Origin of the sequence: Antrihabitans stalagmiti (assembly GCF_016482825.1) — a bacterium.
Classification (GTDB): domain Bacteria; phylum Actinomycetota; class Actinomycetes; order Mycobacteriales; family Mycobacteriaceae; genus Antrihabitans; species Antrihabitans stalagmiti.
In genome coordinates, this window is record NZ_JAEMNV010000005.1 from 287,593 (window position 1) to 401,182 (window position 113,590).

Here is a 113,590-nt window from a genome sequence, read left to right on the forward strand (position 1 = left end):
CGGTCTGTATCGAGCACGGCTGACGAGGAACCCGCGACAACCGACATAGGTGCGGTCGAGTGGATATGCTTGCGAATTCCCGCAACCGCGAGCAGACGGGACGGGGGCGAAGGAGCGAGCATGTCCGATGAAGCAGCAACGAGCCACATTCGGTTGACCTCGCACAGTGGCGGCGTCGGATCCCTACCTATCCGCTGGGCGGCGCCGACCGCGACCGAACGCGGGCCGGTTGTCGGTACGACGACAAATCGTGCGCACCGCAACGTAGTCGGCACACACAGTGGGTCCTACAGCATCTACCGAGCGTTGGCCGTCGCGGCAGGTGCGTTGTCGCGCAAGCACAAAGCCGACCTCACCAATACGGCACCGACCAACATCATCGGCCCGTATCCCCAGTGGAGCGAGCCGGGCAAGATCGTGAGCCTCGACCCGTGGGGCGCCATCGTCGCCGACGTATTCTCCGCGGAACTTGCTGCGGGCCAAGATATTCGGCCCAGTATCGCCGTCACCAAGGCGCACGTGATCCTACCGGAGATCATCGAGGCCGTGCACAAAGGCCGCCTGCAACCCGACGGTCGTTTCCTCTTGCCGAACGGTGCAGCTCTGGTCAGCAAGGTTGCGATCGAACCCGTCTGGCATCTGCCGGGCGTTGCACAGCGCTTCGGTTGCAGCGAAAGCGACTTGCGCCGTGTGCTTTTCGAGGAGACAGGCGGCATGTACCCCGAGCTCGTCACCCGGTCGGACCTCGAGGTGTTCCTGCCGCCGATCGGCGGGCAGACCGTCTACATCTTCGGCGACCCGCGTGATCTCGCCAATCCAGACGTAGAGCTGACCGCGCGTGTGCACGACGAATGCAACGGCTCGGACGTGTTCGGTTCCGACATCTGCACCTGCAGGCCCTATCTCACCCACGCGATCGAGGAGTCGATCCAGGGAGCACAGCGCGGTGGTGTCGGCCTGGTTTCATACTCCCGCAAGGAAGGTCGCGCGCTCGGCGAGGTGACCAAGTTCCTCGTCTACAACGCACGCAAACGCCAAGAGGGCGGCGACACCGCAGATCAGTACTTCGCCCGCACGGAATGTGTTGCAGGCGTTCAGGACATGCGGTTCCAGGAGATGATGCCCGACGTACTGCACTGGCTCGGCGTCCGCAAGATCCACCGTCTCGTCTCCATGAGCAACATGAAGTACGACGCCATCACCGGATCCGGCATCGAGGTCGGTGAACGTGTCGACCTCCCCGACGATCTCATCCCGGCCGACGCGCGAGTCGAGATCGACGCCAAAATGGCGGCAGGCTACTTCACACCAGGCGTTGTGCCCGACGCCGAGGAATTGACGAAGCCCAAGGGCCGCGGATTGGACGGCTGAGGTGGAGGACGCAGTCGCCACCCTGCGCACCACGGCTGCTGTGCGTGACCGCGCGAACCAGTTGCTTCTTCGTGCGCGCGAGGGTAATTCGCGCTGGTTCGGCGTGAACGACGGCGCACTACCGACCGCGGCGAAGGAGGTAGCCGACGTCACCCACGCGCGTTACCCTGACCTAGAGATTCCGTTCCACAGCAGGTGGCGACACTTCGAGGCCGGTGGTATCGACCGTAAAGCCGAACTCGATGCCGCACTGGCTGCGTCGGATGCGCCCGCGCGCGCACGCGCGATGATCGACCTTGCCGTTGTGAGTGTGCTGCTCGATGCAGGCGCAGGACCGGATTGGCACTACGACGAAGCGGTCAGCGGTCAGCGGTTCGCACGGTCGGAAGGTCTTGGCGTTGCGAGCTGGCACGGGTTCGTCAGCGGTGGCTTCTCGAGTGATCCGTCGAAGCCGCTGCAGGTCGATGCGGTCGGCCTACAGAACCTCGACGAAGGCCACCTCGCCGCGATGTTCGGTGTCGGGTCCGCCAATCCGCTCGTCGGGCTCGACGGCCGAGTCCGGTTGCTGCACAGACTCGGCGACGCCTTGCGTGCACGTCCCGACGTGTTCGGCGCGGACGGTCGCCCAGGTGGCTTGTTCGATGCGCTGGTCGGGCAGCAGGATCCGGCGACTGCGAGCGTCGCGGCACACGACATTCTGTCGCTGCTGCTCGCGTCGCTCTCGGGTATCTGGCTGGCAGACAACATGATCGGCACCCACCCGCTCGGCGATTGCTGGCAGCACCGGGCGGTCGAGGGTCCGGGGCTGACGAAAGGCTGGGTGCCGTTCCACAAGTTGTCGCAGTGGTTGACCTATTCGCTGCTCGAACCGTTCGGTTGGGCCGGCGTGCGGGTCACCGGGCTGGACGCGCTGACCGGCCTGCCCGAGTACCGCAACGGCGGACTGCTGCTCGACACCGGCGTATTGGTATTGCGCGAGCATGGTTTTGCCGAACGCAACTGGGCGGTCGGCGACGAACTGATCGTCGAGTGGCGCGCACTGACGGTCGCGCTGCTGGACGAGCTGGCACCCCTCGTACGGGAACAGCTCGGGGTCGATGCCGAGCGGCTACCGCTGGCATGTGTCCTCGAAGGTGGTACCTGGGCGGCGGGTCGTGTTCTCGCACAACGTCTCCGGGATGGGTTACCGCCGCTGACCATCGTCAGCGACGGCACGGTCTTCTGAATTCATTCGAGCGACAGGACAAGATTCTATGGGAACGGTACACCTGATCGACCACCCGCTCGTGCAGCACAAGCTGACGTTGATGCGTCGTAAAGAAGCTTCCACCAACAGTTTTCGACGACTTGCCAACGAGATGTCGACGCTGATGACCTACGAGGTGCTGCGCGACATTCCGATGCAGGAAATCGAGATCGAAACGCCGTTGGAGCGCACGACAGGCAAGGTGATCGACGGTAAGAAGGTTGTCTTCGTCTCCATCCTGCGCGCGGGCACCGGAATCTTGGACGGCATGTTGACCGTGGTTCCGGGAGCGCGGGTCGGGCACATCGGCCTCTACCGAGACCCGCGCACGCTCGGCGCGGTCGAGTACTACTTCAAGATGCCAGGCGATCTCCGCGAGCGCGACGTCGTCGTTGTCGATCCCATGTTGGCGACGGGCAACTCCGCGGTCGCTGCAGTGGAGCGACTCAAGGAGTGCGGCCCCAAATCGATCAAGTTCGTCTGCCTGTTGGCGTGCCCGGAAGGCGTCGCGGCATTGCACAAGGCTCATCCGGATGTACCGATCTACACCGCTGCCGTCGACCGCGAACTCGACGAGCAGGGCTACATCCTGCCCGGGTTGGGCGATGCAGGCGACCGGATCTTCGGAACGAAATAGGCGGCTACGCCGCGCGTTGGTGTCTGAGCACTACTCGAATGCCTGCGACGGCTAGTGCTGCCAGCGACGCCGCTGCGACGATACGGATCAATGCGAGGTTCGCAGACGCAGCCGCGAGGAGACCGTAGGCGGCACCGAGTGCCGACGCCCAGACCAGCGCGCCGAGTGAGCGGCGCAGATCCGGATCGAGCGATCGGCGCCGAGCCCATGCTGCCGCGACGAGTACGGTCGTCGACGCGATTGCCGCCATGGCGCCGTAGACGACGTTGAAGATCCCGTCGCCTTCGTCCGGGAGGGTCCGCATGGGGGTTATCGCGTAGATGCCGAGGATCAGCACCACAGCGACCACGCTAACCGGCCTTGCAGAGTTGACCAGGCCCGGCCTACCGGACAGCCGTCCGCCGAGCGTGACGTACTCACCGGCCGCAAGTAGTACGAGACACCTACCCACAACCACGTTGATGTTCGCCAGATCGAGGTAGGTCTCCGACAAATGCCGCATTTGCGCCGCGATTTCGGGCACGATGGGCAATGTGGCAGCAAAGAGGAAGCCGCACACACGCGTCAGTTCGCGATGGCGAGGTTGATCGCGGTCGACCATCCGCGCGACCCAGACGGTTCCGAGCGTCATGGGCACGACGAGAGCAATTGCGTTCACGACAACGTGGGCGGTGTCGTATCGGTCGGTCGACACGGGAAATCACACTACCGGCAGCTGCACTGCGTCACAGACCGAGATCTCGCGCGCTCTTGTCGACGTCCACCTCTTCGCGGTGCCGAGCAGCCGCCCGCCGGAGCCGACCCGCGATCCCCCGATCGGTGCGCAGCGCTGGTGGCATCGCGAGTTCCCACATCGTCAGCCCGAACACCGCTGCGATTGCCGACGTCTGCTCGACATCGAGCACCGAGTCGCCGTTCATGATCTTGCTCAAGGTCGTTTCGGGCAAGCCCGCGAGACGGGCAAGCTCACTTTGCGTCATTTTTTTGGCGCGGACCATCTCGCTGCGGATGTTTTCAACGATCGCAGCCTGCTCGCGACCTGCCAGTCGCTTCCCGCTCGGCATGACGATGATCCTACCCATCGCAGCCGCTCGAGCGTTTCGTTGCGCTCTAGCGAATTCAGGCAGCGAACCACCTGCCCATATGGGAAGATGACTTTTGCGGAGCGGGAGCATTCCGGTCGGCACCTCGAGGGGTGGCAGCCGACCGGAAAGTGCTCCCGACGTGAAAGCGCAGGGGGCTGGCACGTCGGGCCGAGCGGATCGGCGACGCAAACAATGCACTAAAGGTGGTTATCCGCTGACAGGGCGGGTTGTGTGGATGCCATGGAATCGCACACGACGACAATCGTCCGCAGACCGATCGACGCATCGGTCGCACGATCCTGGTTGTTGGTGAATGCCAGACAATCCGACATGTTCGACCGTGCCCACGGGTCGCGGGCGGATCAGATCGTGCTCGATCTCGAGGACGCCGTCGATCCCGACCTGAAACCGGCCGCACGTGACGCCGTCGCCACCTGGCTCGAACGAAATTCGGCGTGGGTCCGCATCAACAGTCGCGGCACGCAATTCTGGTCCGACGACGTCGACCAACTCAGCGGACTACCGGGGCTTGCAGGCGTCATGCTCGCCAAAACCGAATCACCACAACAGATCAGCGAAACCTACGATCGCCTCGGCGGCTCGACGCCAGTGCTCGCACTGATCGAGTCTGCGGTCGGCATAGAGGAAGCCCCCTCGATCGCCCGGGCCCGTGGAGCGTTCCGACTCGCCTTCGGCAGCGGTGACTACCGTCGCGACACAGGCGCAAGCGCGGACGATCTCGCCATGGCCTATCCCCGCTCTCGCCTGGTCGTCGCCAGCCGTATCGGCGAACTCCCAGGCCCCATCGACGGCCCGACCGTCGGCACAAGTCATTCCCAACTGCGTGACCAGTCCGCTATGTCGGTCTCGCTCGGACTCACCGGCAAACTGTGCCTCGGCGAGGAGCAGGCACCGGTTGTCAACGAGGTCCTCAGCCCAACTCCGTCGGACGTCGGGTGGGCACTCCAATTCTTGGCCGACTTCGAGAACCGGGGCGGCACCGTACGAGACGGTAGCGACCTTCCCCGCTTGGGCCGCGCCCGCAAGATCACCCGGTTGGCCACCGCGTACGACGTGCTTCCCGCCTGATCGGGTTCGCCGCCGCGGCGCGGGAGTGACCCTGGCATAGGGTGCCCGCATGGCAAAAGATTCCCAGACTCGGTTGTCAGCGCGCATCGCAGCGCTGTATGCCGCTCACCCGCAGATTCGCGACGCGCGTCCGAACAAGGACGTGGGCGCCGCGTTGCGGGAGCCTGGGATCGAACTCGCGCAGGTCGTCACGACCGTGATGGAGAGTTACGCAGATCGGCCTGCGATGGGACATCGGGCGGTCGACACCTCCGGTGGACGGACGGTGCACCTGCTGCCCGAGTTCGTCACGATCACCTACGGTGAGCTGTGGCAACGGGTCAGCGCGGTGGCCGGGGCGTGGCATTTCGATACCGACAATCCGATGCGCGCCGGCGAATTCGTCGCAACGCTCGGATTCACGAGCACCGACTACGCCATCGTCGACCTGGCGTGCACGTATCTCGGCGGCGTTGCGGTCCCGCTTCAAGCCGGAGCTTCGGTTGCACAGTTGTCGGCGATCGTCGCAGAGACCGAGCCTCGTACTCTCGCGGTTAGCGCCGAGAACCTCCACATTGCAGTCGAGCTCGTGCAGTCCGGCGCAGCTCCGCACCGTCTGATCGTCTTCGACTACCACTGCGACGACGACGTTCAGCGGACCGCATACGACGACGCCGTCGCGCGCCTCGCGAACACCTCGGTAGTTGTGGAGTCGCTCGATTCGGTCATCGACCGGGGCCGTCGGTTGCCGACAGCACCGCTGTTCGTCCCCGACGACGACGAGGATCCGCTGGCACTTCTGATCTACACCTCCGGCAGTACGGGAACTCCGAAGGGCGCGATGTACACCCGCAGTTTGGTGACCGCCGTCTGGTTGTCCCAACCGGAGGTCGCCGGGATCAACCTCAATTACATGCCGATGAGCCACATCGCAGGCCGTATCAGTCTGCACGGCGTTCTCGCGCGTGGGGGCACCGCCTATTTCACAGCCAAGAGCGACATGTCGACCCTGTTCGACGACATCGCACTGACCCGGCCAACCGAGCTGTTTTTCGTTCCGCGAGTGTGCGACATGATCTTTCAGCGCTACCAAAGCGAGATGCAGCGGCGATCGGAACCGGGCACCGATCGCGAAGCACTCGATGCGACCGTGAAAGCTGAACTGCGCGAGAGCTTTCTGGGCGGTCGGTACATGTCCGTCGTCGTCGGGAGCGCGCCTATCGCCGCCGAGATGAAGAGCTTCGTCGAATCGGTGATCGAACTCGACCTGCACGACGGCTATGGCTCGACCGAGGCGGGCGGTGGCGTCGTGATCGATACGATCGTCCGCCGACCGCCGGTGCTGGAATACAAGTTGGTCGACGTGCCCGAACTCGGCTATTTCGGTACCGACCAACCACACGCACGCGGCGAACTGCTGTTGAAAACGTCCACCATGATCCCCGGGTACTACAAGCGCCCCGACATCAACGCGGAGATCTTCGATGCGGACGGCTTCTACCGGACCGGCGATATCGTGGCCGAGCTTGCACCGGATCGACTTTCCTACGTCGACCGCAGAAACAACGTGCTCAAACTGTCGCAGGGTGAGTTCGTCGCAGTCGCCACATTGGAGGCAGTGTTTGCCAGTAGCCCACTGCTGCAACAGATTTTCGTCTACGGCAGCAGCGAGCGCGCGTACGTGCTTGCGGTCGTGGTGCCGACCGAGGAACTGCTAGCGTGCGATGACCCGAAGGCGGCACTGAGCGATTCGCTACACCGGATAGGCCGCGACGCCGGCCTCAATTCCTACGAGATTCCACGCGATTTCATCATCGAGCCCGAGCCGTTCACCACCGCGAACGGCTTGCTGTCCGGCATCGGTAAGCTGTTGCGACCCAAGCTGATCGAACGATACGCACCACGCCTGCAGCAGCTCTACGCCGTGCTCGCAGAAGAGCAAGCCGACGACCTCATCGCGCTGCGGCACGAGGCAGCCGAGCTGGGTGTTCTCGAAACCATCGGACGCGCCGCAGAAGCGTTGCTCGGTTGCGCAGCAAGCGATCTGCGCCCGGACGCACACTTCGCCGACCTCGGCGGCGATTCGCTGTCGGCGCTGTCGTTCTCGAATCTGCTTCGCGAAATCTTCGACGTCGACGTACCTGTCGGGGTGATCGTCAGTCCAGCACACGGTTTGGGGGAACTGGCGGAGTACGTGACGGCCGCGCGAACGTCCGGTTCGCTACGACCGACGTTCGCCTCGGTCCACGGTGTCGGCGAGCACGCACGTGCCACGGATCTGACCTTGGACAAATTCATCGACAGCCGAACCCTCGACGCTGCACGGACCCTGCCGACCGCTACCGGCCAGGTGCGGACGGTTCTGCTGACCGGCGCCAACGGCTATCTCGGTCGATTTCTCTGCTTGGACTGGCTCGAACGACTCGACCGATCCGGCGGCGGCTCGCTGGTCTGTATCGTCCGCGGCAGGGACGTCGCCGCGGCGCGCTCACGACTCGACGACGCCTTCGACAGCGGTGATCCCGCCCTGCTCGCCCGGTACCGCGAGCTCGCCGACAGGTACCTCGAAGTGCTGGCAGGCGACATCGGTGAGACCAACCTCGGACTCGACGACGAGACCTGGAACAAGTTGGCAGACAACGTCGATCTGATCGTTCACCCGGCGGCGTTGGTAAACCATGTGCTGCCGTACGAGCAACTCTTCGGTCCCAATGTTGTCGGAACGGCCGAGGTCGTTCGGCTTGCGATCACGTCGCACATCAAGCCGGTCACCTATCTCTCGACCGTCGCGGTGGCCGCCCAGATCGCTCCGTCCGCCTTCGAAGAGGACGGCGACATCCGGGACGTCAGCCCGGTACGCACGATCGACGACAACTACGCGAACGGCTACGGGAACAGCAAGTGGGCAGGCGAGGTGCTGCTCCGAGAAGCACACGACCTCTGCGGACTTCCTGTTTCGGTATTTCGGTCGGATATGATTCTGGCCCACAGTCGATTCGGCGGTCAGCTGAACGTACCGGACATCTTCTCTCGACTGCTGCTGAGCATCGTCACCACCGCGCTCGCACCGTTCTCCTTTTACCGCACCGACCAGGACGGGAACCGCCAACGCGCACACTACGACGGCCTACCTGCCGACTTCGTCGCCGAGGCCATCACCACACTGGGCACGGAATCCGTTGCGGGACTGCGGACCTTCGACGTCGTCAATCCGCACGACGACGGCATCTCGCTCGACACCTTCGTCGACTGGCTCATCGAATCCGGCCATCCGATCCATCGCGTCGACGACTACGCCGATTGGCTTGCGCGCTTCGAGACGGCGTTGCGATCCCTTCCCGAAAAGCAGCGCCAGGCGTCGCTACTTCCCCTGCTGCATGCCTATCGGCGCCCCAGCAACCCTGTTCGCGGCTCGGCGTTGCCTGCACATGGATTCACAGCGGCTGTCCAGGCGGCGAAAGTCGGTGCAGAAGGCAATGTTCCGCACCTGTCGCCGGCACTGATCGCGAAGTACATCAGTGATTTGCGCCTGCACAACCTGCTGTAGTCGAAGTACCTAATCGATCGGCTCGCACGGCAACTCACCGCGCCTGACAGCGTCGACCATGAGGCCGTGATCGATCTCGGTCTGGTCGGCGTAGGCGCGGGCGAAGCGGCGCAGCGCAACCTCGAGTTTGTCGGACCCGCCGACATATCCGGCGATCATGGACGCCCCGCTCGTTCGTGCGTGTCCTTTTGCGAGCAGCCGACCGCAGATTCCGGCGTAGTCGGTCAGGGCAGCCGGCGTCAGGTGGTCTATTGCGATGGCGCCCTTCATGTTCCGGAACTGACGTACGTAGTACTGGCGACCGTCGACCGTGGTCCAACCGAGCAGCGGGTCACTGACCGTCTGCAAGGCCTGCTGATACTCGACAACGCGTCGACCCTGGTGGTCGTGCCACGCGGATTCACCGTGCACGAACGGCGCTACCACCGAGCGTCTTGCCTGTTTGAGTTGGAGGAAGACGACGTCGTCGGGGCTACTGCCCTCGCACAGTGCGACGTACGCGCGCAGGCCGACACTGCCGACCCCGACGACCTTGTGCGCGACATCGACGAGGGTGTAGCCGCTCAGTACCCGGCGCCAGTGACTCGGCAACGTCGCGAGGTATTCGTCCAGACCGACGGCAAGACTGTCGGCTTCGGCAGTGTCCAACCGAGTGATCAGCGGCGGCTCGGTGACGATTCTGCGACCACCTGCGTCCTGTTCGGTGAACCGTGGCAGCGCGCGATCGCTGACCCGCCGCCGCGCGCGCCGCGCCGACCGCTCGATCTCGTGCCGTAGCGACGTGTCCGACGCCGTCGTCTGGAGGCGATCGCGGTCGAGCCGTTCGAACGACCGCGTCAGGAGCGGTTGTCCGGCGAGCCAACGAATGTGCTTGCGATACATGGCAACACAGGATTCGACGGCGCTCGCGCACTCCTCTTCGGTTGCCGAGTTCTGCCTACCTGCGATCCAGATGCTTGCGGTGAGCCGACGCACGTCCCACTCCCAGCCGCCGGGATGGGCCTCGTCGAAGTCGTTGAGGTCGAGCACGAGGTCCCGCTCGGGCGACGCGTAGAAACCGAAGTTGCCGAGGTGCGCGTCGCCACAGATCACCGGCCGAATCCCTGTCGCGGGCAGTGCTGCCAGGTCGTGGGCCATTACGATCGCCGAGCCACGAAGAAAGCCGTACGGCGAGGCAACCATTCGCCCGACCCGCACGGGAACCAGAGAATCGATTCTTCCCATATGGGATTCCTTTATCGACGCAAGAACATTCGGCCGATCGTTTTCGGTTCGCCATTCTCCGAGTGCCGATCGCGGTGTTCGTTTACGCATCGTTTTTCCGAGCAGGTAACGCTCTTCCCGCGGTACCGCGCGACGCCGCAGCGACGCGTAGTCGTTGCCATCGGCGGTGGTTACCACGACGTGGCCGCCGATACGAGGATCCGGCTCGGTACCAACAGTTTCCAAGCCTTGGACCTCGTCGATGTTCATCTGCCAATAGTGCGCTACAGAGAAATAATGGGAAAGCCCTGAAAAATTCACATTTCAGGCGCGAGAATCATTTATGTCGATATCTAGGAACGTCTTGGTGTTTGCATGCGCAATCGGGCTCTTGGCGGCGTGCACATCGAATGAAAGCTCTTCGGGTTCGGAAACGGACTCGCAGTCGGCTGGCGCCGCTGCCACGACAATCGAGTCTTCGGATCCCGCGAAGGCCGAGGCGATTACGAAGATCGTCCGCGACTACATGGAAGAGGCCCACCTGAAGGCCGTCATCTACCGCGTGACCGTCGACGGCAAGGAGATCGTCACAGCCGCGGAGGGCGAGTCGATGACGGGCGTTCCCGCCACGACCGACATGCACTTCCGCAACGGAGCGGTGGCAATCTCTTACGTTTCGACGCTGCTGTTGCAGCTTGTCGACGAGAAGAAGGTCGCCCTCGAAGACAAGCTGTCGAAGTACCTGCCCGACCTTCCCAATGCCGACCGAGTGACCCTGCACCAGTTGGCTCAGATGACGTCGGGCTATCAGGACTTCGTGATCGGCAACGAAGAATTTGCAAAGATGGCCCTCGCCGATCCGTTCAAGGCGTGGACGACAGAGGAACAGCTTGCGCTCGCGATCAACAAGCCCCTGTGGTACGAGCCCGGAACCAACTGGGACTACGCGCACACCAACTACGTCATCCTCGGACTCGTCATTGCGAAGGTGACAGGAAAGACGCTCGAGGAGGCGTTGCAAGAGAAGGTCCTCGACCCGCTCGGCTTGAAGAACACCAAACCGTCGCTGCTGGCCGAGATTCCGGCACCTGCATTGCACGCCTTCAGTTCCGAACGCCGCGGCTACTTCAACATCCCCGAAGGCACCTCCTTCTACGAGGAGTCGACGGGCTGGAACCCCTCGTGGACCATCAGCCAGGGAGCCATCCAGACGAGCAATATCTACGACCTCGAAACCAGTGCGGTTGCCATCGGAACGGGCAAACTGCTGTCACCCGAGTCGTACAAACTGATGACGTCGACCGACCTGCGCGGCAAGACGACCGCCATTCCCGGTTGCGTCAACTGCCGTCCGTTGGACGACTTCCAGACCTACGGACTCGGCCTGTGGATCACCGGCGACTGGCTGTACCAGAATCCGCTGTTCTTCGGCTACGCGGCGGTCAACGCCTACCTGCCCTCGCAGAAGATTGCCATCGCTGTCGCCGTCACCTACAAAGAGCAGGCCTTCTCCGCGGACGGCGGCTATTCGAACGGCGGCGACGCTCTGTTTCGCAAGATAGGCGCCTACCTCGCTCCCGACGACGCTCCGCCGATAAAACCAGCGAACTGACAAGCTGACACAACAGCCGACCCGAGGACACTCCTTGATCATCTCCAACCGTAATCGCTTGCGCCGCAATGCCGCCGCGGCGTTCGCCGTCGCCATCGCGCTTTCGCTCACCTCCTGCGGAAGCAACGAATCCGATTCCGCGTCCGACGAAAGTGCGACAGCCACGACCACTGTCGCGCCGGAGCTCGGCCCGGACGGGCAGCAGGTCGTCGACATCATCGACAAGCAGATGAAGGCACTCGACCTGACCGGGGCTGTCTACGGCGTCTGGCGTGGTGACGAAGTCGTCGCTGTCGGGGCGGCCGGGCAATCTCCGGTAGGCGTGCCGACGGCGCCGGACATGCAACTGCGGATCGGGCAACCGATGGAGCCGATGCTCTCGACCGTCCTGTTACAACTCGACGGCGAGGGCGTGTTGAAGCAGGACGAGCCGATCTCGAAGTGGCTGCCGGACTTCCCGAGGGCCGACCAGATCACGCCGAAGATGCTGGCCGACAGCACGTCCGGGGTGTCGGACTACGTGACCAATCCCGACTTCCTGAAGCAGTTCTACGCCAATCCGATCAAAGGGTTCACAGCTGCGGAATTGATCGCACTGGCGAACGCTCGACCACCGCTCTTCGAGCCGGGCAAGAGTTGGGCGTACGCGCACAGCGATCTTGTCCTGCTCGGCGAGGTCTTGCAGAAGGCGACCGGCAAGACGTTGGGTGAGTTGCTCCAGACGCGCATCCTTGACCCACTGCAGATGAAAGACACGCACCCAGTGCTGAATTCGCAGATGAGCGGGCCGATCCTGCACGGCTACACAAACGAGCGTGGCATGTTCGAAGACTCCACCTTCTGGAATCCGACGGCATTTCTACACAGCGGCAACATGAACACCACCGTGGCGGATGTCGCAACCTGGATGCGTGCGCTGACCGACGGCACGCTGCTGTCGAAAGAACAGTCCACGGCCATGCTGGGTCCGTCCACCGCTGGAATCGGACCGTTCACGAAGGACAAATTCTTCGCTTACGGCGTCCTACACGACAACGCCTGGATCATTTCGAATCCCTCGTACGGCGGGTATCACGGAGCGGTGTTCCACGACTCCGAGACGAAGACCCTGGTCATCGTTTATGTCACCCTCGGGCAGAACACTCCCGATCCGAACACCAACAACGCGATGCCGGCGGGCACGGAGATCGCAACGATGCTTGTGCCCAACCGCCCGCCGGCCTGACCCGATCTAACGCACGAACGTCCCCATCTTCTCGGCGTCGTAGTACTCGAGATTGAGCCGACCCCCGTCGAAGGTGGCCTTCGAAATCGTTCCCGGCGCGGCGTTTTCGGTGAGCAGCGTGAAGGTGAAGGTATCGCCGTCCCAATGCTTCAGTGGGAAGGTTTGACCTGCCGGGCCAAGTCCGAGGACGAGGGCACCGTCTTTCTCCGAGATCGTCGCGGGTCCGTAGTAGTCGTTGGCGTAGGTGCCTGCGTACTCCGAAAGCGGTTTGGCGGGAGCGGGGTTGGTTGGAGCGGACTTTCCGACCAGCGAACCGTCCGGCACGGTAATCGGCCCGAGCACCTTGGTAAACAGGGCGGTGAAGTCCTCCGTGATCGAACCGAATTGCACGAGATCGGAGAAGCTTTCGTTCACGATCTCAGGAACTCCGATCGGCCACGCGTTCGTGAGGGTCACGATGGCGACGTCGGCCGACGGTAGGGCCAGGATGTTCGTCGCCGCGCCGGACAGGAACGCACCGGAGTGATTGAAGCCCGTCCGACCTGCAGCCGACGTGTTGACGTTGTAGCCGTAACCGTAGAAGGACGCTCGTGATTCGGGCGTCGACGGTGGGTGGGAGACAACCTGCGGCGAGATTGCGGGCAGGAACGATTCGGGCGAGTAGATCTGCTTGCCTTCGTAGGTGCCGTTTCCGAGAACCATCAGCAGCCATTTGGCCAGATCGTTCACCGATGAGCTGACGCCACCCGCGGGAGATTGCGGATCAGCGTCACGGTCGAGGTCGTGTACAAACCGACCGTCGACCTTCTGGTGCAGCGTCGCGCGGTTGCTCCTGGTGAGGAAGTCGGAGTGCCGTGAACTCGTCGAGTCGAGGCCGAGCGGTTTGTAGATGGCGTCTTCGGCCAGATCCGCCCACTCCTTTCCTGCCTTCGTCGCGACAGCCTCTGCGCCCATGGTGAGGCCGTAGTTGGCGTAGTTGTACGTGATCCGGAAGGGGTTCAGCTGGTGCATCCGCAGGTGGTCGAGGATGTACTGACGGTCGAAGCCGAGATCCTCCAGCTTGTCACCGGCCGCACCGGGAAGCCCTGTGCGGTGGGAGAAGCCGTCGCCGACGGTCACATTGTCCGAGACCCAGGGATCAGCGAGGGAGAAGTTGGGCATCAACTCCTTGACCTTGGAATCCCACGAGACGTCGCCCTTGGTGACCTCGCTGGCAACAACGGTTGCCGACACCGACTTCGAGACCGACGCGACCTGAAAGACGGTGTCCGCGTCGACCTTGTCGCCTTTCTCTATGTCTCGGACACCGAAACCTTTGGCGTAGAGCACCTTTCCGCCATGCACAACAGCGATGGCCATACCCGGAATACCGGAATTGCTCATCACCTGCTCGGCGAGATCGTCGAGTTTGGCCACAGCCCGGTTCACACTGTCTTCGGGAAAGGCAACGCCGGCAATCACACTCGGCGATTCACCGATAGAGGTCGGGGTGTCGAGTGAGAATTCGTCCGATGATCCCGACGATCCGGACGAACAACCGACAGCGAGAACGGCGGCGGTGAGGACCGCACCTGCTGTGCGCACACGGCGCCTCGATGCTGAGCGTTTCATCGGAACTCCCTGCTGTCTGAGGTCCCCCGTCTGCAGAAAATCGTAGCTCCGCAACGTTTCCGGCACATGCGATTCCGCAGGTCGTTCTACTGTTTGGTTATGGGTGATCGCACAGCAGGACTCGCCACTGCCGCCGCGCATGCGCGGGCATTCCTCGACCAGCTCGACGAGCGCCCCGTTGCCGCCCGGGTGGACGCCGCCGGTGTTCGCGACGTTCTCGGCGGGCCGCTCCCCGAACACGGCGAAGACCCCGCGACTGTCATCGACGCGCTTGTTGCCGGTGCCGATCCAGGTCTTGTCGCGAGTTCCGGTCCCCGACATTTCGGCTTCGTCATCGGCGGTGCGCTCCCCGCAGCGTTGGCCGCGGACTGGGTCGTCTCCGCGTGGGATCAGTGCGCTGCGTTCCATGCTCTCTCCCCCGCTGCGGCCGCAATCGAAGAGATCACCTCTGCGTGGTTGCTCGACTTGCTCGGACTACCCGATACGTCGAGCGTCGGCTTCGTCACCGGTGGCCAAGGCGCCAACACCACCTGCCTGGCCGCCGCGCGCCATGCAGTCCTTGCAAGAACAGGGTGGGACGTCGGTAAGCACGGGCTGATGGGCGCGCCTTCGATTCGGATCATGTGCGGCGAGCAAGCGCACGCCACCATCTACACGGCTCTGCGGCTGCTCGGGCTCGGCGCCGACACCGCGGTGCGCATTGCCACCGATGATCAGGGACGAATGGAACCCGACGCGCTCAGCGCTGCTCTGGCCGGAGGGGAGGGTCCGGCGATCGTATGCGCGCAAGCCGGGAACGTGGCAACGGGCGCTTTCGACTCCTTCGCTCGAATAGCCGACGCCTGTGCCGCTCACGATGCGTGGCTGCACGTCGATGGCGCCTTCGGCTTATGGGCCGCTGCCTCGCCGTCGACGAGTCATCTGACGCGCGGCGTCGAACGAGCGGACTCCTGGGCTGTCGACGCGCACAAATGGTTGAACGTTCCGTACGACGGGGCAATGGCAATCGTTGCCGATCCCGACGCTCATGTCGCCGCCATGGGCCTCGCGGGGCCGTATCTCGTTGTCGATCCCGGTCAGCGCAACAACACGAACTACGTACCTGAAAGTTCGCGACGTGCTCGTGCGGTCCCGGTGTACGCAGCGATCCGATCACTCGGCCGTGCGGGCGTCGCCGACCTGATCTCGCGAAACTGCGCGCAAGCTCGTCGAATGGCAGATCGCTTGGCTCGGTTGCCGGGCGCGGACGTCCTTAACGACGTCGTCCTCAATCAAGTGCTCGTGCGACTACCCGGAGGAGACGACGCGAACCGAGCAGCTGTGGCCGCCATCCAGCGCGATGGCACCTGCTGGCTCGGCGGTACCACCTGGAACAACGAGTACGTATTGCGAATATCGGTGTCGAATTGGGCGACAACGGACGCCGATATCGACCGCTCGGCCGATGCCATCGCGAGGGCCGCGGGGCAGATTTGAGTGGTTTGCGACGTTTACCGAAGTCGATCTCGGTCAATCCGAAGGTATGAAATCACTCAAAACGACGTTGATCGGAGCGATGGCCGGCGGAGTGTTGCTGTTTGCGCCCACGACGGCCTCCGCTGTTCCGACAGACATCTTCGATCCGCTACTGGACTCGACCTGCAACTTCGGCCAGATCGATGCGGCACTGCACGACCGGGCGCCGGAAGTCGCGGCACAACTCGACCAGATGCCGGAGCAGAAGGCGCAGCTCGCCGTGCTCTTCGACCTGCCCGTCGATCAGCGGCGGATGGCGATCGACGCCTACCTGGCCGCAAATCCGGGGATGAGCGGTCGGGCCGAGCAGCTTGCAAACAGCTTGGAAGCCGAGCAGGCGCGCCCTGTGATTCAGTCGATCGCCGACAGCTGCAGTAGCTACTGACCTAGGCCCGGAGTCTGCGGTTCCGGGATCGCAGACTCCGCTGCACGACTGACGACTTCCCACAAGTTGTATTCCGCCCGTCGACTTTCGGCGATCATCGCCGCTGCGTCGAATGCGGTCCCGCCGAGAAGGAGTCGCCGCGGTGGATCTTCGGCATTCACCAATTTCAGCACTGCCGATGCAGCCAATTCTGGTGCGCTGTCGACGGATTCGCCGTCCCACTGCTGCGTGATCGCGTCGCGAACCGGATCGTAGGTCTGCATCGGGTCCGTCGATGTCATCGACTGGTAGAGGTTCGTCCAATACCCGCCGGGCTCGACGACTGTGACAGCAATTCCGAAAGCTGCGACTTCGAGAGCCAACGAATCGCTCATGGCTGCCAGCGCGGCTTTGCTCGCGCTGTACAGGCCGGTGGTCGGCGCGCTCGCCAACGCTCCGATGCTCGATATCTGGATGATGTGGCCGCTGTGTTGGGCCCGCAGGTAGGGCAGGACGGCCTGACTCACCCAGAGTGCGCCGAAGAAGTTCGTTTCGAACTGCGCTCGGGCTTGCGCTTCGGTGAACTCTTCGACCATGCCCATCGAGATGTTGCCCGCGTTGTTGACGACGACGTCGAAACGGCCTAATTCGTTGTGCGCCTTGGCTACTGCACCAATGACGGCTTGGCGGTCCGTCACGTCGACGTCGAAAACAACGAGTGCGCTACCCGTCGAATTGGCACGTTCACGAAGTTCCACAGTCGAGCGAGCAAACACGGCCACGCGGTCCCCCGCGTCGAGCGCAGCCGAAACGAACGCGCGACCGAGGCCGCGAGAACCCCCGGTGATCAACCACGAACGCTGCACAGTCACAACTACCTCCTCTGCGAGACGGGTCGTCTCGTCTCGCGCTGTCAGCATGCACCTCTCGACGCCCAACTGTCAAGACGGACCGTCTCGTTTCGTGTAGATTTTTGGGCATGAAGGTGACGGACGGTCGATCTGCGGACGCGCGACGGCGAAGCGAACGGTCACGGCTGGCAATCTTGGAATCGGCGACCGAACTCGTTCGCGAGGTCGGCTACGAGAAAATGACCATCGAAGCAATCGCCGCCCGCGCGGGAGTGGGCAAGCAAACCATCTATCGGTGGTGGCCGTCGAAAGGTGCGGTGTTGTTCGATTCGTTCGTCGCGATGAACGAGAACGGCGCCGAACTGGCCGCGCTTCCCGATACCGGCGACATCGAATCCGACCTGAAAGCTGTTCTCGCAGCAACGGTCGACGAGCTGAACGACCCGCTGTACGACGTCCCGATGCGGGCTCTCAACACCGCGATATCGAACGACGAAGCCCTGGCCGCGCAGTACGAGGAATGGCTGGAGACACCGATGCGAGAGGTCAAAAGGCGCCGACTGCAAGCAGCTCAGGACGCGGGCCAACTGTCACCGGCAGTAGACCTCGATATCGCCATCGATCTGATCTGGGGGCCGTTGTTGAACCGTTGGCTGCAGCGGAGCGGACCGTTGAACTCGACCTACACAAACAGGATCGTCGATTCGGTTCTCGACGGCATTCGCGCTCGCTAATCGTCGGCCGCGAGGCCGTCCCACGACCAGTGCGGTATGCGTAGTCCGCCCGGCACGTCGTCCGCCGATCGGTGGTAGCGCGCCATCGTAGTTGTTGTCGCCCAAGCGAAATAGTCGAGAAGCGTTCGATGCACACGTGTGCCTTCGACTATCCCGATGTCGCGTAGAGCCAAGTCGAAACATTCGATTGCGCGGCGGTCCATCTCGTCGTGGGGGCCGTTGCCGCTGTGCATTCGCACGACGGCGGTTTCGTCGCCGAAATCCTGCGAGTACGTCGCAGGCCCGCCGAGTGCCTCCGCCCAGTAGGCGGCCAGTCGAGCTGTGTGGTCGGGATGAAAGCCATGGCTGAACGCATGGCCCACCACGTCGTCGGCCACCACTCGGACGTGCCAGGCGTGGGCGAGGGCGAGCAATCCGTCCGATCCACCAGCGGCGTCGTACAGGCTCAACTGGTCGCGTCCAGCGTCACCCGGACCGACACCTGGCCCTTGTCGTTGCGGCGACTGACGGCGTGTCCTGTGCGGTCGACTCCGTGTAGTGCGACCGCCAGTTTGTCACCGTCGTGTTGGAAGTTGCGCCACCAGTTCTTCTTGTCCGGGAACGCGACGCCGATGCTCAGTACGTTCCCTTTTTGGGTGTACCCCACGGGAAGACTGAACGTTTTGCCGGACTTGCGCCCCGTGTAGGTGATGACGGCCATCGACTTACCCGCAAGCTCGCCGATTACGGGCAGGTCCAGCACCGCGACCACAACCTTGTTGGTCAGTTCAGCGACCCTGTGGAACGTATTCATACGTCCAGACTAGGCGGCGGCGATGTCGGAACTCTGGTCTCGCAGCGGGAACGGCAGCGGTAGCGGCGGCGCTGTCGATCGGAGCTGATGCCCGGTCGGGGTGGTGATGGTGTAGCTGTGCAGTTGGCCGGGCTGCTGGCCGTCGGCTTCCTTGGCGTAGTTGCAGGCTTCGCACAGGCCGGCGGAGTTGTGCAGCGTCGTCGCACCACCCGATTCCGCCGATTCGACGTGATCACCATGCTTGATCCGCGCATCACACCACGGGGTGCGGCAGATCCGGTCACGGAACCGGGTCATCCGCAGCAACCCTTTCCGGAAGCACCGCGACGTCGATTCCATCGCGGTCAACGCCCCCGTCGTCGGATTCGCATAAAGCCGACGCAACTCGACCATCGCAGCGGAGTCGTGCAGCCACTGCTTGACCAGATCCGCGGGTATCGGTCCGTAACCGGGAACATCCGCCGCGGATGGAGTATTGGTCAGCAGCGCTTCGTCGGAGATGACGACGTTGACAGTGACCGGCACTGCGGACGCTGTCGCCAGCCCGGTCACCCGTTCGACCAGGATGTCGGCCATGATCTGACTTCTGGTCCGCTCATCGCCTGCCGCGACGACGGCTGCGGCGTCCTTCAGCAACGTCGCATGCACGGTCACGGCTTGCTTCATCGGCAGCAACGCCGTCAGATACGCCATGGTGTCCGGCGCCGGCCGTGAGGTGACGTCGGTTGGCTTCAGCTTTGCGGGCTCGTCGCACCATAGATTCGGCGTCGAGTTCGGCACCCAACGCGATCGCGGCAGCTTTGAGCTGATTGTCGCCTTTGCCGGCGAGGGTGGCGGGGTCGCTGCACAGTTCTCGGTCGACGGTGCCGCGGTCTTCCTTGCTCAGGCACGCGGTTTCGCGGACCAGGATGGTGGCTCGCCACTCGGTCAGCTCACCCGTCTCGAGCTGACGCAGGGTGTGCGGCATTTCCTCGACCAGCGCGCGGGCGAAGCCGAGATGTTGGCTGCCTTTGTTCGGTGAGCATTGTCGGGCCAATCCGATTTCGGACGGGATACCCATCTCCTGTTGCGCTTTCGACAGTCCACGTGCGGCACGTTCGGCTCGTCGTTGCGTGGCGAATTGGTTGGTCACCCGTGCCTGCAGTGCCGCGCAGCCTGATTTCACTTTTCCAATACCAGGATCACATCGGCCTGCTCGGCGTCGCTCAGTGTGCGATCGACATTCGCCATCTCGGCCCATAAAGCGGTATCCGGTCCGCCTCCGCTTCGAGGCAAGATCCTGTGTGATTGCTCTCGGATTCCGAGTGGAATCACACATAGTCCGGCAACCAGCCATACTCCGACCGGCGCCCCCACAGAGCGATGTCAATGGCACCCTCACTCCGGGCCGAGGTCCGATGCCGCAGGATTTGGCTACTCAGGCGATCGGCAGCGTTTCGCTGTACGGCACATTGAACGTGGCAACGAAATCTGCGAAGAGGGATTCGTCGCCGATCAGCTCGACCGCCCCGACCTGCAGAGCGGCGTCGGGCCCGAGGACTCCTGCGAGCACATCGCGAAAGCCCGGACCTCCGACTACTACGAGGTCGGGAGCCGGATGCGCACCCGGCTGCACCACGATCTCCCGCGTGGTGACCCTTGCGTGCGCAACGGCAGCGCCGACCCGGACCTCGTAGGTCACCGATCCGCGTCGACGGGGACGCGAACCGCCCTGTCCTGCAACGCGTAACGAGCCGACCAACGACGCGTCGGTGACGACCTCACCCTCGCGTGGCTCACGCATACCGGCCGCTCCCCACCGAGCCAAGGCGTCGAAAGCTGTCCTGAGCTCGTCGGCCCTCGGAGTTACCCGGTAGACCACCGACCGACCCGACACCTCACGGACCACGAGGCCGTCTTCTTCCAGCTCCTTGAGTCGACTGGCAAGCACATTGGTCGGCATGCCGGGTAGCCCGGCGATCAAGTCGGAGTAGCGCCGCGGACCGACGAACAGATCGCGAAGAACGAGGATCGTCCACCGCTGACCGACGACCTCCGCCGCGCGTGCAAGCCCGCAGAACTGGCCGTACTCACGTGTACGCATCCCCTCACCCTACCCACTTGCTGCACTCAAGCAAGTGTGCTTGTCTGAAACAAGTAGATCGAAAAGGAGCAAACGGATGATCATCGTTGCGGGACACATCACCGTCGAACCTGCGCAGCGTGCGTCGTACCTCACGGGGTGCGTGGTCATAGTCGAGCAGGCTCGCGAGGCGGACGGCTGCCTCGACGTAGCCATCAGCGCCGATCTGGTCGACCCGAGTCGCATCAATATTTTCGAGCGCTGGGACTCACAGGCGACGCTGGATACCTTCCGCAGAACCGGCCCAGGCAGTGATCAAGACGAGGCGATGCTCTCGGTGGCAGTGGAGGAGTACGACGTCACCAGCGTGCGGCCTCTGTTCGGGTGAAACACACCCGGCAACAACGAGAAGGGAACTGCAACAATGAAACTCACGACCACCACGATGGTTACCGTAGACGGAGTCATGCAGGGACTCGGCGCGCCAGACGAGGACCGCAGGGGCGGCTTCGAACGCGGCGGCTGGGTGATGCCGATGTTCGACGACGAAGCCACGACGATCCTCAACGGGATCTATCGTCGCGCCGACGCATTCCTGTTCGGCAGAACGACGTTCGAACTGTTTGCCGGATCCTGGGGTCAGGTTCCGGACCCGGAGATGAATCCTGTTGCAAAAGCGCTGAATTCGCGACCCAAGTACGTCACATCAACGACATTGACCGACCCGCAGTGGGCGAACTCGACCGTCCTCACCGGCGACACGAAAGCCGCGATAGACGCTCTGAAGGCAGAGCCCGGTGGCGAGCTACAGGTCCACGGTAGCGGCAAACTGGTCCGGTGGTTGCTCGACAACGACCTCGTCGACGAGCTCAACCTGATCGTCTGCCCGGTAATCGTCGGCCAAGGCACCCGACTGTTTCCCGAGCATGGCCTCGACACCGCACTCGAACTCGTCGAATCTCGGACGACTACGAACGGTGTTGCGCTGCAGACGTACCGACCAATCGGGCGTCCTCGTTACGAAACGGCCACTGCCGCGTCGATGGACGAGAAATAGGCTCGTCGACTCAGCTGCCCGCCGACAGTTCGTCCAACCGACGCTGAAGGAATCTGCGCACCTGGTCGGTGCCCGCCGTCGCCAGCGCGTCGCGGTAGTACCCGAGCGCCTGCTCGAGGCGTCCGGCTCGGCGAAGAAGGTCCGCCCGAGTGGCGACGACGATGTGCGATCCGGCCAGCCGTGGATGTTCCGACACCTCGTCCAAAGCAGCAAGGCCCGCGTCGAACCCGTCCCGGAAGCCCACCGCAACCGCACGATTGACGAGAACCGCGGGCGACGACGAATAGCGCAACAACTCGTCGTAGCCGGAAACGACTGCATGCCAATTGGTCTCGGTCCAGGTCGGAGCGATTGCGTGCGCACCCGCGATTCTCGCCTGTGCAAGATACGGCCCAGCACCGTCGGCGGCGGCCGAGACAAGGCAACGCAGTCCGGCCCGGATAGCGGACCGATCCCACTGCAAGCGATCCTGCTCTTCGAGCGGCACCAACTCACCGTCGACGCTTCGTTGCGCTCGACGACTGTTGTTGAGCAGCATCAAGGCAAGCAAGGCGCGCGCCTCCGACTCGTCCGGCAGCAAAGCGCAGAACAACCTACCGAGCCGAATCGCTTCGTCGCACAACTCTTCTCGCACTGCGGACGGTCCAGATGTCGCGAAGTAGCCTTCGGTGAACACCAGATAGATACAAGCGAGCACGCTGGAAGTACGTTCGGGCAGCAGGTGCGCAGGCGGAACACGCAGCGGGATGTTCGCCTGCCGGATCTTCGACTTTGCCCGCGTGAGTCGTTGCGCAACAGTATGTTCCGGCTGCATGAACGCTCGAGCGATCTCCGAGGTCCGCAAGCCGCATACGAGCCGAAGCGTCAACGCAACCCGAGACTCCGGCGAAAGCGCCGGATGGCAGCACATGAAGATCATCCGCAACTGGTCGTCCGCGACAGTCACCACCTCGACCTCCTCACTCGGCGGCGCAAGCAGAACTGCATCGGTTTCCTTTACAGCCCTTGTCGATTCACGCCGAAGCCGATCCAGAGCCCGGTTGCGGGCAGCTGTGGTTATCCACGCACCCGGGTTCGACGGCAAACCGAGATTAGGCCAGGTGCGCAACGCATCGGCGAACGCCTCGTGCACCGCGTCCTCGGCGATGTCGACGTCACCGACAAACCGCGCGACGGTAGCCACGGCCCGACCGAACTCGGCGCGATAGACCGCATCGATGTCGGCCGGGCCCGGCGTCGTCATATTTGAATGTCTACGATCTGACGCAACTCCAGTCGACCCCTCTCCCCCAACGGAATCTGGACCGCAATCGCTACGGCGGCAGCACGATCCGGCGCCGCGAACATGTACAGACCGTTCGCGACCTCCGCGGATTCCGCGAACGGCCCATCGGTGAACAGAGTTTCCCCATCCCGCACGCGGACCGTCGTCACGGATTCGGGTAGGTGTAGCGATCCACCGCCGCGGATGACGTCGCCGACCTGCTCGCCGAACCGAATGTGTTCGGCCGCTCCCGCATCCCATTCCGGAGTGCCGGGAGCAACGACGTCACCGGGCGGCTCGAGAAGTAATGCGAGCCACCAGTCCGCCTGCGACCCAGCTACCTGCATGTACTCCGACATCGGCCACACCTCGACGAAACCGTCCGCCGCAGCGGGGATTTTGCGAACGAGCTCGAGGCAGTCGTCGAGGTTCTCGTTCTCGAACACCGTGAATCCACCGACAACCTCAGCCTGCTCGGTGAACGGCCCGTCGGTGACCAGCGGTCCATCCGCTGTATGTCTCACGTTGACAACCGTTTCCGACGGATACAGCGCGGCACCGCCAACGATCGCGGCACCGGCGGCAGCCTCGAACGCTGCGTACCGCTCCAGTTCGGCGTCGAACTCAGGTGATCCCGGCTCGCCCTCTGGACCGCCGTCTTCCCGTCCGAACAGCAACGCTAGGTAGTGCATGACGTCATCCTTCCGCTCGTTGGAGAAGTTCGGAACCCCTCCTACCAAAGCGACGAACGGCGATCAGCTTTCTCTACCTCGGGGCACGGCCAATGTGACGTCACAGCCGTCGCCGCTCGATCCTGGCGAGACAACGGTGAGGTGACCGCCGTGGGCGCGCGCGACGTGATCGGCGATCGGCAGTCCGAGTCCGGTTCCGGCCCCGTCGCTGCTGGTCCAGAAGCGTTCGAGAATGTGGGGTTGGTCGGCGGCGGGAATGCCGGGGCCATGGTCGGTGATCGTGACGGCCGCGTGGGTTTCGGTCGCCGCGACGGAAACAGTGACCGTGGAGTCATCGGGCGCGAACCGCACCGCGTTGTCGACAAGATTGGCCAACGCTCGGCGCATCGTCACTTCGTCGACCGACCAGGCGAGCGTGGCAGGTCCGATCACCGACACGTCTACTGCCCTGACCTGCGCCAATTCCCGTGCCTGGTCGGCCACATCGCGGACGATCGCGGCGAGATCGGCCGGTCGACGATCGAGGGTGCGGGCCCGGCTGCGGGCATCGGCGAGCAGTTCGTCGATGGTTGCGTGCATCCGCTCGGCGGCGACCTTGATACGTTCGGTGTTCTCGCGATACACGTCGACGGTGGGGTCGGGGTGGGCTAGCACGACGTCGGCAGTGGTGATCACCACGGCGAGCGGGGTGCGGAGTTCGTGGCTGGCTTCTTCGACAAGTCGACGCTGTGTGTCAGCGGACTGCTGCAGGCGGTCGAGCATGGCGTCGAAAGCGGCGGCCAGCGCGGCCACCTCGGTCGGGCCGTGTCGGTGGCCGATCCGCCTGGCGAGGTCGGAGCCTTCGATGTCTTCGGCTACCCGGCGGATTCGGTCGATGGGCCGGACGGCTCGACCCGCCAACCACCACGCCGACACGGCTGCGACCGGTCCCAACGCGATGACTGTGATCGTGAGCCATGGCGACCGTTGACTGACGGCCTCGTCGGCGACGGCGGAACCGACGACAACCTCCGCCTCGACGGCGACCGACACCGCCACGACGAGCAGAAGCGGCAGATAGATGGCCAGAAATCCGAACACGGCAAGCTGGACTCGCAACGAACCCCACACCCGCTTCATGCCTGGCTCACTAACTGATACCCGACATTGGTGACCGTCACGATCGGTGCGGGCGTGCCGAGTTTGCGGCGAAGCCGACTCAGAATGACTCGGGGCGACGACGTGAACGGGTCGGCGTTGGCGTCCCACACGTGCTCGAGCAGGTCGCCGAGCGACAGCACCTCACCGGGGTGGTGCATGAAGTAGCGAAGCAGCGCGAATTCCCTTGCCGTCAGTGGCACTTCGGTGCCGGCCCGCCATACCTGATGGGTAGCGACGTCCATGGTTACGTCACCTACTTCGAGCACGGCACCGTGCCCGTCGCGGCGCCGCCCGAGAGCGCGCAGCCGGGCCACCAGCTCCGGGAACGCGAACGGCTTTACTAGATAGTCGTCCGCACCGGCGTCGAGTCCGGCGACTCTGTCGGTCACCGCGTCGCGGGCGGTCAGCACGATGATCCGGCGGGGCCTGCACAGTTCGGGGTCGGTCGCGAGGCGGCGAATCAAGTCGAGACCGTCGCCGTCGGGTAGGCCGAGATCGATGCAGGCGACGTCGAAGTCGACGATCCGCAGCAGCTCGTCGGCAGCGGCGAGGGTGCCGACCACATCGACGGCGTAGGCCTCGTTGCGCAGACCGAGGGCAACCACCTCCGCCAGCGCGGTTTCGTCTTCGACGAGCAGTATCCGCATGATCGGTCAGCGCGCCGACCGGGCGGCCGTGGTTGTTGTCGCCCCATCCGGGCCCGACAGTGTCATGCGGTTGTCGTCGAAGGTGATCGTCGGCTCGGATGCGCTTGGATCGTCGGGGCGAAAGCCGCCCGTGGTCGAGACGAACGAGCGAGACGGCAGGCCGTCGGTGATCTCGACCGCAGCGACGCTGCCTTCCTCGTCGAGGGCGTACCAGACCACAGCGGTCTCGCTCCCCGATGTGACGGTCACGTACGTGCGGAGGTCGCCGTCGTCGAACAGCGTACCGGCGAGTTCGACGTCGTCGAGCGTTCCGATGTCTGTTTCCAATGCCTTTCGCTCGTCGCGACCTTCGTCGGTCGCACCGGCCAGCAGCGCCAGCACGTCCGCCTCGTGCTCGGCGATCCTCGACGCGCCGATGTCGTCGGGAATCGGGAACAATGCCGGCACTGCGTCGGGGCCGGCCGCCGTGACGACCAAGCGAGAGTCCCGCGAAGAGACCTCGAACGAGCCGCCCGAGTCGAGCTCGTAGCGGCCGACGACGGCATCGAGCGCGCCGGGATCGAGGGCGACCTCGTCGTCACGGGGTGTGGGAAGTGGGTCGCCCGCGACCAAGGCAGGCCCGACCGCCCGAAGAAGCTCCTCTGCCGTCACCTTCGCGGTGTTCGACGCCATTGCGACGACCCGCTCACTGCTCGGCAGCCAGACCACAACTGCATTGTGACCTGTGCTGTCGCCTCCCCCAGCGGCGGCCAGTCCGGGCTCACCGAACACCTTGTCGTCCAACGCAACCCAGCCGGGTGTCTCGGACGTTCCGTCACCCACGTCGAACACGGGAGTGCGGATGCGTTCCACAGCTTCCGGCGATACCACCTGACCGGTGAACAGTGCGTGAGTCCAGGACGCCAGATCGCGGGTGGTCATCGCCAACCCACCGTTGCCGTCCAGCGCCCAGTGTGGACCGGCCTCCCAGAACCCGCCCGCGACGTGGCCGTCCGGGAGACGAAGGACCCTCGTGACCATGAAGTCGCGGTAGGACATCCCGGATGTCTCCTCGATGATCAGCGCAAGCAATGTGTAGCCCGCGTTGGAGTAGAGCACGTCCGAGCCCGGCGCGAAAGCGACTCCGAGGTTGCTGATCGCGGCCAGTGCCTCGTCGCGTCCGAGGGGCTGTTCGTCGCTGCCATGGTTGCCGGTCAACCCGCTGGTGTGGGTCAACAGCTGGGCAACCGTGACGTCGGCGACGGGTCCACCGAGGTCGGGAACGAGGTCTCCAGCCCGATCGTCGATCGATAGCTTGCCGTCGTCGACGAGAGCGAAAATGGCAGCGGCAGTAAAGGATTTGGTGATCGACCCGACGCTGAACACCGTATCCGTCGTGATCGTCGTGTCGCCGTAGGCGAACGAACAGTCCTCCCTGCCGCCGGTCGAGATGGCGATGGTACCGCTGAACCCGGCCACCGCCCATTCATCGAATCCCGCCGCAATTTCCGGACACTCGATCGACCGATCCGACACCGACGCAGGGGAATCGGAGTCGGCCGTGCAGGCCCCCACAAGCATTGTCACGCCGATGATCAGCGCGGCTCCACGTCGATTCATGCCCCGAATGTACGGAGCACCCTGTGAACCCGACATAAACGAAACCGGGTGCACGCATGCCGTGCACGATCAATCTCTGACTGCCGTGCAGTTGCGTCCCTTGGCTTTCGCCGCATACAACGCGCGGTCGGCCGCGTCCATCAAGGCGGGCAACGACATCAGCGGCTCGACGGTTGCGATACCGAAGCTCGCCGTGAGCGAAGTGGTCGCACCTCCGTACGAAATCGATGTCGCTGCAACACGTTCACGAATCGACTCAGCAAACTCCATGGCCGCGCGCGCTTCGCTGTCCGGCAAGAGCACGGCGAACTCCTCGCCACCGATTCGCCCCGATACCTGACCGACATCGGGGGCTGTCCGAAGTACGCCCGCGAAGGTCGCCAGCGCGTGGTCACCGCCAGCGTGGCCGAGGGCGTCGTTGACCTCCTTGAAGAAGTCGAGATCCGCCAGGATCAACGTGCAAACCGGCGCTCGCTTCAAGGTCAGGTGGGCTTGTTCGATGAACCCACGCCGGTTCAGCAGTCCGGTGAGTTCGTCCCGATCGCGCTGATATCGCAGGTCGGCAACGAGGTCGACGATAGTGACCGCTAGCAGCGTCACGAGGAGCGCCGGAAGCAGGACTGCACTTGCAACGATCAAGCCTATCTCCAGCGGAGACGCGAGATAGGCGTCCAGTTCGGCGTCGGTCGTGATCTCACGCGGCACCTCGGAGAACGGAGCAAGCGCCACGTTCACCAACAGCGAGACGCCCAATACCGTGGTAGCGGTGACGGTTACGCGATCAGCGAGTCGCGTCGCTGACGCACGCAAGCTGAGCGCCGCATAGAGAAGCAGCAGGCCGCCACCAAGGTTCTGCGTGATGATCCGCCCGACCATCAGTGGCGTCACGTAGGCGAAGAACCAGACGACGACGGCCAGGATGACCGCGAAGGCAATCGCGCTGGTGCGCCCCAACTGCTGACCCGACCGCCGCAGCAGACCGTCTACAAGTAACAAGAACGCGATCGGAAAGAGGATGCCGTGGATCGACGCCAGCAGTGCGATGTCGGCGTGCACCGACAGCACCAGGTTTCCCGCGAAGTACAGCGCGATCATCCCCGCGAACAGGAGTGCATGCACTCGACTTCGGTCGATCGCCCAGAGCACAACGAAGACCAGCGCGACGCCGATCATCGCGAACGATCCGAGATTGACCACTACCAGCCATTCGCGGCTCATAGCGCGCCCTCTCGTCTCGATGCCGCTACGGCGCCCAACGGGCGCTCAGCCCGCCGGACGCCGCAACAACGTGCCGATCAGTCGAGATCGAACCGATCCGCGTTCATCACCTTGGTCCACGCCGCGACGAAGTCGGAAACGAACTTGTCGTCGGCGTCTGCAAGAGCGTAAACCTCTGCAAGCGAGCGCAGGATGGAGTTCGACCCGAAGACGAGATCGACTGCGGTCGCAGTCCACTTCGGCTCACCGGTCTTACGGTCCCGACCCTCGTAGACGTTCTCCGTCGACTCCGACACTTTCCACTGCGTGCTCATGTCGAGCAGGTTCTTGAAGAAATCGTTCGTCAAGAGTCCCGGCCGATCGGTGAAGACGCCGTGCCGTGTGCCGCTGTGATTGGCGCCGAGCGCCCTCAATCCACCGACGAGGACGGTCATCTCCGGCGCTGTCAGAGTCAGCCGGTAGGCCTTCTCCAAGAGCAGTCGCTCGGCAGGCTGCTTCTCACCCTCCTGCAGATAGTTGCGGAACCCATCGGCGTTCGTCTCGAGCCAGGCAAACGACTCGACGTCGGTCTCGTCCTGTGTCGCGTCCGTTCGCCCCGGCGCGAACGGCACCGTGACGTCGTGTCCGGCGTCCTTGGCGGCCTTCTCGATCGCCGCCGACCCTGCAAGCACGACCACGTCGGCGAAGGAGACCTTCTTGCCGTCCGACAGCGACCCGTTGAAGTCCTGCTGCACCTGCTCGAGCGTGGCAAGCGCACCCGACAGCTCAGCGGGATCGTTCACCTGCCAACTCTTCTGGGGTTCCAGGCGAATTCGGCCGCCGTTTGCACCGCCACGAAGGTCGGTGCCGCGGAAACTCGATGCCGCCGACCAGGCCGTCGAAACCAGTTGCTGCACAGACAATCCCGAGTCGAGAATCTTGGCCTTGAGGGCCTCGACATCGGCGTCACCGAGCAACTCGTGATCGACGGCAGGAACTGGGTCCTGCCACAGCTGCTGCTCGGGAACCCACGGACCGATGAAGCGCGATGCGGGTCCCATGTCACGGTGCAGCAGTTTGTACCAGGCCTTACCGAACGCCTCGGTCATCTCCTCCGGATGTTCCAGCCAGCGCCGCGTGATCTGCTCGTAGACGGGATCTGCCCGTAGGGCCAGGTCCGAGGTCAGCATCGTCGGTTTGCGAGCCGGACCGTCGAAGGGGTCCGGGATGATCGCGTCGGCATCCTTGGCGGTCCACTGTTTGGCACCGGCGGGGCTTTCGGTCAGCTCCCATTCGTAGCCGTAGAGCATCTCCAGATAAGTGTTGTCCCACTTTGTCGGTGTCGGCGTCCACACGACCTCGAGGCCGCTGGTGATCGCGTCCTTGCCGACGCCGGTGCCGAACGTCGAGTTCCAGCCGATTCCCTGGAACTGCACGGGACAGCCTTCGGGCTCCGGACCGATGTGATCGTCGGCCGGGCCGGCACCGTGTGTCTTGCCGACGGTGTGGCCGCCGACGATGAGCGCTGCGGTCTCCTCGTCGTTCATCGCCATCCGCCGGAACGTCTCGCGGATGTCGATCGCAGACTTCAGCGGATCCGGATTACCGTTCGGCCCTTCGGGATTGACGTAGATGAGACCCATCTGCACGGCACCGAGCGGACCCGACAGATCGCGTTCGTCGCTGTAGCGTTCGTCGCCGAGCCACGTGTCCTCCGGGCCCCAGAAGATCTGCTCGGGTTCCCAGATGTCTTCGCGTCCGAAGGCGAAACCGAACGTCTCCAGGCCCATCGATTCGTAGGCGCAGTTGCCTGCGAACACGAGCAGGTCGGCCCAGGAAATCTTCTTGCCGTACTTCTGCTTCACCGGCCAGAGCAGTCGACGGGCCTTGTCCAGGCTGGCGTTGTCAGGCCAACTGTTCAGCGGTGCGAAGCGCTGTGCGCCGTGCCCACCGCCGCCCCTGCCATCGGCCACGCGGTAGGTGCCGGCCGCGTGCCAACTCATCCTGACGAACAGTCCGCCGTAGTGGTTGTAGTCGGCGGGCCACCAATCCTGCGACTCCGTCATCAGCGCGATGACATCGCTCTTCAGCGCTTCGAAGTCGAGGGTCTTGACCTCCTCGGCGTAGTCGAAGTCGGCGGTGTACGGGCTGGAGCGATGAGTGTTCTCGTACAAGACATCGAGATCGACCTGGTCGGGCCACCAGTCCGCGTTGGTCCGCGGTCGCAGGTTGGCCTTCGGCGTCGGCGACGCGATGACCGGGTTTTCGCTTTCGCTCACGCTCTCGGAATGTTCGTTCGGGTTGGGCGGTCGATCGGGCACGTTATTCCCTCCGGTTCGGGCTGTTGGGCTGATCAGAAACCTGTGGTGTGGAGCATGCGGCGCACATACCCCAGAAGATGACTTCGGCCTCGTCGATCTCGAAGCCGGCTGCGCCACCATCGTTTTCGGATGCGGTCAAACACGGCGCCTCGCCGACGGTGCAATCGACATCGGCGATGACGCCACACGCTCGACATACGACGTGGTGGTGGTTGTCACCGACCCGCGACTCGTAGCGGGCTACCGAACCGGCGGGCTGGATCCGGCGCACGAGGCCCGCGCTTGTCAGCGCATTCAGCACGTCGTACACGGTCTGCCGGGACACCTCCGGTTGGGTGAGACGAATGGCAGCGAAGATCGTCACCGTGTCGGCATGCGGGTTCGCGCCGACGGCCTCGAGGATCCCGACCCGTGGGCCGGTGACCTGAAGGCCTGCCGTGCGCAGTTGCGCTACGTAGTTCGACGCCAGAGCCATCCGACCAATCAAGCTCCCAATTCTGGGATAAGTCAAGAGTCCAAGGTTTCCCGACACCTCGCGATGGGTACATCGGACCCGTGAGCGAAGTAGTGTGGCCCGGCCATGCCTATCCACTGGGCGCGACGTACGACGGATCCGGCACCAATTTCGCCTTGTTCAGCGAGGTCGCCGAGCGTGTCGAGTTGTGTCTGTTCGACGAGGCCGGTGCCGAGACGAAGATTTCGTTGCCGGAGATGGACGGCTTCGTCTGGCATGCCTTTCTGCCCGACGTTCAGCCGGGGCAACGGTACGGGTACCGAGTGCACGGACCCTACGATCCGGCGAACGGGCATCGCTGCAACCCGAACAAGTTGCTAGCAGATCCCTACTCGAAAGCTATCGACGGACAGTTCGAGTGGGACCAGTCCCTGTTCAGCTACAACTTCGGCGATCCCGACAGCCGCAACGACGAAGACTCCGCCGCTCGGATGCCGAAATCGGTTGTCATCAATCCCTTTTTCGACTGGGGCGTCGACCGACCACCACGCCGCACCTACGCCGAGACGGTCATCTACGAAGCCCACGTCAAAGGGATGACCCAGACCCATCCCGAGATCCCCGAGCGAATTCGTGGAACCTATGCGGGGATAGCACACCCTGCCGTACTCGAGCATCTGCGTCATCTCGGCATCACCGCTATCGAGTTGATGCCGGTACATCACTTCGCGAACGACTCGACGCTCATCGACAAGGGTTTGTCGAACTACTGGGGCTACAACACGATCGGCTTCTTCGCACCCGACCCGAAGTACATGGCGAGCGACACCCCCGGCGGGCAGGTGCAAGAGTTCAAGACCATGGTGCGGGCCCTGCACGAAGCAGGCATCGAGGTCATTCTCGACGTCGTCTACAACCACACTGCCGAAGGCAACCACCTCGGCCCCACCCTGTCGATGCGCGGTATCGACAACGCGGCCTACTACCGAACCGTCGACGATGATCACCGCTACTACATGGACTACACCGGCACCGGCAACAGCCTCAATGTCGGCCACCCGCACACACTTCAGCTGATCATGGACTCGCTGCGGTACTGGGTCACCGAGATGCACGTCGACGGTTTCCGCTTCGACCTCGCCTCCACGTTGGCGCGCGAATTCTACGACGTCGACCGCCTGTCGACGTTCTTCGAATTGGTCCAGCAGGATCCCGTCGTCAGTCAGGTGAAACTGATCGCCGAACCGTGGGATGTCGGCCCTGGCGGCTATCAGGTCGGCAACTTTCCACCCCAGTGGACCGAGTGGAACGGCAAGTACCGCGACACGGTGCGCGACTTCTGGCGCGGGGAACGCTCGAGTCTCGGCGAGTTCGCATCACGACTGACCGGGTCCGCCGATCTGTACGAGCGCACCGGTCGACGACCGTTCGCGTCGATCAACTTCGTCACAGCGCACGACGGATTTACGTTGCGCGACTTGGTTTCCTACAACGAGAAGCACAACGACGCGAACGGCGAGGACAACAACGACGGCGAGAGTCACAACCGCTCGTGGAACTGCGGCGTCGAGGGTCCGACCGACGACCCGGAGATCAATGCGCTGCGAGCGCGACAACAACGCAACTTCATCGCGACCACTCTCCTGTCGGAGGGTGTACCGATGCTCTGCCATGGCGACGAACTCGGCCGCACCCAGGGTGGCAACAACAACACATTCTGCCAGGACAACGAGATTGCCTGGATCGACTGGGAGAACGCCGACAAGGGCCTCATCGAATTCACCAGCGTGGCATCGGAATTGCGAGCGAAGCATCCGGTGTTCCGGCGGCGACGCTTTTTCGACGGCCTGCCTGTTCGCCACCGCGATGCCGAAAATCTGCCCGACATCGCGTGGTTCACGCCGAACGGTGAAGAAATGACGGAAGCGGACTGGGAATCGGGGTTCGGTCTCTCTGTCACTGCCTTTCTCAACGGGCAGGGCATACCGGACAGCGACGCCCGCGGCGAGCGGGTCGTCGACGACTCTTTTGTGTTGTGCTTCAACGCATCCGAGGAGCAGCTCGATTTCACGATGCCACCGGCCGAGTTCGCTGCGGAGTGGCAGCTCGTGTTGACGACCGACGTCGATCCGCTCGATTCGGACATCCGATACGTAGCACGCCAGGACGTAGCCGTCGGCCCACGCACCTTGGTCGTCCTACAGGAGTCGGCGCGGCCCGAGTCGGGCACGACGATCAGCTAGCGATCCTGCAGCGTCCACGGACTGCCGTAACCCGACGGTGCGCCGGATCCAAGCAGCTCGAGAAAGGGCACGGCGTCGAAAGCTTCGGGGCCGAGCACACCGGTCCCCGACCATTGCCCGGTTGCCAGTAACTCCAGTGCGACAACGGGATTGATCGCGGTCTGCCACACGACACATTGAGCACCGTACGTGTCCATACTGTCTGCGTTGTCCACGACATGGGAGAGATACACCTCCCGCGGCTTCCCATCCCGACCTGTACCGGTAACCCACAGGCCCGCACAGGTGGCACCCCGCATCCGATCACCGAGGGTGGCGGGATTCGGCAGACACGCGGCGACGACATCGCGCGGGGAGACTGCGCGACCATTGACGTTCACCGGTTGGGTGCTGTCGAGGCCGAGTTTGTGCAGCGTCTTCAACACGTCGATGAATTCGGTGCCCAGACCGTATTTGAACGTCACCCGTTTGGCATCGACCCAGCGCGGCATAAGCAGCACTTCCTCGTGCTCGACGTTCACACATTCGACCGGCCCGATGCCACCGGGAAAGTCGAAAACCTCAGGTTCGCTGAACGGTTCGGTGACGAACCAACCGCGGTCACGCTCCCAGATCACGGGCGGATTCAGGCACTCCTCGATCGTCGTCCAGATCGAGAAGGACGGTGCGAAGTCGTAGCCGTCGACGACCAGGTTTCCGCCGTCGCGAACTCCGAGTTCGTCGATCTCGCTGAAGAGGTGGTCGGCGGCATAGCGGGCGAAGACATCGGACAACCCGGGCTCGACGCCCATGCCGACGAGCGCGAGCCTGCCGGCCTCTTCCCACTCCGACGAGCGCGCGAACTGCTCGTCGCCGAGCTTGACTCCCGTTTGTGCATAGGGCAATTCGGCATTGGGCCGCGACATCGACATCGCCATGTCGAGGTAGTCGGCACCCGCATCGAACGCACCGGTGAAGATCGGCATGACGAACCGTGGGTCGACAGCGTTCATCACGTGAGTGCTGTTGTGCTCCTTGATCAAAGCAGTGACGGCCGCACTGTCGGAGGCATCGACGCGGGCAGCCGTCATCCGCTGCTCGTCAGGGTGACGTTCACGCACGGCTGCGACGGTTCGTTGTGCGCGTGCCAGGTCGAAGTCGGCGATTACCAAGGCGTCGAAGAAGTTGCGGCGCGCTGCTATTCGCGCGAACGCATCACCGACACCGCCCGCACCGAGGAGCAGAATCCGCATCACTTGTCCTCGGGTGGGGGCACTACGAGGCCGGGTGTGCCTGAATCCGGCAACGTCAAGCGCGCAGTAATGGGCGCGTCCTCGGCGAGGAAGATCGGCGTGTCTCGATTCAACGTTTCGCCACGGAAGAACGGCTTGTACACCCGTGACGCCCAAATCATCAGTGCGACACCGAGAACAGCCGAACCTGCGCCGAGCAGGAATGCCCAGCCGATCGTCCAATTCCACGGTGTCGTCCAGACCACGGCACTGTTTTCAGGCTTCCAATCCTGCACCGCAGTAAGGATGAGCCCGCCGAACAGCAACACTCCGCCGAGCGCTGGAAACACGCCGCGTAGGAGGAAGTCTCGAACGCTTCCGGTCAGTTCGCGGCGGTAGTACCAGGCGCAGGCGAAGCCGGTCAGGCCGTAGTAGAAGGCGATCATCATGCCGATCGCCGTCACGGCATCTTCGACAAGGCCGCCGCCCGAGTAGAAGTTCATCGCCAGGTAGATCAACGCGGAGATGACGCCCATCCAAATCGTCGAACTGGTTGGCGTCAGATACTTCGGGTGAATGTCGGCGAATCGGCGCGGGATGGCCTTGAACGCTGCCATCGACAGTGTCGTGCGAGAAGTCGGCAAAATCGTCGTCTGTGTGCAAGCGGCGGCCGAGCAGAGCACGAGCAAGATCAGCAGTTTGCCCATCACCGAGCCGAACGTCGAATCGCCGAAGGCCGCGTCGCCGACCACGCTCAAGATGTCGGACGAGTTCTCCTCGTTCGCCAACCCGACGCCTGAATCGCCAACGCCCGCATAGGATTGCGCCGCCAATGCGACGATCACGTACGTCACCAGCAGCAGGATCGTCGACGTTACCGCCGCGCGGCCCGGCGTCTTGTCCCGATCCTTGGTCTCCTCGTTGATCGCAACAGCCGAGTCCCAGCCCCAGTAGATGAACAACATCAGGATGATGCCCTGGGCGAAGGTGTTGATGCTGCCTATTTCGAACGGGTTGAACCACGACAGCTCCGGCCGAATCGCCGTATCGGGAGGATCGCTGCCGTAGACCCTGACCAATGCGGTACCGGCGAAGACCACAAGCACCAACACTTCGAGGGCGAGCAGCGCCTGCTGGAAACGGGCCGAGATCTCGATGCCGCGGAAACAGATATAGGTCATCAGACCCATCCAGATCAGCCCGGCAAGCAGCACCCATCCGCTCGACGGGTCCGATCCGATGCCGTCCGCACCGACGAGCAGGAACATGTATTGGCCCGCGACCTGGGCAAGCGACGCCATCACGAGCACGTCGGCCGCGATGATGCCCCAACCGCCCATCCACCCGGTCTTGGGTCCGAACGCTTTGGTTGCCCAGGTAAACGTTGTGCCGCAATCGGGCTCACGTTTGTTGAGCTGTTGATAGCCGATCGACACGAAAAGTATCGGCACGAAAGCAAGGACGATGATCGCCGGAGACTGGAGGCCGACGAGAATGACGATCGGACCTAGAGTCGCCGCGAGGCTGTACGCCGGCGCAGTCGACGCAACGCCGATGACGACGCTCGAGAAGAATCCGATCGCGCCCGTTTTCAGGCCCTTTCCGCCGTCGTCGGAGGTACGGATTTCGGTTGCAGCATTGGTTGCCATGGCTCACTCCGGCTACTCGAGCAGACGTGCAGGGCAGGTCGGGAGGAGCGCTGCCCTACATGCGTTTATCTCAGTTAGGTAACCACAATGCAAGGGTATTAGTGCTTCATCTGTGTAAATTCGACGATTTTCGTGGCCATATGTCGATAGAAGACCGATGATCGTAGGTATGGCGAATCGCGACGGTCCCGGGGCGACTCTCGACGAAGTGTCCAAATCGATCATCGAGGCACTGCAGCAGGATGGCCGACGGTCCTACACCTCCATCGGCGAGGCCGTCGGGTTGTCCGAGGCTGCCGTGCGGCAGCGGGTGCAACGGCTGTTGGAGTCGGGGGTGATGCAGATCGTCGCCGTGACCGACCCGATGCAGGTCGGCTTCAACCGCCAGGCGATGGTCGGCGTCAGAGTGGTCGGCGACCCAGCGGTGGTCGCCGCCGAGATCGAGTCGCTCATCGAGGTCGTCTACGTCGTCGTCACAGCCGGGTCGTTCGACCTGTTGGTCGAGATCGTCTGCGAGGACGACGAACATCTCCTGGAAGTCGTCAGCGGCAAAATCCGAGCCTGCGCGGGCGTGACAAGTACCGAAACATTCGTCTATCTGAAGCTGCAACGGCAGCGCTACGACTGGGGTACCAGATGAGCACAACACCACGTGGAACAGCACGAACAGACGCGGCCCGCGACCACGTGTGGATGCACTTCACACGTCAATCCAGCTATGCGGAGACCCCGCTGCCGATCATCACTCGCGGCGAGGGCGCTTACATCTGGGACGACAACGGCAAGCGCTACCTGGACGGGTTGTCCGGACTCTTCGTCGTCCAAGTCGGCCATGGCAGAAGGGAACTCGCCGAAGCTGCCGCAACGCAGGCCAGCGAACTCGCGTTCTTTCCGCTCTGGTCGTACACACATCCTGCCGCGATCGATCTCGCCGAACGGCTCGCGCACTACGCGCCGGGCGACCTCAACAGGGTCTTCTTCACCACAGGCGGCGGTGAAGCCGTCGAGAGCGCATGGAAGCTGGCGAAGCAGTACTTCAAACTGACCGGCAAGCCGAGCAAGCACAAGGTGATCTCCCGCGCCGTCGCCTACCACGGTGCACCGCACGGCGCCCTGTCGATCACAGGCATCCCGGCAGCGAAACAAGCCTTCGAGCCGCTGGTGCCCGGCGCGCTGAAAGTGCCGAACACCAACATCTATCGAGCCGCCGACGGGCTCCGCGACGACCCGAAAGCGTTCGGCCGGTGGGCAGCCGACCGCATCGAGGAAGCGATCATCTTCGAAGGTCCGGACACGGTCGCCGCAGTATTTCTCGAGCCCGTGCAGAACTCCGGCGGCTGCTTTCCGCCCCCTCCCGGCTACTTCGACCGGGTGCGCGAGATCTGTGATCGGCACGATGTCCTGCTTGTGTCCGACGAGGTCATCTGTGCGTTCGGGCGAATCGGCTCGATGTTCGCCTGCGACGACTTCGGGTATGTACCCGACATCATCACGTGCGCAAAAGGTTTGACGTCGGGCTACTCGCCGCTCGGCGCAATGATCGTCTCGGACAGGCTGTTCGAGCCGTTCAAGGTCGGCAGCAACACCTTTGCGCACGGCTTCACGTTCGGCGGGCACCCGGTCTCGGCCGCCGTTGGTATGGCCAACCTCGACATCTTCGAACGTGAAGGACTCAACGACCACGTCAAGAAACACGGCGAAGCGTTCCGCCACTCGCTGGAAACCCTGCTGGACCTACCGATAGTCGGCGACGTCCGAGGCGCGGGCTTCTTCTACGGAATCGAATTGGTCAAGGACAAGGCAACCCGTACGACGTTCAACGCCGACGAGTCCGAGCGGCTGCTGCGTGGCTTCCTCTCGAAAGCACTCTTCGAAGCCGGCCTCTACTGTCGGGCCGACGATCGCGGCGATCCCGTCGTCCAGCTCGCTCCGCCGTTGATCTGCGGGCAAGCCGAGTTCGACGAGATGACCGAGATCCTCCGCGATGTACTTACTCGGGCGTGGTCTGTCTTGTGAGGTGCTGGGTCAGCTGCGACGCAGGCGCGCTGCAACCACCGGGATGACGATCGCGGCGGCCACGAGGTGCGTCAGCATCAGCGTGAGCTTGGTGTCGATCGACGCGTTCACAATCGCATCAGGAACGAGGGACAATGCGGTGAGCACGGTCGTCGTGCGAATGAACACAACGCGGGGTTGCGTTGCCCACCTGCGTAATCCGGCGGCAAAGACAACGCCTAGCGCGGCGAACATGACGGTCAGCTGTGCGAACGCAAAGAGGGGAATCTGCTGGCCGTCGATGGCCAGTGAGACGCCTGCGGCCTGTGCAGCGGCAGCGACGGCGGTTGTTGCCAGCGCGGCCCCGACTGTTGCCACGGCAGCGGGGCGCCAGAATGCGGGAGCTGCCGCGGTGGCGGGGACGACGAACGTGGCGTGAGCGGTGGTGGTCATTTCGATCTCCTAGGTGTGAAGTCGGCGGCGGGTTGCTGCCTCTCACCACTTCCACGAATGGGACCGACCGAATACGACAACCTGCTGACGAATCCCCGCGAACGGGCTCTCAGTGCTCAGTTTCGGCCCGAAATGCGGCACTGGTTGCCCGTTCGCGGACTATCCGCGGGGCTAGCTCCCCGGCGTCACCAGGTGATCACGCCGCCTGGTCAGGTACGCCCGCTCCGCGGAATTCTGCGTTGCGGCGATCGCGGCGTCGTAGGCGGACCTCGCTTCCGCGCTACGGCCGAGCCTGCGCAGGAGATCTGCACGGGCCGCATGCCAGGCGTGATAGCGGTCTAGCGCCAAGCCGTCGATGATCGACAGCGCGACGTCCGGACCGTCCAGTTCGGCAAGTGCGACAGCACGATTGAGCGCAACGATCGGAGTCGGCGCGACGGCATAAAGCTGGTCGTAGAGCGCGACCACCTGACTCCACTCCGTGTCGCGTGCGTCCCGGGCATCTGTGTGGACAGCGTTGATCGCCGCCAGCAACTGATACTGCCCCGGCCTCGTGTGTTCGGCAGCTACTCGAGCCAGGCATTCGCGCACGAGTGCGTGGCCCTCGGTTATCAGGGCGCGGTCCCAGCCGCCGCGGTCCTGCTGGTCGAGCGTCACCAACTCGCCACCCCTGACCCGAGCGGCGCTGCGCGCTTCGGTCAGCAACATCAGCGCGAGCAAACCAGCGACCTCGCCGTCGTCGGGTAGTAGTTGCCGCATGATGCGTCCGAGCCGGATGGCCTCCGACGTCAGATCGGATCGAATCGGGTCGTCGCCTGCACCGGCAAGGTAGCCCTCGTTGAAGACGAGGTAGATGACGGTGAGCACACCACCGAGTCGATCGGTTACATCGTCGTGGTCGGGCACCCGGAAAGGGATGCGCGCTGCCTTGATCTTGGCCTTGGCGCGCGTAATACGTTGTCCCATAGTCGTTTCTGCGACGAGGAAGGCACGAGCGATCTCCTCGACCGTCAACCCGCCGAGCAGCCGCAACGTAAGAGCGACACGAGCCTCAGGGCTGAGTGCCGGATGACAGCAGGTGAACACGAGCCGGAGACGGTCGTCTTCGACCAATCCGGTGGGTTCGTGCGGGGTTGGGTCGTCGATCATCATGGCTGCCTGATGCTTCGTGTCGCGCAGGGATTCGCGGCGAATCCGGTCGATGGCGCGGTTGCTTGCGGTAGTCGTCAGCCAGCCACCTGGGTTGGGTGGAATCCCATCGACCGGCCAACGCTCGACGGCGATGAGCAGAGCCTCGCCCGCCGCATCTTCGGCGATGTCGAGATCGCCGAAGCGTCGGGCGAGCGAGGCGACCACCCGGCCGTACTCCTCGCGATAGATCCGATCGATCTGCACGCGAGCGTCTTTGGTCATGCGCCGTCGAACGTCCGGATCTCGATCCTCTGCTCGCAGACCTTCGACGCTCTGGCGGCGATCTTCAGTGCGGCATCGAGATCAGGTGCTTCGACGACCCAGAATCCACCGAGAAACTCTTTGGTTTCGGCGAAGGGTCCGTCGGTGACGACCACATCGGCGCCGGTGTTGTCGACCGTGGTTGCTTCGTCCAGGCGCCCGAGCCCACCGGCGAACACCCACGAGCCCTCGGCCTTCAGCTCATCGTTGAACCTTTCTGTGGCGTCGAATTGCGGCTGCGCATCTTCGAGCGGGATGTCGTAAACGCTTGCGTCGACGACTACGGAAAGCAGGTACTTACTCATCGCGGTTTCCCTTCTCCGGTGGCTGCCGATCGGCTGCCTCTACACAGTCCACGAATGGGCACCACGGGATACGACAACCCTCGACGAACATTCTCGGTCGATCCACGTATCGCTGCGGGTGGTCCACGCCGGTGAAGTCTAAAAGCACCCGTCGTCAGGCGATGGCACGCGCGCTGAGCAGACGCAGAGAATGCTCGTGTGCCTGAGCGGCGAGGAAAGTCTCGCGCGCACGATCGGCGGCACTTTCAGCGGCCAGGTATTCGTGTAAACGAGCTTTAGCTTCGTACCAAGCAGCGCGGTCAGCTGGATTTGCGTCGCTCGCAGGCCGACTGATCGAGAGGGCGGTCATTTCGATCAAGACGTTCATGTCGGGTCCAGTCTCACGTGGTGGTTGCCAATCAACCATCGCAATGTCGGGGCCCTCGCCGCATCCGTACTTACACGTATCCGCCTACCTAACTATCCACCTGGACGAAGGCTCGACGGGCCCTGAAGGGGCTGACACGTGTCAGCGCGCGAAGTCCGGGCACAGATTCGTGGTCGAAGCGCTGAGGAACAGCACGCCCTGCTCGAACTGGTAGGTCTGCTCGAGTGCGCTGATCTCGTCGAGAATGGAGCCACCTGCGGTCAGGTCGGCGCAGACCGCATAGCCGGCAGCGATGTTCTCTTCCGCCGAGAGGCCCGGCAAGGTCGCACCGTTGATGCTGATCTCCTCGAGGAACGAGGCCTCCGAGGCGTAGTCGGCAGCCGAGGCCGTACCCGCGCCGAGTGCTCCGGCGCCGAGGCCTGCGATCGTGACGCTGAAGACGGCTGCGATTGCGCGGTTGCGGATTCGGTTGGTGATCATCTCTGACTTCTCTTTTCGTTCGATTGCGAGTGGTTGTGGTCTGTCCACCGTTTCCGGCGTGACACCAACGATCCGGGATTTGCAGTGCTCGAAATACCCACAGAGGGTTGCCGCCCGGCCTCCCCCGGGGGTGACGGTTCTACACCCTGTAGCGACAGTCGGCGATTAATCCAGTGGCCTGCCTAGCCATGGCTGGCTAGCATCGCGCGATGGTCGAAGTAGGCACAGCAGCGGGAACGGTGCGCGGAGTCGTCGAAGCCGGCGTGGCGGTTTTCCGTGGGATTCCGTTCGCCGAACCGCCGGTCGACGCACTACGCTTCGCTGCTCCGACACCGCGGGTTTCTTGGGACGGTGTGCGAGATGCGTTGGCGTTCGGCCCTTCTCCACCGCAAACAGGCGAGCCGGCAGGCGGTGACGATTGGCTCACGCTCAACGTATGGTCTCCCGATCCGGGCCAAGACGCAGGGCTGCCGGTGCTGGTGTGGATCTATGGCGGGGCCTACACGATCGGCGCATCGAGCCTGCCCGAGTACGACGGCACTCGTCTCGCGCGCGACGGCGTCGTACTCGTCACGTTCAACTACCGCGTCGGCATCGAAGGTTTCGCGCACATCGACGGTGCGGTGGCCAACCGAGGACTGCTCGATCAGATCGCCGCGCTGGAATGGGTGCACGACAACATCCGTGCGTTCGGCGGCGACCCTGCCAAGGTCACCGTGTTCGGTGAATCAGCCGGTGGAGGTTCGGTCGCTGCGCTGCTTGCTATGCCGCGCGCGGTCGGGCTGTTCCGCCGAGCCATCGCACAAAGCGTCCAGGGCACGTTCTTCACAACCGAACTGGCGCGCGACATCGCCGGAGCCTGCGCCGCAGAACTCGGACTGGCCGCCACGGTCTCCGATCTATCCGACGTAGATCCCGAGCTGCTGACCGCTGCGGCCGACGAGGTCGTGGCGGATATGCCTGCGCACGTTGACAGATGGGGTCGGGCCGCGCATCGGTCGATACTGTTCGCACCGGTCGTCGACGGTGACACGTTGCCCTGCACGCCATGGGAAGCGCGACACAATGTGGATCTCCTTGTCGGTCACACCCGTGACGAACACAAGCTCTTCACTGCCATCGACCCACCGACCGACGAGCAGATCGCCACCGCAGCAGCAGTTTTCGCACCCGGACCCTATCCCCCGGCCGAACCCACCCAGCTGTACGAGCGGATTCTCGGGGACTATCTGTTCCGCATGCCGTCGCTGCATCTCGCCGAACGAGCAGCAAAGGCGCACTTCTACGAGCTGACCTGGTCGGGCGTCATGGGTGCCTGTCACGGTCTCGATGTGCCGCTTGTCTTCGGCAACCTGACGAGCGGGGAGCCAGCGACGCTGATCGACGACCTCGTCGCAGCCGAAGCCGTATCCGCACAGATGCGCAAGGCCTGGATCGCGTTCGCTACCACCGGTGATCCCGGCTGGCCGACCTTCGACACCGGCCTGGTCCAGCTGTTCGACACCGAGCCTGCCGTCGCGCCGTACCCCGAGGTGGAATCGCGAAAGATCTGGCAGGACTACAGTTTTGCGCCGCTCGGTTTGAGGGTGTGACGAACCTCGAAAGCGGGTACCCCACCCTGACCGAACGAGGAAGGGTGCCGAATGGCTACCAAGGGAATGGTTCTGCGGCCGATGATGATCGGCTTTTTCGCACTGTCAGCGGTCTTCGCCGGCGGCTGCAGCGATGTCGAAGAGGCGGTCAACAAAGGTGGTGACACTCCTTGCAGCGACTACCTCGAGGACGACGCCGACGATCGACGAGTCACCGTCACAAAATTTTTGAAAGAGGACGGGAACGGCAATGAGCCGGCCGGCACCGCCGTGGATGCCGCCATCATCGCCATCGATCTCCTCTGCTCGGCGCAGCAAAACGCGGACACCCCCATAAAGGATGCCGATCTCACCGGAATTCTCACACCGAAGTAGCTCGATCAGTTGTCGCCTTTCTTCTCCTTTGGCTCCTTTTCCTTGTCCTGGCCATTGCCGTTGCCCTCTTTGTCGTCATCGTCATTTTTGCCGCTGTTGCCGTTTCCCGGGGTTTGCCCGTCCGTCGGCGGTGCAGGCTGTCGCTCGGGTACCGAGACGGTCGATCCCACAGTGCTCGGCGGCACAAGGGGTGTCGACTGTTGAGTCGACGGCAGAATCTGCGGCGACGGTTCCTCCGTGGAGTTGCCGGCAAGCGCGACAGCCAGCACGATCGCAGCGAGCAGCACGCCACCGCCCGCTGCGATCCACACAGGACGAGGGATCGAACGACCCACCGGCGCGACCCCTGCGGTCGTGGTGGGCGGAACGATCTGTCGCACGGGCAGCATCGCGGTCGGACGTGGATTCGGGTGTGGCAAGAACGCAAGTCTTTGTGCGACTTCCGCGGCACTTGGGCGGCTCGCTGGGTTGTCGGATGTCATGGCCGTCAGCAATGCAGCCCACTCCGGACCGAGGTGCGGCGGTATCGGCGGCCGACGATCGAGCCGCGCGAGTGCAGCTTCGATGCCCACACCCGGATACACACATTGTCCGGTCGTGCATTCGATCAGCACCAATGCGAGCGAATAGACGTCCGACGGCGTGCCGACACGACGGCCCAAAGCCTGTTCAGGACTTACGTAGTTCGCAGTCCCGACGGTGAGACCCTGCGTCGTCAGTCGTGCACTGTCGACGAGACGCGCAATGCCGAAATCGGTCAACTTGGGCGACCACGGCGCCCCGGCGGCCGCCGGTTCGTCGAGAAGAATATTTCCTGGCTTGATATCGCGGTGCACCACGCCGCGTGAGTGGACGTAGGCCAGCGTGTCGGCAATCGACGCCCCGAGTCGAGCGGTCTCGACTGTCGGCAGCGGCCCCTCGGCGACACGCGCCGAAAGGGTCGGACCGGTGATCAGCTCCATCACCAGGAACGGCACGTGATCGTGGGTCGACCGGTCGATGGTGTCTGCGTCGAACAGAGTGACCAAGCCTGCGTGCCGCAGACTGGCCAACGTTTTGGCTTCGGCCTCGATCCGTTGCCTGTCTGCTGCGTCGGCCGCGTCGAACCGAAATATCTTGATCGCCACCGGTCGCGACAGCAGTTTGTCCTCGCCCCGGTAGACGTCAGCCCTGCCGCCGCGGCCGATCAGCTCACCGAGTTGGTAACGGCCGACCAGTATCGACCCCGGGGACACATTGCTCACATCTCGATACTCCAGCACCCGGCGCTCACTGTCCGCGACGGGTGCCGCCAGAGCCCGGCCGACTGTGCCGCGCTCGTTACCGGTCGTTTTCTCCGAGCCGGTGAATATGAACTAGATTCGTCGACCCGACCGTGTTGGGCGGCGAACCGGCGACGATGACGACGGTGTCGCCACGCTCGAAACGGCCGAGTTCCAGCAGTGCTCGGTCGACCTGTTCGACCATGTCGTCTGTCGACTCGACTGGATCGACGAGGAACGTCTCTGTCCCCCAGGTCAGCGACAGTTGTCGCTGCACGTCGGCGCGCGGAGTGAACGCGAGCAACGGTAGATCGGTATGCAACCGCGCCAACCGCCGGACCGTATCTCCCGACTGCGTGAACGCGACGATCGCTGCCGCGTCCAAACGCTCGGCTACGTCCAATGCCGCTGAGACGATAACGCCCGGCCTCGTACGCGGTGCCAGCGTGAGCGGTGGCGCAGACGTCGAACGGCCTTCGACGGCCGTGATGATCCGATCCATCGTCGACACGGTGTCGAAAACGTACTTACCGACCGACGTCTCGCCGGACAACATCACCGCGTCGGCACCGTCGAGGACCGCGTTGGCGACGTCGGAAGCCTCGGCGCGCGTCGGACGAGCGTTTTCGATCATCGAGTCGAGCATCTGGGTTGCGACGATGACCGGCTTCGCACTTTCGCGGGCCAGCTGAATCGCATCCTTCTGCACAAGCGGGACCTGTTCGAGTGGCAGTTCCACACCGAGATCGCCACGCGCCACCATGACCGCATCGAACGCCGCGACGATCTCCTTCAGATGATCGACCGCCTCCGGCTTCTCCAGCTTTGCGATCACAGGCACGCGTCGACCGAGTCTGTCCATCACGCGATGCACCGGCTCGATGTCGTGCGGCGACCGGACGAACGAGAGTGCGACGAAGTCGACTCCGAGCTCGAGGGCGAACTCCAGATCGGCGATGTCCTTGGCGGACAACGCGGGAACCGAGACGTTCACACCGGGCAGCGACAGCCCCTTGTTGTCGGAAACCGGACCGCCGACGACAACGCGGCACACCACATCGGGACCTTCGATTGCGATGACGTCCAACGCAATTCGTCCGTCGTCGATAAGGAATCGATCGCCGGCCTTGGCGTCGTCCGCAAGCTGGTCGTACGTCGTCGACACCCGATCGTGGGTGCCGATACATGGTTCGACGGTGATTCGGACTTCTTCGCCGACGTTCCAGATCGTCGAGCCCTCGGCGAACCGGCCGAGCCTGATCTTCGGACCCTGCAGGTCCGCCATGATCCCGATCGTGCGACCGGTGTCGTCGGCAGCCTTCCGCACGCGATCGAAATTCGCTGCGTGGTCGGCATGTTCACCGTGGCTGAAGTTGAGGCGCGCCACGTCCATGCCGCAGTTGGCCAGTTCCTTGATTCGCTCTTCGCTCGCCGTTGCCGGGCCGAGTGTGCAGACGATTCGCGTTCTACGCAACGTTCGAGTCATCAGGCAACCCCGCCATCGGAAGTCTGGGCCGGCGCCGCGTGCACGTCGTCGATTCGGTACTTACTCGCTGCCGCAACGGCTTTGTCGGTGTCGAGGGCTGCCAGCACGGCAACGGTGATCGACTGGGCATCGATGTTGAAGACGCGACGAGCGGCATTTCTGGTGTCGGAGAAGCCGAAACCGTCTGCGCCGAGCGTTGTGTACTCGCCTGGCACCCACTGCCGGATCTGGTCGGGCACAGCGCGTTCCCAATCCGAGGCGGCGACGAACGGTCCCTGCGCTTCCGACAGCACCTTGGTGAGGTACGGCGCCTCGTAGCCTGCGCCCGGATCCCGCAGCTTGTTCTTCTCGGCACGAACTCCGTCGCGACGCAGTTCGTTCCATGACGTCACGGACCAGACGTCCGCGCTGACTCCCCACTCGTCGGCGAGCAGTTCCTGCGCACGAAGGCCGTCCGGCACGGTGACCCCCGAAACCAGGATCTGCGCCTTGGGTCCGTCGGTCGTCGACTTCTTGTAGAGGTAGATACCTTTCAACAGTCCTTCGACGTCGAGGTCGTCCGGCTCGGCAGGCTGTCGGTAGGGCTCGTTGTAGACGGTGATGTAGTAGAAGATGTTCTCGCCGCCGAAGCCGTCCACACCGGGTGTGCCGCCGTACATACGACGCAGACCGTCCTTGACGATATGCGCGATCTCGAAGGAGAACGCCGGATCGTAAGCTACGACAGCAGGATTCGTCGACGCCAGGAGCATCGAGTGCCCGTCTGCATGCTGCAGACCCTCACCGGTGAGCGTGGTTCGTCCCGCGGTGGCGCCGAGGACGAATCCGCGCGCCATCTGATCCGCGGCTGCCCACAGTCCGTCACCGGTGCGCTGGAAGCCGAACATCGAATAGAAGATGTAGAGCGGAATCATCGGCTCGCCCTGCGTGGCGTAGCTGGTGCCGACGGCGGTGAACGACGCGGTCGAGCCGGCCTCGTTGATGCCCTCGTGCAGGATCTGTCCGATCGCGGATTCCTTGTAGGACAACATTTGTTCTGCGTCGACAGAGGTGTAGAGCTGGCCGTTGCGGTTGTAGATCTTGAGCGTCGGGAACCACGAGTCCATGCCGAACGTGCGCGCCTCGTCGGGGATGATCGGCACGATTCGCTTGCCGATCTCCTTGTCCCGCAACAGCTCTTTGAGGATTCGGACGACGGCCATCGTCGTCGCGACTTCCTGTTTGCCGGATCCCTTGCGGACCGACTTGTAGACCTCGTCGCCCGGAAGAGTCAAAGGCTTTGCAGCCGTGCGCCGTTCGGGAAGGAAGCCACCGAGCTCGCGACGTCGGTCGAGCATGTACTTGATCTCGGGCGCATCGTTGCCTGGGTGGAAGTACGGCGGTAGATACGGATCGCGTTCGAGATCGGCGTCTGAGATCGGAATCCGTTGCAGGTCACGGAAATCTTTCAGATCCTGCAGCGTCAGCTTTTTCATCTGGTGGGTCGCGTTACGGCCCTCGAAGCTCTTGCCGAGTGTGTAGCCCTTGATCGTCTTGGCGAGGATGACCGTCGGCTGACCCTTGTGGGCCGCGGCGGACGCGTAGGCGGCATACAGCTTGCGGTAGTCGTGCCCACCACGCTTCAGATTCCAGATGCCTTGATCGCTCAAATCGGCGACGAGTTCCTTGGTTCGCGGATCGCGACCGAAGAAGTTGTCGCGCACGTAACTGCCATCGTTGGCCTTGTAGGTCTGGAAGTCGCCGTCCGGTGTCGTGTTCATCAGATTGACGAGGGCGCCGTCCGGATCCGCACGCAGCAGCGCGTCCCACTCACGACCCCACACGACCTTGATGACATTCCAGCCGGCGCCACGGAAGAACGACTCGAGTTCCTGGATGATCTTGCCGTTGCCGCGGACGGGTCCGTCGAGCCGCTGCAGGTTGCAGTTGACGACGAAGGTGAGGTTGTCGAGGCCTTCGGTCGCAGCGACGTGGGCCAACCCGCGAGACTCCGGCTCGTCCATCTCGCCGTCGCCGAGGAACGCCCAGACGTGCTGGTCGGTCGTGTCCTTGATACCGCGGTCGTTCAAGTAGTGATTGAAGCGGGCCTGGTAGATGGCGTTCATCGGACCGAGGCCCATGGACACCGTCGGGAATTCCCAGAATTCGGGCATCAGCCGTGGGTGCGGGTAGGACGGCATGCCGCCGCCCGAGGTTGCGTGCGAGTGCTCCTGGCGAAACCCGTCCATACGTTCCGCGGGAATGCGGCCTTCGAGGAACGCGCGCGCGTAGATGCCGGGCGATGCGTGGCCCTGGATGAAGATCTGGTCGCCGCCGCCGGGGTGATCCTTGCCTCGGAAGAAGTGGTTGAAACCGACCTCGTACAGCGACGACGAGGACGCGTAGGTCGAAATATGTCCACCGACGCCGACGCCGGGGCGCTGTGCGCGGTGCACCATCACGGCTGCATTCCAGCGGATCCAGGCGCGGAACCTACGCTCGACATCCTCGTCGCCGGGGAAGGCGGGCTCGCTCTCGGTGGGGATGGTGTTGACGTAGTCGGTCGATGTCAGCGCAGGAATCGAGACGCGATTCTCCCCTGCCCGCTCCAGCAGACGGAGCATCAGGTAGCGCGCGCGCTCGGAGCCGGATTGTCGAAGGAGGTTGTCGAGCGACTCCAGCCACTCGTCGGTTTCCTCCGGGTCGAGGTCGGTCAGGTAGGACGCGACTCCTTCTCGGCTCAGCTGGGTGACATCGATCGACATGGTGCTCCTCATCCGCGCGGTGGTGGGCGCGTTTCGATGCTCGTCCGCCCGATCGTGGGTAAACAAGCTTGGGATATTGCTTTTCGAGAAATACTGCTTACGGCTGCATCGATCGAACTGCGCTGATCGGCCAACCGGTGATCTTCTTCGGACGCGGCGTTGCGTACGTGCGGACCTTGGAGGTCGAAAGATGCATCGAGACAAGGGATTCGGCCAATGTGACCGCGGCACTGATACCGTCGATAACAGGTACTCCGCACCGCTGCTGAATCCGCTCGTCGAGGCCGGCCATTCCGCCGCACCCGAGACAGATCACTTCGGCGCGATCGTCGCGTACTGCCTTCTCGGCCTCGACGACGATTGCTTCGACCGCTTGTTCGGGATCTTCCTCCAACGCCAATACCGAGACATCACTGGCACGTACCGACGCACACCTAGTGTACAGGCCTGCGAGGGTGAGCCTATCTTCGATCATGGGGACCGTGCGATCCAAAGTTGTTACTACTGAGTAGCTTCGGCCGATCAGCATCGCGATCATCGCCGCCGCTTCGGTGATATCGACGACCGGGACGTCGACGAGTTCCTGCAGCCCTTCCCGCCCGTGCTCGCCGAATCCGGCCTGGATGACTGCGTCGAACGGCTCGGTGTAGGTGCTGACAACTTCCATCACGGCGACCGCGGCAAGATGGCTCTCGAAGTTGCCTTCCACCGACTCGGCGCCGAATCGTGGTGTCAGCGCTACGATTTCGGTTCCAGGCGCAGCAGCCAACTGGGCCTGCCTGCCGATCGATGCAGTCATGGATTCGGTCGTATTGACGTTCACGACAAGGATTTTCATGGATTCTCTCCGAATGTTTCAGGATTGACTGTTGCAGCCGTTGCTATTTCGGCTCAGTGAACGCTTTCGACGGCGATCGATTCACCGGAGACGTCGTCGAACGTCACCGTACGGTCGGCGAGGGCGAAGTAGATCACCGCGCCGAGACCCGCACCGATGAACCAGGCGAAGGCCGCCAGCGAGGAGAGCACGGGCGCGAACGCGATAGCCAGCGAAGACAGTGCAGCGGGAAGGAACGCCGCAAGCGCGCGTGGGTTGATGCCGTGGCGGTAGTAGTACGCGCCCGAGGGTGCATCCGTGTACAACTCGGGAACGTTGATCTTGGCCTTCCTGATGAGCCAGTAGTCGGCGATGATGATGCCGAACAGCGGACCGAGCAGCGCGCCGAGGCCACCGAGGAAGTAGTTGATCACGGCCGGGCTGTTGTACAGGTTCCACGGCAGGATGACGAGGCCGATGACAGCGCTGACCAGCCCAGCGCGAGCAAAGTTGAGCTTCTGCGGGAAGAGATTGGTGAGTGCGTAGATCGGCGCGACGAAGTTTGCCATGAGATTGACCGCGACGGTCAGGATAATCAGCGCCAGGGAGGCGATGACCAACAGAGGCGTGTTGGGAATTGCGTTGACGACGTCGGCAGGGCTGGCGACGATCTCGCCGTTGATCTTGTACTGCCCACCGGCCATCACGACGACGATGGCACCGAAGAACAGCACGTTGATCGGGATGCCCCAGAAGTTTCCGTGGAAGATCGATTTACGGGTCTTGCAGGCACGGGTGAAGTCGCAGAAGTTGAGGACGAACGTCGCGTAGATGGAAACCCACAGTGCCGCGCCGGCAAAGATTTCCCGCCACATGACGCCACCGGTGAGATGGTCGGCTGTGGACCAGGCGATCGTGCCGCCGGCCTCGACAAGGACCCAGATGGCCAGCGCAGCCAAGGTCACCAGGATGATCGGCCCGGCGAAGGCCTCGTACTTGCGAATCATGTCCATGCCGTGCTGGACCACGTAGGTCTGGAGAAGCCACAGGGCGCCGAAGGTGATCCACCCGAGTGTCGACAGCCCGAGGATCGAATTCTGATCCATGCTCTCGAGCCCTGGAAAGATTGCGATCAGCAAGACGCGCAGCACCAGCGAGGCGAGGAACGTTTGGATTCCGAACCAGACGATGGCAACACCGCCACGGATGAGAGACGCCAACTGCGCGCCTCGAACCCCGAATGCGATACGGGCCATCACCGGGAACGGAATTCCGGTCTTGTGGCCCATGTACCCGGAGATGGTCAGCAGGACGAACAGGAGCGCGGATCCGATGCCGAGCGCGAGCAGGATCTGCCAGCCACCGAGACCGAGGGCGAAGAGGCCTAGCGCGAACCCGTAGTTGCCGAGGCTGTGCACATCGTTCGCCCAGAGCGTGAAGATGTTGTAGCCACTCCACCGCCTGCCCTCGACCTTGGTCGGTGCCAGATCGGCGTTGTAGAGCCGGGTGCTGAGCGTGAGCGGTTCGGGAGACACAGCTGACTTCTGGAGTACCGGGATCACGGGTTGGTTGGCGATCTCGGGCTGCTTCGGTGCGCGGGGTCGGTCGATGAGCATCGGATATTGAGTCCTTGCGTGATGCGGCGATGCGTCGCGTTTGATATTCCGTATTGTGGAACTTTAATTCCGTTTGTTAAGACTTAGTGTGACCCAGCTAACAAGGAGGGGTCAAGGGTTCGGAGAGGTATATACGATTTACGCCGTACCGCGGGTCAACAAACGTCCGCGAGGCGCCTCGTCGATGTCGATCCGAGTGCCTGCGAGCCACGTGCTGCGGACCACACCAGCCAGGGGCAGTCCGTCGTACGCGCTGATGGGATTCTTGTGCTGCAGTCGACTCGCGTCGACCACAAAGGCCTCGTCGGGTGCGAATACTGCGAAATCGGCGGCGTATCCGAGGGCGATATGACCTTTGGTGGTGAAACCGACCTGCTTGGCGGGGTTCTCGGCCATCCACGCGACGACCTCGAGGAGGCTGTGCCCGCGGCGCCGTGCCTCGGTCCAGATGGCAGGCAGACCGAGCTGCAGCGACGCGATACCGCCCCACGCGACACCGAAGTCGCCGATGTCGAAGCGTTTCAACTCCTCCGTGCACGGCGAATGGTCGGACACGATGCAGTCGATAACGCCGTCGGCAAGCCCCTGCCAGAGCAGCTCGCGATTCGACGCTTCCCTGATCGGCGGACAACACTTGAATTGTGTTGCCCCCGCGCGTATTCCCTCGGCGACGAACGACAGGTAGTGCGGACAGGTTTCGACTGTGAGCCGAACTCCGTCGTTGCGTGCGGACGCGATCATCGGCAGCGCATCCGAACTCGACAGATGCAGAATGTGGACCCTGCAATTGGTCCAGCGAGCGAGCTCGATCACCTCTGCGATCGCGAGGTTCTCGGCACCACGCGGGCGCGAGGCGAGGAAGTCGGAATAGCGCTCACCGTTCGGTGACGGCGCGCGGTCGATACTGTGCGCATCTTCGGCGTGCACGATCATCAGCGCACCGAAGGACGCGACCTCGCGCAGCGCGATCTCCAATTCCTGCGCGTCGAGCGGCGGAAACTCGTCGACGCCGGAATGCAGCAGGAAGCACTTGAATCCGAATACACCCGCGTCGTGCAGTGCCCGCAACTCGGGCACGTTGCCAGGTATCGCGCCACCCCAGAACCCGACGTCGACGTAGGCCTGATCCGCAGCGACCTTCTGTTTGATCTCCAAAGCGGAGACGTCGACGGTGGCGGGAATGCTGTTGAGGGGCATGTCGACGATGGTCGTGACGCCACCAGCAGCCGCGGCGCGCGTCGCGCTCGCGAAACCCTCCCACTCGGTGCGGCCAGGCTCGTTGACGTGCACGTGCGTGTCGACGAGGCCGGGCATCAGCACTTCGTCGTCGCCGAGCTGAATCGTCTCCTTGGCTTCGAGTACCGAATCGAGTGGCTCGATCGCGACGATCCGGCCGTCCCGAATGCCTATGCAACGAGCGACTTCTCCGGCTCCGGTGATGACGCGCGGCGCACGGAAGATGAGGTCGAGCGGCTCACTCATCGCCCGACCGCCTCGGCGTCGCCCGGCTGCGCATCGAGCCACCGCTGGTAGGCCTGGGTAGCGGATTCGGCATCGAGTTCACCGAAGAGACGAAGCCTGGACAGGCCGCCGTCCGGGTAGACGTCGAGTCGCAGATGTGTTGCGGCGGTGTCACCTTCGAGCAGGAACCGATGCCGGGTGTCGGGTTGAACCGCGGTGCGGGGCAGGAGGTCGAACCAGGCGGCAGCGTCGGCGAGGTCGGACTTGCGAGTATCGATCGCGCTCAACGACACCCAGCCCGGCGCATTGCCGACGTAGTAGCTTGTGTCGATCTCGACGTAACGTGCCGAGCCTGCCGCGGCGAGTGCGAAGACGGCGAAATCGTTGCCGCCGTTACGCCGGCGCGAGTTCTCCCAGCCTTCCCCCATGTTGCGTGCGCGCCCGGGCATGATGATGTTCGCGGGCGATGCGTAGAAAGCATCCGAACAATCGGTGAGGTGACCACCGTTCTCGGCGGCAAGCAGATCGATTGTGCCGCTGAGGAATCGGGGATCTGCCACGACCTCGCCATGCACACGCAGGCGGGCAACGCCACCGTCGGGGTAGATGGAGAGGCGGACGTGCGTCCAGCAGTGGCGGTCGGTGACGGCGTACTCGTTGGCGGTGTGGCCTTCGGCGGGCGACTTCTCGACGATCGTGTGCCACTGCACATTCTCGAGTTCGTCGATAGACGGATACCCGTCGATCGAGGCGGCCTCTACCGACACGAAGGGCGGGTAGTTTCCTTTGAAGTATGCGGTGTCGACGACGACGCCATGGACGATGCCTGCGGCACCGAGACGAACGATCGCCCAATCGTGCCCTTCTTCGCGGCGGCGCCGCGTCTCCCATCCGTCGTACACCTTGCCTTTGTGGCCGAACTCGTTCGGATCGAAGAAGGGCGCCTCGGGCCGAATCAGGTTCTCCCGCTGGGCGAACAGTTCGTCGTTGGCGGCCGACACGCTACCGCCGAGGGCGCGCGAGGCAAGGTCGGGTAGACCTGTGAATTGGTTGGTCATGATGCGGCTCCTTGTCGCGTGGTGATGCTCGGTTCGGTGTGTTCTTCGACGATGCGGGGACCCAGTTTGCGAAGCAGCGCTGCCGCATTCGCGATCGAGGTCTCCGGGTCCGGCTCCAGCTCGGAAAGCGGGTAAGCGCGGGTGATTCCGGCGGCGAGTAGCGCCTCTGCGGTCAGCAGGCTGCGACCTGCGACGGCAAGTACGGGTACGCCGCGCCTGCGTGCGGCCGCGGCGACTCCGGCCGGCGCTTTGCCGTGCAGAGTCTGGTTGTCCAAGCAGCCTTCACCGGTGATCACGAGGTCGGCGTCGGCGAGGTAGGACTCGAAGTCGACGAGTTCGAGGACGAGCTCGATACCTGGATGGGCAACGGCGTCGAGCACGGCGAAGAGTGCAAAGCCGGTGCCACCGGCGGCGCCGGAACCGGGAGTGCCTGCAACGTCGGTGCCTACGGCGGCGGTGACGACCTGTGCCCACTGGGACATGGCGGCCTCGAGTACGAGCAGATCGCTGCTGGTAGCGCCCTTCTGCGGGCCGTATACGGCAGTCGCGCCGTGCGATCCGAGCAGTGGGTTGTCGACATCACACGCGACACGAAACCGCGTCTCGCGTACCGCTGGGTGCAGGTCAGCGAGGTCGAGGCGAACCGCTCGCAGCAATTGGCCACCGCCCGGACCGACATCTCCCCCATCGGCGTCGACGACTCTTGCACCGAGAGCCTGCAACAAGCCCGCGCCGCCGTCCGTCGACGCGCTCCCCCCGATCCCGACGACAATGTCTTTCGCACCGTGGTCGAGCGCGTGCGCGATCACCGTGCCGAGGCCGAAGGTACTGGCGCCCAATGGATCCGGAACTCTGCCCGGCAGCTTGTCCAGTCCGACAGCGGAAGCTAGTTCCACGACCGCACGGTCGCCACGTACCGCGTAGTTCGCAACGAGCGGCCGACCGGTCGGCCCGGTGGTCGATACACCCACCGGAGTCCACCCGTTGGCGACGGCGGCGGCCACCGTTCCGTCACCGCCGTCGGCAATCGGGAGTTGCACTGTGGTCCAACCGCATCCGGCATCGGCGATACCCGCGGCGAGCGCGTCGGCGACCTCCGCTGCGGTCAGCGACCCTTTGAACTTGTCCGGCGCGATCAGCACATGCATGGCTAGTCCAGCATCATCAGTGCGGTCGGCGCATCGGACCAACTGGCCGCGATGTCCTCGAACTCGGAGACGTTGTCCAACTCGGTGCCCATCGCGATGTTGGTGACCTTTTCGAGGATGACCTCGACAACGACAGGGACCCTGTGCTCGTTCGCGAGTTCCCTTGCCCGATGTAGGGCACCGGCGATTTCGGCAGGGTCACTGACGCGGATTGCCTTGCAGCCCATGCCTTCCGCGACTCGGACGTGGTCGACGCCGTAGCCCTTGGCCTGGGTCATCGAATCGTCGGCGTTGATGTTGTCGAAGCCGAGCTGCACGCAGAAGTCCATGTCGAAGGCTCGCTGGGCTTGGCGAATCAAGCCTAGATAGGAGTTGTTCACGACGACGTGGATGTACGGCAGGTTGAACTGCGCGCCGACGGCAAGCTCCTCGATCATAAATTGGAAGTCGTAATCGCCCGACAGACCAACGACATTGGCCGTCGGATCGGCGGTCAGCACGCCGAGTGCCGCTGGAATCGTCCAGCCGAGTGGCCCGGCCTGGCCTGGATTGATCCAGTTGCGGGCCTTGTAGACGTGCAGGAACTGGCCGCCGGCGATCTGTGAAAGACCGATTGTGCTGACGTAGCGGGTGTCCCGACCGAAGGCGCGGTTCATCTCCTCGTACACACGCTGCGGCTTCACGGGGATGTTGTCGTAGTGCGTCTTGCGCTGCATCGTTCGCTTGCGCTCGGCACATTCGGCAACCCAGTCGGTGTAATCGGGCAGAGTGCCCGCAGCCTTACGTTCCTTCGCGACCTCGATCATCTGCAGCATCGCGAGTTTGGCGTCGGACACGATGCCGTAGTCGGGCGCGAAAATGCGGCCGATCTGCGTCGGTTCGATGTCGACATGAACAAATTTGCGGCCCTTGCAGTAGGTGTCCAGGCCACCGGTATGCCGGTTGGCCCAACGGTTTCCGATGCCGATCACGAAATCGGACGCGAGTATGGACGCGTTGCCGTAACGGGTCGAGGTCTGCAGACCGACCATGCCTGCGGCAAGGCGATGGTCGTCGGGAATGATGCCCCACCCCATCAGCGTGGGAACAACCGGAACATCGAGCAGTTCGGCCAACTCGACGAGCTCATCCTCACCGCCCGCATTGTTGATGCCACCACCGGCGACGATCAGCGGCCGCGCCGACGCGGTCAGCATGTCGAGCGCCTTGGCTGCCTGCCTGCGCGACGCGGCAGGCTTGTACACCGGCAGCGGTTCGTAGGTGTCCGGGTCGAAGTCGATCTCGGCCAACTGGACGTCGATCGGCAGGTCGATCAGCACCGGACCCGGCCGACCCGAACGCATGAGATGAAATGCCTGTTGAAAGGCTCCCGGCACCTGAGCGGGCTCCAACACGGTCATCGCCATCTTGGTCACGGGCTTGGCGATCGACGAGATGTCGACGGCTTGGAAGTCTTCCTTGTGCAGCCTGGCGACGGGCGCCTGGCCGGTGATCGCGAGGATCGGAATCGAGTCGGCCATAGCGGAATACAGGCCGGTGATCATGTCGGTGCCAGCAGGCCCCGAGGTGCCTATACAGATTCCGATGTTGCCCGACTTGGCGCGCGTGTAGCCCTCGGCCATGTGTGACGCGCCCTCGACGTGGCGGGCGAGCACGTGCTTGATGCCGCCGTGCGAGCGCATCGCCGAGTAGAAGGGGTTGATGGCCGCGCCGGGCAAACCGAACGCTTGCATTGCTCCTTCGAGCTCCAGAATCTTCACGGCCGCGTCCGCGGCCCGCATTCGAGGCATGACAAATCTCCGTCTATCGGTGTGTGTGGATCTATCGGAAGGTAGGTAAGGGACAGGAATTCAGCTGGTGCGACCGGAAAGTCGCTCGACTCCGCGGAACAGACCGGAATGGTCGAGTCCGCCGTCGCCGTTCGCACGGGCAGACGCCATAAGCTGAGCGAGGACGGCACCGAGTGGTACGACGACACCGGCTTCGCGGGCCGCTGCGGTCACGATGCCGAGGTCCTTGTGGTGCAGGTCGATTCGGAACCCGGGGTCGAAGTTGCGGTCGAGCATCTTCTGCGCCTTCTGATTCAGCACGGCTGAGCCGGCAAGGCCGCCGCCAAGTACCTCGACAGCGGCAGCGGTGTCGACGCCGTACGCCTCGAGGAACACGATCGCCTCGGCAAGCACTTGGATGTTGGCCGCAACGATCAGCTGGTTGGCCGCTTTGACGGTCTGGCCGGACCCGCTCGGGCCGACATGGACGATCGTCTTGCCGACAGCGTCGAGCACGGGCTTGGCCCGCTCGAAATCTTCTGCTGCGCCACCGACCATGATCGAGAGCGCCGCGTTGATGGCGCCGGGCTCGCCGCCCGATACAGGGGCGTCGATGAGCGCGAACCCGCGTTCGGTCGCTTGCGTGGCAAGGCGCGCGGTGACATCGGGTCGAATGCTCGAGAAGTCGATGATCAAGGTGCCGGGCTTCGCGTTGTCGAACACGCCGTCTTCGCCGACGAGTACCTCTTCGACATCGGGAGAGTCGGGCACCATGATCGCGACGACGTCTGCCTCTGCAACGGCGTCCGCGATCGAATCCGCTGCGCTACCGCCGGCTTTCACCAGTGGCTCGGTGCGGTCCGGCGTGCGGTTGTAGCCCGACACGCTGTGGCCGGCATTTGCGAGGTTGACGGCCATGGGGCTGCCCATGATGCCGAGACCGATGAATGCGATTGTGCTCATAGCGAATTGCTCCTAACTGGAAAAATCTGGGGAACCGACTGCTTCAGGCCGTGAAGGCCGGCAGCCAGTCGAAGGTGTCGGGACGGGTGGCTTTGTATTCGAGGCTGATTGCGCCGGCATATCCGTTGGCTGCCAACTGCTTCAGGTAGCGCCGCAGATCCAGGTCACCGGTGCCGGGCTCGCCGCGACCAGGTGCGTCGGCGATCTGGACGTGGCCGATGCGGGCTGCGTAGGTGTCGAGTGCCGCACCGACATCGTCTCCGTTGACCTGCAGGTGGTACAGGTCGGCGAGCAGGCGAAGATTCGTTACGCCGGAACGGCTTTCGACCGATTCGATGACCGCTACGACGTCGCTCGCGAGTTTGAGCGGGTACGCCGGTGCGCCGCTCACAGGTTCGACGAGGACGACGCCGCCGATACGCTCGGCTGCCCGGGCCGCTTCCGCGAGGTTCTCGGCAGCGATCTCGTCCTGCTCGGCCGGGTCGATCCCTTCGATGCGGTTACCGTAGAGCGCGTTGAAACCCTTTGTGCCCAGCCGCTTTCCGATGCCGATCGTGACGTCGATGTTGTCGCGAAATTCGCTGACCGCCGCGGGATTCGAGAGCAGTCCACGGTCGCCGGCCGGCATGTCTCCTGCAGCGAAGTTCAGGCCGGTCAACGCGACACCAGCAGCTTCGATCGAGCGAACGAAGGCGTCGACGTCGCGATCGGCGGGTACAGCGGTGTCGAACGGCCACCAGAACTCGACCGAATCGAATCCAGCGTCGCGCGCCGCCTGGGGGCGCTCCAGCAGCGGGAGGTCCGTCAGCAGGATCGAGCAGTTGACGGTGTATGCGAAAGGGTCCATGTCGTTGCGCGTCCTTCGTGGTCTGTTTGCGGATTCTGTGGTCGGATTGCGTTGCAGTTCAGTCTTGTTCGGGAAGCCCGCGGTACTTGCGCCACCCGCCGTGCTCGGTGATCTCGGTGAGTTGCTCCGGGATCGATTCGAGATAGCCGGGCCGTAGACCGACTGCCAGGACAGACCTGCCGTCGTCCAAGGCGATGACGGTGAGTTCGAGCTCGGCCGGCTCGTCGGGCAGGAAGTCGGTTCGGATGTTGTCCATGGGCACGTCGTACAGCTCGCCCTCGATGGCTGCGCCGCCGTCCTCGCTCAGCAGGAGGGCCGGAAACTCGTCGCGGACGGAGAAGAACCGGTAGATCGGAGCCGTTCGTGCCGCACCGACGAATTTGTGCTGCGCCACGTTGTGGTGCAGGTTCCCGCCTCGCATTGCGCCGCCGTTGCAGAACAACTCAGCCATGTCAGGCACTCCCTTGGTTTGACTTCCATATTGTGGAAGTAATATTTCGTTTTGTGGTATTAGTGAACCGCTTCGGCTCGTGTTTGTCAAGGGTGGTATACCGCTAGCGCGGAGCATGGAAACGGGCGCCGACCCTGTGGTCGGCGCCCGTGGTTCATCGAGAGATGCTGCTAGACAGTCACATTTGAGTTTCGGACAGTGACGTCGAGTTCGACGGCAACCTTCAGCAGCGTTTGCCGGAGCCGCTTGGTCTTACTGTCGAGAACTTCACCGACCATCTCCTGCGTCACGGGCCATGGAGTGTCGGGGATCACGTCGTGGTCGGTCACCAGAGCTACACAGGTGTAACTGATACCGAGTTCGGCGGCGAGCGCTGCTTCCGGATACGGCGTCTGGCTCACCAGATCCCAGCCCTGGGCCGCGTACCACCTCGACTCTGCGCGGGTCGAATACCGCGGCCCGCGTATCGCAACCAGCGTCCCGCCGTCGTTGACGATCCAGTTGTTCCGCCTGAGAATCTCGACTACCGCCCTGCGACCTGCCGCCGGGAACGGGTCGCCGAAGCTGAGGTGCACGTCGCTGTCGTCGAAGAACGTGTCGTCGGTGCGTCCGGTCCGGTCGACCAGCTGATCCGGCACGACGATCGAGCCGACGCCGACCGCCGACCGAAGCGAGCCCGAGGGTGTCGGTGCGAGAATCGTCCGAACGCCGAGACTGTGCAGAGCCCAGATGTTGGCCCGCGCATTGATACGGTGCGGCGGGATGTTGCGGTGCCTACCTGTTCGGGTCAGGTATGCGATGCGATGGCCGTTCGAATTGCCGACGACGATCGTGTCGGAGCACGGTCCGTACGGAGTATCGACCGCGATTTCTTCGACGTCGTCGAGCAATCCGTAGTAGCCCCAGGTGCCGAGAACGGCGACGCGTACAAGTGTCTCAGGCATTGCGGACCGCCATCTCTGCGTCTACGGGTGCGCTCTTCTTCGTCAATTCGACGGGTGCCAAGACGATCTCGTGACTCGGATGTGGATGCGCTGCGACGTCGTCCGGGTCGTCGGGAACGAATCCACGATCGAGTACGGCGTGCATTTTCTCGGTATCGAGCATGCCGGACCATTTCGCGACGACGAAGGTCGCGAGGCAGTTGCCGAGCAGGTTGGTGAAGACTCGCATGGAGTCCATCAACCGGTCTGCGCCGAGCAGCAGCGCTACCGCGGCGACCGGGAAAGCTCCGATCGCGGCTGCCGTTGCCGACAGTGCGACGAACGCCGACCCGGGCACGCCGGCCATGCCTTTGGAGCTCAGGATCAGAATGCCCATGATCGTAAGTTGTTCTCCGATACCGAGTTCGACGCCGACAGCTTGGGCGAGGAACATCATCGCAAGCGAGAGGTAAATGGCAGCGCCGTCGAGGTTGAACGAATATCCGGTTGGTACGACGAGTCCGACGACCGCTCGATCACAGCCTGCGTTGTCGAGCTTCTTGATGATTCGAGGCATAACCGCCTCGGACGATCCGGTGCCGAGCGCAAGCATAAATTCTTCGCGGCAGTACTTGACGAACTTCCACGCGTTCACGCCGGTAAGCAGTTTGACCACGATGGAGAGCACGACGATGAAGACCAGCGCGGCTCCGTAACAGGCCAGGATGAGAATTCCGAACGACTTGAGGGAGTCGGCACCGTAGTTGCCGACGGTAAACGCCATCGCACCGAATGCGCCCAGTGGCGCGAGGTACATGATGTAGCCGACAATCCGGAAGATCACGTGCAGCGCCTGGTCGATCACATCCATCAAGATGGGCGGCGCGGATTCGCCGAAGGACGCAAGCGCGACGCCGAACAGCACGGCGAACAACAGCACCTGGAGCAGGCTGTTCTGGGCGAACGCATCGAACACGCTGGTCGGGATGATATTCATGACGAACTCGACACCCCCGGGCAGGTGACCGCCCTGCGTCTTGGCGTCGAGTTCGCTCGTGTCGAGCGTCGAGGGATCGATGTTCAAGCCACGTCCGGGATGGACGAGGTTGCCGACCAGCAGCCCGAGCCCTAGAGCGCACGTCGTGGCGGTCATGAACCACAGCATGGCCTTTCCGCCGATTTGGCCGAGCGCCTTCATGCTGCCCACCTTGGCGATCCCGGTGACGATCACCAGGAAGATCAGCGGCGCGACGAGCATCTTGATCAATTTGATGAAGCCCTCGCCGAGGGGTTTGAAGTGATCCGCGAGGCCCGGCGCGAGGATGCCGGTGGCGATACCGGCCGCTATGCCTATCAGGACTTGTACGAACAGACTTTTGTACCAGCGCTTCGGACGCGCTGCGGCTTCGACTTTGCTCACGGAGTACCTCTCCATCGACGAACTTCCACTTTGTTAACTTCCATATTGTGGAATATTAATTCCATTATTTATATAGTGGTCTGCATCACACGGGGGTGTCAACCCCTAGGCGGTGTTGTGCCAGCGATTGCGGATTCTGGATATCGTCATACGATTGAGTAATTCCGCTAGCCGGAAGTTAGAAGGCCACTATTGGTTGGAAAGGACTATCCGATGGCAGCCATACCCAGCCAGGGCGGCAGCGTCCAATCTGTCGACCGCGCGTTCGACATTCTGGAAATCATGGCGGCAGCGGGCGGATCGATCGCGCTGAGCGAACTTGCCGAAACCGCGGGTCTACCGCTACCGACGATCCACCGGCTGACCCGATCGCTCGTCGCACGCGGCTACGTTCGGCAGCTACCGTCGCGCAAGTACGCGCTCGGTCCCAAGCTGATCCGTCTCGGCGAGAGCGCAACACAGCTGATCGGAGCCTGGTCGCGCCCACATCTTGCCGACCTCGTCCGAGCGACAGGGGAAACAGCGAACATGGCCGTCATCGACGGCACCGCTGCCGTCTACGTGGCGCAGGTGCCATCGGAGCACTCGATGCGGATGTTCACCGAGGTCGGTAGACGGGTGTACACACACTGCACCGGCGTCGGAAAAGCACTGCTCGCGCAACTACCCGACGATGCAGTGCGAAGCATCGTCGCGCGGGCGGGGATGCCCCGACAGACCCCCAATACCCTGACCGACCCCGACGCCCTGATCACCGACCTCAACGTCATCCGGCAGCGCGGTTATGCGATCGACGAAGGCGAACAGGAGGTCGGCGTCCGATGCTTCTCCGTTCCGGTTCCCAACTCACCGTCGCCGACGGCGATCTCCGTCTCGGGACCGGCGGCTCGTGTGACGCTGGAATCGGCGGACCACATCGTCCCTCTGCTCAAGCGTGTCGCGAAGGAACTCTCCACCGAGTTCGACAACAACGCCGCCCTCTGATCAGGGGCTAGGAGTTGTTGGCCTGCAAGAACTTTCCGGCGTGGATGGTGGTGCCGAAGCCTTCGGCGAAGGTGCCGTTCTCGTAGAGGACGTGGCCGGCGACGATGGTGGCCGCGACAGCCTTGTCGTTGCGATTGACCATTCGATCGACTCCTGCGACACCGGGCATCGGCGCTTCGGCGTATTCGCCGCTGGAGCCGTCGAATCCGGACGGGTCGATGATCGCGATGTCGGCGCGGCTGCCTATCCTCAGGCGTCCGGCGTCGAGGCCGTACCAGTCCGCGAGCTCACTCGTCAGTCGGCGGACCGCTGCCTCCACCGGCATGAACGTGCGGGCATGGACACGTTCGAGCATTCGGACACCGAAGTTGTAGAACGCCATATTCCGTAGATGCGCACCGGAATCGGCGAACCCGACCTGCACGACATCGGATTGTTGCAGCTGGTCGAGAACGTCGTCGCGGTCGTTGGCGATCGTGGTGCGCCAACGCAGTGCCTTGCCGTGCTCGACGGCCAAGTCCAGCAGGGCGTCAGCGGGTTCGATGCCACGTTCGTCGGCGATCGCACCGAAAGACCGCCCGACGACAGTCGCGTCGGGGCAGGCGACGATCTCGGCGTCGTAGAGATCGCGGTGCCAGACCTTGAACCCGAACTTCGCCGTCATCTCCTTGCGGAAGGTGCGCCGGTAGGACTCGTCGGCAAGAAGTTTTCCGCGTTTCAGCACGTCTCGAATGTTCAAAGCGGCTGCACCCGAACCGAATTCCTCGAACACCACCACGTCGATGCCATCCGCGTACACCTCGAACGGGACCGGAAGATGCTGCCAGCGGAAGCCGTCACCACCGATCTTGTTGACGACCTTTGCTGCTGCGATCGCAGCGCGGACGACGGTGCGGTCGGCTTTGACATCGGCGGCGCTGATGATCGTCGTCTTCAACGGTCGACGCTTGCGCCCCATGCTCTGCGCGAAGTAGCGCGCCATCTCCGACCGCTTGGCCAGGTTCGGGGTGCTCTGGTGGATTCGACCGCGCGCCCGCAGCACGTCGTTGAGCGCGCCGAATTCCTTCCAACTCGCAAACGTGGACGGCAACAGCCTTGCGGGCCAACGAGTTCCCTCCAGCTTGGAGAACGAACTGCGGATGGTCGACAAGCCGACGAATCCAGCGTCCAGCGCCTCGGTCAGCATGGCTTTCATCCTTGCCAGTTCGGCGTCGCTCGGCGTCACCGTCGGATCCGTTGCGCGATCGAGGCCGAGCACAGTGGCACGGATGTCGGAGTGTCCGATGAAGCCCGCGACGTTGAGGCCGAGCGGGCGCTGATTGATCGCGTCGACATAGGACGCGGGACCCGACCACGTCTTGTGCTCCTTGACCGCGGAATGCACTGCGTCCCAGGGCAATGCCTCGACGCGAGCGAACATGTCCGCACAGTCGTCGGCGTCCGCGTAGACGGTCGACAGCGAGCAGTTGCCAAGCACGATCGAGGTGACGCCGTGGCGCACGCTCTCCCCCAGCCCAGGTGAACCGAGGACTTCTGCGTCGTAATGGGTGTGCACGTCGAGCATCCCCGGGATGACCCATTTGCCGGTCGCATCGATCTCACGGTCGGCGACGGGGTTGTCGGCACTACCCGGCTCGATGTCGCCGATGGTCGTGACCTTTCCGTCTCGAACGCCGACGTCGGCCAGGATGGGCGCCGAACCGGAGCCGTCGTAGACCGAGCCATTGCGAATCACGAGCGAGTAGTGGGACATCAGCAACCTTCGATCTTCGATACTGGAGAGTATTGAGATTTGGATACTACCGAGTATCCTGATTCCCGTGACGACCGTCAACCCCCGAATCCGTACCCCTCGCCTGGAAGTGCGCGAGCGAATCCTGGCCGCAGCGACGTCGGAATTCGCTCGAAAAGGGTTTGCAGGCACCACGATCGATGCCATCGCAGACACAGCTGGATTCACCAAGGGCGCCGTCTACTCGAACTTCGGGTCCAAGGACGACCTTTTCTTCGCGCTCTTGGACGAGCAGATCGCGCACCGACTCGAGGTCGTCGCCGCACTTGCCGGCGATACAGTCGCCCGCCCTTCGATGCGCGAGGCAGGCAATCTGCTGATGCAGGAAGTACTCGCCAACCGCGATTGGCAACTGCTGTTCACCGAATACTGGCTTCGCGCCATGCGCGACTCGCAGGTGTGCGAGAAGTTCGTCGAACATCGCCGAGCGATCCGTGCGCTGATCGAGCGCACGGTCGACCAACTCGACCTTCATCCAGAACTCGACTCGGAAGCAGCCGCAGTCTTGGTGCTCGCCCTCAACAACGGTCTGGCGATCGAAGAATTCACCGACCCGGGAACGGTTCCACACGACTTGTTCGGCACCGTTCTGCAGGCGCTCGCGGCACCTGACAGTCAGGTCTGATCAGGACCCCCGCCGAAGTTGCCTGCGACAGCCACTGCGATCTCGATCCCGCGCCGCGAGCGCGTCATGGATCTAGGTTGAATTCATGACCAATCCCGTTCCGCCTGGCGAGAACCAGACCCAGCCCACAGTGAGTAGTTTGCAGTCCGCACTGTGGCTGCCGATCTTCGACGAACTCGCCGACCCGAGGGTCGTCGCACGCCTGGCAGCCGATGCGGAAGAGGCCGGCTGGGACGGCGTGTTCGTGTGGGACCATGTGCGCTGGAGGGCGCCGGTCCAACAGGTCGCCGATCCATGGATCACGTTGACCGCGATCGCAACTGCGACGGAACGTATTCGATTCGGTCCGATGGTCACACCCCTCGCCCGCCGCAGGCCCACCAAGGTCGCGAGGGAAACCGCGACGCTCGACCTACTCAGCGGCGGACGCCTCACGCTCGGTGTCGGTCTCGGCAGCGACCGCTTCGGCGAGGAGTGGTCCGCGACCGGTGAGGAACTCGACGATCGGCGAAGAGGCCAGATGCTAGACGAGTCACTGGAGATCCTTGGCGGCGCGTGGTCCGGTGAGCCTGTGCACCATCGCGGACAGCACTACACCGTAGACGGAATCACGTTCCTGCCCAGACCAGTTCAGCGTCCCGGCGTCCCGGTATGGGCCGCAGGATTTCCAGGCAACGCCAAACCGATGCGCCGCGCCGCCCGACACGACGGCTTCTTTCCGGTCAACCTCGAACACCAAGACCAGCTCGCCGAGATCGTCGCGACCATCACCGATCTCAGGCAGGGCCAAACGACCGACTTCGACATCGTGATCGGTCTCGGAGCCGACATCGACCCCGCGCCGTACGTCGAGGCGGGCGCCACGTGGTGGCTGACGGACTTCGACCCGGAATCGGTGTCGCTGGATCGGGTTCGGGGTGTACTCCGCGACGGGCCGGTCGACATGCTGATCGACGTCGGCGCGGACCCGCAGGCAGCTAGGTGATGGTGACGCCGCCGTCGACTGCGATGGTCTGGCCCGTCACGTAGCCACCTGCGTCGGACGCCAACCAGACGAGCGTCGCGGCGAGCTCCTCCGGATCACCCTTGCGGCCAAGGATCATTCGCGGTGCGAGCGCATCGAGGTAGCCGGGCGCATATGCCGCCGTCATCTCCGACGCAAAGAATCCCGGCGCAATCGCGTTGACTCGGATACCTTTTCGAGTCCCCCACTGCTGCGCGAGGTCACGGGTCAGTCCGACGATCGCAGCCTTGCTCGCGCTGTAGGCCGCCTGCGGTAGACCAGCGGTCGTCAATCCGAGAATGCTCGAGATGTTCACGATCGAACTCCCGGGCGCCATGACGCGACCGCACGCCTGCGCAGCCCAGTACGAGCCGTTCAGGTTGATGTCGATGACCGACCGAAACTCTTCCGGGGTCTCGCGGGTCGACGGAACGGCGGTCCCCACTCCCGCATTGTTGACGAGAACGTCGACCTTGCCGAACTCCGCGATCGCGGCATCGACGAGTGCCGTGCACTGGTCCGGATCGACGACATCGGTTCCTACCGACAACACCCGCCCGCCGACGCTCTTGACCAATTCCGCTGTGTCAGCAAGCTTGTCGACCCGACGAGCAGCAAGAACCACATCGGCGCCAGCTTCGGCGACAGCTTTGGCGAATGCGACGCCGAGCCCCGAGGATGCTCCCGTCACGATTACGACGCGACCATCGAGTCGGAATTTGTCCAGTACTGACATCGTTGTCTCCATTCGGTACCTAACGGCGTTTCCGATGCAACGGTAGTCACCGCTGCTTCGGTCAGACCATGGTGGCTGGAACTGCCGCGATGAGACCGCCGTCGACGAGGATGTCTTGCCCGTTGATGTAGGCCGCGTCGTCGGATGCCAGGAAGGCGACCACCGCAGCGACATCTTCGGATGTGCCTAGGCGGCCGGCCGTCACAGTTGCGACCGCCGCTGCTTTGGCTGCGTCGGAGACGTTGGCCTTGTAGGACGGCGTCTCGATGTAGCCGGGGCTGATCGAGTTGACGCGGATTCTGCGTGGAGCCAGTTCTGCCGCAAGGGATTGCGCGAGGTTGAGGACCGCAGCCTTCGTTGCCGAGTAGAGCGAGGCGGCCGGGACGCCACGGTGGACCGCCCAGGACGAGGTGACGACGATGGCACCGTGGTCCGCGAGCAAGGGAAGCGTCTTCTGGACGGTGAAGAAGACACCTTTGAAGTTGGTCGCGACCACCCGATCGAATTCCTCGTCGGTGATGTCCGCATTCGGCAGGAAGGCGGCGATGCCCGCGTTGGCGAACACCACGTCAAGGTGTCCGTGCCTGGTGCTGATCGCGTCGACGAGGGCATCCAGGTCGGAGGGATCGGCAACATCGGCAGCAACGGCGGTGAGCCGATCGCCAGCGTTCAACAGCTCCACCGCAGCATCGAGACCTGGCTTGCCACGCGCAGCGATCACCACCTGAGCACCCGCGTCGAGCAGTCGGCGAGCCGTAGCCAAGCCGATGCCGCTGCTACCGCCGGTGACCAGAGCGATCTTGCCGTCGAACCGGGCTGAGGCATTGGGCATTCGGTGGTTCCTCTCGAAGGTGTTGTCATCGAAAGCGAACTCCGAATGGGAAGCCACTATTCCGCGATGGAGCGAATGTGCCAGCGGTATCGCCGAGGGGTACGAATGTCACATTGGCTCCGGCGTCTAGGCATTTTTCAACCACCGCAGGTGTTGCAGCTGTCACAGAAGCGGTGTAGGCCAGAGGAGGTGACCGTGGACCCGAAACCCGTGATCGCCGACTTCTCGACGCGCGGCCTCCCGCAGGAGGAGCGGGTGCGGTTATGGGAGGAGCACAATGCCGAGGCGTTGATCGGCCTCGGATGCAGAACCCTGACGGGCGAAGCGCTGGAGGCAGCGGAACGCACCGTCCAACTTCCGCAGTTGCGATTTGGGCGCGTCACAGGCACGCCGCACGTTGTCGACCGCACGCAAGTCCACATCAGGTCACACCCGACCGACTCGATCGTCGCGTACTTCGCGTTGCAGGGCGACGCGTTTTTCTATCACGAGCACGGCTGCGAAATGGTCCGGCCGGGTCAAGCGATCGTCGGAGACGGCGACAAACCGTTCATGCGCGGGTTCTCACACGGCCTGAAAGAAGTCGTCCTCGAAATTCCCCGGAGCACGTTCGACGATATGCAGTGGCACAACACTTTTCGATCGCCCCTGACTATCGACTTCACGACCGACCCGCACACCAGAGCCCTGCTTCGATTGATCGGCACGACGTTGCAGAACGGGACGGACAGATCCGACGCCGTGGAGGCGGCTGCGATAGATCTGTTTCGGATGTCGCTCGGCGGTCCTCCTGCAAGCGCTTCCGCCGCGCACACCGCTGCGGCAACGGTATTCATAGCCGAGCACTTGCACGAACCAGACCTCACCGTCCCCACAATCGCTGCGGCAGTGGGGATCAGCGAACGTCAGTTGTCGCGGCTGTTCTCCGCCGACGGGGTGGGTGTAGTGCGCTTCATCTTGGATCAACGGCTCGATCGCGCGCGCAGCGCAGTGTTGTCGAACCCGACCGCAGCTCTGTCCGACATAGCCGCCAAATGCGGTTTCACCTCACAGTCCTACTTCTCGAAGGCTTTCAAGGCCAGGTACGGACTCTCACCGACCGCACTTCGTTCGTCTCGCGTCTAGACGCCCGCCGGCGCGAGGACTATGTCGAATCGGGTCTGCGACCAGGGCCGACCCACCTCACGACCATCGGGGGTCGGAGTACTCGCAGAATGCTGCACGAAGTCCTTGACCAACGAGTCCTTCACACCGAAAACACTGTCCTTGCTCAGCAACTCGTCGCCGCGCACGAAGATGTGCGTGACCAACGTCCGCAGACCTTCCGCGGTGACCATGAAGTGCAGGTGTGAGGCACGGAAGGGTGAGCGGCCAACTGCTTCGAGCAGTTTGCCGACGGGGCCGTCATGCGGAATGGGATAGGGCGTCGGCGTCAGTCCCCAGAATGCGAAGCCGCCGTCCTCGTCGGAGAACAGGTGGGCACGACCGGCCACTCGGTCGTCGTCGTACTGAACGTCGTAGAAGCCGTCGTCGTCGGCTTCCCACACTTCGATCCGCGCTCCCGCCACCGGCCGGCCGTCGGTGTCGGTGACAGTTCCTTCGACCCAGCACGGCTCACCGGGAGCGCCACCGGCGATGTCGCCTCCCGAGTCGATTCGTGGCGAGTTCTCGGTGAAGAACGGACCGAATACGGTTGCCTCCGTAGCGCCCTGGTAAGCCGTGTTGTTGACTGAGATGCACTGCGCCGACGCTCCGAACACATCGGAAAGGAGTACGAACTCCTGACGCTTGTCGTCGGTGATATGGCCTGTAGCGGTAAGGAATTCGATCGCTGCCTGCCATTCCGTCTCCGTCAGCCGGACGTCGCGAATGAACGCGTGCAAATGTGTCGTCAGAGACTGCATGACCTGTTTGAGTCGAGGGTCCGGAGCGTGGTCGAACGAAGCGAGAACAGTCTCGACGAGGGTGTCCTCGATTGCCCGTTGTTCCTCGGAGATTGTTGCGGCAGTCGATGTGTCGGTCATGATCGTCCCTTCTACTGTCCCGGTACGGCGCCGACGAGCGCGGCGCGGAGAAGTGCATCGAGGTTCTCGGGTGTCACGGTCCGGGGGTTGCCCGCGGGGATGTTCGGCATGATGAGGCGCACGGCTTCGGGGATATCACGCTCGGTCAGTCCGTAGTCGCGAAGTGCCCTCGGCGCGTCCAGGTCGGTACGAAGGGTATCGAGTCCATCTGTAGCGCTGACACTTCCGAACGCTGAGGCGAGCCGCTGTTCGGCCTCTGCAGCACACGGCGCGTTGAAGGCGAGCACGTGTGGGAGCACAGTCGCGTGCGTCTGCGCATGTGGCAGGTCGAACGCTCCCCCGAGTACATGACAGATCTTGTGGTGCAACCCCGAACCGGCCGACGCGAACGCCACAGCCGCGAGATACGCACCGTAGAGGACTTGTTCGCGACCGGCACGTCCGTCGGGATTGGAGGCGACAAGCCGGAGACCTGACGAGAGAGCACGAACTCCCTCGGCTGCAAGAGCCTGGTTGATCGGATCCGTCCTCGGTGCCCACATCGAATCCACGCAGTGTGCAAGGGCATTGAGGCCGGACGCCACCGAAAGGGCAACTGGTAGAGACAGCGTCAATTCCACGTCGTAGATCACCGAGCTCGGCAGTACCGCATTGTCGACGCCGGTAGTCTTGCGCGACTGCTCGGTGAGGCCCCACACGTTGGTCGCCTCGGATCCGGCGTAGGTGGTTGGTATCGCGACGATGGGCAGGTTCGTTGTCAGCCCAATGGCTTTGGCCAAGCCGGTGGTGGAACCGCCGCCGACGCAGACGATCAGGTCGACGTCGGCCTCCGCCGCCGCCTTCCGCGCGGCATCGGCCTTCTCGATCGGCACGTGCGGCGCGACGTCGGTGTAGAGGAGCACGACGTCGATGTTGTCGATCAGGGTCGCAGCGACATCCACCGCTGACCCGGACGCGATAACCATCACCCGTCGAGACCCAAGGCGCGCGACCTCCGCAGCAAGGTGTTTCGCAGCGGTGCCGGTTCCGAAAAGTACTCGCTGGCCGAGGGTTTCGTGTTCGAAGTGCACGCTTATGCCTGCCTACTCATGATGGCGGACAACACGTCGAGCAGCACCGTTACCGGATCTGCCGGAAGCGAGGCCGACCGCCAGCCGACATGTTTGTCGGGTCGAACCAGAACTGCCCCGTCTTCGTCGACGCCGCGAATCTCGGCCCAGGCGAAATAGAGATCTGTGTACTCGTGTCCAGGGCCGATGACGACGGTCTCGATGTCGATCCCTAGCTGGCTGCCGACTTTTGCTGCGGCGGTGAGCCATTCGTCTCCGGTGGTTCCGGTGAAGAGGGTGAATCGTCCGTACGGTGCCAAATCGTGGGTCGAGTACTTGTGACTGCTGTCGCCGACCCACACATGCGGCAATCGGCTGCCGGGCGCGGTCGACTGCTCGTAGTACAACTCGGCGTCGCGGGCGGGGTGGGCTCGCGCACTGCCGTCGTCGACTATGGCAGTGGAGGCGTACGACTGACCCAATTCGACTCCGTGGGCGTTGAATTCGTAGTTCTTGAGGTCCATCGCATCCTGGATCGCGCGACGTTTTGCAGCGCCCTCCGCGGTGTTGTCCTTGCGAGATTCGATCAAAGCGGCCATCTCTTCGGGAGTTTCGGCCTTGTCGATACCGAGGGCCTCGAAGAGTTGACCGAATTCCCGACTCGACTTGTTGGCGCGAGTCACGATCTGCTCGGCGACGGGAGCCCGTTCGACCGTGTACGTCTCGAGCAGGTCGTCACCGGCGGTCCCTGCCAGCACGGCCGCGATCTTCCACGCCAGGTTGTAGGAGTCCTGTATCGACGTGTTCGAACCGAGGCCATTGCTCGGTGGATGTTTGTGTATCGCATCGCCGGCACAGAACACCCGACCGGACTGCAACCGCGTCGCAAACTGTTCGTTGTTGCCCCACAACGACTTACCGGTGATCTCGACCTCCAGATCTGGGACGCCGATCAAGTTGCGGACGATCTGCGTCGCCGATTCGTCGGTCACCTCGGGCGCTGGTCCGTTGATGTCGTAGCCCCAGACGATCAACCATTCGTCCCAAGGGTGCACCATCCGAATCAGGCCCGCGCCGATCCCGCCGATATTGGACCCAGGCTGCACGACCCAATACAACACCGAGGGCCGATGGCCGACCAACTGGGCGATATCTGCCTTGAACGTGATGTTCATCGAACCGGCGATGTCCATCCGGCCCCTCAAGGGAAGGTCGATGTCGGCGGCAACCTTCGACCGCGCGCCGTCAGCGCCGATCAGGTACTTCGCGCGGATCGTGTAGCTCGCACCGGTCAGGCGGTCGAGCACCCGTACGTCGACATGATCGGCAGTCTGCGTGTGCGAGAGGTACTCCGTCGAGAAGCGCGAGTGTGTGCCGCGGACGGTCGCGTTCTTGACCAGGATCGGTTCCAACAACGTTTGTGGGATATCGCAATTCATCGACGGCGAGGCGAGTTCGTAGTCCGCGTGCCTACTCGGATGTGTGCCCCACGCGAGGATGCGACCGAGTTCCTCGCCGGCCAGTGACGTGCAGAAGACCGTGTCGCCGATCAGCTCGTGCGGCGTCGCCTCAGCCGTGACCTGGTCTTCGATTCCGAGGTCACGGAAGATCTCCATCGTGCGTTGATTGGTGATGTGGGCCCGCGGCGTATTGGCGGTCCACCGGTACTTCGTGATCATGATGTTCGGCACGCCGAGTGTCGACAGAAACAACGCTGCCGACGAGCCCGCGGGTCCGGAGCCGACGATCAGAACGTCGGTCTCGACCACGGTTCCGGTCGGAAGTTCGGTGGCTGCGACACCATCGTCGAAGTTGACCATCTCTGCCTCTCGATCACGATGCCCGCTCGAATGCGGGGTATGTATCGAGTGTGCTGACGGGAAGGCTGCGCGAGAAGGAAATTCGGGGAGACGTCCGAAACGAGGCAATGGATGGCCGATTTGGGCAACGCAACCACGATTCGCGCCCGTGGCCAGACAGCGCCCAGACTCGCATGCCATCCTCGACGAATGGCACGTACCTGGTTGTCGGTGACGGTGGAACTACTCGGTGGGCGCGGTGAGGAATTGTGGCCTTGGCCCGGAAGGGTTTTCGCGGTCGGACCGTCGCACACGTTCATGGACCTCGCGAATGCCATCAACGACGCGTTCGCCCGGTGGGACAGGTCGCACCTGTCGATGTTCACCCTCGCCGATGGACGAGTGGTCACCGACGAGGAGACAGGCGACGAATTGGCGGGATCGCCCGACGGGCCGATCACGGAAGCGGTGGACATCGAGACGGCCAAGGTTGCTCGGCTCGTCGAGCCGGGAGCGGAGTTCCAGTTCACCTTCGACCTCGGCGACGACTGGACCCACCGCTGCTCGGTAGGCCAAGACAAGATCGACCCACTGCAAACGTTGGGGATCGCGCCGCGGAGCCCGCTCCCCTACCGAGGATGGGGCACCATCCCGGACCAGTACGGGCGCCGGTGGGCAGACGACGACGGGCAGAGCGCTGTGCCGAGCAGACCCACGGATCCGCATCCGATGCTGCGTAACGCCTGGCCCGGCGTTTCCTAGGCGCTGCAAATCGTTGGCGCCGGCATACCGATGGCACTGAAACAACTCACGTAAGCAGGCAGAGCCGGTCGCGTTGTCGGTCGTCAATCGGCTGACGGACCGCGCGGCCACGGGTGACGACGTGTTGAAGAAGGACCTCATCGCCTCTGTACGCCGCGATCAGTGGTTCCTGTTCTCAACCGACCGCAAAATCGGTCGTGCCCGAGAGTTCCTCGCAGGTAAGGGAGTTCGGGTTGGCTGAGAATCAGCCCACCTTCGAGGTGACTAGTCCAGTTCGCAAGTGACGCTGTAGAAGTCGGCGGGCTCCTCGTCGGTCAACCCGAAGGTGGTCTCGCTGAGAACCGCACCGTTCCAGACGACCCACGGGCCCGAGATGAACTCGACCTCCCCGCTGCCATCAACCGAGTACTCGCCACTGCCTGAACTCGTGGAGTACTCGCCGCCATCGATGGTCACGGAAAGGTTGCCGCCGGCACCGCCGTAGGTGCGGCAGGTGTAGTCCCCGTCTGGCAGTCCCCCGTCAGCGGTCGCGGCAAGCGCTGAGTCCTCGCCGTCGCCGGACCCAGATTCCGATCCGCCGTTGTCGCTACAGCCGGTGCTGGTCAGCGCGATGAACAAAGCCGCAGCTAGCGCGAGAATGGTACGCACGAGGGTCTCCGATCTGCCGCAGGCGGAGAGCAATTACAGACGCTTCCCGGGCTGGCAGGCAAGCCGGCCGCAGCTGTCAGCTGTGATTGTGGCACCGCCCCAATACGGCGGGGATGGAATCGGGCAAACAAGGCGTCTGCCCGTCGCGTGCCCTGCGGCCACCCGCGATCTGACCGCAGCGGCAGAGACCACTCCTGACCGCTTCGACGCTCATATCCGCGACGTCGCCCTATCGACGCTGTTCCCCTGACGACGCTGTTCCCTGACGATGCAGTTCATTGCTCACAGCGCCGCCGCTGCCGCCTCGGCGACGGCCTTGTCCTGCTCACCGGTGCCGCCACTGGCGCCGACCGCCCCGATGACCTGGCCGTTGTGCCGCAGCGGCACACCGCCGGTGAAGCTCATGATGCGCCCGCCGTTGGAGGCGTGTATTCCGAAGAACTGGTCGCCCGGACCCGCGTTGGCCGCGAGGTCCTCGGTCGAGATGTCCAGCGCCCGCGCGGTGAACGCCTTGTTGATCGAGATGTCGATGCTGGCGATCCAGGCACCGTCCATCCGCACGTGGGCCACGAGGTTGCCGCCGGCATCGACCACCGCAATGTTCGACGGCGACTCGATCTCGGCGGCTTTGGCTTGCCCGGCGGCGATGACCCGCTGCGCATCGTCGAGGGACACCGAGGTCTGGTTCAGTGTCATGACGCACCTGCCCCGAGCTTCGCGAACTGCTCGACGATGGCGTGACCGAACGCGGGCAGGTCGTCGGGCGAGCGGCTCGAGATCAGATTCCCGTAGTACACAAGAGCTTTCATCTCAATTCTCCCTATCCAAACAATATTTCGGATGGTCTCCGGCCACGCAGTAGCGGCGAAAGCGAGGCATGAGCCGAACCATCGTTCAGGCGAGAGGCGTCTACACGAACGAGACACGGCGAGCGAACGACGCTAAACCACCCACGCGCCAACGTATTTCGCTGACTATGAATGACGGTTGCCAATCGAGGCATGGAACTCCGTCCCACGTCACACTGTGCTCCTTCGACCTCGTGATTGGAAGGGCTGGAGGAATTCAGTGTCGGTTCACAGGCCGGAACACGGCCCGAGGACGAGCGGTCCCGCACGGTGACGATCACCACCCGGGACGGCGCCGACGTTGCAACCTTGTGCCCACGCTGCAATCCGCAATCCATGCGGCTCGCGAATCGTCAACTCCCACAGAGAAATGACGGCATCTGATGTCTATCAACCGACGTGCTACCCAAGAGCGGTGTCCGATTCGATGTCGAATGGCGATTGCCTGTTCGGTCGAAGCGCAAGAAGATGTTTCGCACGGAACGCGAGGCTCGCCAGTTCGAGACGAAGGTGGTTGTCGGTCACGCCGTTGGCAACATCAACGACCCACGCGCCCAGAACAATTCTGCGAAGCGATCCATCCGCGTCGGTGCGGGCGACAAGACATCGATCCGGGGTACCCGGTACGCCCTTCAGCGGTCCAACTGAGCCAGGTACACCGGCCGGATCCAGCCAGGCCGCTGCCGCGATCGGCGAGTGTTCCCCGCCGCCCTGAATCCTCGTGTCCGAAGTGGCCCCCACTGCCCTGTGCGTGTGATCGAATTGGCGACAGGTTCAGCCCAGGAGGTTCGCCATGTCCGTGAAGTCTCGTCACATCGGTCGCAATGCCCGACGGTTCTACATCGGAATGTGCGGTATCGGCCTCGTCGGCGCGTTCACCGTGGCGGTGCCGGGAATCGGTTCTGCCGCACCGGCATTGCCGGCCAATTGCACGGCGGCGGGGAGCACCGTCACGTGCACCTATGAATACACGGGCGGCGAACAGAGCTTCGAAGTTCCGGCCGATGTCACGTCGGTCCGCGTCGTGGCCACCGGGCAGCAGGGGGCATCCGAGAACTTGCTTCCCGGTGGGCTCGGCGCGATCGCATCGGGCACCGTGCCCGTGGCCGCTGGTTCGACGCTGTTCGTCGTAGTTGGGGGCTTTCTCGGCTTCAACGGTGGCGGCAACGCCAATCAGAATCGAAGCTTCGGCGGCGGCGCCTCCGACGTTCGGACGGTTTCCAGCGCCGACGCGGTTGGCACGCTAGCCAGTCGACTGCTGGTCGCCGGCGGGGGAGGCGGCGCTTCCGGCCTCGGCTTCACCAGTCGAGGCAACCCTGGCGGCAACGCCGGCACCGCCGCACCCGGTGAGCGCGCGGGCCAGCCGGGCACGGCCACCGGCGGCGGCGCCCCCGGAGAGGGACAAGGTGGCCAGCCAGGTGTACTCGGTGCCGGTGGCGGCTCCGACGCGGGAGGCGGCGGTGGTGGTTTCTACGGAGGCGGCGGCGGCGGATACGACGCCGAGGGCCCCAGCGGCGAAATGGGCGGCGGTGGCGGTGGATCGTCGCTGGTCCCGCCCGGCGGATCAGTCACGCTTGCCGCGGCCGGTGCTGCTCCACAAGTCGTCATCAGTTACCAGATCGGCGGCCAACCGTCCTGCCTCGGTTTGCCTAGCGTGCTGAGCTTCTTCTGCTCACTGAGCTGAGCCGGATCGGCACATTTGCGCGCTTCGGCGAACCCACCGGACTCACGTCGAAGACGCCGACCTGAAGCTCCTTCAGGTGACGATGTCCTTCAGGTGACTATGGGGCACGCGTCGATTCACATGTACCGCGCACACCCACGATTCAGATTTGGATCGCGTGGTCGATGCGCTAGACAGGCTCAGATTCGACTCATGAAGTGGCGGACGGTCACGCATGGCGGACATTCGGCTGATTTTCGAGACCGGATCGACTGCCAGTCCATCGCAGCGAGCTGACCAAGAGCGCCCTGACTTGCGAGAAGAGATTGTGGCCAGGGCCGGGATCGAACCGGCGACCTTCCGCTTTTCAGGCGGACGCTCGTACCAACTGAGCTACCTGGCCGGACGGCACCGGAACTTCAATGCCAATCGCGTTGCGATGTGACTCGCAATATTGCGACCCTGACGGGACTCGAACCCGCGACCTCCGCCGTGACAGGGCGGCGCGCTAACCAACTGCGCCACAGGGCCTTGCATGTACTGCATTTACTTCGGAACTTCTCCGAGTCAACTGTCACCGTAAACTCGGGCACAACGTGAAAACCGGTCGAACGTACCCCCTACGGGATTCGAACCCGCGCTACCGCCTTGAAAGGGCGGCGTCCTAGGCCGCTAGACGAAGGGGGCCCGCCGGATTTCTCCGGTTCAGTACCTCCAACGGCGTTCCGTTGGGAGCTGGGATAGCTTAGGACAGAACTTGCCGAAATCCCAAACCCGCTGGCTAGGCCTCTAATTTGAGGTCCTCGGGGGATGCCGAGGTCTGCCATCCGACGGCCCGCCACTTGGCGAGCCACTCGGGCGTCGCCATCGCCTCGAGCACAACCTCGAGTGCCTCTTCGAACCGCGGACGGATTTGTGCTTGCTCGGCAAGCAGATCTGCCAGATACCGCTGTCCAGCCAATGCCGCGGACAGCACGCGCGTGAACTTTGCGGGGTCGGCGTCGGCGCGCAGCTGGCCGGCCTTCTCGGCTCGCGTCGCAAGCTCGTTCGCCGCTTTGCCGAGTACCGTTCCACCGCTCGCTTCGATTTCGCCGTAGAACTCGGGTTCGATAATCAGCCGAAATTCGGCTTGGACGATTACGTCCGCTTCGAAGCGCATCGCGATTTCGTCGTTCATGCCGTGCAGAATTTCGTATGGGTCGAGCTCAGCTCGAAGCATCCACCGACTGGTCGTTGCCCTGTACCGCTCGAGCGCGGACTCCATCACGGCTCGGGCGAGATCTTCTTTGGAGTCGAAGTGGAAATACATCGCACCTTTTGTGGCATGCGAGCCCTCTAAAATCCGGTTGAGGGAGGCGGCCGCATACCCGCTTTTGCCGAACTCGACAGCGGCCGACCCTATTATCGCCGCGCGGGTACGGCGCGCCCGTTCTTGCTGCCGTGCCATGCGCCCATCGCCTCCGAAGCAGGCGCGACTCCGATTTTCCATCGGCCACAAAACCGAACGGAAGTCGCGTTGTTAGTGTGCTTACAAGCTCAAAGTCGGTTTTACCCATAAAACAATTACATTCGGTCTGAATTTACAACATTAACCCGAAACACACCGAATGGTATAGTTTTGCTGGCTCGGGTGCGCTGCAGGGGGTGCGCACCCGAGCGTTCCCGTTGCACAGACCCGCACGGATGCAGGCCTGCTCGAGTTACGCAGCGACAATAACGCTCGGATGCGCGCCGGGAAACTCGACACTTCAACCAAATCGCAGCCGGATTGGGTGTCGATTCCCAAACAGAAAGCGGCGCCGCCTCGAAAATCTCCGAGACGGCGCCGCCAGCAATTTTCCAGCTTCTACCAGTGAGTTCCCGGAGTTATGTCGACGAACAGCCGCTGACCGACCGATTCCTCCGCCGGCGCCTCTGGTGCCGAACCAGGCGTTTGCGCCGCCTGCGAGTCCGCAAACATCTTGAAGCCACGGTTTCGGACCATGTCCATGATCTCCGGCGTAATCGAATCTGCGAGGGACGCCACTCGCCCGAAGGCAGGACTGTAGCGACGCGGCCGTTCGACGATGGCGTCACAGATCACGTGACCTGCCTCTTCCGGGCTCAGCGTCGGGAAGTTGTCGTACAGCGTGGTCGGCGCGATCATCGGGGTGCGAACCAACGGCATGTGCACAGTCGTGAACCGAACGCCCTCGTCCTGCGTCTCCGCCTGGAACGCGTCGGACGCAGTATCCAATGCAGCCTTCGACGCGATGTAGGCCGCGAAGCGCGGCACCTTGGTCTGCACACCGATCGACGAAATGTTGATGACCTGCCCGAACTGTCGCTCCCGCATACCGGGTAGCAAACCGAGCATCAACCGCAGCGGCGCGAAGTAGTTCAACTGCATCGTGCGCTCGAAATCGTGGAATCGGTCGTAGGAGAGCGTCAGCGAACGACGTATCGAGCGACCCGCGTTGTTCACCAGAATGTCGACCTTGCCGTAGCGAGCCAGCACGTTGGACACAAGCGCATCGATCGCAAGGAGGTCGGTCAGGTCACAAGGATGCACGTGCGCAGTGCCACCGAGCGCGGTTACCTCGTCTGCTGTTTCCCTCAACTTCTCCTCGCCGCGTGCGACCAATACGACTGTGCCGCCGGCTGCACCGATCTCCAACGCTGCAGCCTTGCCGATGCCGGACGATGCTCCGGTGATCAGCACGATCCGGCCGCTGAGCATCTTTTCCAGACTGGGCTTGGGGCTGAAGAAGCGGGCGACGCCACCGGGGGTCGTACGCGAAGTCGGCTTGGTCAGCGCCTTGTTGACGGCTCCGATCGGCTTTCCGACCACCGAGCCAACAGTTTTAAGCGGATTCATATTCGTTTTTCCCGTCCGAGGTACCCCCGCTGGAGTGTTCCCCGTCACACTAGCCGCGTGGTCACGGGCGCGAAACCAAATGAGTCCGGGTCCTGTTCGGTCCCGCCGTGGACTCCGTTAAACTGACCGACCGCGCCCCTTTAGCTCAGTTGGTAGAGCTACGGACTTTTAATCCGAGGGTTCTGGCTCATTGACCAGCGCCAACGCTAGAATCGTGGGGCAACCGTGTGGCACGCTGCCCAACTGTGAGTGCCCCCAGCAGGACTCGAACCTGCGACCTGCTGATTAAAAGTCAGTAGCTCTACCAACTGAGCTATAGGGGCTCGGCTGGCTAGCTTACCCGACGCCCCTTGGGGCAAACGGAAGGGGAAGCGATGGCGTGGGCCGAGAAGCTCCCGTCCGGCAAGTACCGCGGGATGTACCGCGACGCCGAAGGCGCAAAGCGCAGTGTCGGCACTTTCGCCCGCAAAGACGAAGCTGTGCGCCAAGCTGGCGCGAAGGAAGTCAACGAGCGAGAGTCGCCCACTCCGCGCGAGGCCAGGACCGTGACGTGGGGCGAGTGGGAACCACGATGGGAGGCGATGCGCCTCGTGGTCTCAAGCACCGAGCGCTCCGACAAAGGACGGCTACGTGACCATGTGCGGCCCCGATGGAAGAACGAGCCTCTGCGGTCGATCACCGGCGACGATATCCAGCGGTGGGTCACTTCCCTCGCGGATGGCGGGATGGCAGCGTCGACGGTTGCCAAGTGCTACTACCTCCTGAGCTCGTCGATGAAGGCCGCGCTCCAAGCGAAGCTGATCCCAACGAACCCGTGCAGCGGGATCAAGCTACCGAAGGTCGGTCCGATGCCCGAGCGGTTCCTCGACGCAGACGAAGTGTCCGCGATCGAGGCGTCCCTGGACGAGTTCGACGCATTCGTCGTCAAGGTGTTGCTCGGCAGCGGCATCCGACTCGGCGAGGCGATGGGCCTGCACTGGGAAAGCGTCGACCTCAAGCGCAAAGAACTCACAGTCGAATGGGCTTACGACCCCGTGGCTCAGTTGATGAAGACGCCCAAGGACCACGAGCGCCGAACGATCCCCCTAGGCGAGACCTTGACAGGCTTACTGAACGTCAGGCTCGACAAAGGTGGCGTTGGCCGAGCGGCGCCGCCGCCTGTCGAATACCCGAGGAACGCCCGACTCCATTCAGGTCTTGTTCTGGCGCACACGCACGGCCGTCCGTTCGATCCAAGTAACCTCAGACATCGATTCGAGGCATCCGTGCGTATCGCCTACGTCGGCACCGGCAAGAAGCGGCACCAGATCGGGCATGTCCGGTTGCATGACTTGCGGCACACGTACGCGAGCCGACTTCTGGAAGCTGGTGTGCCGATTGAAGAAGTCTCGCGGCTGCTCGGGCACGCATCAATCACAACGACCATGCGATACGCACATCGCGCTCGGTCACAATGGGACAATGTACGGTCGGCGTTGGGTTGATCCCTCCGCTTAATCGATCCTTGTCGACATTGGCCGGATTCGAGCTTGCGCCGTACCCGGACAATCCGCTTTCAGCGAAAACCTCAGCTGGAGGACTGCTGGCTGGGTGCGCCAAAACCACACTAGGTTGATCCCGGCGTGGGGTCACTGCCCACCCTGTCAGAGTCTGCAACGATGATGACGCAAGAAACCGACGAGGAGGATAGATGGCACGCGCCGACCTACTCCTTGCTCTCGTGAAGTCTGGAGCGGGTGGTGACGAACTGGCATTTCGTCGCGCCGCAGAAGCTCTGATCGCCGAGGAGGAGGGCAAGAAGCACGGTGTTTTGGCCTCCCAGCTCGCCGACGCCCTCACCCGACGCTCCCGCTCAGGATCAAACGTCGCCCCGCTAGCCCGCAACGAGGCCGCCTCCGCGCTGTTCTACGAGCTGGAGCCCGCGCGGCGCACCACCGACCTCGTCCTACCGTCGCCCGTACGAGCGGCGATCAGTGAACTCGTCGAGGAACACCATCGTCGCGACCTTCTATGCAGTCACGGCGTAGAGCCTCGCCACCGGGTTCTACTCAGCGGTCCGCCCGGCGGCGGTAAGACGTCACTGGCCGAGGCCGTTGCATCCGAACTAGCCGTTCCTCTCCTCACCGTCCGCTACGAAGGCTTGATCGGCAGCTTCCTTGGCGAGACGGCCTCGCGCCTCGACACGCTATTCGCCGCGGTCCGTATCCGTCCCTGCTTGCTCTTCTTCGATGAATTCGACACCATCGCCAAAGAGCGAGGCGACATCCACGAAACCGGCGAGATCAAACGGGTCGTGAGTTCTCTACTTCTCCAGGCAGACCGACTCCCATCGCACGTCGTCGTCGTCGCCGCCACCAATCACGCTGAGTTGCTAGACCGCGCGGTTTGGCGTCGGATGCAGATACGACTAGAGCTACCCCACCCGACCCGGGCCGCCAAGATCGAGTTCTTAAGCGCTTGGGCTAGCCGCAACAACGTTGATCTCGGACTCAGTCCTCGCAGCATCGCTGACCGTCTTGGTATCGTCAGCTTCGCCGAGCTGGAGGACTTCGTTCTCGACATTCAACGACGCTCCATCCTGTCGGGACCCGAACCTCATCCCACCGAAGTGACACAACTGGTACTGAAGCACTGGTCGACGCGCGCCAACCCCGACGGTTAGATGGCAAGCCGTGATGGTGCCGCCTCGACAGCACGACCGGTAATTCTTGGTGCCGTCAGCACAGCGCAGGCCACCACGTTGCCGCAAGGGCGCAACGGCGGCAAAGTCCGCTTTCCGTCCCTAGACGCGAGGCGCCAGCGCCTCGAAGATCGCTTCGTCGCGGCGTCAGACGCCTTCCAGACCCAGATCCAGCTTGGCGAATCACTCCCGGCCGCAGACCCTCAGCTCGTGCTCGTTCTCGAGGCCAGAGACGAGCGCCTCGACCTGACCAGCGTGGCCAAGAAACTCAACATCGAGTTACTAACCGAGACAGAGTCCAGCGCCGCGGCCGACGACGAGTTCGAGATGATCAACACCAAAGCAGCGCCCATCGTATCCAGCACCCTCCATGCCGTTTGCCTCAATCAGAAGGCAATGAGCGAGCTGCTCAGCCTTTGGCGAGCGTGGAAGGCCGACCAGAAACTCGGCCACGGCTACGCCAAGATGCGCGACCTGTTTCTGCATCTCAAAGACGTACGACCATGGGGACCACAAGACCGACTCAAGCTGATCAACTGGGACGACCACTTCGCCGGACAACTTCCCGGCAGCAAACGGTCCGTCGACATCGAGTTGTGGTTCCGTGGCTCGACAGCGACCCGTACTACGGCGGAGGCCCAAGTTACGGCTCTCGTCGGCCAGGCCGGGGGCGCCGTTATCAACCGTGTCATCAACGAAGACATCGGATATCACGGACTGAAGTGCGACCTTCCCATCGAGATTGTCGAGGTTCTGGCTCGGGGCAACCTCGACACCATTCAGCTAGTGAAATCCGCCAACGTCATGTACCTCCGCGTCACCGGCCAGGTGATAGCTCAGCCGGGCCCCGACACCGCCGAGGAAGTTAGCTCCACCGCAGCCATGCCGACCGGCGCGCCGGTTGTATGCCTTTTCGACGGACTCCCGGCCACTAATCATCCGCTCTTGCAAGACCGCGTCAATGTCTACGACCCCGACGACCTCACCGCCGGCTACAACGTCGACGAGCGCCGACACGGAACCTGGATGACGTCAGCAGTGGTTTGGGGCGACCGAAGCGAATCACCCGACATCGCCGCCGCCCGGCCGGTCATGGTTCGCCCCGTACTGGTGCCCTCGCCGGAGACCCTCCAGCGCATCGAAGAGCTGCCGATGCAGGACCTTGCCCCGGACTTGATGCGCAGGGCATTTCGCGACCTGTTCGAATCAGGGCCGACCGGCACCGCTCCCGCTGGTGCGGACATTGCCATCATCAATCTCTCCGTCGGCGACCCCGCCACGCCCTTTGACAGCATCGTCTCTTCGTGGGCACGGATGATTGACTGGCTGAGTTACCAGTACGGGGTCCTGGTCGTCGTCTCGGCCGGGAACCACCTGAGCCTAAACCTCAGCCCGATGAACAGCACTGACTTCGTTGCCCTCCAGGGCGTAGACCGCCGAAACGCTATGCTCGATGCGCTCGATCGGCACCAAAACGATCGCCGCCTCATTGCACCGGCCGAGTCGATCAACGCCATCACCGTCGGCGCTACGCACGCTGACTCCTCCAGCATCGAACCCCTGGCCTATCAAGAAGACCCTGCCGATGGCCTATCGAGCGTCAGCCCCGTGACATCAATCGGCTCCGGCTACCGTCGCAGCATAAAGCCCGATCTCGCTGCACCTGGCGGTCGTGCCATGTTCGTGCCAGCCGCCCAGCCCAGCAGCGTCATAAACTTTGGCACGGCACCCGCCCGTGGCCCTGGTGTCAAAGTCGCATCCACAACGATCGGCCGCGAGACCTACACAGTGGGGACGAGCGTGGCGACTGCTCTCGTCACTCGCCGAGCGGCCGCGCTGTACGACCTCGTCGAACAAGTTACTGACGGCGCCGCCATCACACGCCGCCAGCGCGCGGCCGCGATCAAAGCGCTCCTCGTCCACGGGACCGGTCCATTCCGAGAACTCGCCGCGCCCAATACCCACATCCCTCTCGAGCGCATGGTCGGAAACGGACTCGTCGTCCGCAACCTCGCTGAAGGTTGCGGCACCAACGAGGCAGTGCTGCTCTTCCTGGGACAGCTAGGCGCGGGCGAAGAGCAGGAGCTGACCGTTCCGCTACCCGACGGCCTCAGCGTGCTGGAAACCAAGCGGATCGACGCTTCGCTGGCGTGGTTGTCCCCTATCAATTGGCGACATCGCCAATACCGGCGTGCTGCCCTTTCGTTCACCAAACCCGCCGGGGCGATACCCGCTCTCAAAACGCCCGTCGGCTTACCGATCGATACAGCCAAAGCCGGAGCTACCACCGTTCAGCACCTGTCGTGGGAAACCCGAAGCGCCTTCGGATCCGGCCGGGGATCGTCCATCACTGTCAAGGTCAAATGTCTCGAACAAGCTGGTGGCCTCGACGGATCGACCATCGACTACGCGGCCGTCGTCTCGCTATGGGTCGCGCCGTCTATCGATGTCGATGTTTACACGCAGGTACGCGATCAGGTCCAGCCGCGCGTGGGAATCCGCCCTAACTGACGGACCGACCAACCACACCTACCGGATCGGCTCCATACGGATAGGACCAGGCATCGGCGCGACGCCGCCGAGCGCCGCAAACCTCCCGGCAATCCGTCATCCAATACCCGACTTCGAGCGTTTGAACTGCATCGCGTTCGTCAGAATTTGCTGGCTCTAAACTGCAGGATGCAACTGCGGCTCGGCGACAGCGGTTCGCTGTACGCCGTTGTCACATCAGAAAGATTCCGAAGCCAATTCGATTAGCCGCAAGGGTTTCCGGGATCTCACCGCCCAGATTTCGCGGCTGCCCGTCCAAATACGCGCACTTGACGTCAACGATATCGAGAATGACCAGCAACGGGTGATTACCGCGCACCTTTCATGCCGCGTTCGACAGGCAGAGGTCGACGTGCTGCGGGCACCCGACGATTGCATCCAGGTCACAATCAACTATCAATAATAGTAGGAAGCCGACGGGCGAATCGGGCTGCAGGGGTCGCGTTCTATCGTCGCAGGCTCGTCCGATCTGCATGGAATATACACGTGCGCAAAGGCTTTGGGGTGCCTGATGCCGAGCCGCTGTGCGGGCACCACTCATCAAGTGCGCGGAGGACACTTGCAGCGACCGGTGCGCGATGCTTGCGTGACCGATGAGGCCAGTGACACCAATGGTGCAGTAGTGCATAGTGGTGCGGCGTGGCGACTTGACCAAGTCGAAATTTGTCCAAGCTTCGCTGCACATTTATAGAACTGACTCAGGAGGCTTTGGCATATGCGAGTTTCACCGATGCCGGGGCTGGCCCGTACTCGTAAGCGATGCACTGTCGGCGGTGCACTCGGCATCATGGTTTTGGGCGGTGTGCTGGCCGGTGCACCCGTCGTCTCTGCTGCGCCGAGTTACGCCCCACCGCTCGACCAACCAGCGGATTCGGATCCGTACCTTGTCCTGGCGATCGCGACGTTGGTGTCCGAGAGCCTTGTAACTGTTCAGGCCGACGGCTCGCTCGACGAGATCGCTGATGCCAGTTTGCAATTCACCGACTGTATGAGCGACGGGATCTATGAGCCGCCCGTGGGTGCAGCCACGCAGACCGCGAGCGGAGCGCTGTTCGAATGCGCAGCAGCGTTACAGGGTATCGATCCCATCGTGGGACGCAGACTGCTGGCGGCTCTGGACCTAGACCGCCTCGCTACTGTCCTTGACGCCGAGTCCATCCCCCACGACGGAGCCGTGCCACATTCACCCCTTTCGACGGCACCGTCGCCACCGGAATCCGACACCGGTACGACGCCCCAGCCATCGCCTCGAATCGACAAGGGATCTAGTTCGACGACGGTCCCACCAACCACCGGAACAGTTACTTCCCTCGTCGGTGACGGACGAGGACACGGCGGCATCGATATCGCGAACAAACTCGGAACTCCCATCGTCGCGGTCGCCGACGGGGAGGTGATCAGTGCTGGACCGGCGCAAGGTTACGGGCTGTGGGTGCGCATCCGCCACAATGACGGGACCGTCACTACGTACGGCCACAACCAGGGCAATCTCGTCTCGCTCGGGCAACGCGTGCGCACAGGGCAACAAATCGCCGTCGTGGGCAACCGCGGAGATTCATCGGGACCGCATTTGCACTTCGAGGTCGAATCCCCGTCGGGTCAGAAGGTCGACCCCACTGCGTGGCTTGCCTCCCGGGGTGCCGGAATCGCCGATCCCGACGAGTAGCCGCGCGCGATCCCACCGATGATCGCCGTACCCGTGCCGCAAGCCCGCACATGGCGATAAGCGACCTCAGTCGGCAGCCCGTGCCGACTTCGGGAAGTACGGCGAGCCGAGACCTCCGGACCACCCGAGGGAAGGTCAGTCGTCGGGTGAGCGAAGTTCATCCTCTTTTGAACTCCCGAAAAAGGTGAGCGTCACCAGGGCGGTGGCGCCCACGACGATGAAGGTGTCGGCGAGGTTGAAGGTCGGCCACCAGCCGGTGTGCAAATAGTCGGTCACCACTCCATCGGGTAGCCGGTCGAGAAGGTTGGCGCTGGCGCCGCCCAGGATCGCGGCCAGCCCGAGCCGCCAGACGAGCCCGGCGCTGGGAGCAGTCCGCCAGCCGACGACGGCCACGGCGAAGGTGATGACGCCGGTGACGGTGAGCAGCACCCAGGTGGGGGCGTCGGCGGCGATGGAGAACGCCGCACCCGGGTTGAACGCCAGCCGCAGGTCCACCGGCCCCGCCTCGATGGGCGCACCGGGCAGGGTGTTTGTGGCCCACGCTTTGATCGCCAAGTCGGTGGCCGCGAATGCTGCGGCGACCGCCAGCAGCCCGACCCGCCGGCCCAGGTGACGGTCGGCCCTCACCGGGTTCGCGTCGATCATTTCCCCGCCCCAACCGTGACCGAAGCCTGCCGCGGAGTTGTGTCCGGTACCGGGGCAAGAGCCTGCGCCTGTCCGGCGCGGACACCGTTGGCGATGACGACGATCTCGGCGAGCTCGTGCACCAGCACGACCGCGGCCAAACCGAGCACACCGAAGAGCGCCAATGGGATCAGCACGGTAATCAGCGCGAGGGACAGCCCCACGTTCTGCAACATGATCGACCGGGCGCGGCGAGCGTGATCGAGCGCCTGGGGCAGATGCCGCAGGTCTTCACCCATCAGAGCAACGTCGGCTGTTTCGATGGCGACGTCGGCGCCCATCGCGCCCATCGCGATACCGAGGTCCGCGGTCGCCAGCGCCGGCGCGTCGTTGACGCCGTCGCCGACCATGGCGGTGAACCGCTGCTTGCGCAGCTCGGCGACGATGCGGGACTTGTCTTCCGGGCGCATATCGGCATGGACGGTATCGATTCCGGCTTCGGCAGCCAATGCTTGGGCGGTGAGTTCGTTGTCGCCGGTGAGCATCGCGACCTGGCACCCGGAGGCGTGCAGGCGAGCGATCACCTCGGCGGCCTCCGGGCGTAGCTCGTCGCGCACGGCGACCGCGCCGATCACCCGGCCGTCGTCCTCGACCAGCACGGCGGTCGCCCCTGCTGCCTGCATCCGTTCGACGTCGGCGGACAGCGAGCCCGAAGCGAGCCATCCCGGACGGCCCAGCCGCACCGGGCGTCCGTCCATTCGACCGGTCAGCCCAGCACCGGTGACAGCTTCGACATCGGTGGCCGCACGCGGTTCGTCGACCGCGGCGAGGATGGCACGGGCGAGCGGGTGCTCGCTGCGCGCTTCCAGGGCTGCCGCGAGGGCGAGCACCTGGTCACGGTCGACGCCGTCGACGGTGGCGACCTCGACGACGGCGGGCCTGTTCGCGGTCAGGGTGCCGGTCTTGTCCAGCGCGACGCCGCGAACCTTTCCGAGCGCTTCCAGTGCGGCACCGCCCTTCACGAGTACGCCCAGCTTGCTGGCCGCGCCGATCGCGGCGACGACGGTGACCGGCACCGCGATCGCCAGCGCACACGGCGACGCGGCCACCAGCACCACCAACGCGCGTTCGATCCAGGTCGCCGGGTCACCGAAGACGCTGCCCAGCAGGGCAATCGCCGCTGCAGTGATCATGATGCCCGGCACCAGCGGCTTGGCGATCGTGTCGGCCAGCCGTTGCGCCTCGCCTTTGCGGGCTTGCTCGGCTTCCACGATCCGCACGATCCGCGCGAGGGAGTTGTCCTCGGCGGTGGCGGTGACCCGAACCTCGAGAACGCCGTTCCCGTTGATGGATCCGGCGAACACCTCGTCATCCGGTCCGGCCTCCACCGGCACGGATTCACCGGTGATGGCCGAAACATCGAGGGCGGTGCGGCCGTCGGAGATGATGCCGTCGGTGGCGAGGCGCTCACCGGGCTTGACCAGCATCCGGTCCCCGACTCGCAAGTCACCGGATGCCACCACGGTTTCGGTGTCGTCGCGCTGGACGGTGGCCTGCTCGGGGACCAAATTGAGCAGGGCACGCAGGCCGCGGCGGGTGCGGGCGACGGCGTATTCCTCGAGGCCTTCGCTGATGGAGAACAGAAACGCCAGCATCGCGGCCTCGCCGACCTCACCGAGGATGACCGCGCCGATCGCGGCGATCGTCATCAGCGTGCCGACACCGATCTTGCCTTTGGCCAAGCGTTTGAGCGTCGAAGGTACGAACGTGTAGCCACCCACGAGCAGGGCGGCGACCTCCAAAGTCACCTCCACCGGACGCGGGGCACCGAGCCAACCGGCGATCAGGGCGGCGAGCAGCAGGACGCCCGCGACGGCGGCCGCGCGTAGTTCGCTGACCTCCCACAGCTTTTCAGGCTCATGCTCATCGGTCTCGCCATCGACGGCGGGTTCGTCGTGTCCGCATCCGCACGCGTCGCTCACGCCCGCACCCCCTCGTTGGTGTCCGACGTGGCGATGGAGTCGGTGCCGTAGTTGGGGCACAACGCGACCGCGTTGCCAGTTGCCGCGAGGAGGGTTTCCGCCGAGGCGAGCAGGTCCATCAGCTCCGGCCGCGCCAGGCTGTAGAAGACCTGCCGACCCTGCGGACGGCCCTGCACCAGGCCGCAATCGCGCAGGCAGGCCACGTGCGCCGACACAGTGGACTGTGCCAGCCCCAACTCACCCATCAGGTCAGCCACCCGTGCTTCGCCGCACGCGAGTCGGTGCACGATCGATAATCTTGTGCCGTCGGACAGGCTGTGGAACAACGCCACTGCCGGATCCAGCCCGGCCGCGCCGGCCAGACACCCCTCACCATGATTCATCGTCATCTAACGATGATAACCAGATTGACCGTTGATATCCATAGCCGGGCAGATTAATCTCAACTCAACGATTACATCGTTGACACACGATCATAAGGTCGATTCGACGCATCTGGTGAGGAGAAATCCATGGCCCGAACACTGCCGGCTACGGCGGAGCGCCAAGTCGGACGGACGTCAGGGCAGGTGTCGCTGCTGTATCGGTGGGGTGCGCTGGTGGCGCGGCATCGGCGACTGGTGTTGTCGGTGTGGGCAGTGCTGCTCGTGCTGTGCGCACTGACCTATCCCCGCCTCGAGGATCGGCTGACAGCGATGGACTTCGGGGTCGAAGGCTCCGAATCCGCGCAGGTGGACGCTTTGGTCGCCCAACACTTTCCGCAACTGGGGGCCGAGCAGGCCGTCATCGTGGTGCGGTCGCGAACCTCGACCGCGGACGGTGTCGAGTTCCGCATCGCAGTGGAGGCGGCGGTGGCTGCCGCACAGCAGGTTTCGGGTGTACGGGGCGTGATCAGTCCCTACAGGGGCTTACCCACCGCGCAGATCTCTTCCGACCGGCACGTCGCCCTGGCATTGGTCGGCCTCGACGGCAATATGGCCGAGCGGGCAGCGGTTGCCCGCGACGTGCAGGACGCGATCGGTTCGGACGCCAGCGGGGATATCGAGATCGGACTGACCGGCTACTCCGCCGTCCAGAACGCCGCCACCGATATGCAGAACGCCGACCTCGCTCGCGCCGAGGCGATCGGCATCCCCGTGGCTCTACTCCTGCTCGTTCTCGCCTTGGGTGCGCTGGCCGCGGCGGCGGTGCCGATTGGGGTGGCCATCGCGGGGCTGCTACTTGCCTCCGGCGCGCTGTTCGCCATGACGACGGTGACCGCGTTCGATTCCCTGGTGGTGGCGATGGCCACGATGATCGGTCTCGGAGTGGGCATCGACTACGCCATGTTCATCGTCAGCCGCTTCCGCGAAGAGCTTCTGCACGCCGAGGTCACCGATCGCCGCGACAAGGATCGGATCGCCGACGCGACCGGACGGTCCCTGAGCACCGCCGGCAAGACCATTCTGGTATCCGGACTGATTGTGATGATTTCGCTGTGCGCGTTGATCGTCATGGCTGCACCGATCTTTCGCGGCATCGCCATCGGCGTTGCCACCGCCGTCACCAGCATGCTGATCGTCGGCATCACCCTGCTTCCTGCCCTGCTCGCCGCCCTCGGACCCGCCATCAACCGCGGAGCACTGCCGAAACGGTGGCGACCCGCCGACGCGGTCACCCTTGTCGAGGGTGACCGGCCCGGCAGATGGGCGCGGTGGGCGTATGTGGTGATGCGACGGCCGATCCTGTTCGGCTCGCTGGCCGTCGCCGTCCTAGCTGTGGCGACCCTGCCGCTGTTCGGGATCCGCTACGGCCTCGATATGGGCGTCTCCGCCCTCGACGACACCGCGGCCGGACGTGCCACCACCGTGTTGACCACGAATTTTCCGGCCGGCGCGCTCTCACCCGTAGAGATCGTCGCTACCGGCGCGGGAGACGAAGCTCTCACCACAGAGGGGCGGGCGCGCGTGGACCGGTTTCTGGCCGACATTGCCCAAGACGAGCGCATCGACACCGTGCTCCCCGCCCAGGACAGCGACGGACGCGTGCTGGTCATGGCCGTGCCCGGGGTGCCGTTCGACTCCATGGGCGCCATCGACCTTATCGGTGAGCTGCGCGACGCCGCCGGCGAAGCGGGACGTGACGGCGGGCCGACGGTGCTGATCGGCGGCAGCACAGCCGAATTCGTCGATCTGTCCGACGAGATGACCTCGAAACTGCCGCTAGTGGTGACGCTGGTGTTGGGCGCTTCGCTGGTGTTCCTCACCGCCGCGTTCCGCAGCATCGCACTGCCGATCAAGGCCATCGCGATGAACCTGCTCGCCACCGGCGCGTCCCTCGGCATCACCGTGGCCGTATTCCAGTGGGGCATCGGCGAATCCGTCCTCGACTTCACCAGTGCCGGATTCCTCCAGGTCTACCTGCCCACCGTCGTGTTCGCGGTCCTGTTCGGGCTGTCGATGGACTACGAGGTCTTCCTGATACGCCGTATGCGCGAATACTGGGAAATGCACGGCGACAACCAATTCGCCGTCGCCGCCGGACTCACCCACACCGCCCGACCCATTACCGCGGCCGCCGCTATCATGGTCGCCATCTTCGGCAGCTTCCTCACCGCCAGCACACTCGAACTCAAACAACTCGGACTCGCGCTCGGCGTTGCAGTCGCCATCGACGCCATCATCATCCGCCTCGTGCTGGTCCCGGCACTAATGCAGCTGCTGGGCCGATGGAACTGGTGGTTCCCGCGTTCGAAATCGCTCAACTCGGACCTGAACTAGGCAGTATCGCGGTCGCCCCACCTCAAGTCGGCCTGTGCAATGAGGCGAACCCGCGAGAACTATTGTTCGTAGTATTTTCGCGGTTGTCGCTCGGTCCAGCAACCGCCCAGCAGGTAGGAGGGGTGACGAAGGTGGGTGGTACTTCACGCCGAACCACGGGCGCGTCGCGAGCAGGACAACCCCTGCGCATGCTGGCTTGGGCGGCAACGCTCGCAGCGCTGGTTGCGACCATGCTGGCCGGATTGTCGTCTGCGACGGCCTTGCAACTGCTCGGCTTGCCCGACCCTGGCGCCCTGACCAGTTTCGGACTTCCGGCGGCGACAGCCGCAGGCGAGGTGGCCGCGGTCGTCGCAGTCGGTTCGCTGCTGCTGGCCGCTTTCCTAGTGCCGCCGCAGCGGTCCGGCATCCTCGACGTCGACGGATATGTGGCTGTGCGCACTGCATGCACCGCGGCGATCGTGTGGGCACTTTGCGCCGTGGCCATGGTGCCGCTATCGATATCCAGCAGCTCTGGCCTTCCGGTGGCCGAGGTGCTGTCGAACCCCGCGGAACTACCGAGGGTGATTGGTGAGCTCGAGGGTACTTCAGCGTGGGCATGGACTGCGGTCATCGCGCTGATCTTGGCCGTATTTTGCCGAAACACGTTGCGCCACTCGTGGACTCCGATGTTGTTGACCATCGCACTCCTCGGTTTGATGCCTCGCGCTGTGAGCGGGCACTCTTCGGCGGGCGGCGGGCACGACGTGGCAACCGACAGCCTGATCCTGCACGTGGTCGCTGCGGCTCTGTGGGCGGGCGGACTGGCCGCGCTACTGATGCACGCGCGTCGCGGAGGCAGTCATCTCGACGTTGCCGCGAACAGGTTCTCCGTCGTCGCTCTTGCCGGGTTCGCGACGATGGCCGTGAGCGGGTTGCTCAACGCGATGGTTCGGGTGCCGGTTGTGGCCGTGCTGTCGTCTACCTACGGCGCCCTGGTGTTGACCAAGCTCGTGCTACTAGCTGGGCTTGGTGTGATCGGTTGGCGGCAGCGACGCGTCGCGATCCTCAGGCTCACGCGCGACCCCACTGACCGCAGCACATTCGTACGGTTCGCGATCATCGAGTCCACCGTGTTTGCAGTCGCGATCGGTGTGGCCGTGGCGCTCAGCCGTACTCCGCCTCCGGCCGACAGCGACCCCGAGCTGACAGCGCTGGAAGCAGTGTTGGGCTATGCCCTCGATGGTCCGCCCACCCTCGCACGACTCGTCATGCAATGGCGTTTCGACCTCCTGGCTGGCTCCGCAGCAATCCTGTTCGCCGCGCTATATCTGTGGGCCGTGCACACCCTCCGCCGTCGCGGGGAGAAATGGCCCGGTTTTCGCACTGCGATCTGGGTGAGCGGGTGCGCTGTATTGTTGCTCGTATCCTCATCCGGGGTAGGTCGCTATGCGCCTGCGTTGTTCAGCGTGCACCTGGCCAGTCAGTCCGTCCTTGCACTTGTCGTCCCCCTGTTTTGGGTGCTGGGCGCTCCGCTCACCCTTGCTGCCTCCTGGCTGCGCCCGTCGACCGCCGACGCCGCGCCCGGCCTCCGGGAATGGCTGGTCGCGGCCGCGGTTGGTCCCGTCGCACGATTTCTCACCCACCCTGCGATAACGGTGATCATGTTGCTGGGCTCCTTGTTCGGCGTCTATTTCAGCGGGGTCTACGAAGCAGTTGCCGGATCTCATGTCGCCCACGTTGTCATGATTTGGCTGGTCCTTGCCGCCGGGTCCGCGTTCTATTGGGTCGTTCTAGGAGCGGATTCGATCCCCCGACGGTGGTCGCGGCGGACCCGTATTGCGACCGCGATCACCGCCTTCGTCGGGTACGTCAGCTTGGGGATCGCCGTGATGGAGTCCGAGCGCGTCTTCGGAGCTACATTCTTCGAATCGCTACCACTGGACTGGCGCGGTGATCTGGCTGCCGACCAGCGGCTCGGCGGCTGGGTCGCACTGCTCGTCGGGGTGCCGTCTCTACTGTTTGCGATGGTCACCGCGGGCGCCAGGCGCGGTTCAGGGCAGCGCTAGGTGCGGACAGAGCCGATAACCGAGGCGTTTCCGAGCCCGAAAGTCCGGTCGATTCCACCGACTATGCGAAATAGTTGTACGGTGTTGGCTGGGCCGTCACCGTTCCGTTATCCGAAGTGTCCGGGAAGCTCACAGACCACAGCATTCCACCAACCGTGAGGGTCGTTTTGGGACGTCATCGCAAGCCTGAATCCGAAGTCACGAACACAGCCAGGCATTCGACGCAAACCGGCGAGCAAACGAGATCGCACGGCCTACACGTGCAACGGGCACTTCATGTGGTTGCGCCGCTCCCCCACGACGATGCCCTCGACCAGACCGAGCGAACAACAATCACACTCGCCGGTTATATCGGGTCGGCACCCTGGGAGCGAGTTTTTCATGATCCCGCGCCGACCATGGCGCCGACGAGTATCGACGCATTTTCAGCTCGGTCGACCGCACAGCGGGTCACGCGGCGCCAACGAGGCGCGCACCGTTCGCAGGATCGGTCACGCGCGGGCCGTGTGCTTGTGGCCTCGGTCGTCACCGGAGGCATCTTTGCGGGATCGGCGGCGATCGCAGGAGCGCACCCCCCGGGCTCACATCCCACCGACGATGTCATGCCGCAACCGGACGCCGTCGGGGCGCGAGCAGTCGAGGGTGGCTCGCAGGTACTGACAATGCCCGATCCGGCCGACCTCACTGCACTCACCACGCCCCTGCGACTTGCCCAACGCCGCGATGAGGAACGCAACGCCCGCGACGCCGCGGCGCGCCGGCCGGTGTCGGTGTTTCCGGTCGCCGGCGTGCTGACGTCTAGTTATGGTCCACGGTGGGGATCGACGCACTACGGCCTCGATATTGCCAACTCCATCGGAACTCCGATCGTGTCGGTGACCGATGGTGAGGTGATCGAGTCTGGCCCCGCGGCGGGTTTCGGGTTGTGGGTGCGTATTCGACAGGACGACGGCACAATCGGAATCTACGGACACATCGACCAGGCTCTCGTCTCCGCAGGAGAGCGGGTGAAAGCGGGTGACCAAATCGCAACCGTGGGCAATCGGGGACAATCTACGGGCCCGCACTTGCACTACGAGGTGTGGGAACGTGACGGGAGTAAGGCAGATCCCATGGCGTGGCTCAGCGCTCGAGGAGTGCCGACTGCCGCTCTCGCATCAGGAATCGGCTCATGACAAGGGGTCGAAGGGGATACCTGAAGGGCCTCGGCGAACTCGAGGCCGACGTCATGAACGTGTTGTGGGCGACGCCGGAACCGTTGACCGTGCGCGACCTCGTGGAGCGCACGAGCGAGCGAAAGCAATCCGCCTACACCACGATCTTGACGGTGGTGACCCACCTGTACGAGAAAGGGTGGGTGGTACGAGATAAACAAGGGCGGGGCTATCTGTACCGGCCGACCCGCACCCGCGAGGAAGCGACTTCACGCGCGCTCCGCGACATCCTCGACGCGAGCACCGACTCGGCGGCGGTCCTGCTGCACCTGGCGAAAACCGTATCCGCCAGCGAATCGGAGGCGCTTCGTCGCGGACTGTCCGGTAAAGACGCACGATCGTGATTCTCGCGGTGACGCTGCTCGTCGCGGCGGCGTTCAGTGCCATCGTTATGCCGATAGTGCTGCGGCGGTTGATGTTCCGGGTTTCGCCAGTCGTAGCGTTGACCGCCTGGCTGGGCACCGTGGCCGGATTGTTCGTCCTCACCGCAGCGGCCGTCGCGGTACTCGCCTGGCCAGCCGCGCACGCCCCCGCCGAAGGACCACTCGAGACTATGGTGCGGTGCCTGACCGCCCTGCAACACGCCCTTCGTCCCTTGATCGGTGAGATTGCAACCGGCGCCGTCGTGGCCATCGCCAGCGTGATCATCGCCCGCGTCTGCGTAGCGGCCCGTCGCCATCATCGGGTGCGCACCAAAATCCGGGATTTCCACCGCGACGTCGTCGCGATCGTCGCTCGCACCGAGACGGGCAGGAACCGGGTGATGTGGCTCGACCATCCATTGCCCATGGCGTACAGCATCGACGGTAGGCCTGGCTACGTCGTCGCCACCGAAGGCCTTGCCCGATGCCTGACCGACAGTCAGCAGGCCGCGGTCATCGCGCACGAACACGCCCATTTGCGCGCACGCCATCACCGCATCCTCAGTGTGTGCGAAGTGCTTGCTGCCGCACTCCCGCGCGTCCCGCTGTTGGCGGCAGCACCGCGTGCCGTCGAGACCCTCATCGAACTCGTCGCAGATCACGCCGCCGCCCAGGCAACCAGCGCGTACTCGATGAGCACTGCCTTACGGGCAGTGTCCACATCAAGCGCATCCCGCCCCCAACTCTCGCTCGGCCTCCTCAGCGAGTCGATCAGCTTCCGACTGCGCTGCCTCGACGAGGCACCGTCCACCGGTGGCAAATCTCGCACCATCTACGCCGCCGCGATCGCCGTCCTACTTCCTGTCATCGCCGCCGCTGCAGCGCTGGCGGCCTCAGCCGGGGCGGCGTGCCTGATCGTCGCTTGAACCACGGGGTCGACTGAATCGCACAAAGATCCATCTACTATTTTGATTAGTAGAATCGATCCAGGGCGAACGCCCCGACGACTGGAAGCTGAGGCTCATGACTGCGGTCGACACCAAACTCACCGCTACGAGGCCTTTTCCGGCCCGGGTGGGACCGAAGGGTTCCTTCCTGTGGAAGATGCTGACGACCACCGATCCCAAGCTGCTCGGCATGATGTATCTCGTCACGGCGGTCAGTTTCTTCCTCATCGGCGGCTTAATGGCGCTGCTCATGCGTTCCGAGCTAGCGGTGCCGGGCCTGCAATTCTTGTCCAACGAGCAGTACAACCAACTCTTCACCATGCACGGCACGATCATGCTGCTGTTCTACGCGACGCCGATCGTATTCGGCTTCGCGAACGTCGTGCTGCCGCTGCAGATCGGTGCGCCGGACGTCGCGTTCCCGCGTCTGAATGCCTTCAGCTATTGGCTGTTCCTGTTCGGCGCGACAATGGCGACCGCAGGCTTCATCACCCCCGGTGGTGCTGCCGAGTTCGGTTGGACCGCGTACGCGCCGCTGAGCAGCGCGCTGTACTCCCCCGGCGTTGGCGCAGACCTCTGGATTCTCGGGCTGGCCGTGTCCGGTTTGGGCACCATTCTCGCTGCGGTCAACATGATCACCACGGTCGTCTGTCTGCGTTGTCCCGGTATGACGATGTTCCGGATGCCGATCTTTACCTGGAACATCCTCGTCACGAGCATCCTTGTGCTGCTGGCGTTTCCGCTGCTCACTGCGGCGTTGATGGGCCTCGCGGCAGACCGTCATCTCGGCGCGCACATTTTCGATCCTGCCAACGGCGGCGCGCTGCTCTGGCAGCATTTGTTCTGGTTCTTCGGACACCCCGAGGTTTATATTATCGCGCTGCCGTTCTTCGGGATCGTGTCCGAAATCTTCCCGGTGTTCAGCCGCAAGCCGATCTTCGGTTACACCACCTTGGTCTATGCGACGCTCGGTATCGCGGCCCTGTCGATTGCGGTATGGGCGCACCACATGTACGCCACCGGCGCTGTCCTACTGCCATTCTTTTCCTTCATGACCTTCCTTATCGCCGTGCCGACCGGAGTGAAATTCTTCAACTGGATCGGCACCATGTGGAAAGGTCAGTTGACGTTCGAATCGCCCATGTTGTTCTCCGTCGGTTTCCTCGTCACCTTTCTGTTCGGCGGCCTGTCCGGCGTTATCCTGGCCAGCCCGCCACTGGATTTCCAGGCCACGGACTCCTACTTCGTCGTCGCCCACTTCCATTACGTGCTTTTCGGCACCATCGTGTTTGCCACTTATGCGGGGATCTACTTTTGGTTCCCGAAAATGACGGGGCGAATGATGGACGAGCGGCTGGCGAAGTGGCACTTCTGGACCACCTTCATCGGCTTCCACACCACCTTCCTCGTGCAACACTGGTTGGGCAACGAAGGCATGCCGCGCCGCTATGCGGACTATCTGCCAACGGACGGTTTCTCGAGTCTCAACTTGATTTCTACCGTTGGTTCGTTCGTCCTCGGAGCCTCCACCTTGCCGTTCGTCTGGAACGTCTTCAAGAGCTTCCGGTATGGCGAGGTCGTGACCGTCGACGATCCGTGGGGATATGGCAACTCGCTCGAATGGGCGACGTCGTGTCCGCCGCCGCGGCACAACTTCTACGAGCTGCCGCGCATTCGGTCCGAGCGTCCTGCGTTCGAACTGCATTACCCGCACATGATCGACCGGATGCGCGTCGAGGCCCACGTCGGCTGGGGCTCGGCGAAGCATTCCTCCGAAATAGCGCAGTTGTCGTCCGACGCCCATCCGACGCCTGACTCCGTAGAGGCAGGCGTCGACGACACCGGCCATCCCCCCGCCGCCCGCTGATGACGTCTGTTCTTACCCTGCCCGCAACAGCCAGAGCAACGGGGATCGTTGCCGACTGGTTGCTACGATCAGCCGCCCCGATCGTTCTCGACGCCGCCGACCTGCCGAAGTGTGCGACCTCGTTGAGGCGACTCCCCATGGTCACACCCGTGCGACTCCACCGTCCCCGCCAGCTGCGGCGACACGATTACCTCGCCGCAAAAGCCGCGGCGACGGCTCGTCGTCGTCTCGTCGCGCTCCACGTCGGGGCAGGGCAGCCCAAGAACGAGGGGGCGCCACCACCATTGCTCTATCTCCCCGACGAGGTCGTCGACGCTGCTGCACGCATCAGCGGCGATCTCGCCGACCTGGGAGTCAGTGCCGCGGCTGACGCCAACGTCGCCATTCTGAACGCGTTCCCCATTATCGGCTACAAACATGGCATCGCCCCTGCTACCGCGGCCGCCCATCGTCTGACCGAGAGCTACTGTGCGCTGCTCATCGATCTCTGGTGCTCGGAGCCGCGGGCGCAGGTCAGGTCAGTCGGAGTCGAGTTCTAGCTCGACGAGTGGTGTTCGCGTAGCCGACGCTGCCGTAGCTGCCCGCGACGGCTCGAAGACAGCACCGGGTGGGAAGGAGCTCCCAAGGCCCCCACCACCCCCTGCGTCGACCTGCGCTACACGTCCCTAGCCCTCGACGTCGGTCGGTTTGCGGGCCAGGACCCGGAACGTGATCCCGCCCAGACCGGCACGCTGCACGTGCTCCAACACGAACCCGGCCTCACGCAAGAACGGCACCGGATCCCGGGTCAAATGATCGGTGTCGAAGCGTAGCCGCACCGAGTCGATCCGCCGCATCAGCCACGCCACAACCGGATTGGTCGACGGTCCGTGTTCGGCCAGCACGAAAAGACCACCCGACCGCAACACGCGAAAAGCCTCAGCACTGGCCTTGCTCGGGTCCGGGATAACGCAGAAGGTGTAGGTCGACACCACCGTGTCCACCGACGCGTCCGGCAGTTCGAGCGATTGCACATCGCCTTTGAGCAGGTCCACGGACGCCAACTGCTGGTCTGTCACACGTCGGCGGGCAATGTCGAGCATCCCGTCGGATAGGTCGACACCGATCACATGCTCGACGAGGGGACCGTAATGCAGCAAGTTCATGCCGGTACCGACCCCGAGATCGACCACCTGACCACGTGCGTGTGCGACCGCCCACTGCCGCGCCCGGCCCAGTACATACCGTTCGAACAACGCCATTTGCCGATCGAACTGGCGCGCTTTCCGATCGAACGCCTGCTCGACGTCAACATTCTCTGATCGACTCATCGTGACCGTCCCCCCGCCGCCGCTGGTGAATCCGACGTCACCGACATTACCTAGCTCTCCCGTTTACGACGCGAATAAACTGCTTCGGTGACGACGATGACAAGTCTCGGACAGGAATCCTGTGCTGCAGCTCTTTCATCCCGAACCCCCAACAGATCAGCGCGGTCGTTCCACTGACGGATCGCTCGGGGAGGTCGTCGCAACAGAAGCGATGGGCGCGCTCGCCGATTGATACTATGCATATTAGTAGCAAGTCCATGGCCCGCGCCGTGGCACTGACCAAGCGCGACGAAGGAGTGCCGTGGGGCGAGGTAGGAGTCACGTGAAAGGTCTGCTTGGCACGGTGCTGATCGGTCTACTGCTTCTACTTGGCGGCGGTACCGCCGGCGCACACAGTGAACTCGTGAGTTCCACGCCGGCAGCGGATTCCATCCTCGAAAGTTCGCCCGCTGCCGTCGAATTGGTATTCAATCAAGCCATTCAGCAGCAATTCGCCACGGTGAAGGTGGTGGCAGCCGATGGAGGACAATGGGGGGAATCGACACCGACCGTGGCGGGCGAACGTGTCCAGATAGCTATCCGTGCCGGACTTCCGGTCGGCGACTTCACCGTCGGCTATCGCGTCGTGTCACAAGATGGTCACCCGATCAGCGGGTCCTACACGTTCCGGGTCGCATCGCCGCAGATTGCACACCCAGGCATCGGAACCACCCCCGCCTCGGTGACGCCACCGGCAGCGCCGCAGTCCGGTTCTGCCGACGATGGCGACAACATGATGACCACCTGGACGCTTGCCGCAGCGGTCGCGGGTCTTGTGGTCGGCGCAATCGTGGTCGTCTTCCGTGGGACCCGCAAAGACACGAACACGGACCCCGCCGACACCAAGCACTCCTGATAGCGGTCCGATACTTATGATGGTCGTCGCTGATTCGGTGCGCGTTCCCGAGGCGCCTCCTACGTTGGGCACGTTGCTCGGGTGGTACCCCCAACCGATTCCGCTCCTGCCCCTCCTGGGACTTGCGCTGGCCGTCCTGTATTGCTGGGGCCGGTTGCGCCTTGGATCCGTGAGGCCGTCGCTACCGTGGCCGTGGTGGCGAACAGCGTCATTCCTGTTCGGCTGTGCGCTTTTGGTCGCCGTGACCGGGCTGGGGATGGAGGGATACGGGTACGAGCTGTTCAGCGTCTGGATGTTTCAGCATTTGACGCTGTCGATGGCGATCCCGCCGCTGCTGGTGATGGGATCGCCGGGCAGCTTGCTGCTGCGTGCCACGCCCCATCGAGGCTTGGGCAGGATCGTGTTGATTGTTGCTCTTGTCGGGCTTCGAAGTCGGATGGCTCGTGTGCTGTTGCATCCAGCGGTGACCATCTCTCTGTTCCTGTTCAGCTACTACGGCCTGTACCTGACCTCGATCCTCGACACCGTCGGATCGACATGGGCGGGTCACACTTCGGTCGAATTGTTCTTCCTGGCCACGGGCGTACTATTCATCGTTCCGGTCCTATCGACAGGGCCATTGCCCGTCAGGCAGAGCAACCTCGGACGGTTCTTCGACATTTTCCTGGAGATGCCGCTGCACGTGTTTTTTGGGCTGATTCTGATGATGGCGACCACACCGATGCTCGATCTGTTCGCCGACCCACCCGCAAGCTGGGGTATAGATCCGCTCGACGATCAACAACTCGCCGGAGGCCTTGCCTGGTCCTATGGTGAACCGGTAGGCCTGGTCATCGTGATCGTTTTCGCGGTGCGGTGGAACCGCGACGAACGGCGCAGTGCAGCGGCGACCGAACGCCGCGCGGAACTCCACGGCGACCTGGAGCTCAACGCTTACAACGACTACCTCAAAGAACTCCGCGGCTGACCGTTTCCACGGCCCCTGGGGTACGCGATCAGTTCATCGGGAGTGGCACCGTGTTCTTGTCCTCCAGCATCCGTCGAATAGTGTCGGACTCGGCGGTCTGAGTTCTGACGATGCTGTCGGCGAGTTGGGCAACCGCGGGAACGACCGCATTGTCGCGGCCGTAACGGGCCATTGCCAGTCCACCTTCGTGGTGTCGCAAAAGCAGTTGTAAGAACATCGCGTCGAACGCGGTTCCCGAATTCTGACGCAATTTGCGTATCTCGTCCGAAGTCGCCATGCCGGGCATTGTGGTTGCGCTCCCGAGTGTGGACGATTCCATCCCCGGCATCGAGTGCGCCTCCGACTGTCGAATATGGTCTTCCTCGCTCATCCACGTCATTGAGTCGCCGACAGGAAGAGTCGGACGATTCCACAACACCAACCAGCCTTGCATCGTGCCCACTTGGCTCTGCTGGCTGGTCAACACGTCGAACGCCAAGGTGCGCACTGCCGGGTCGACCGCCTGGGACAGCGCGATCGCCGACATCTCGATCGCCTGATTGTGATGGATCGCCATGTCCTGAGCGAAACCTATATCGATCGACCCTGGCGAGGGCGGCTGGTCGTCGAGCAGCTTTTGCGTCCACAATCCCAGAACAACGCCGGCCAGTAGAACGATCACGATCCCGAGCGCGAGCAGTGCCACCGACCGACCGGTGACGGCCAGATAGTGCCGTCGACCCTCCACCGTGGGTATCGTCCGCTCAGTTTCCACCGGCGTCTCCCGGTGCGGGGTCGACCATCGGGGCCGCGTCCACGCCGGGCGCCGTGGACTCGAAGGGTGGCGGGTTGTCCGGGTCGAAACCGCCGTTTGTCGCACAGCTCGCGCCCGGCTCCGGGCTGATGGTGGGGTTCTGGCGCAATGCAGTGACGAACTGATCAATGCGGTCGTCCTCGATTCCCTCCAGCTGAAGTTGGCGACCCCACGACTGCAACGACACCGCAGAACTCATCCCGGGATAGGGCGACATCAAAGTGTAGGGCTGTCCACTCACCTGCGTTTCGAGCGCATCGATGTCGGCCTGGCTCAGCAGATCTCTGTTGTATGTGATCCACACGGCACCATGTTCGAGGGAGTGGACGGCAGTTTCGCTGCGGATCGGCAGCGGGTACACGATCCCGGTGCAGGTCGCCCAATTTTGATCGTGCGGTCCGCCGAAGGGAGGCGACTTGTCGTAGGCCACGCGCTGCGGAGCCGCGACATGGCGGCCAGCCGGATAGTCGGCCTTGACGACGCCATCGATACCTCCGGACGGGTCGGGATTGTCCGAGCTGGGAGTGAATTTCGCCGTCTCTCGCTGGTCGATGGCCTTTGGGACCAAGTTGTAGGCGATGACCCCGACCAAGAGAACGGCGACGATTGCGAAAACGACCACGTCCCAGGGGATCCGCCGCCGCCGGGTCAGCGCGTCGAGGTTCTTACCCGCCCGTCTTCGTTCCGGTCGCCCCCGCCCGCTCTTGTTCGACCCAATGGACACAGGGCATCCCTTCGTCTTCCGTCGTCGTCGGCAGGTGCGCAGATCCACACCGGACCGCGCGTCCCGACATCTACTAACCAGAATAGTTGACACTAACAAGGACGGCATCGGCGGCACGCCACGGTGACGGACAAACCCACGCGGAGTTTCTGAGCATCCGAGCAGGGCGGCCGAGGGCGGGGCGTTGATTGCGCGCGCATAGACGGTGCAGGACAGCACATTCGGTGATCCACGACCTCCCGCAAGCCGCCACTTGTTCGACCCAACACACAGGGTGAACTACTATTTCGAATAGTACCTGGCGGATTGGCGAGGTCACTGACAGACGGGACACCGATGCTGCCGACAGAGAAGAAAGCCCCGACACCGAGCGTGGATTCTCGGTGGAAATGGCGCAACCACAGAGGTGCCGCGGCTGCCGTGTGCGTCGTGATTGCGCTAGCAGGCACCGGTTGTGCGACGGGGTCGGAGGCAGTCGCCCAGGGCGGCAATTTCGATTTCGTCTCCCCGGGTGGGCAAATCGACATCTTCTACGACCCGCCGGAGCAGCGCGGAACGGTCGGTCCCCTGTCCGGCCCGGACCTCATGGTGGAGGGCAAAACGACGGCACTGTCAGATTTCGGCGGCAAGGTCGTAGTGATCAACGTGTGGGGCCAGTGGTGCGGCCCCTGCCGGGGTGAAGCGGTTCAACTCGAGCAAGTATATGAAGCGACGAAACCGCTGGGTGTCGAATTTCTCGGGATCAATGTCCGCGATTCTCAGAGAGACAAGGCCCAGGACTTCGTCGTCGATCGAAAGGTTGGCTTTCCGTCGATTTGGGATCCGCCGATGCGTACGCTGCTTGCGTTGGGCGGCAATTATCCGACCAGCGTTATTCCATCGACGCTGGTTCTGGACCGTCAGCATCGCGTCGCTGCCGTGTTCTTGCGCGCACTACTCGCCGAAGATCTGCAGCCAGTGGTCGAGCGGGTCGCAAAGGAGCCGCAGTGAACGTGGCAAGCATCGGCGACACCTTCCAATCGACTGCGGCCTCCGGTCCGTTGATCTTGGCGCTGGGCGCATGCGCCCTCGCAGGGCTCGTGTCGTTTGCCTCTCCGTGCGTGGTTCCGCTCGTGCCGGGCTACCTTTCCTACCTTGCCGGGTTGGTCGGCGCCGACGCTCCACCGGCGAGCGCCGACGACGCGATCGCGACAAAGACACGGACCGGCCGGGCGCGGGTCGCAGGCGCGGCAGCCCTTTTCGTTGCCGGTTTCACGGTTGTTTTCGTGCTCGCGACCGCCACTGTCTTCGGTGTCGTCGATACCCTGCTGATCAATCGGGAGGTGCTGCAACGCGTCGGCGGAGTCGTGACGATCGTCCTGGGACTGGTCTTCATCGGGCTGTTGCCCGCACTGCAGCGCGATGTTCGCTTCGAACCGCGCCGAACGACCACCCTCGCCGGTGCTCCGCTGTTGGGTGGTGTGTTCGCTCTCGGCTGGACGCCGTGTCTCGGGCCGACTCTCGCGGGTGTCATGACAGTCGCAGCGGGTACGGACGGAATTACCGCTGCACGTGGTGTCGCGCTGATAGTCGCCTACTGCGCTGGGCTTGGCCTGCCGTTCATCATCCTGGCGTTCGGATCCGCGCGAGCTCTAGGCGGTGTGGCGTGGTTGCGCCGGCACGCGCGGAACATCCAGATCTTCGGCGGTGTCATGATGATCGCGGTCGGCCTCGCCCTCGTAACAGGTGCGTGGGACCAGTTCGTCAGCTGGATCCGCGACGCCTTTGTTACCAATACGACGCTACCGATCTAACGACGACAATGCGCCAGATCACGCCCGCCACCACCACCCAAGTGGGATTCGAGTACCGAGTCCCACGGCTGCAGGCGGGCGAATTGGGATCAGCCAATCCAGATGTTCTCGCCATCGACGCTGACCGGAAGTGCCGGTAGTGGTTCGGTGGCGGGTCCGCGGAGCACGGCGCCGGTGCTGCGGTCGAACTTGCTCCCGTGGCAGGGGCATTTCAAGACGTCGTCAACGAGGCTGACGGCGCAGCCCTGATGGGTGCACTGGGCCTCGACGGCGGTGATCGACGACTCGCCGCGGGTGACGACGATCTGGCGGTCGACGAGGACGAGAGTCTCACCCACCCGGAGCTCGCCCATCCCGACTCGGGTCGGGCCGCTCTGCGCGGCCCCGTTCGCACAACCCACGGTTACAGCAACGCAGCCGACGCAGCCGGCGGCAATGAATCCGCGGCGAGACAATTCCTTCACGCCGGCACCAACAACCCGGTCCCATACATCACGACCACCCCACCCAGGATTGCGAGGACTACCGTGCCGCCGACCTTTCCCCGCGCGGATCCGGCCAGACTGGGCGCGAGCTGCACGATCACCTGCACGATTGCGCCGACACCGACACCCAGCAGCAGAGCCGACAGTTCTGCGTTGTTGACGGTGGCCCCGACGACCGCCCCCACGATTGCTGGCGCGCCCGCGGCCAGGCCCAGCACACCAAGGATCCACAGCGGTGGCCGGCTCGCGCGTCGAGTCAGAGGTGCGACGATCGCGATCCCCTCGGTGGTGTTGTGCAGCGCGAACCCAACCACCAAGGAGGCTCCAAGGGCGAGTTCTCCTATCGCATAGGCGGATCCGATCGCCAAACCTTCTCCGAAATTGTGCAGACCGATCCCGACGGCCACCATCGCTGCCAACCGCACGCCGGTTGCACCGCCTGGGTGGCGATCACGCAGATATCGATCCACCGCGGTCAAAATCAGGAACGCCACAACCGCGCCTAGGATCACCAATTCGGCGCCACCGAACGCGCCTCCTGACATGCCGCCGATTTCCAGTCCCTCGCTGATACCGTCGACGGTGAGAAACAGCAGCAGGCCGACAGTGAAGGCAAGCAGCAGCCGCACCATCGATTCACCGGCCTGCCGCATCACCGGCAGCAGCATCATGCCAAGTACCACTGGAAGAATCCCGACGTACGTGCCGAGCAATGCCATCAACGCGAAAAACGACAAGGTCGGCTCGGGTGTCGCGACCGCGAGCGCAATTGCATGCTCGATCACCACGCCTGTCGACGTAAGCATCGACACGGTGTAGGGCTGACCGTCCTGCCACGGATATTTCAGCAGCAGGGTTTCGGATTCCAGCCGTCGGATCGGGTCCTCGGCGCCAGCGAAGTCGACGTAGACGTCGTTGACGAAGACCTGCCCGATGCTGACCGGGTCCGGGCCGGTATTGCGGACGGTCAGTTCGATCTCACCGGAGGTAAAGCGAGTGGTTTCGACCGACAGTTCTTCGACAGGCGGACCAACCCGATCGGGCAAGCTGTGCCCGCCGAGCACGGCGAGCCCAGCCAACGCGGCCGCTATCAACAGCACCGACAACGCGGCGGGCAACCACCATCGGCGGCGCTCGGCAGCGTCCGCTTGCGTCATTCGGTCACCTCGAAGAAGCCCATCCAGCCCAGGTCCGCGAACTCGGTCTTATGGGCGTGGAACATGTATTTGCCGGTGAACGGGAACCGCAACTCACAGATACCGCGCTGGCCCTGCGCCTGCACCACGGTGTCGGTGAACTCAGTCGGCTGCAACCGGGTTCCGGTTGGGTAGTAGTCGAAGAAGTTGCCGTGGACATGGAAGCTGTTGATCGGGTCGTATTCGAGGATGTTCACCAGGTAGATCCGCACAAGTTCGTCGCGGCGCACCTGGATCGGTTCGTGCATGTAGTGGAACGGGATCCCGTTGACCGCGTAAAGCTGGTTGCCTTGGCCGTCGAAGGTGGTGTTGTAGCCGTGCATCACCATCACCATCTCGTCGGCAGGTGGCCGGTTCTGTGGCGGATCCACGATGAATGTCCCGTACATGCCGCGCGCGATGTGTTCGGCGAGAGGTCCGACATGGCAGTGAAACAAGTGCAGCCCAAACGGGGTGGCGTCGAATTCGTAGGTGAAGCTGTCCCCCGGCTCGATCACTCCGCGGCCGACACCCGGCACGCCGTCCATCTCGGCCGGATGAATCCCGTGAAAATGAAGCGTGTGAGGGTGTTTGGACCCGTTGACGAACTGCACTCGCAGCAACTCGCCTTCACGACAGCGCAAAGTTGGGCCCGGGATGCGTCCGTTGAGAGTCCACGCCGGGAACCGCACACCCGGCGCGACCTCGATGTCCTCGTCGCTGGCGTAGATCTCCCACTCCCGCAGGACACGGCCGTCAGCCGTCTCCGAAGTTGTGCCGTAGTCGAAATCGCGCAACACCGCCGTCGGGTTGAATCCATTCGAGGCGTGATCGACTGTCTGCCCCGAACGGAACGTTGCACCGTTGACCCCGCCACCATGGTGGGTCACCTCGTCGGTTCGCGCCCGCGCCAGATCGGGCGCGAGCATCGACCGTGCGCCGAACGCCACGCCGGCCGATCCCACAACTGCGCCGCCCAGCAGAAACCGTCGGCGATCCGTCGAAACCATAGACAGAGTTTGGCACACCGAACTCTAAAGTCAATCTAAACGAAACTGCATCGACCGGTCCATACCGTGGACGTCGCCGGGAGCGAAAGACGACCACAAGAGCCCATCCACGCGAAGCGCAGCACACGAAGCCGAATGGCAGCCGACCAGTTCACCGTTGCCTGAATTCATGGATATCTGTATTATCTTCGTATGCCAGTTGCTGCCCTACTTCACCGAACCGCATTGACGCGGTTTGGATTCGCCTTGTCGGATCCAACTCGCACCCAGATCCTGCTGGTGTTACGCCGATCCCCTGCATATCCCTCCGAGCTTGCGGACACGATAGGCGTGTCTCGCCAAATTCTGTCGAACCATCTCGCTTGCCTGCGCGGGTGCGGTCTGGTCGTCGCGGTTCCGGAAGGGCGACGTAGTCGCTACGAACTGGCCGACCCGAGAATCGGGCGCGCGCTCGACGACCTGGTCGGTCTCGTCCTTGCCGTCGATCCGGAATCTTGCACCGACACAGACACTCGCTGCTGACAGGCGTTCCGTCCCGCTACCTAACCCAACAGACGAGGAGAACCCCCGTGCGTACCGCTACACCCGCTACCAAAGACCTCTACGACCGCGAAATGGCCGCTGCACGACACGCGTCCGACCCCACCGCAAGGTGGGAGCACCTCGAACTCGCGCACATCGTGTCGCAGCCCTACCCATGGCTGCACACCCGCAACCACGTAGCGATGTTCGCCCTCGCCGTGCGTCAACACGACCGCCGCGAGGCCCTCGGACAAGTCGTGCGCATCATCGTCGCCGCGCCCGGCTCGCTCAGTGGCCGTTACCCCGAAGGCAACACCGGGCGTACCCGCGACGGCCTGATGACCCCGATGCCCATCCCTCCCGATCTCGCGGCCGACCTCGCTCGGGCCGCGTAACCAACCTTGTCCATCACATCGCGCGCAGCGCTTGCCTCGAACCTCGCATGAGCACCTCACGCTTGGAACCTACCGACCCTGAGACGTCGGCCGTGGCGTTTCTGGATCTGTCGGGTTTCACCGCCCTGACCGAGGCCCACGGCGACCAACACGCCGCTGACCTCGCCTTGCAGCTGGCCGCTTACGCGCGCTCTGCGCTCGGCAACGGTGACCGACTGGTGAAGACCCTCGGTGATGCCGTGATGCTCACCTCGCCTACGCCGGAGCGCGCACTTGCGTTGATCGTCCGAATCGTGGACGCCTGGGTCACTCGAGCGGGCAACGTTCCGATTCTGCGCGGCGGACTGCATTACGGGCCGGTCGTGCGTCGCGCCGACGACGTCTACGGCAACACGGTCAACCTTGCCGCCCGGGTCGCCGGCGCCGCCAAGAATGATCAAATTCTGCTGACCGATCCGATCGCCCATGCAGCCCTGGCCGCGAAACTTCCACTCAGCCACCTTGGGCCCCGCCGGTTCCGCAACATCACCGACACCGTCGAGGTGTACGCATTGGACATCGACTGTCTTTGTGGACAGGTCGATCCGGTCTGCCGGATGCGGATACGGCCCGACTCGGCCCGCGCACGGCTGAATTACGAGGGAGTCGAGTACGATTTCTGCTCTCCCACGTGCGCAGACTCATTCCGTGCTAGACCCGACCGCTACACCTCGGCGGTCGAATGTGGTGCGGCCAGCGACCCCACCTCTCCGTCCGGTTCGAACTGACAGGTTCCGCGCGATCACCTGCAGCGCCGGGCCCACGAATCTACACAAGTGTGGACCAGTAGTTCCAGAAGCGTTGCGCGATCAAGCCGAGTACCGCTAGCACCCATATCGTCAGCGGCACAGCGTGGTTGGCAACAAGCAGTGCGGAAATTCGGGTGCCGCGTGTCCCGCGAAGGTGGTTGAGACAGGCGAGGGTGACGTACCAGAAGATCACGATCGTGGCTGCCCACACGGTCATGCAGTACGGGCACAACGCATCGATCCGATATAAACTCTGCACAATCAGCCAATGCACCAGCACTGCGCCGGCGGTGGTTCCCAGCTGTAACGCAAGCCAGAACCAGCGTTGAAACACCGCCCCGGCGAGCCGCGCCGCTCCGACGGTCACCACGACTGCGAAGCCGGTAACTCCGAGTAGTGAGTTGGCAAATCCGAACAGCTCGGCCTGCGGTGTTGCCATCACGGAACCGCAACTCAGCACCGGGTTGATACTGCAACTCGGCACGTATTCGGGATCTTCGGCCAATCGCAGCTTCTCGACCGTCAAAACGAACGACGATATCCAGCCGATGCCGCCGCCGACAATCAGCACCCATGTCAGGATGCGTTGAAGCCGCGCCGTAGAACTCGCGGATTCGGTGTCGACCGGAACGACGGCCAACTCAGCCGAGGGCCGCATCGAGGGCCGCAGTGAGATCGGCATAGCTGCGCGGCTGAAGACGCTCGCCATCGAGGAAGAATGTGGGTGTCGACCGGACCCCCAAGGTTTCGCCGTCTGCGACGTCGGCACGAATCCTGTTCAGTGTCGCCGGATCGTCGTAAGCGGCATCGTATGCGGCCAAGTCGAGCCCGAGGTCGGCGGCGAAGCTGCGGAATACATCGTCCATCGGGGTCCGCTGCTCGCCCCACTGCTCTTGCGTTTCGTACATCCGCTGATACATCTGCTCGAACTTGCCCTGCCGCGCAGCCGCTTCGACCGCGCGCGCGGCACGCTCCGCGTTGGCGTGTGACGGCAACGGGAAATAGCGCACCACGAACGTGACCCGATCCCCATAGTCACCTCGCAACTGCTCCACCACGGGATACATCGCCTTGCACGCTTCACATTCGAAGTCGAGAAACTCAACAAACTCCACACGACTATCCGGCGCCGAGGACAATCGATGACTGTCGGGTCGTGCCGCAATCGCCGCAGTAGCGGAGCCGTCGATGTCCGACGTAGCGGTCGCGCCGGTGCGATCGTCCTCGCTACCGGTGAACCACAGCAAGCTTCCCAGCACAACGGTGAAAACGACGACAAGCACCAGCGGAATCGCGACGTTGCGCGACATCACACCCACCTCCGCAGTTGTCCATCGACAACAGGCAAACCTCGCAAAACGTACATGATCCACACCCTAATCGAACGCGAATTCTGTTGCGCTAAGGACCGCCTGATAGAACGCCCCAGGCGCACCACGCCTTGTCTGCCCACACATTTACCGCTGATGGGCCGTGACACCCCCGCATCGCCCTACGCGCGTCGATACGTAGCTGGATTCAACGCGACCACAGGTTTACCCGCGACCTGGAACAGCTGGCGGGCGCAATTGCGGCGGCGGCGTGCTCCGCTCCGCTCGACTCAGCGGCCAGCGTGGTCGACGATGCCTGCAGACGCCGGTTTCCGGCAAGGTCAGTTAGCCGTGTCGACCCCTCGTGGGTCGGCGCGCGTCCGTGGTTCTTCATTTCCACGATTCAGACGTCCGGCTCCGGGTGACGCTGTTCTGTGACTCGTATGGGTATACCGTGGCAGACGAGCGCTCATTCGGATCGATCAACGATGCCTACGCGATTCGGTGCTTGAACGGTGGATCCAATTCGAGTCGCCCGACCGACAAACACGCCAGTTCCGGCCGGAATCCCGCAAGCATCGCGCGGGGTTTCTGGACGGTTTCTGGACTCCCCATACGATCGATTCGCGGTGGCGACGACGGGCACTTGAGGCGAGCGCGCGTCGTCTGGTCGACTTCGCTTGCTTGAAAGGGCTGCACGCGCGGGGCGTTCTAAGCTCAAACCACACAGCTGTATCCGCGGTGATAGAACGGACTTCATGGGACCACCACACGGTAACGACACGGTCGACCAGTTGACCGCCGCACTGACCGCTGCGCTCGCGGCGGGCACCCGCGAGGCATTCACTGCCTTGTTGACCGACGATGTCCGATGGGGTGGCGAGCGACGCGGCGGCGGCCACGAATGCACCACACGGGTGCAAGCTGGTGATCATTTCGCGGGTCTGATCGCCACCGGGATCACGCTCAGCATCGACCACATCGACAAGCCTGAAATATCCAATGACGGTCACTCCATCACAGCTCGAATGACGGTCGCCGCGCCCGATCCCGACGAAACACACGAGGTGCGCGTCCGGTTGACCGTCCGCGATGGCCTCATCGCCGACATCTGCATCATGGACGATCCGCCGTTGGTCGAGGTGCTTTATTTCGACGGCTGCCCCCATTACGAATTGCTTCTGCCGCGATTGGACGAACTGCTCGCTGACAACGGCATCGCGGCGGCTGTGACGCTCAGCCGCATCGACACTTCCGAACAAGCCGAAGCCCGGCAATTCCGCGGTTCACCGAGCGTGCGAGTAAATGGCCGCGACATCGAACCCGTCACCAGCCCAAAGTCGTTGCGCAACACCGAAGAAATACCACCTCACTACGGGATGCAATGTCGTCTCTACTACACAGCGAACGGAACGACCGGCATTCCGCCCGACCAGTGGATTCTCGACGCGATCGTCGACAATCCGACCCACGAAGCCGCCGTCACCGCGATCCATGACGGCGACCAGTGCACACTGCAACACCTTCTTGCCGAGCACACCGAACTCGCGTCGCTGCACCTACCGCGCCGCGAAGGTCGAACACTGCTGCACGTCGCCACTGACTGGCCGGGCCACTTCCCCAACGTTTCCGCAACCATCGCCGCACTGATCGCGTTTGGGGCCGATCCTGACTGCCGTTTTCCTGGCGAACATCGCGAAGCACCCCTGCATTGGGCAGCAAGCAGCGGTGACATTGCTGCCATCGACGCACTACTCGATGCCGGTGCCGACATCGATGCCCGGGGCGCCGTCATAGCCGACGGCACCCCACTGTCCGACGCCACCGCATTCGGACAGTGGAACGCCGCACGCCGACTCGTCGAACGCGGAGCCGCCACCACGTTGTTCGATGCGGCCGCCCTTGGACTTGTAGCCGTGGTCGACCACCATCTCAGGACCGAGAGCCCGACCCGCGAGAACATCACCAGCAGTTTCTGGGGAGCCTGCCACGGCGGCCAAATCACCACCGCCACAGTCCTACTCGACCTCGGCGCCGACATCGACTGGGTCGGGTACGACGGACTCACCCCCCTCGACGCCGCGCGGCGATCCGAACGACACGACGTCGTCAGATGGCTCGAAGAACGCGCCTCGGCGGCGGTCCACCCTGCCAACTGAAGTAGTCGTTTGCCTTCTAACTACCGAACATATCTGCGAGACAACGCTATCCGGTGTGCGCTGCGGCAAGGCCATCTGGTTTAGGCGAGATGCTGGCCTTGTTCGGCCCGATGTTCCGCACTGCGAGCCGGACCGAACGATTCGACAGGTCCGATTGCGGAAATTGTTGAATCGAACGCATGGGAATCGTTCGCGACGACATCACCGCGCGCGTGGACCAAAACGCGTTCGCAGCTCACCACCCGATGTCAACTACTGAGCATGCGCCGACTAGACGGCGCGCGGGGCATACATAATGACGGTGACGCCGATCAAGCAGATCACGGCTCCGGTGATGTCCCACCGATCCGGTCGGAACCCGTCGAGCACCATGCCCCACACGAGTGATCCGGCCACGAAGATTCCGCCGTATGCGGCGAGGATCCGACCGAAGTTCGCGTCCGGCTGCAGGGTGGCGACGAAACCGTAGACACCGAGAGCGATGACTCCGGTGCCGATCCACATCCACCCGCGATGTTCACGCACCCCCTGCCAAATCAACCACGCACCACCGATTTCGGCGATCGCGGCGAGAACGAACAACACGATCGAACGCAGCACAGTCATGACCGAAACCCTACGAACATCACCATTAGATGCGTGAAGCGGTCGCGGTCGACCCGCGTCAATTCACACATCGGAGCGAACGGTCGGCGTTCCCAACTGCCGCGGGGCCGACCCGGCGCTGCCGCACGAACAACCAGACACATCCCCCGCGCAGGAACAGCTGCGACGCCGCGCTTCAGCTACACCGAACAGAAACACCGGCACTCCAAGCGCCAGCAATGCGATCCCGACCAGTTCCATCCATCCCGCCAACACCGACGCGCGAACCCACCGCCGAGCAACCCTGCTGCCACGAGTAGCGGGAAGAGACAACAGGCAAGGCACAAAAACGCGCCCACCCCCGCCGGCAAAAGTCGCCACCGCGGCAGCGTCGCCGCCGTCGATTCAGCAAACACCGGAACCACCCTTCGGCGGTGCGGTCAGTTCCACGAACGGCAGTGGGCAGCAGGCGTTGTCGGCACAGACGATCAGATCGTCACAACCGGCCGCCAGTGCGGCGCGAAGAGTGTCACGCACCGTCATGAGCTCCTCGAGTTTCGTGTCGATCTCGGCCAACTTGATCTTCGCCCGTGCCTGCAGCCCCTCGTCCGGGCGACGGCGATGCCCGATGCGGCTCACCTCCAACAACGCCGCGACCTCATCGAGGGTGAACCCCAACCGTTGAGCAGCCTTGATCACCCGCATCACGGTGACCGCTTCCGGCGGATAGAGCCGATGCCCACCCAACGAGGGCAGCGGTTCGTCCAACAAACCGCGGCGCTCGTAATAACGCAACGTCTCCACATTCACCCCAGCCGCGTCAGCAACCTGACCGCTGCGTAAACCGTTGTCGGTCATATCGTTTCCGACTCACCACGGGCAGCCTGCAGAGTTGATACACGGTGCTCCAGTGCATCGAGCACCGCAACCTGAGAGTGCGGAACGCCGATCTGCATCACCACGACATCGCCCGCAGGTT

General features: G+C 63.5%; 105 protein-coding genes and 4 tRNA genes (1 of these 109 cut by a window edge). 42 read left to right on the plus strand and 67 right to left on the minus strand.

Annotated elements, in window-relative coordinates; genetic code table 11:
* Positions 1–120: 120 nt before the first annotated feature.
* Genes JGU71_RS17680 through upp form a run of 3 tightly spaced genes read left to right on the plus strand, consistent with a single transcriptional unit; the run spans position 121 to position 3,254 of the window.
* Positions 121–1,371, plus strand: coding sequence for a GTP cyclohydrolase II (locus JGU71_RS17680; protein ID WP_199705590.1), 1,251 nt, complete (start codon positions 121–123; stop codon positions 1,369–1,371).
* Position 1,372: 1 nt separating this feature from the next.
* Positions 1,373–2,596 (plus strand): URC4/urg3 family protein, encoded by a 1,224-nt coding sequence (locus JGU71_RS17685; RefSeq protein WP_199705591.1) that lies wholly within the window; start codon positions 1,373–1,375, stop codon positions 2,594–2,596.
* A gap of 28 nt (positions 2,597–2,624) precedes the next feature.
* Positions 2,625–3,254 (plus strand): uracil phosphoribosyltransferase, encoded by a 630-nt coding sequence (gene upp, locus JGU71_RS17690; protein ID WP_199705592.1) that lies wholly within the window; start codon positions 2,625–2,627, stop codon positions 3,252–3,254.
* A gap of 4 nt (positions 3,255–3,258) precedes the next feature.
* Here the strand turns inward: upp and JGU71_RS17695 are convergent, their stop codons facing one another.
* Complete coding sequence (locus tag JGU71_RS17695) at positions 3,259–3,948, minus strand: hypothetical protein (protein WP_199705593.1); 690 nt, start codon at positions 3,946–3,948, stop codon at positions 3,259–3,261.
* 31 nt (positions 3,949–3,979) lie between these two features.
* A complete protein-coding gene (locus JGU71_RS17700) occupies positions 3,980–4,318 on the minus strand; it encodes a helix-turn-helix domain-containing protein (protein ID WP_199705594.1) in 339 nt (112 codons plus the stop codon).
* A 261-nt stretch (positions 4,319–4,579) separates the two neighbouring features.
* Between JGU71_RS17700 and JGU71_RS17705 the strand changes: the two genes are divergently transcribed.
* Both JGU71_RS17705 and car read left to right on the plus strand, forming a co-directional pair.
* Positions 4,580–5,428 carry an HpcH/HpaI aldolase/citrate lyase family protein gene (locus JGU71_RS17705; RefSeq protein WP_199705595.1) on the plus strand — a complete coding sequence of 283 codons (849 nt, stop codon included), beginning with the start codon at positions 4,580–4,582 and terminating at the stop codon, positions 5,426–5,428.
* Positions 5,429–5,477: 49 nt separating this feature from the next.
* Positions 5,478–8,954, plus strand: coding sequence for a carboxylic acid reductase (gene car, locus JGU71_RS17710; protein ID WP_199705596.1), 3,477 nt, complete (start codon positions 5,478–5,480; stop codon positions 8,952–8,954).
* A 9-nt stretch (positions 8,955–8,963) separates the two neighbouring features.
* On the opposite strand, the gene JGU71_RS17715 is transcribed toward car, so the two are convergent.
* Positions 8,964–10,427 (minus strand): DUF2252 domain-containing protein, encoded by a 1,464-nt coding sequence (locus tag JGU71_RS17715; RefSeq protein ID WP_233529547.1) that lies wholly within the window; start codon positions 10,425–10,427, stop codon positions 8,964–8,966.
* A 73-nt stretch (positions 10,428–10,500) separates the two neighbouring features.
* Between JGU71_RS17715 and JGU71_RS17720 the strand changes: the two genes are divergently transcribed.
* Together JGU71_RS17720 and JGU71_RS17725 are read left to right on the plus strand one after the other, a co-directional pair.
* The gene (locus tag JGU71_RS17720; RefSeq protein WP_199705597.1) at positions 10,501–11,769 is read left to right on the plus strand and encodes a serine hydrolase domain-containing protein; all 1,269 of its coding nucleotides are present in this window, start codon (positions 10,501–10,503) and stop codon (positions 11,767–11,769) included.
* Between the two features lie 34 nt (positions 11,770–11,803).
* The gene (locus JGU71_RS17725) at positions 11,804–12,994 is read left to right on the plus strand and encodes a serine hydrolase domain-containing protein (protein ID WP_199705598.1); all 1,191 of its coding nucleotides are present in this window, start codon (positions 11,804–11,806) and stop codon (positions 12,992–12,994) included.
* A gap of 6 nt (positions 12,995–13,000) precedes the next feature.
* Here the strand turns inward: JGU71_RS17725 and JGU71_RS17730 are convergent, their stop codons facing one another.
* Positions 13,001–14,605 (minus strand): serine hydrolase, encoded by a 1,605-nt coding sequence (locus JGU71_RS17730; protein WP_199705599.1) that lies wholly within the window; start codon positions 14,603–14,605, stop codon positions 13,001–13,003.
* A 99-nt stretch (positions 14,606–14,704) separates the two neighbouring features.
* Here JGU71_RS17730 and JGU71_RS17735 point away from each other — a divergent pair, with 99 nt between their 5' ends.
* Together JGU71_RS17735 and JGU71_RS17740 are read left to right on the plus strand one after the other, a co-directional pair.
* On the plus strand, positions 14,705–16,081 hold the full coding sequence (locus tag JGU71_RS17735) for a pyridoxal phosphate-dependent decarboxylase family protein (protein WP_199705600.1): 1,377 nt from the start codon (positions 14,705–14,707) through the stop codon (positions 16,079–16,081).
* Between the two features lie 46 nt (positions 16,082–16,127).
* The gene (locus tag JGU71_RS17740) at positions 16,128–16,505 is read left to right on the plus strand and encodes a hemophore-related protein (protein WP_199705601.1); all 378 of its coding nucleotides are present in this window, start codon (positions 16,128–16,130) and stop codon (positions 16,503–16,505) included.
* Here the strand turns inward: JGU71_RS17740 and JGU71_RS17745 are convergent.
* Positions 16,499–17,356: an SDR family NAD(P)-dependent oxidoreductase gene (locus JGU71_RS17745; protein WP_307829701.1), complete on the minus strand. Its 858-nt coding sequence runs from the start codon at positions 17,354–17,356 to the stop codon at positions 16,499–16,501. The two genes, JGU71_RS17740 and JGU71_RS17745, sit on opposite strands and share 7 nt — an antisense overlap.
* Before the next feature lie 107 nt (positions 17,357–17,463).
* Between JGU71_RS17745 and JGU71_RS17750 the strand changes: the two genes are divergently transcribed.
* Positions 17,464–18,069 carry a TetR/AcrR family transcriptional regulator gene (locus JGU71_RS17750; RefSeq protein ID WP_199705603.1) on the plus strand — a complete coding sequence of 202 codons (606 nt, stop codon included), beginning with the start codon at positions 17,464–17,466 and terminating at the stop codon, positions 18,067–18,069.
* Here JGU71_RS17750 and JGU71_RS17755 read toward each other — a convergent pair.
* From JGU71_RS17755 to JGU71_RS17770, 5 genes are all read right to left on the minus strand, one after another.
* Positions 18,066–18,518, minus strand: a complete 453-nt coding sequence (locus tag JGU71_RS17755; protein ID WP_199705604.1) for a globin domain-containing protein — start codon at positions 18,516–18,518, stop codon at positions 18,066–18,068. The genes JGU71_RS17750 and JGU71_RS17755 overlap by 4 nt on opposite strands.
* A complete protein-coding gene (locus JGU71_RS17760) occupies positions 18,515–18,862 on the minus strand; it encodes a PNPOx family protein (protein ID WP_199705605.1) in 348 nt (115 codons plus the stop codon). Before JGU71_RS17760 ends, JGU71_RS17755 begins: the two co-directional genes overlap by 4 nt.
* A gap of 9 nt (positions 18,863–18,871) precedes the next feature.
* Complete coding sequence (locus JGU71_RS29920) at positions 18,872–19,516, minus strand: HNH endonuclease (protein ID WP_372433197.1); 645 nt, start codon at positions 19,514–19,516, stop codon at positions 18,872–18,874.
* The gene (locus JGU71_RS29925) at positions 19,458–19,994 is read right to left on the minus strand and encodes a hypothetical protein (RefSeq protein ID WP_233529551.1); all 537 of its coding nucleotides are present in this window, start codon (positions 19,992–19,994) and stop codon (positions 19,458–19,460) included. Before JGU71_RS29925 ends, JGU71_RS29920 begins: the two co-directional genes overlap by 59 nt.
* Positions 19,995–20,279: 285 nt before the next feature.
* A complete protein-coding gene (locus JGU71_RS17770) occupies positions 20,280–20,945 on the minus strand; it encodes a winged helix-turn-helix transcriptional regulator (protein WP_199705606.1) in 666 nt (221 codons plus the stop codon).
* A gap of 76 nt (positions 20,946–21,021) precedes the next feature.
* Here JGU71_RS17770 and JGU71_RS17775 point away from each other — a divergent pair, with 76 nt between their 5' ends.
* Entirely contained in the window at positions 21,022–21,312 is a 291-nt protein-coding gene (locus JGU71_RS17775; protein WP_199705607.1) for a putative quinol monooxygenase, read from the plus strand.
* 36 nt (positions 21,313–21,348) lie between these two features.
* A complete protein-coding gene (locus tag JGU71_RS17780; RefSeq protein ID WP_199705608.1) occupies positions 21,349–21,981 on the plus strand; it encodes a dihydrofolate reductase family protein in 633 nt (210 codons plus the stop codon).
* Between the two features lie 10 nt (positions 21,982–21,991).
* On the opposite strand, the gene JGU71_RS17785 is transcribed toward JGU71_RS17780, so the two are convergent.
* The 8 genes from JGU71_RS17785 to JGU71_RS17820 form a co-directional block, all read right to left on the minus strand.
* Entirely contained in the window at positions 21,992–23,224 is a 1,233-nt protein-coding gene (locus JGU71_RS17785; protein ID WP_199705609.1) for an RNA polymerase sigma factor, read from the minus strand.
* Positions 23,221–23,937 carry a YciI family protein gene (locus JGU71_RS17790; RefSeq protein ID WP_199705610.1) on the minus strand — a complete coding sequence of 239 codons (717 nt, stop codon included), beginning with the start codon at positions 23,935–23,937 and terminating at the stop codon, positions 23,221–23,223. Before JGU71_RS17790 ends, JGU71_RS17785 begins: the two co-directional genes overlap by 4 nt.
* Positions 23,938–24,000: 63 nt before the next feature.
* Entirely contained in the window at positions 24,001–25,056 is a 1,056-nt protein-coding gene (locus JGU71_RS17795) for a HAMP domain-containing sensor histidine kinase (protein ID WP_199705611.1), read from the minus strand.
* Entirely contained in the window at positions 25,053–25,724 is a 672-nt protein-coding gene (locus JGU71_RS17800; RefSeq protein WP_199705612.1) for a response regulator transcription factor, read from the minus strand. Before JGU71_RS17800 ends, JGU71_RS17795 begins: the two co-directional genes overlap by 4 nt.
* A 6-nt stretch (positions 25,725–25,730) precedes the next feature.
* Positions 25,731–27,323 carry a serine hydrolase domain-containing protein gene (locus tag JGU71_RS17805; RefSeq protein ID WP_199705613.1) on the minus strand — a complete coding sequence of 531 codons (1,593 nt, stop codon included), beginning with the start codon at positions 27,321–27,323 and terminating at the stop codon, positions 25,731–25,733.
* Positions 27,324–27,392: 69 nt separating this feature from the next.
* Positions 27,393–28,541 carry a GGDEF domain-containing protein gene (locus JGU71_RS17810; RefSeq protein WP_199705614.1) on the minus strand — a complete coding sequence of 383 codons (1,149 nt, stop codon included), beginning with the start codon at positions 28,539–28,541 and terminating at the stop codon, positions 27,393–27,395.
* A gap of 77 nt (positions 28,542–28,618) precedes the next feature.
* Positions 28,619–30,841, minus strand: coding sequence for a catalase/peroxidase HPI (gene katG / locus JGU71_RS17815; RefSeq protein WP_307829703.1), 2,223 nt, complete (start codon positions 30,839–30,841; stop codon positions 28,619–28,621).
* 1 nt (position 30,842) lies between these two features.
* On the minus strand, positions 30,843–31,316 hold the full coding sequence (locus tag JGU71_RS17820; protein WP_199705616.1) for a Fur family transcriptional regulator: 474 nt from the start codon (positions 31,314–31,316) through the stop codon (positions 30,843–30,845).
* 80 nt (positions 31,317–31,396) lie between these two features.
* Between JGU71_RS17820 and glgX the strand changes: the two genes are divergently transcribed.
* Entirely contained in the window at positions 31,397–33,538 is a 2,142-nt protein-coding gene (glgX, locus tag JGU71_RS17825; RefSeq protein WP_307829704.1) for a glycogen debranching protein GlgX, read from the plus strand.
* Here glgX and JGU71_RS17830 read toward each other — a convergent pair.
* Positions 33,535–34,770 (minus strand): saccharopine dehydrogenase family protein, encoded by a 1,236-nt coding sequence (locus JGU71_RS17830; RefSeq protein WP_199705617.1) that lies wholly within the window; start codon positions 34,768–34,770, stop codon positions 33,535–33,537. The two genes, glgX and JGU71_RS17830, sit on opposite strands and share 4 nt — an antisense overlap.
* Complete coding sequence (locus tag JGU71_RS17835; RefSeq protein WP_199705618.1) at positions 34,770–36,398, minus strand: APC family permease; 1,629 nt, start codon at positions 36,396–36,398, stop codon at positions 34,770–34,772. Before JGU71_RS17835 ends, JGU71_RS17830 begins: the two co-directional genes overlap by 1 nt.
* A gap of 169 nt (positions 36,399–36,567) precedes the next feature.
* On the opposite strand from JGU71_RS17835, the gene JGU71_RS17840 reads away from it, so the two are divergent.
* On the plus strand, positions 36,568–37,038 hold the full coding sequence (locus tag JGU71_RS17840) for an Lrp/AsnC family transcriptional regulator (RefSeq protein ID WP_233529553.1): 471 nt from the start codon (positions 36,568–36,570) through the stop codon (positions 37,036–37,038).
* Positions 37,035–38,414 carry an aspartate aminotransferase family protein gene (locus JGU71_RS17845; protein WP_199705620.1) on the plus strand — a complete coding sequence of 460 codons (1,380 nt, stop codon included), beginning with the start codon at positions 37,035–37,037 and terminating at the stop codon, positions 38,412–38,414. Before JGU71_RS17840 ends, JGU71_RS17845 begins: the two co-directional genes overlap by 4 nt.
* 9 nt (positions 38,415–38,423) lie before the next feature.
* On the opposite strand, the gene JGU71_RS17850 is transcribed toward JGU71_RS17845, so the two are convergent.
* The 5 genes from JGU71_RS17850 to JGU71_RS17870 form a co-directional block, all read right to left on the minus strand.
* Positions 38,424–38,846 (minus strand): DUF6069 family protein, encoded by a 423-nt coding sequence (locus JGU71_RS17850; RefSeq protein WP_199705621.1) that lies wholly within the window; start codon positions 38,844–38,846, stop codon positions 38,424–38,426.
* Positions 38,847–39,017: 171 nt separating this feature from the next.
* Positions 39,018–40,259, minus strand: a complete 1,242-nt coding sequence (locus tag JGU71_RS17855; protein ID WP_199705622.1) for an RNA polymerase sigma factor — start codon at positions 40,257–40,259, stop codon at positions 39,018–39,020.
* On the minus strand, positions 40,256–40,603 hold the full coding sequence (locus JGU71_RS17860; protein WP_199705623.1) for a YciI family protein: 348 nt from the start codon (positions 40,601–40,603) through the stop codon (positions 40,256–40,258). The genes JGU71_RS17855 and JGU71_RS17860 overlap by 4 nt, the downstream gene beginning before the upstream one ends.
* A gap of 154 nt (positions 40,604–40,757) precedes the next feature.
* Positions 40,758–40,970, minus strand: coding sequence for a hypothetical protein (locus JGU71_RS17865; RefSeq protein ID WP_199705624.1), 213 nt, complete (start codon positions 40,968–40,970; stop codon positions 40,758–40,760).
* Between the two features lie 141 nt (positions 40,971–41,111).
* Positions 41,112–41,450, minus strand: a complete 339-nt coding sequence (locus JGU71_RS17870) for a DUF732 domain-containing protein (RefSeq protein WP_199705625.1) — start codon at positions 41,448–41,450, stop codon at positions 41,112–41,114.
* 209 nt (positions 41,451–41,659) lie between these two features.
* On the opposite strand from JGU71_RS17870, the gene JGU71_RS17875 reads away from it, so the two are divergent.
* Positions 41,660–43,042, plus strand: coding sequence for a carboxylesterase/lipase family protein (locus JGU71_RS17875; protein ID WP_199705626.1), 1,383 nt, complete (start codon positions 41,660–41,662; stop codon positions 43,040–43,042).
* 81 nt (positions 43,043–43,123) lie between these two features.
* Positions 43,124–43,417 (plus strand): hypothetical protein, encoded by a 294-nt coding sequence (locus JGU71_RS17880; protein ID WP_233529554.1) that lies wholly within the window; start codon positions 43,124–43,126, stop codon positions 43,415–43,417.
* A gap of 5 nt (positions 43,418–43,422) precedes the next feature.
* Here the strand turns inward: JGU71_RS17880 and JGU71_RS17885 are convergent, their stop codons facing one another.
* The 14 genes from JGU71_RS17885 to dctA all read right to left on the minus strand — a co-directional run bounded on the left by JGU71_RS17885 (position 43,423) and on the right by dctA (position 61,382).
* A complete protein-coding gene (locus JGU71_RS17885) occupies positions 43,423–44,661 on the minus strand; it encodes a serine/threonine-protein kinase (RefSeq protein ID WP_199705628.1) in 1,239 nt (412 codons plus the stop codon).
* A 76-nt stretch (positions 44,662–44,737) separates the two neighbouring features.
* The gene (pyk, locus tag JGU71_RS17890) at positions 44,738–46,165 is read right to left on the minus strand and encodes a pyruvate kinase (RefSeq protein ID WP_199705629.1); all 1,428 of its coding nucleotides are present in this window, start codon (positions 46,163–46,165) and stop codon (positions 44,738–44,740) included.
* Positions 46,165–48,921 carry a pyruvate dehydrogenase (acetyl-transferring), homodimeric type gene (gene aceE, locus JGU71_RS17895; protein ID WP_199705630.1) on the minus strand — a complete coding sequence of 919 codons (2,757 nt, stop codon included), beginning with the start codon at positions 48,919–48,921 and terminating at the stop codon, positions 46,165–46,167. The genes pyk and aceE overlap by 1 nt, the downstream gene beginning before the upstream one ends.
* Before the next feature lie 85 nt (positions 48,922–49,006).
* Positions 49,007–49,747: an aspartate/glutamate racemase family protein gene (locus JGU71_RS17900; protein WP_199705631.1), complete on the minus strand. Its 741-nt coding sequence runs from the start codon at positions 49,745–49,747 to the stop codon at positions 49,007–49,009.
* A 53-nt stretch (positions 49,748–49,800) separates the two neighbouring features.
* Positions 49,801–51,342: an NCS1 family nucleobase:cation symporter-1 gene (locus tag JGU71_RS17905; RefSeq protein ID WP_199705632.1), complete on the minus strand. Its 1,542-nt coding sequence runs from the start codon at positions 51,340–51,342 to the stop codon at positions 49,801–49,803.
* A 138-nt stretch (positions 51,343–51,480) separates the two neighbouring features.
* Positions 51,481–52,824: an allantoinase AllB gene (gene allB, locus JGU71_RS17910; protein ID WP_199705633.1), complete on the minus strand. Its 1,344-nt coding sequence runs from the start codon at positions 52,822–52,824 to the stop codon at positions 51,481–51,483.
* On the minus strand, positions 52,821–53,861 hold the full coding sequence (alc, locus tag JGU71_RS17915; protein WP_199705634.1) for an allantoicase: 1,041 nt from the start codon (positions 53,859–53,861) through the stop codon (positions 52,821–52,823). The genes allB and alc overlap by 4 nt, the downstream gene beginning before the upstream one ends.
* Entirely contained in the window at positions 53,858–55,009 is a 1,152-nt protein-coding gene (locus JGU71_RS17920) for a glycerate kinase (protein ID WP_199705635.1), read from the minus strand. Before JGU71_RS17920 ends, alc begins: the two co-directional genes overlap by 4 nt.
* 2 nt (positions 55,010–55,011) lie before the next feature.
* The gene (gene gcl / locus JGU71_RS17925; protein ID WP_199705636.1) at positions 55,012–56,799 is read right to left on the minus strand and encodes a glyoxylate carboligase; all 1,788 of its coding nucleotides are present in this window, start codon (positions 56,797–56,799) and stop codon (positions 55,012–55,014) included.
* Between the two features lie 60 nt (positions 56,800–56,859).
* Positions 56,860–57,741 (minus strand): 2-hydroxy-3-oxopropionate reductase, encoded by an 882-nt coding sequence (locus JGU71_RS17930; RefSeq protein WP_199705637.1) that lies wholly within the window; start codon positions 57,739–57,741, stop codon positions 56,860–56,862.
* A gap of 43 nt (positions 57,742–57,784) precedes the next feature.
* On the minus strand, positions 57,785–58,588 hold the full coding sequence (locus JGU71_RS17935; protein WP_199705638.1) for a hydroxypyruvate isomerase family protein: 804 nt from the start codon (positions 58,586–58,588) through the stop codon (positions 57,785–57,787).
* Between the two features lie 58 nt (positions 58,589–58,646).
* On the minus strand, positions 58,647–59,039 hold the full coding sequence (locus JGU71_RS17940) for an allophanate hydrolase-related protein (RefSeq protein WP_199705639.1): 393 nt from the start codon (positions 59,037–59,039) through the stop codon (positions 58,647–58,649).
* A gap of 170 nt (positions 59,040–59,209) precedes the next feature.
* The gene (locus JGU71_RS17945; protein ID WP_199705640.1) at positions 59,210–59,983 is read right to left on the minus strand and encodes an MTAP family purine nucleoside phosphorylase; all 774 of its coding nucleotides are present in this window, start codon (positions 59,981–59,983) and stop codon (positions 59,210–59,212) included.
* Complete coding sequence (dctA, locus tag JGU71_RS17950; protein WP_199705641.1) at positions 59,976–61,382, minus strand: C4-dicarboxylate transporter DctA; 1,407 nt, start codon at positions 61,380–61,382, stop codon at positions 59,976–59,978. Before dctA ends, JGU71_RS17945 begins: the two co-directional genes overlap by 8 nt.
* A gap of 213 nt (positions 61,383–61,595) precedes the next feature.
* On the opposite strand from dctA, the gene JGU71_RS17955 reads away from it, so the two are divergent.
* Complete coding sequence (locus tag JGU71_RS17955; protein WP_199705642.1) at positions 61,596–62,366, plus strand: IclR family transcriptional regulator; 771 nt, start codon at positions 61,596–61,598, stop codon at positions 62,364–62,366.
* 7 nt (positions 62,367–62,373) lie between these two features.
* Here JGU71_RS17955 and JGU71_RS17960 read toward each other — a convergent pair whose 3' ends face one another.
* Positions 62,374–64,119: an N-acyl-D-amino-acid deacylase family protein gene (locus JGU71_RS17960; protein ID WP_199705643.1), complete on the minus strand. Its 1,746-nt coding sequence runs from the start codon at positions 64,117–64,119 to the stop codon at positions 62,374–62,376.
* A gap of 67 nt (positions 64,120–64,186) precedes the next feature.
* Between JGU71_RS17960 and JGU71_RS17965 the strand changes: the two genes are divergently transcribed.
* Complete coding sequence (locus JGU71_RS17965) at positions 64,187–64,783, plus strand: TetR/AcrR family transcriptional regulator (protein WP_307829705.1); 597 nt, start codon at positions 64,187–64,189, stop codon at positions 64,781–64,783.
* Between the two features lie 85 nt (positions 64,784–64,868).
* Positions 64,869–65,768: an LLM class flavin-dependent oxidoreductase gene (locus JGU71_RS17970; protein WP_199705644.1), complete on the plus strand. Its 900-nt coding sequence runs from the start codon at positions 64,869–64,871 to the stop codon at positions 65,766–65,768.
* On the opposite strand, the gene JGU71_RS17975 is transcribed toward JGU71_RS17970, so the two are convergent.
* Positions 65,761–66,522: an SDR family NAD(P)-dependent oxidoreductase gene (locus JGU71_RS17975; RefSeq protein ID WP_199705645.1), complete on the minus strand. Its 762-nt coding sequence runs from the start codon at positions 66,520–66,522 to the stop codon at positions 65,761–65,763. The two genes, JGU71_RS17970 and JGU71_RS17975, sit on opposite strands and share 8 nt — an antisense overlap.
* 61 nt (positions 66,523–66,583) lie before the next feature.
* Positions 66,584–67,354 carry an SDR family NAD(P)-dependent oxidoreductase gene (locus JGU71_RS17980; protein WP_199705646.1) on the minus strand — a complete coding sequence of 257 codons (771 nt, stop codon included), beginning with the start codon at positions 67,352–67,354 and terminating at the stop codon, positions 66,584–66,586.
* A gap of 195 nt (positions 67,355–67,549) precedes the next feature.
* On the opposite strand from JGU71_RS17980, the gene JGU71_RS17985 reads away from it, so the two are divergent.
* Complete coding sequence (locus JGU71_RS17985) at positions 67,550–68,479, plus strand: helix-turn-helix transcriptional regulator (protein WP_199705647.1); 930 nt, start codon at positions 67,550–67,552, stop codon at positions 68,477–68,479.
* Here the strand turns inward: JGU71_RS17985 and JGU71_RS17990 are convergent.
* Genes JGU71_RS17990 through JGU71_RS18000 form a run of 3 tightly spaced genes read right to left on the minus strand, consistent with a single transcriptional unit; the run spans position 68,476 to position 72,247 of the window.
* Positions 68,476–69,378, minus strand: a complete 903-nt coding sequence (locus tag JGU71_RS17990) for a hydroxyquinol 1,2-dioxygenase (protein ID WP_199705648.1) — start codon at positions 69,376–69,378, stop codon at positions 68,476–68,478. The genes JGU71_RS17985 and JGU71_RS17990 overlap by 4 nt on opposite strands.
* Before the next feature lie 11 nt (positions 69,379–69,389).
* The gene (locus JGU71_RS17995) at positions 69,390–70,454 is read right to left on the minus strand and encodes a maleylacetate reductase (protein ID WP_199705750.1); all 1,065 of its coding nucleotides are present in this window, start codon (positions 70,452–70,454) and stop codon (positions 69,390–69,392) included.
* The gene (locus tag JGU71_RS18000; protein WP_199705649.1) at positions 70,451–72,247 is read right to left on the minus strand and encodes an FAD-dependent oxidoreductase; all 1,797 of its coding nucleotides are present in this window, start codon (positions 72,245–72,247) and stop codon (positions 70,451–70,453) included. Before JGU71_RS18000 ends, JGU71_RS17995 begins: the two co-directional genes overlap by 4 nt.
* A 189-nt stretch (positions 72,248–72,436) precedes the next feature.
* On the opposite strand from JGU71_RS18000, the gene JGU71_RS18005 reads away from it, so the two are divergent.
* On the plus strand, positions 72,437–72,988 hold the full coding sequence (locus tag JGU71_RS18005; protein ID WP_233529559.1) for an IS1096 element passenger TnpR family protein: 552 nt from the start codon (positions 72,437–72,439) through the stop codon (positions 72,986–72,988).
* A 264-nt stretch (positions 72,989–73,252) separates the two neighbouring features.
* Here JGU71_RS18005 and JGU71_RS18010 read toward each other — a convergent pair whose 3' ends face one another.
* Positions 73,253–73,636: a hypothetical protein gene (locus JGU71_RS18010; protein ID WP_199705650.1), complete on the minus strand. Its 384-nt coding sequence runs from the start codon at positions 73,634–73,636 to the stop codon at positions 73,253–73,255.
* A 282-nt stretch (positions 73,637–73,918) separates the two neighbouring features.
* Positions 73,919–74,332, minus strand: coding sequence for a GlcG/HbpS family heme-binding protein (locus tag JGU71_RS18015; RefSeq protein WP_199705651.1), 414 nt, complete (start codon positions 74,330–74,332; stop codon positions 73,919–73,921).
* A 945-nt stretch (positions 74,333–75,277) separates the two neighbouring features.
* Here JGU71_RS18015 and JGU71_RS30235 point away from each other — a divergent pair.
* Positions 75,278–76,168 (plus strand): hypothetical protein, encoded by an 891-nt coding sequence (locus JGU71_RS30235; protein WP_267908430.1) that lies wholly within the window; start codon positions 75,278–75,280, stop codon positions 76,166–76,168.
* Between the two features lie 308 nt (positions 76,169–76,476).
* Here JGU71_RS30235 and JGU71_RS18030 read toward each other — a convergent pair.
* From JGU71_RS18030 to JGU71_RS18055, 6 genes are all read right to left on the minus strand, one after another.
* Positions 76,477–76,550: transfer RNA gene (locus JGU71_RS18030), tRNA-Phe, on the minus strand.
* A gap of 54 nt (positions 76,551–76,604) precedes the next feature.
* Positions 76,605–76,678, minus strand: a tRNA-Asp gene (locus JGU71_RS18035).
* 83 nt (positions 76,679–76,761) lie between these two features.
* Positions 76,762–76,834: transfer RNA gene (locus JGU71_RS18040), tRNA-Glu, on the minus strand.
* 94 nt (positions 76,835–76,928) lie between these two features.
* Positions 76,929–77,594 carry a TetR family transcriptional regulator gene (locus tag JGU71_RS18045; protein ID WP_199705652.1) on the minus strand — a complete coding sequence of 222 codons (666 nt, stop codon included), beginning with the start codon at positions 77,592–77,594 and terminating at the stop codon, positions 76,929–76,931.
* Between the two features lie 399 nt (positions 77,595–77,993).
* A complete protein-coding gene (locus JGU71_RS18050) occupies positions 77,994–79,004 on the minus strand; it encodes an SDR family NAD(P)-dependent oxidoreductase (protein WP_199705653.1) in 1,011 nt (336 codons plus the stop codon).
* A 250-nt stretch (positions 79,005–79,254) separates the two neighbouring features.
* Positions 79,255–79,327, minus strand: a tRNA-Lys gene (locus JGU71_RS18055).
* Positions 79,328–79,378: 51 nt separating this feature from the next.
* On the opposite strand from JGU71_RS18055, the gene JGU71_RS18060 reads away from it, so the two are divergent.
* The 4 genes from JGU71_RS18060 to JGU71_RS18075 all read left to right on the plus strand — a co-directional run bounded on the left by JGU71_RS18060 (position 79,379) and on the right by JGU71_RS18075 (position 85,900).
* Positions 79,379–80,488 carry a tyrosine-type recombinase/integrase gene (locus JGU71_RS18060; RefSeq protein WP_199705654.1) on the plus strand — a complete coding sequence of 370 codons (1,110 nt, stop codon included), beginning with the start codon at positions 79,379–79,381 and terminating at the stop codon, positions 80,486–80,488.
* A 206-nt stretch (positions 80,489–80,694) separates the two neighbouring features.
* Positions 80,695–81,666 carry an AAA family ATPase gene (locus tag JGU71_RS18065; protein ID WP_199705655.1) on the plus strand — a complete coding sequence of 324 codons (972 nt, stop codon included), beginning with the start codon at positions 80,695–80,697 and terminating at the stop codon, positions 81,664–81,666.
* The gene (locus JGU71_RS18070; RefSeq protein WP_199705656.1) at positions 81,667–84,195 is read left to right on the plus strand and encodes a S8 family peptidase; all 2,529 of its coding nucleotides are present in this window, start codon (positions 81,667–81,669) and stop codon (positions 84,193–84,195) included.
* 754 nt (positions 84,196–84,949) lie between these two features.
* Positions 84,950–85,900, plus strand: coding sequence for a M23 family metallopeptidase (locus JGU71_RS18075; protein ID WP_233529561.1), 951 nt, complete (start codon positions 84,950–84,952; stop codon positions 85,898–85,900).
* A 135-nt stretch (positions 85,901–86,035) separates the two neighbouring features.
* Here JGU71_RS18075 and JGU71_RS18080 read toward each other — a convergent pair whose 3' ends face one another.
* From JGU71_RS18080 to JGU71_RS18090, 3 genes are read right to left on the minus strand one after another with little or no spacing between them, the layout of a single operon-like run.
* Positions 86,036–86,545: a signal peptidase II gene (locus JGU71_RS18080; protein WP_199705657.1), complete on the minus strand. Its 510-nt coding sequence runs from the start codon at positions 86,543–86,545 to the stop codon at positions 86,036–86,038.
* Positions 86,542–88,506, minus strand: coding sequence for a heavy metal translocating P-type ATPase (locus JGU71_RS18085; RefSeq protein WP_199705658.1), 1,965 nt, complete (start codon positions 88,504–88,506; stop codon positions 86,542–86,544). Before JGU71_RS18085 ends, JGU71_RS18080 begins: the two co-directional genes overlap by 4 nt.
* Entirely contained in the window at positions 88,503–88,895 is a 393-nt protein-coding gene (locus tag JGU71_RS18090; RefSeq protein ID WP_199705659.1) for an ArsR/SmtB family transcription factor, read from the minus strand. Before JGU71_RS18090 ends, JGU71_RS18085 begins: the two co-directional genes overlap by 4 nt.
* Before the next feature lie 123 nt (positions 88,896–89,018).
* On the opposite strand from JGU71_RS18090, the gene JGU71_RS18095 reads away from it, so the two are divergent.
* The 7 genes from JGU71_RS18095 (at position 89,019) to JGU71_RS18125 (ending at position 98,239) form a co-directional block, all read left to right on the plus strand.
* Positions 89,019–91,265 carry an MMPL family transporter gene (locus JGU71_RS18095; RefSeq protein WP_199705660.1) on the plus strand — a complete coding sequence of 749 codons (2,247 nt, stop codon included), beginning with the start codon at positions 89,019–89,021 and terminating at the stop codon, positions 91,263–91,265.
* Positions 91,266–91,453: 188 nt separating this feature from the next.
* The gene (locus JGU71_RS18100; RefSeq protein WP_199705661.1) at positions 91,454–93,310 is read left to right on the plus strand and encodes a bifunctional copper resistance protein CopD/cytochrome c oxidase assembly protein; all 1,857 of its coding nucleotides are present in this window, start codon (positions 91,454–91,456) and stop codon (positions 93,308–93,310) included.
* Between the two features lie 260 nt (positions 93,311–93,570).
* Positions 93,571–94,485, plus strand: coding sequence for a M23 family metallopeptidase (locus JGU71_RS18105; protein WP_307829707.1), 915 nt, complete (start codon positions 93,571–93,573; stop codon positions 94,483–94,485).
* Positions 94,482–94,868, plus strand: a complete 387-nt coding sequence (locus JGU71_RS18110; protein ID WP_443624199.1) for a BlaI/MecI/CopY family transcriptional regulator — start codon at positions 94,482–94,484, stop codon at positions 94,866–94,868. The genes JGU71_RS18105 and JGU71_RS18110 overlap by 4 nt, the downstream gene beginning before the upstream one ends.
* Positions 94,865–95,812 carry a M56 family metallopeptidase gene (locus tag JGU71_RS18115; protein ID WP_307829708.1) on the plus strand — a complete coding sequence of 316 codons (948 nt, stop codon included), beginning with the start codon at positions 94,865–94,867 and terminating at the stop codon, positions 95,810–95,812. The genes JGU71_RS18110 and JGU71_RS18115 overlap by 4 nt, the downstream gene beginning before the upstream one ends.
* Positions 95,813–95,909: 97 nt before the next feature.
* A complete protein-coding gene (gene ctaD / locus JGU71_RS18120) occupies positions 95,910–97,700 on the plus strand; it encodes an aa3-type cytochrome oxidase subunit I (protein ID WP_199705662.1) in 1,791 nt (596 codons plus the stop codon).
* A complete protein-coding gene (locus JGU71_RS18125) occupies positions 97,700–98,239 on the plus strand; it encodes a hypothetical protein (RefSeq protein WP_199705663.1) in 540 nt (179 codons plus the stop codon). The genes ctaD and JGU71_RS18125 overlap by 1 nt, the downstream gene beginning before the upstream one ends.
* A 126-nt stretch (positions 98,240–98,365) precedes the next feature.
* On the opposite strand, the gene JGU71_RS18130 is transcribed toward JGU71_RS18125, so the two are convergent.
* Positions 98,366–99,010 (minus strand): class I SAM-dependent methyltransferase, encoded by a 645-nt coding sequence (locus JGU71_RS18130; RefSeq protein ID WP_199705664.1) that lies wholly within the window; start codon positions 99,008–99,010, stop codon positions 98,366–98,368.
* Positions 99,011–99,332: 322 nt separating this feature from the next.
* Here JGU71_RS18130 and JGU71_RS18135 point away from each other — a divergent pair, with 322 nt between their 5' ends.
* Complete coding sequence (locus JGU71_RS18135; protein ID WP_199705665.1) at positions 99,333–99,905, plus strand: copper resistance CopC family protein; 573 nt, start codon at positions 99,333–99,335, stop codon at positions 99,903–99,905.
* Positions 99,906–99,921: 16 nt separating this feature from the next.
* Positions 99,922–100,872 (plus strand): cytochrome c oxidase assembly protein, encoded by a 951-nt coding sequence (locus JGU71_RS18140; RefSeq protein ID WP_199705666.1) that lies wholly within the window; start codon positions 99,922–99,924, stop codon positions 100,870–100,872.
* Positions 100,873–100,900: 28 nt separating this feature from the next.
* Here JGU71_RS18140 and JGU71_RS18145 read toward each other — a convergent pair whose 3' ends face one another.
* Positions 100,901–101,626 carry a DUF305 domain-containing protein gene (locus JGU71_RS18145; RefSeq protein WP_307829709.1) on the minus strand — a complete coding sequence of 242 codons (726 nt, stop codon included), beginning with the start codon at positions 101,624–101,626 and terminating at the stop codon, positions 100,901–100,903.
* Positions 101,616–102,389 carry a thioredoxin-like domain-containing protein gene (locus tag JGU71_RS18150; RefSeq protein WP_372433198.1) on the minus strand — a complete coding sequence of 258 codons (774 nt, stop codon included), beginning with the start codon at positions 102,387–102,389 and terminating at the stop codon, positions 101,616–101,618. The genes JGU71_RS18145 and JGU71_RS18150 overlap by 11 nt, the downstream gene beginning before the upstream one ends.
* Positions 102,390–102,725: 336 nt before the next feature.
* Between JGU71_RS18150 and JGU71_RS18155 the strand changes: the two genes are divergently transcribed.
* Both JGU71_RS18155 and JGU71_RS18160 read left to right on the plus strand, forming a co-directional pair.
* Entirely contained in the window at positions 102,726–103,379 is a 654-nt protein-coding gene (locus JGU71_RS18155; protein ID WP_199705667.1) for a TlpA disulfide reductase family protein, read from the plus strand.
* On the plus strand, positions 103,376–104,182 hold the full coding sequence (locus JGU71_RS18160; RefSeq protein WP_199705668.1) for a cytochrome c biogenesis CcdA family protein: 807 nt from the start codon (positions 103,376–103,378) through the stop codon (positions 104,180–104,182). The genes JGU71_RS18155 and JGU71_RS18160 overlap by 4 nt, the downstream gene beginning before the upstream one ends.
* Positions 104,183–104,271: 89 nt before the next feature.
* On the opposite strand, the gene JGU71_RS18165 is transcribed toward JGU71_RS18160, so the two are convergent.
* Genes JGU71_RS18165 through JGU71_RS18175 form a run of 3 tightly spaced genes read right to left on the minus strand, consistent with a single transcriptional unit; the run spans position 104,272 to position 106,852 of the window.
* Positions 104,272–104,646, minus strand: coding sequence for a QcrA and Rieske domain-containing protein (locus tag JGU71_RS18165; protein ID WP_199705669.1), 375 nt, complete (start codon positions 104,644–104,646; stop codon positions 104,272–104,274).
* On the minus strand, positions 104,643–105,824 hold the full coding sequence (locus JGU71_RS18170) for a ZIP family metal transporter (protein ID WP_199705670.1): 1,182 nt from the start codon (positions 105,822–105,824) through the stop codon (positions 104,643–104,645). Before JGU71_RS18170 ends, JGU71_RS18165 begins: the two co-directional genes overlap by 4 nt.
* Positions 105,821–106,852: a multicopper oxidase domain-containing protein gene (locus JGU71_RS18175; RefSeq protein WP_199705671.1), complete on the minus strand. Its 1,032-nt coding sequence runs from the start codon at positions 106,850–106,852 to the stop codon at positions 105,821–105,823. The genes JGU71_RS18170 and JGU71_RS18175 overlap by 4 nt, the downstream gene beginning before the upstream one ends.
* A gap of 192 nt (positions 106,853–107,044) precedes the next feature.
* On the opposite strand from JGU71_RS18175, the gene JGU71_RS18180 reads away from it, so the two are divergent.
* Genes JGU71_RS18180 through JGU71_RS18190 form a run of 3 tightly spaced genes read left to right on the plus strand, consistent with a single transcriptional unit; the run spans position 107,045 to position 108,536 of the window.
* Complete coding sequence (locus JGU71_RS18180; RefSeq protein WP_199705672.1) at positions 107,045–107,374, plus strand: ArsR/SmtB family transcription factor; 330 nt, start codon at positions 107,045–107,047, stop codon at positions 107,372–107,374.
* A 47-nt stretch (positions 107,375–107,421) separates the two neighbouring features.
* The gene (locus JGU71_RS18185) at positions 107,422–107,769 is read left to right on the plus strand and encodes a DUF3703 domain-containing protein (RefSeq protein ID WP_199705673.1); all 348 of its coding nucleotides are present in this window, start codon (positions 107,422–107,424) and stop codon (positions 107,767–107,769) included.
* A 47-nt stretch (positions 107,770–107,816) separates the two neighbouring features.
* On the plus strand, positions 107,817–108,536 hold the full coding sequence (locus JGU71_RS18190; protein WP_199705674.1) for a YHS domain-containing protein: 720 nt from the start codon (positions 107,817–107,819) through the stop codon (positions 108,534–108,536).
* Positions 108,537–108,576: 40 nt separating this feature from the next.
* Here the strand turns inward: JGU71_RS18190 and JGU71_RS18195 are convergent, their stop codons facing one another.
* Together JGU71_RS18195 and JGU71_RS18200 are read right to left on the minus strand one after the other, a co-directional pair.
* The gene (locus tag JGU71_RS18195) at positions 108,577–109,239 is read right to left on the minus strand and encodes a vitamin K epoxide reductase family protein (RefSeq protein ID WP_199705675.1); all 663 of its coding nucleotides are present in this window, start codon (positions 109,237–109,239) and stop codon (positions 108,577–108,579) included.
* Positions 109,199–109,867 (minus strand): DsbA family protein, encoded by a 669-nt coding sequence (locus tag JGU71_RS18200; protein ID WP_199705676.1) that lies wholly within the window; start codon positions 109,865–109,867, stop codon positions 109,199–109,201. The genes JGU71_RS18195 and JGU71_RS18200 overlap by 41 nt, the downstream gene beginning before the upstream one ends.
* 758 nt (positions 109,868–110,625) lie before the next feature.
* Here JGU71_RS18200 and JGU71_RS18205 point away from each other — a divergent pair.
* A complete protein-coding gene (locus JGU71_RS18205) occupies positions 110,626–112,026 on the plus strand; it encodes an ankyrin repeat domain-containing protein (protein WP_199705677.1) in 1,401 nt (466 codons plus the stop codon).
* 270 nt (positions 112,027–112,296) lie between these two features.
* Here JGU71_RS18205 and JGU71_RS18210 read toward each other — a convergent pair whose 3' ends face one another.
* From JGU71_RS18210 to JGU71_RS18220, 3 genes are all read right to left on the minus strand, one after another.
* On the minus strand, positions 112,297–112,632 hold the full coding sequence (locus tag JGU71_RS18210) for a YnfA family protein (RefSeq protein WP_199705678.1): 336 nt from the start codon (positions 112,630–112,632) through the stop codon (positions 112,297–112,299).
* A 384-nt stretch (positions 112,633–113,016) separates the two neighbouring features.
* Positions 113,017–113,469, minus strand: a complete 453-nt coding sequence (locus JGU71_RS18215; RefSeq protein WP_199705679.1) for a MerR family transcriptional regulator — start codon at positions 113,467–113,469, stop codon at positions 113,017–113,019.
* A protein-coding gene (locus JGU71_RS18220; RefSeq protein ID WP_199705680.1) for a hypothetical protein crosses the window boundary here: on the minus strand, positions 113,466–113,590 show its 3' portion. It continues 235 nt past the right edge of the window; only the last 125 of its 360 coding nucleotides appear in the window; the start codon falls outside the window, past its right edge; the stop codon is at positions 113,466–113,468. Before JGU71_RS18220 ends, JGU71_RS18215 begins: the two co-directional genes overlap by 4 nt.

What these genes read in the sequence shown, in the direction of transcription:
- JGU71_RS17790 (WP_199705610.1), bottom strand. Translation starts at nt 23,937, where the DNA reads ATGCACTACCTAGCGTTGCTGTTCGGACGGGAAGACGGCGGTCCAGAG.
- JGU71_RS17865 (WP_199705624.1), bottom strand. Translation starts at nt 40,970, where the DNA reads ATGAACGTCTTGATCGAAATGACCGCCCTCTCGATCAGTCGGCCTGCG.
- JGU71_RS17750 (WP_199705603.1), top strand. Translation starts at nt 17,464, where the DNA reads ATGAAGGTGACGGACGGTCGATCTGCGGACGCGCGACGGCGAAGCGAA.
- JGU71_RS17980 (WP_199705646.1), bottom strand. Translation starts at nt 67,354, where the DNA reads ATGCCCAATGCCTCAGCCCGGTTCGACGGCAAGATCGCTCTGGTCACC.
- JGU71_RS17700 (WP_199705594.1), bottom strand. Translation starts at nt 4,318, where the DNA reads ATGCCGAGCGGGAAGCGACTGGCAGGTCGCGAGCAGGCTGCGATCGTT.
- JGU71_RS17715 (WP_233529547.1), bottom strand. Translation starts at nt 10,427, where the DNA reads ATGAACATCGACGAGGTCCAAGGCTTGGAAACTGTTGGTACCGAGCCG.
- JGU71_RS18110 (WP_443624199.1), top strand. Translation starts at nt 94,482, where the DNA reads ATGACAAGGGGTCGAAGGGGATACCTGAAGGGCCTCGGCGAACTCGAG.
- aceE (WP_199705630.1), bottom strand. Translation starts at nt 48,921, where the DNA reads ATGAGGAGCACCATGTCGATCGATGTCACCCAGCTGAGCCGAGAAGGA.
- JGU71_RS18180 (WP_199705672.1), top strand. Translation starts at nt 107,045, where the DNA reads ATGCCAGTTGCTGCCCTACTTCACCGAACCGCATTGACGCGGTTTGGA.
- JGU71_RS17930 (WP_199705637.1), bottom strand. Translation starts at nt 57,741, where the DNA reads ATGAGCACAATCGCATTCATCGGTCTCGGCATCATGGGCAGCCCCATG.
- JGU71_RS17800 (WP_199705612.1), bottom strand. Translation starts at nt 25,724, where the DNA reads ATGCGGATACTGCTCGTCGAAGACGAAACCGCGCTGGCGGAGGTGGTT.
- JGU71_RS17730 (WP_199705599.1), bottom strand. Translation starts at nt 14,605, where the DNA reads ATGAAACGCTCAGCATCGAGGCGCCGTGTGCGCACAGCAGGTGCGGTC.
- JGU71_RS18075 (WP_233529561.1), top strand. Translation starts at nt 84,950, where the DNA reads ATGCGAGTTTCACCGATGCCGGGGCTGGCCCGTACTCGTAAGCGATGC.
- JGU71_RS18065 (WP_199705655.1), top strand. Translation starts at nt 80,695, where the DNA reads ATGGCACGCGCCGACCTACTCCTTGCTCTCGTGAAGTCTGGAGCGGGT.
- JGU71_RS17845 (WP_199705620.1), top strand. Translation starts at nt 37,035, where the DNA reads ATGAGCACAACACCACGTGGAACAGCACGAACAGACGCGGCCCGCGAC.
- JGU71_RS17810 (WP_199705614.1), bottom strand. Translation starts at nt 28,541, where the DNA reads ATGAGCCGCGAATGGCTGGTAGTGGTCAATCTCGGATCGTTCGCGATG.
- JGU71_RS17705 (WP_199705595.1), top strand. Translation starts at nt 4,580, where the DNA reads ATGGAATCGCACACGACGACAATCGTCCGCAGACCGATCGACGCATCG.
- JGU71_RS18210 (WP_199705678.1), bottom strand. Translation starts at nt 112,632, where the DNA reads ATGACTGTGCTGCGTTCGATCGTGTTGTTCGTTCTCGCCGCGATCGCC.
- JGU71_RS18125 (WP_199705663.1), top strand. Translation starts at nt 97,700, where the DNA reads ATGACGTCTGTTCTTACCCTGCCCGCAACAGCCAGAGCAACGGGGATC.
- JGU71_RS17945 (WP_199705640.1), bottom strand. Translation starts at nt 59,983, where the DNA reads ATGCCTGAGACACTTGTACGCGTCGCCGTTCTCGGCACCTGGGGCTAC.
- JGU71_RS18080 (WP_199705657.1), bottom strand. Translation starts at nt 86,545, where the DNA reads ATGATCGACGCGAACCCGGTGAGGGCCGACCGTCACCTGGGCCGGCGG.
- JGU71_RS18095 (WP_199705660.1), top strand. Translation starts at nt 89,019, where the DNA reads ATGGCCCGAACACTGCCGGCTACGGCGGAGCGCCAAGTCGGACGGACG.
- JGU71_RS18090 (WP_199705659.1), bottom strand. Translation starts at nt 88,895, where the DNA reads ATGACGATGAATCATGGTGAGGGGTGTCTGGCCGGCGCGGCCGGGCTG.
- JGU71_RS18045 (WP_199705652.1), bottom strand. Translation starts at nt 77,594, where the DNA reads ATGGCACGGCAGCAAGAACGGGCGCGCCGTACCCGCGCGGCGATAATA.
- JGU71_RS17880 (WP_233529554.1), top strand. Translation starts at nt 43,124, where the DNA reads ATGATGATCGGCTTTTTCGCACTGTCAGCGGTCTTCGCCGGCGGCTGC.
- JGU71_RS17795 (WP_199705611.1), bottom strand. Translation starts at nt 25,056, where the DNA reads ATGAAGCGGGTGTGGGGTTCGTTGCGAGTCCAGCTTGCCGTGTTCGGA.
- JGU71_RS17970 (WP_199705644.1), top strand. Translation starts at nt 64,869, where the DNA reads ATGACCAATCCCGTTCCGCCTGGCGAGAACCAGACCCAGCCCACAGTG.
- JGU71_RS17780 (WP_199705608.1), top strand. Translation starts at nt 21,349, where the DNA reads ATGAAACTCACGACCACCACGATGGTTACCGTAGACGGAGTCATGCAG.
- JGU71_RS17870 (WP_199705625.1), bottom strand. Translation starts at nt 41,450, where the DNA reads ATGATCACCAACCGAATCCGCAACCGCGCAATCGCAGCCGTCTTCAGC.
- alc (WP_199705634.1), bottom strand. Translation starts at nt 53,861, where the DNA reads ATGACCAACCAATTCACAGGTCTACCCGACCTTGCCTCGCGCGCCCTC.
- gcl (WP_199705636.1), bottom strand. Translation starts at nt 56,799, where the DNA reads ATGCCTCGAATGCGGGCCGCGGACGCGGCCGTGAAGATTCTGGAGCTC.
- JGU71_RS17955 (WP_199705642.1), top strand. Translation starts at nt 61,596, where the DNA reads ATGGCAGCCATACCCAGCCAGGGCGGCAGCGTCCAATCTGTCGACCGC.
- JGU71_RS17760 (WP_199705605.1), bottom strand. Translation starts at nt 18,862, where the DNA reads ATGAATACGTTCCACAGGGTCGCTGAACTGACCAACAAGGTTGTGGTC.
- pyk (WP_199705629.1), bottom strand. Translation starts at nt 46,165, where the DNA reads ATGACTCGAACGTTGCGTAGAACGCGAATCGTCTGCACACTCGGCCCG.
- JGU71_RS17920 (WP_199705635.1), bottom strand. Translation starts at nt 55,009, where the DNA reads ATGCATGTGCTGATCGCGCCGGACAAGTTCAAAGGGTCGCTGACCGCA.
- JGU71_RS17900 (WP_199705631.1), bottom strand. Translation starts at nt 49,747, where the DNA reads ATGAAAATCCTTGTCGTGAACGTCAATACGACCGAATCCATGACTGCA.
- JGU71_RS17820 (WP_199705616.1), bottom strand. Translation starts at nt 31,316, where the DNA reads ATGGCTCTGGCGTCGAACTACGTAGCGCAACTGCGCACGGCAGGCCTT.
- JGU71_RS18175 (WP_199705671.1), bottom strand. Translation starts at nt 106,852, where the DNA reads ATGGTTTCGACGGATCGCCGACGGTTTCTGCTGGGCGGCGCAGTTGTG.
- JGU71_RS18050 (WP_199705653.1), bottom strand. Translation starts at nt 79,004, where the DNA reads ATGAATCCGCTTAAAACTGTTGGCTCGGTGGTCGGAAAGCCGATCGGA.
- JGU71_RS17990 (WP_199705648.1), bottom strand. Translation starts at nt 69,378, where the DNA reads ATGACCGACACATCGACTGCCGCAACAATCTCCGAGGAACAACGGGCA.
- JGU71_RS18190 (WP_199705674.1), top strand. Translation starts at nt 107,817, where the DNA reads ATGAGCACCTCACGCTTGGAACCTACCGACCCTGAGACGTCGGCCGTG.
- JGU71_RS17875 (WP_199705626.1), top strand. Translation starts at nt 41,660, where the DNA reads ATGGTCGAAGTAGGCACAGCAGCGGGAACGGTGCGCGGAGTCGTCGAA.
- JGU71_RS18200 (WP_199705676.1), bottom strand. Translation starts at nt 109,867, where the DNA reads ATGTCGCGCAACGTCGCGATTCCGCTGGTGCTTGTCGTCGTTTTCACC.
- JGU71_RS18100 (WP_199705661.1), top strand. Translation starts at nt 91,454, where the DNA reads ATGCTGGCTTGGGCGGCAACGCTCGCAGCGCTGGTTGCGACCATGCTG.
- JGU71_RS18195 (WP_199705675.1), bottom strand. Translation starts at nt 109,239, where the DNA reads ATGCCGATCTCACTGCGGCCCTCGATGCGGCCCTCGGCTGAGTTGGCC.
- JGU71_RS17860 (WP_199705623.1), bottom strand. Translation starts at nt 40,603, where the DNA reads ATGAGTAAGTACCTGCTTTCCGTAGTCGTCGACGCAAGCGTTTACGAC.
- JGU71_RS17830 (WP_199705617.1), bottom strand. Translation starts at nt 34,770, where the DNA reads ATGCGGATTCTGCTCCTCGGTGCGGGCGGTGTCGGTGATGCGTTCGCG.
- JGU71_RS17740 (WP_199705601.1), top strand. Translation starts at nt 16,128, where the DNA reads ATGAAATCACTCAAAACGACGTTGATCGGAGCGATGGCCGGCGGAGTG.
- JGU71_RS17775 (WP_199705607.1), top strand. Translation starts at nt 21,022, where the DNA reads ATGATCATCGTTGCGGGACACATCACCGTCGAACCTGCGCAGCGTGCG.
- JGU71_RS18070 (WP_199705656.1), top strand. Translation starts at nt 81,667, where the DNA reads ATGGCAAGCCGTGATGGTGCCGCCTCGACAGCACGACCGGTAATTCTT.
- JGU71_RS17935 (WP_199705638.1), bottom strand. Translation starts at nt 58,588, where the DNA reads ATGGACCCTTTCGCATACACCGTCAACTGCTCGATCCTGCTGACGGAC.
- JGU71_RS17855 (WP_199705622.1), bottom strand. Translation starts at nt 40,259, where the DNA reads ATGACCAAAGACGCTCGCGTGCAGATCGATCGGATCTATCGCGAGGAG.
- JGU71_RS18155 (WP_199705667.1), top strand. Translation starts at nt 102,726, where the DNA reads ATGCTGCCGACAGAGAAGAAAGCCCCGACACCGAGCGTGGATTCTCGG.
- JGU71_RS17720 (WP_199705597.1), top strand. Translation starts at nt 10,501, where the DNA reads ATGTCGATATCTAGGAACGTCTTGGTGTTTGCATGCGCAATCGGGCTC.
- JGU71_RS18060 (WP_199705654.1), top strand. Translation starts at nt 79,379, where the DNA reads ATGGCGTGGGCCGAGAAGCTCCCGTCCGGCAAGTACCGCGGGATGTAC.
- JGU71_RS17905 (WP_199705632.1), bottom strand. Translation starts at nt 51,342, where the DNA reads ATGCTCATCGACCGACCCCGCGCACCGAAGCAGCCCGAGATCGCCAAC.
- allB (WP_199705633.1), bottom strand. Translation starts at nt 52,824, where the DNA reads ATGAGTGAGCCGCTCGACCTCATCTTCCGTGCGCCGCGCGTCATCACC.
- JGU71_RS18015 (WP_199705651.1), bottom strand. Translation starts at nt 74,332, where the DNA reads ATGACACTGAACCAGACCTCGGTGTCCCTCGACGATGCGCAGCGGGTC.
- upp (WP_199705592.1), top strand. Translation starts at nt 2,625, where the DNA reads ATGGGAACGGTACACCTGATCGACCACCCGCTCGTGCAGCACAAGCTG.
- JGU71_RS17835 (WP_199705618.1), bottom strand. Translation starts at nt 36,398, where the DNA reads ATGGCAACCAATGCTGCAACCGAAATCCGTACCTCCGACGACGGCGGA.
- JGU71_RS30235 (WP_267908430.1), top strand. Translation starts at nt 75,278, where the DNA reads ATGTCCGTGAAGTCTCGTCACATCGGTCGCAATGCCCGACGGTTCTAC.
- JGU71_RS17735 (WP_199705600.1), top strand. Translation starts at nt 14,705, where the DNA reads ATGGGTGATCGCACAGCAGGACTCGCCACTGCCGCCGCGCATGCGCGG.
- JGU71_RS18140 (WP_199705666.1), top strand. Translation starts at nt 99,922, where the DNA reads ATGATGGTCGTCGCTGATTCGGTGCGCGTTCCCGAGGCGCCTCCTACG.
- ctaD (WP_199705662.1), top strand. Translation starts at nt 95,910, where the DNA reads ATGACTGCGGTCGACACCAAACTCACCGCTACGAGGCCTTTTCCGGCC.
- JGU71_RS18215 (WP_199705679.1), bottom strand. Translation starts at nt 113,469, where the DNA reads ATGACCGACAACGGTTTACGCAGCGGTCAGGTTGCTGACGCGGCTGGG.
- JGU71_RS17785 (WP_199705609.1), bottom strand. Translation starts at nt 23,224, where the DNA reads ATGACGACGCCGGGCCCGGCCGACATCGATGCGGTCTATCGCGCCGAG.
- JGU71_RS18000 (WP_199705649.1), bottom strand. Translation starts at nt 72,247, where the DNA reads ATGGTCAACTTCGACGATGGTGTCGCAGCCACCGAACTTCCGACCGGA.
- JGU71_RS17940 (WP_199705639.1), bottom strand. Translation starts at nt 59,039, where the DNA reads ATGGCTGAGTTGTTCTGCAACGGCGGCGCAATGCGAGGCGGGAACCTG.
- JGU71_RS17840 (WP_233529553.1), top strand. Translation starts at nt 36,568, where the DNA reads ATGGCGAATCGCGACGGTCCCGGGGCGACTCTCGACGAAGTGTCCAAA.
- car (WP_199705596.1), top strand. Translation starts at nt 5,478, where the DNA reads ATGGCAAAAGATTCCCAGACTCGGTTGTCAGCGCGCATCGCAGCGCTG.
- JGU71_RS18205 (WP_199705677.1), top strand. Translation starts at nt 110,626, where the DNA reads ATGGGACCACCACACGGTAACGACACGGTCGACCAGTTGACCGCCGCA.
- JGU71_RS17960 (WP_199705643.1), bottom strand. Translation starts at nt 64,119, where the DNA reads ATGTCCCACTACTCGCTCGTGATTCGCAATGGCTCGGTCTACGACGGC.
- JGU71_RS17850 (WP_199705621.1), bottom strand. Translation starts at nt 38,846, where the DNA reads ATGACCACCACCGCTCACGCCACGTTCGTCGTCCCCGCCACCGCGGCA.
- JGU71_RS18130 (WP_199705664.1), bottom strand. Translation starts at nt 99,010, where the DNA reads ATGAGTCGATCAGAGAATGTTGACGTCGAGCAGGCGTTCGATCGGAAA.
- JGU71_RS17975 (WP_199705645.1), bottom strand. Translation starts at nt 66,522, where the DNA reads ATGTCAGTACTGGACAAATTCCGACTCGATGGTCGCGTCGTAATCGTG.
- JGU71_RS18170 (WP_199705670.1), bottom strand. Translation starts at nt 105,824, where the DNA reads ATGACGCAAGCGGACGCTGCCGAGCGCCGCCGATGGTGGTTGCCCGCC.
- JGU71_RS17805 (WP_199705613.1), bottom strand. Translation starts at nt 27,323, where the DNA reads ATGAATCGACGTGGAGCCGCGCTGATCATCGGCGTGACAATGCTTGTG.
- JGU71_RS18005 (WP_233529559.1), top strand. Translation starts at nt 72,437, where the DNA reads ATGGCACGTACCTGGTTGTCGGTGACGGTGGAACTACTCGGTGGGCGC.
- JGU71_RS17680 (WP_199705590.1), top strand. Translation starts at nt 121, where the DNA reads ATGTCCGATGAAGCAGCAACGAGCCACATTCGGTTGACCTCGCACAGT.
- JGU71_RS17770 (WP_199705606.1), bottom strand. Translation starts at nt 20,945, where the DNA reads ATGCGTACACGTGAGTACGGCCAGTTCTGCGGGCTTGCACGCGCGGCG.